Origin of the sequence: Nodosilinea sp. FACHB-131 (genome assembly GCF_014695395.1) — a bacterium.
Classification (GTDB): domain Bacteria; phylum Cyanobacteriota; class Cyanobacteriia; order Phormidesmidales; family Phormidesmidaceae; genus Nodosilinea.
This window is the reverse complement of record NZ_JACJOF010000027.1, coordinates 570511-684971: the sequence shown is the minus strand read 5'-3', so window position 1 is coordinate 684971 and position 114461 is coordinate 570511. Positions and strand designations below refer to the sequence as shown.

Annotated in this window: 108 protein-coding genes and 1 riboswitch (2 of these 109 only partly in view); of the genes, 33 read left to right on the top strand and 75 right to left on the bottom strand. The window is 57.6% G+C overall.

Annotated features, from left to right (window positions below):
- From H6F75_RS19485 to H6F75_RS19455, 7 genes are all read right to left on the bottom strand, one after another.
- On the bottom strand, positions 1–416 hold the 5' end (the start) of the coding sequence (locus H6F75_RS19485; RefSeq protein WP_190754075.1) for a cytochrome P450. 973 nt of this gene lie to the left of the window's left edge; 416 of the gene's 1389 nt are visible here — the first part of the coding sequence; its start codon is at positions 414–416; its stop codon lies off the left edge, out of view.
- 128 nt (positions 417–544) lie between these two features.
- Complete coding sequence (locus tag H6F75_RS19480) at positions 545–748, bottom strand: heavy metal transport/detoxification protein (RefSeq protein WP_190754074.1); 204 nt, start codon at positions 746–748, stop codon at positions 545–547.
- A 203-nt stretch (positions 749–951) separates the two neighbouring features.
- Positions 952–1968, bottom strand: coding sequence for a formamidase (locus H6F75_RS19475; protein ID WP_190754073.1), 1017 nt, complete (start codon positions 1966–1968; stop codon positions 952–954).
- 85 nt (positions 1969–2053) lie between these two features.
- Positions 2054–2452: a HEPN domain-containing protein gene (locus H6F75_RS19470; RefSeq protein ID WP_190754072.1), complete on the bottom strand. Its 399-nt coding sequence runs from the start codon at positions 2450–2452 to the stop codon at positions 2054–2056.
- Entirely contained in the window at positions 2397–2765 is a 369-nt protein-coding gene (locus tag H6F75_RS19465; protein WP_190754071.1) for a nucleotidyltransferase domain-containing protein, read from the bottom strand. The genes H6F75_RS19470 and H6F75_RS19465 overlap by 56 nt, the downstream gene beginning before the upstream one ends.
- A gap of 72 nt (positions 2766–2837) precedes the next feature.
- Positions 2838–3158, bottom strand: coding sequence for an AzlD domain-containing protein (locus H6F75_RS19460; RefSeq protein WP_190754070.1), 321 nt, complete (start codon positions 3156–3158; stop codon positions 2838–2840).
- Positions 3159–3203: 45 nt separating this feature from the next.
- Positions 3204–3941: an AzlC family ABC transporter permease gene (locus H6F75_RS19455; protein WP_199304005.1), complete on the bottom strand. Its 738-nt coding sequence runs from the start codon at positions 3939–3941 to the stop codon at positions 3204–3206.
- Positions 3942–4031: 90 nt separating this feature from the next.
- On the opposite strand from H6F75_RS19455, the gene H6F75_RS19450 reads away from it, so the two are divergent.
- On the top strand, positions 4032–5225 hold the full coding sequence (locus H6F75_RS19450; RefSeq protein ID WP_190754069.1) for an NAD(P)/FAD-dependent oxidoreductase: 1194 nt from the start codon (positions 4032–4034) through the stop codon (positions 5223–5225).
- 156 nt (positions 5226–5381) lie between these two features.
- Here H6F75_RS19450 and H6F75_RS19445 read toward each other — a convergent pair whose 3' ends face one another.
- The 6 genes from H6F75_RS19445 to H6F75_RS19420 all read right to left on the bottom strand — a co-directional run bounded on the left by H6F75_RS19445 (position 5382) and on the right by H6F75_RS19420 (position 13554).
- A complete protein-coding gene (locus H6F75_RS19445) occupies positions 5382–6890 on the bottom strand; it encodes a diguanylate cyclase (RefSeq protein WP_190754068.1) in 1509 nt (502 codons plus the stop codon).
- Positions 6883–10002, bottom strand: a complete 3120-nt coding sequence (locus H6F75_RS19440) for an ATP-binding protein (protein WP_190754067.1) — start codon at positions 10000–10002, stop codon at positions 6883–6885. Before H6F75_RS19440 ends, H6F75_RS19445 begins: the two co-directional genes overlap by 8 nt.
- Before the next feature lie 299 nt (positions 10003–10301).
- Positions 10302–11264, bottom strand: coding sequence for a sulfotransferase domain-containing protein (locus H6F75_RS19435; RefSeq protein WP_190754066.1), 963 nt, complete (start codon positions 11262–11264; stop codon positions 10302–10304).
- A 220-nt stretch (positions 11265–11484) separates the two neighbouring features.
- A complete protein-coding gene (locus H6F75_RS19430) occupies positions 11485–12315 on the bottom strand; it encodes a DUF5602 domain-containing protein (protein WP_190754065.1) in 831 nt (276 codons plus the stop codon).
- A 264-nt stretch (positions 12316–12579) separates the two neighbouring features.
- A complete protein-coding gene (locus H6F75_RS19425; RefSeq protein ID WP_190754064.1) occupies positions 12580–13062 on the bottom strand; it encodes a hypothetical protein in 483 nt (160 codons plus the stop codon).
- Between the two features lie 39 nt (positions 13063–13101).
- Positions 13102–13554, bottom strand: coding sequence for a cupin domain-containing protein (locus H6F75_RS19420; protein WP_190754063.1), 453 nt, complete (start codon positions 13552–13554; stop codon positions 13102–13104).
- 471 nt (positions 13555–14025) lie between these two features.
- Between H6F75_RS19420 and H6F75_RS19415 the strand changes: the two genes are divergently transcribed.
- The 5 genes from H6F75_RS19415 (at position 14026) to H6F75_RS19395 (ending at position 22702) form a co-directional block, all read left to right on the top strand.
- Positions 14026–18150 carry a WD40 repeat domain-containing protein gene (locus tag H6F75_RS19415; protein ID WP_190754062.1) on the top strand — a complete coding sequence of 1375 codons (4125 nt, stop codon included), beginning with the start codon at positions 14026–14028 and terminating at the stop codon, positions 18148–18150.
- Between the two features lie 115 nt (positions 18151–18265).
- Positions 18266–18496: a hypothetical protein gene (locus H6F75_RS19410; protein ID WP_190754061.1), complete on the top strand. Its 231-nt coding sequence runs from the start codon at positions 18266–18268 to the stop codon at positions 18494–18496.
- A 75-nt stretch (positions 18497–18571) separates the two neighbouring features.
- Positions 18572–20794: a hypothetical protein gene (locus H6F75_RS19405; RefSeq protein WP_190754060.1), complete on the top strand. Its 2223-nt coding sequence runs from the start codon at positions 18572–18574 to the stop codon at positions 20792–20794.
- 205 nt (positions 20795–20999) lie between these two features.
- Entirely contained in the window at positions 21000–22103 is a 1104-nt protein-coding gene (gene mtnA / locus H6F75_RS19400; RefSeq protein WP_190754059.1) for an S-methyl-5-thioribose-1-phosphate isomerase, read from the top strand.
- A gap of 5 nt (positions 22104–22108) precedes the next feature.
- A complete protein-coding gene (locus H6F75_RS19395) occupies positions 22109–22702 on the top strand; it encodes a class II aldolase/adducin family protein (protein ID WP_190754058.1) in 594 nt (197 codons plus the stop codon).
- A gap of 134 nt (positions 22703–22836) precedes the next feature.
- Here H6F75_RS19395 and H6F75_RS19390 read toward each other — a convergent pair whose 3' ends face one another.
- Positions 22837–23412: an HD domain-containing protein gene (locus H6F75_RS19390; RefSeq protein ID WP_190754057.1), complete on the bottom strand. Its 576-nt coding sequence runs from the start codon at positions 23410–23412 to the stop codon at positions 22837–22839.
- A 403-nt stretch (positions 23413–23815) separates the two neighbouring features.
- Between H6F75_RS19390 and xdhA the strand changes: the two genes are divergently transcribed.
- From xdhA to H6F75_RS19375, 3 genes are all read left to right on the top strand, one after another.
- A complete protein-coding gene (xdhA, locus tag H6F75_RS19385) occupies positions 23816–25276 on the top strand; it encodes a xanthine dehydrogenase small subunit (protein ID WP_190754056.1) in 1461 nt (486 codons plus the stop codon).
- 263 nt (positions 25277–25539) lie between these two features.
- On the top strand, positions 25540–27870 hold the full coding sequence (xdhB, locus tag H6F75_RS19380; RefSeq protein ID WP_190754055.1) for a xanthine dehydrogenase molybdopterin binding subunit: 2331 nt from the start codon (positions 25540–25542) through the stop codon (positions 27868–27870).
- Between the two features lie 83 nt (positions 27871–27953).
- The gene (locus H6F75_RS19375; protein ID WP_190754054.1) at positions 27954–28937 is read left to right on the top strand and encodes an XdhC/CoxI family protein; all 984 of its coding nucleotides are present in this window, start codon (positions 27954–27956) and stop codon (positions 28935–28937) included.
- Positions 28938–29270: 333 nt separating this feature from the next.
- Here H6F75_RS19375 and H6F75_RS19370 read toward each other — a convergent pair whose 3' ends face one another.
- The 10 genes from H6F75_RS19370 to glnT form a co-directional block, all read right to left on the bottom strand.
- Positions 29271–29513 carry a ChaB family protein gene (locus H6F75_RS19370; RefSeq protein WP_190754053.1) on the bottom strand — a complete coding sequence of 81 codons (243 nt, stop codon included), beginning with the start codon at positions 29511–29513 and terminating at the stop codon, positions 29271–29273.
- Between the two features lie 180 nt (positions 29514–29693).
- A complete protein-coding gene (locus tag H6F75_RS29045) occupies positions 29694–29921 on the bottom strand; it encodes a hypothetical protein (protein WP_347710683.1) in 228 nt (75 codons plus the stop codon).
- 274 nt (positions 29922–30195) lie between these two features.
- Positions 30196–31329, bottom strand: a complete 1134-nt coding sequence (gene recF / locus H6F75_RS19360) for a DNA replication/repair protein RecF (RefSeq protein ID WP_190754051.1) — start codon at positions 31327–31329, stop codon at positions 30196–30198.
- 71 nt (positions 31330–31400) lie between these two features.
- Entirely contained in the window at positions 31401–33470 is a 2070-nt protein-coding gene (glgX, locus tag H6F75_RS19355; protein WP_190754050.1) for a glycogen debranching protein GlgX, read from the bottom strand.
- 109 nt (positions 33471–33579) lie between these two features.
- A complete protein-coding gene (locus H6F75_RS19350; RefSeq protein ID WP_190754049.1) occupies positions 33580–34446 on the bottom strand; it encodes a hypothetical protein in 867 nt (288 codons plus the stop codon).
- A gap of 5 nt (positions 34447–34451) precedes the next feature.
- On the bottom strand, positions 34452–35612 hold the full coding sequence (locus H6F75_RS19345; RefSeq protein ID WP_242020148.1) for an aromatic ring-hydroxylating dioxygenase subunit alpha: 1161 nt from the start codon (positions 35610–35612) through the stop codon (positions 34452–34454).
- Positions 35613–35628: 16 nt separating this feature from the next.
- Positions 35629–36402, bottom strand: coding sequence for an ABC transporter ATP-binding protein (locus H6F75_RS19340; RefSeq protein WP_190754048.1), 774 nt, complete (start codon positions 36400–36402; stop codon positions 35629–35631).
- A gap of 239 nt (positions 36403–36641) precedes the next feature.
- A complete protein-coding gene (locus H6F75_RS19335; RefSeq protein WP_190754198.1) occupies positions 36642–37433 on the bottom strand; it encodes an ABC transporter permease in 792 nt (263 codons plus the stop codon).
- Between the two features lie 135 nt (positions 37434–37568).
- On the bottom strand, positions 37569–38612 hold the full coding sequence (locus tag H6F75_RS19330) for an ABC transporter substrate-binding protein (RefSeq protein WP_190754047.1): 1044 nt from the start codon (positions 38610–38612) through the stop codon (positions 37569–37571).
- A gap of 88 nt (positions 38613–38700) precedes the next feature.
- Positions 38701–40062, bottom strand: a complete 1362-nt coding sequence (gene glnT, locus H6F75_RS19325; RefSeq protein ID WP_190754046.1) for a type III glutamate--ammonia ligase — start codon at positions 40060–40062, stop codon at positions 38701–38703.
- An 88-nt stretch (positions 40063–40150) separates the two neighbouring features.
- Positions 40151–40292: riboswitch (guanidine-I (ykkC/yxkD leader) on the bottom strand.
- 267 nt (positions 40293–40559) lie between these two features.
- Here glnT and H6F75_RS19320 point away from each other — a divergent pair.
- Positions 40560–40970 carry an Npun_F0494 family protein gene (locus tag H6F75_RS19320; protein WP_190754045.1) on the top strand — a complete coding sequence of 137 codons (411 nt, stop codon included), beginning with the start codon at positions 40560–40562 and terminating at the stop codon, positions 40968–40970.
- Between the two features lie 157 nt (positions 40971–41127).
- The gene (cobQ, locus tag H6F75_RS19315; protein WP_190700385.1) at positions 41128–42618 is read left to right on the top strand and encodes a cobyric acid synthase CobQ; all 1491 of its coding nucleotides are present in this window, start codon (positions 41128–41130) and stop codon (positions 42616–42618) included.
- Between the two features lie 44 nt (positions 42619–42662).
- Here cobQ and H6F75_RS19310 read toward each other — a convergent pair whose 3' ends face one another.
- Complete coding sequence (locus H6F75_RS19310; RefSeq protein WP_190754044.1) at positions 42663–43589, bottom strand: sensor domain-containing diguanylate cyclase; 927 nt, start codon at positions 43587–43589, stop codon at positions 42663–42665.
- Entirely contained in the window at positions 43525–43773 is a 249-nt protein-coding gene (locus tag H6F75_RS19305; protein WP_190754043.1) for a hypothetical protein, read from the bottom strand. Before H6F75_RS19305 ends, H6F75_RS19310 begins: the two co-directional genes overlap by 65 nt.
- A gap of 286 nt (positions 43774–44059) precedes the next feature.
- On the opposite strand from H6F75_RS19305, the gene H6F75_RS19300 reads away from it, so the two are divergent.
- Entirely contained in the window at positions 44060–44986 is a 927-nt protein-coding gene (locus tag H6F75_RS19300) for a sugar ABC transporter permease (RefSeq protein ID WP_190754042.1), read from the top strand.
- Between the two features lie 223 nt (positions 44987–45209).
- Here the strand turns inward: H6F75_RS19300 and H6F75_RS19295 are convergent, their stop codons facing one another.
- The 3 genes from H6F75_RS19295 to trmD form a co-directional block, all read right to left on the bottom strand.
- Entirely contained in the window at positions 45210–45596 is a 387-nt protein-coding gene (locus H6F75_RS19295) for a hypothetical protein (protein ID WP_190754041.1), read from the bottom strand.
- A 360-nt stretch (positions 45597–45956) separates the two neighbouring features.
- The gene (gene ispF, locus H6F75_RS19290) at positions 45957–46439 is read right to left on the bottom strand and encodes a 2-C-methyl-D-erythritol 2,4-cyclodiphosphate synthase (protein ID WP_190754040.1); all 483 of its coding nucleotides are present in this window, start codon (positions 46437–46439) and stop codon (positions 45957–45959) included.
- Between the two features lie 124 nt (positions 46440–46563).
- Positions 46564–47286 carry a tRNA (guanosine(37)-N1)-methyltransferase TrmD gene (gene trmD / locus H6F75_RS19285; RefSeq protein WP_199304002.1) on the bottom strand — a complete coding sequence of 241 codons (723 nt, stop codon included), beginning with the start codon at positions 47284–47286 and terminating at the stop codon, positions 46564–46566.
- Positions 47287–47463: 177 nt separating this feature from the next.
- Between trmD and H6F75_RS19280 the strand changes: the two genes are divergently transcribed.
- Positions 47464–48279, top strand: a complete 816-nt coding sequence (locus H6F75_RS19280) for a cyanophycinase (protein ID WP_190754039.1) — start codon at positions 47464–47466, stop codon at positions 48277–48279.
- A gap of 87 nt (positions 48280–48366) precedes the next feature.
- Here the strand turns inward: H6F75_RS19280 and H6F75_RS19275 are convergent, their stop codons facing one another.
- The 3 genes from H6F75_RS19275 to H6F75_RS19265 form a co-directional block, all read right to left on the bottom strand.
- The gene (locus H6F75_RS19275) at positions 48367–50463 is read right to left on the bottom strand and encodes a serine/threonine-protein kinase (RefSeq protein WP_190754038.1); all 2097 of its coding nucleotides are present in this window, start codon (positions 50461–50463) and stop codon (positions 48367–48369) included.
- Positions 50464–50577: 114 nt separating this feature from the next.
- Positions 50578–51720, bottom strand: coding sequence for a TPM domain-containing protein (locus tag H6F75_RS19270; protein WP_206754693.1), 1143 nt, complete (start codon positions 51718–51720; stop codon positions 50578–50580).
- Between the two features lie 131 nt (positions 51721–51851).
- On the bottom strand, positions 51852–52736 hold the full coding sequence (locus H6F75_RS19265; protein WP_190754036.1) for an EamA family transporter: 885 nt from the start codon (positions 52734–52736) through the stop codon (positions 51852–51854).
- Between the two features lie 461 nt (positions 52737–53197).
- On the opposite strand from H6F75_RS19265, the gene H6F75_RS19260 reads away from it, so the two are divergent.
- Positions 53198–53695, top strand: a complete 498-nt coding sequence (locus tag H6F75_RS19260; RefSeq protein ID WP_190754196.1) for a DUF456 family protein — start codon at positions 53198–53200, stop codon at positions 53693–53695.
- Between the two features lie 3 nt (positions 53696–53698).
- On the opposite strand, the gene H6F75_RS19255 is transcribed toward H6F75_RS19260, so the two are convergent.
- Together H6F75_RS19255 and H6F75_RS19250 are read right to left on the bottom strand one after the other, a co-directional pair.
- Positions 53699–54349 carry a class I SAM-dependent methyltransferase gene (locus H6F75_RS19255; RefSeq protein ID WP_190754035.1) on the bottom strand — a complete coding sequence of 217 codons (651 nt, stop codon included), beginning with the start codon at positions 54347–54349 and terminating at the stop codon, positions 53699–53701.
- Positions 54346–54606 carry a 4a-hydroxytetrahydrobiopterin dehydratase gene (locus H6F75_RS19250; RefSeq protein ID WP_190754034.1) on the bottom strand — a complete coding sequence of 87 codons (261 nt, stop codon included), beginning with the start codon at positions 54604–54606 and terminating at the stop codon, positions 54346–54348. The genes H6F75_RS19255 and H6F75_RS19250 overlap by 4 nt, the downstream gene beginning before the upstream one ends.
- Before the next feature lie 783 nt (positions 54607–55389).
- On the opposite strand from H6F75_RS19250, the gene H6F75_RS19245 reads away from it, so the two are divergent.
- Positions 55390–58221: a caspase family protein gene (locus tag H6F75_RS19245; protein WP_190754033.1), complete on the top strand. Its 2832-nt coding sequence runs from the start codon at positions 55390–55392 to the stop codon at positions 58219–58221.
- Between the two features lie 58 nt (positions 58222–58279).
- Positions 58280–61045, top strand: coding sequence for an SMC family ATPase (locus tag H6F75_RS19240; protein WP_190754032.1), 2766 nt, complete (start codon positions 58280–58282; stop codon positions 61043–61045).
- A gap of 143 nt (positions 61046–61188) precedes the next feature.
- Here H6F75_RS19240 and H6F75_RS19235 read toward each other — a convergent pair whose 3' ends face one another.
- A complete protein-coding gene (locus H6F75_RS19235) occupies positions 61189–61419 on the bottom strand; it encodes a hypothetical protein (RefSeq protein WP_190754031.1) in 231 nt (76 codons plus the stop codon).
- A 434-nt stretch (positions 61420–61853) separates the two neighbouring features.
- Between H6F75_RS19235 and H6F75_RS19230 the strand changes: the two genes are divergently transcribed.
- Entirely contained in the window at positions 61854–62414 is a 561-nt protein-coding gene (locus H6F75_RS19230; protein ID WP_190754030.1) for a pentapeptide repeat-containing protein, read from the top strand.
- A 132-nt stretch (positions 62415–62546) separates the two neighbouring features.
- Here H6F75_RS19230 and H6F75_RS19225 read toward each other — a convergent pair whose 3' ends face one another.
- A complete protein-coding gene (locus H6F75_RS19225) occupies positions 62547–63278 on the bottom strand; it encodes an MlaE family lipid ABC transporter permease subunit (RefSeq protein ID WP_190754195.1) in 732 nt (243 codons plus the stop codon).
- 721 nt (positions 63279–63999) lie between these two features.
- Between H6F75_RS19225 and H6F75_RS19220 the strand changes: the two genes are divergently transcribed.
- The 5 genes from H6F75_RS19220 (at position 64000) to H6F75_RS19200 (ending at position 69796) form a co-directional block, all read left to right on the top strand.
- Positions 64000–65019: a hypothetical protein gene (locus H6F75_RS19220; protein WP_190754029.1), complete on the top strand. Its 1020-nt coding sequence runs from the start codon at positions 64000–64002 to the stop codon at positions 65017–65019.
- Between the two features lie 44 nt (positions 65020–65063).
- Positions 65064–65477 carry a hypothetical protein gene (locus H6F75_RS19215; RefSeq protein ID WP_242020140.1) on the top strand — a complete coding sequence of 138 codons (414 nt, stop codon included), beginning with the start codon at positions 65064–65066 and terminating at the stop codon, positions 65475–65477.
- Complete coding sequence (locus H6F75_RS19210; RefSeq protein ID WP_242020138.1) at positions 65440–66048, top strand: hypothetical protein; 609 nt, start codon at positions 65440–65442, stop codon at positions 66046–66048. The genes H6F75_RS19215 and H6F75_RS19210 overlap by 38 nt, the downstream gene beginning before the upstream one ends.
- A gap of 72 nt (positions 66049–66120) precedes the next feature.
- Positions 66121–68178 (top strand): hypothetical protein, encoded by a 2058-nt coding sequence (locus tag H6F75_RS19205; protein ID WP_190754028.1) that lies wholly within the window; start codon positions 66121–66123, stop codon positions 68176–68178.
- Positions 68179–68566: 388 nt separating this feature from the next.
- The gene (locus H6F75_RS19200; RefSeq protein ID WP_190754027.1) at positions 68567–69796 is read left to right on the top strand and encodes a hypothetical protein; all 1230 of its coding nucleotides are present in this window, start codon (positions 68567–68569) and stop codon (positions 69794–69796) included.
- A gap of 166 nt (positions 69797–69962) precedes the next feature.
- Here H6F75_RS19200 and H6F75_RS19195 read toward each other — a convergent pair whose 3' ends face one another.
- From H6F75_RS19195 to H6F75_RS19155, 10 genes are all read right to left on the bottom strand, one after another.
- Positions 69963–70484, bottom strand: a complete 522-nt coding sequence (locus H6F75_RS19195; protein ID WP_190754026.1) for a PAM68 family protein — start codon at positions 70482–70484, stop codon at positions 69963–69965.
- A 175-nt stretch (positions 70485–70659) separates the two neighbouring features.
- Positions 70660–70929: a 30S ribosomal protein S15 gene (gene rpsO / locus H6F75_RS19190; protein ID WP_190754025.1), complete on the bottom strand. Its 270-nt coding sequence runs from the start codon at positions 70927–70929 to the stop codon at positions 70660–70662.
- Positions 70930–71021: 92 nt separating this feature from the next.
- Positions 71022–71648, bottom strand: a complete 627-nt coding sequence (gene ruvA, locus H6F75_RS19185) for a Holliday junction branch migration protein RuvA (RefSeq protein ID WP_190754024.1) — start codon at positions 71646–71648, stop codon at positions 71022–71024.
- Positions 71645–72469 (bottom strand): hypothetical protein, encoded by an 825-nt coding sequence (locus H6F75_RS19180; RefSeq protein WP_242020136.1) that lies wholly within the window; start codon positions 72467–72469, stop codon positions 71645–71647. Before H6F75_RS19180 ends, ruvA begins: the two co-directional genes overlap by 4 nt.
- Positions 72379–72930 (bottom strand): pantetheine-phosphate adenylyltransferase, encoded by a 552-nt coding sequence (gene coaD / locus H6F75_RS19175; protein ID WP_190754023.1) that lies wholly within the window; start codon positions 72928–72930, stop codon positions 72379–72381. The genes H6F75_RS19180 and coaD overlap by 91 nt, the downstream gene beginning before the upstream one ends.
- Positions 72931–73007: 77 nt before the next feature.
- Positions 73008–73526 (bottom strand): GNAT family N-acetyltransferase, encoded by a 519-nt coding sequence (locus H6F75_RS19170; RefSeq protein WP_190754022.1) that lies wholly within the window; start codon positions 73524–73526, stop codon positions 73008–73010.
- Positions 73527–73535: 9 nt separating this feature from the next.
- Positions 73536–74126: a tRNA-(ms[2]io[6]A)-hydroxylase gene (locus H6F75_RS19165; RefSeq protein WP_190754021.1), complete on the bottom strand. Its 591-nt coding sequence runs from the start codon at positions 74124–74126 to the stop codon at positions 73536–73538.
- 41 nt (positions 74127–74167) lie between these two features.
- Positions 74168–74629 carry a type II 3-dehydroquinate dehydratase gene (gene aroQ / locus H6F75_RS19160; RefSeq protein WP_190754020.1) on the bottom strand — a complete coding sequence of 154 codons (462 nt, stop codon included), beginning with the start codon at positions 74627–74629 and terminating at the stop codon, positions 74168–74170.
- Between the two features lie 158 nt (positions 74630–74787).
- Positions 74788–74919: a hypothetical protein gene (locus H6F75_RS28565; RefSeq protein ID WP_255524794.1), complete on the bottom strand. Its 132-nt coding sequence runs from the start codon at positions 74917–74919 to the stop codon at positions 74788–74790.
- A gap of 129 nt (positions 74920–75048) precedes the next feature.
- Positions 75049–76371 (bottom strand): competence/damage-inducible protein A, encoded by a 1323-nt coding sequence (locus H6F75_RS19155; protein WP_190754019.1) that lies wholly within the window; start codon positions 76369–76371, stop codon positions 75049–75051.
- A gap of 156 nt (positions 76372–76527) precedes the next feature.
- Here H6F75_RS19155 and H6F75_RS19150 point away from each other — a divergent pair, with 156 nt between their 5' ends.
- Entirely contained in the window at positions 76528–78276 is a 1749-nt protein-coding gene (locus tag H6F75_RS19150) for a glycosyltransferase family 39 protein (protein WP_190754018.1), read from the top strand.
- On the opposite strand, the gene H6F75_RS19145 is transcribed toward H6F75_RS19150, so the two are convergent.
- Positions 78232–79290 carry an MraY family glycosyltransferase gene (locus tag H6F75_RS19145; RefSeq protein ID WP_190754017.1) on the bottom strand — a complete coding sequence of 353 codons (1059 nt, stop codon included), beginning with the start codon at positions 79288–79290 and terminating at the stop codon, positions 78232–78234. The genes H6F75_RS19150 and H6F75_RS19145 overlap by 45 nt on opposite strands.
- A gap of 315 nt (positions 79291–79605) precedes the next feature.
- Complete coding sequence (gene glyA / locus H6F75_RS19140) at positions 79606–80889, bottom strand: serine hydroxymethyltransferase (RefSeq protein ID WP_190754016.1); 1284 nt, start codon at positions 80887–80889, stop codon at positions 79606–79608.
- A 453-nt stretch (positions 80890–81342) separates the two neighbouring features.
- Here glyA and crtB point away from each other — a divergent pair, with 453 nt between their 5' ends.
- Both crtB and H6F75_RS19130 read left to right on the top strand, forming a co-directional pair.
- A complete protein-coding gene (gene crtB / locus H6F75_RS19135; protein ID WP_190754015.1) occupies positions 81343–82269 on the top strand; it encodes a 15-cis-phytoene synthase CrtB in 927 nt (308 codons plus the stop codon).
- Positions 82270–82394: 125 nt separating this feature from the next.
- Positions 82395–82901 (top strand): DUF393 domain-containing protein, encoded by a 507-nt coding sequence (locus tag H6F75_RS19130; protein WP_190754014.1) that lies wholly within the window; start codon positions 82395–82397, stop codon positions 82899–82901.
- Between the two features lie 113 nt (positions 82902–83014).
- Here H6F75_RS19130 and H6F75_RS19125 read toward each other — a convergent pair whose 3' ends face one another.
- The 3 genes from H6F75_RS19125 to H6F75_RS19115 form a co-directional block, all read right to left on the bottom strand.
- Positions 83015–83341, bottom strand: coding sequence for a DUF2973 domain-containing protein (locus tag H6F75_RS19125; protein WP_190754013.1), 327 nt, complete (start codon positions 83339–83341; stop codon positions 83015–83017).
- Between the two features lie 103 nt (positions 83342–83444).
- The gene (locus H6F75_RS19120; protein WP_190754012.1) at positions 83445–83711 is read right to left on the bottom strand and encodes a TIGR02450 family Trp-rich protein; all 267 of its coding nucleotides are present in this window, start codon (positions 83709–83711) and stop codon (positions 83445–83447) included.
- A gap of 101 nt (positions 83712–83812) precedes the next feature.
- Positions 83813–84265 carry a hypothetical protein gene (locus H6F75_RS19115; protein WP_190754011.1) on the bottom strand — a complete coding sequence of 151 codons (453 nt, stop codon included), beginning with the start codon at positions 84263–84265 and terminating at the stop codon, positions 83813–83815.
- A gap of 109 nt (positions 84266–84374) precedes the next feature.
- Between H6F75_RS19115 and H6F75_RS19110 the strand changes: the two genes are divergently transcribed.
- The 4 genes from H6F75_RS19110 to H6F75_RS19090 all read left to right on the top strand — a co-directional run bounded on the left by H6F75_RS19110 (position 84375) and on the right by H6F75_RS19090 (position 90333).
- On the top strand, positions 84375–85820 hold the full coding sequence (locus tag H6F75_RS19110) for a phenylalanine--tRNA ligase subunit alpha (protein ID WP_190754010.1): 1446 nt from the start codon (positions 84375–84377) through the stop codon (positions 85818–85820).
- Between the two features lie 97 nt (positions 85821–85917).
- Positions 85918–88377 carry a CHASE3 domain-containing protein gene (locus H6F75_RS27810; protein ID WP_199304001.1) on the top strand — a complete coding sequence of 820 codons (2460 nt, stop codon included), beginning with the start codon at positions 85918–85920 and terminating at the stop codon, positions 88375–88377.
- On the top strand, positions 88343–89854 hold the full coding sequence (locus tag H6F75_RS19095) for an ATP-binding protein (RefSeq protein ID WP_190754009.1): 1512 nt from the start codon (positions 88343–88345) through the stop codon (positions 89852–89854). The genes H6F75_RS27810 and H6F75_RS19095 overlap by 35 nt, the downstream gene beginning before the upstream one ends.
- A complete protein-coding gene (locus tag H6F75_RS19090; protein ID WP_190754008.1) occupies positions 89851–90333 on the top strand; it encodes a response regulator in 483 nt (160 codons plus the stop codon). The genes H6F75_RS19095 and H6F75_RS19090 overlap by 4 nt, the downstream gene beginning before the upstream one ends.
- A gap of 121 nt (positions 90334–90454) precedes the next feature.
- On the opposite strand, the gene H6F75_RS19085 is transcribed toward H6F75_RS19090, so the two are convergent.
- The 9 genes from H6F75_RS19085 to H6F75_RS19045 all read right to left on the bottom strand — a co-directional run bounded on the left by H6F75_RS19085 (position 90455) and on the right by H6F75_RS19045 (position 98074).
- Entirely contained in the window at positions 90455–90793 is a 339-nt protein-coding gene (locus H6F75_RS19085) for a hypothetical protein (protein WP_190754007.1), read from the bottom strand.
- 70 nt (positions 90794–90863) lie between these two features.
- Positions 90864–91469, bottom strand: a complete 606-nt coding sequence (locus tag H6F75_RS19080) for a hypothetical protein (protein WP_190754006.1) — start codon at positions 91467–91469, stop codon at positions 90864–90866.
- Between the two features lie 180 nt (positions 91470–91649).
- Complete coding sequence (locus H6F75_RS19075) at positions 91650–92825, bottom strand: MSMEG_0565 family glycosyltransferase (protein ID WP_190754005.1); 1176 nt, start codon at positions 92823–92825, stop codon at positions 91650–91652.
- A complete protein-coding gene (locus H6F75_RS19070) occupies positions 92825–93379 on the bottom strand; it encodes a Uma2 family endonuclease (RefSeq protein ID WP_190754004.1) in 555 nt (184 codons plus the stop codon). The genes H6F75_RS19075 and H6F75_RS19070 overlap by 1 nt, the downstream gene beginning before the upstream one ends.
- Before the next feature lie 49 nt (positions 93380–93428).
- Entirely contained in the window at positions 93429–94445 is a 1017-nt protein-coding gene (locus H6F75_RS19065; protein WP_190754003.1) for a sll0787 family AIR synthase-like protein, read from the bottom strand.
- Positions 94446–94774: 329 nt separating this feature from the next.
- Entirely contained in the window at positions 94775–95290 is a 516-nt protein-coding gene (locus H6F75_RS19060) for an MSMEG_0567/Sll0786 family nitrogen starvation N-acetyltransferase (RefSeq protein ID WP_190754002.1), read from the bottom strand.
- A gap of 5 nt (positions 95291–95295) precedes the next feature.
- On the bottom strand, positions 95296–96384 hold the full coding sequence (locus H6F75_RS19055; RefSeq protein ID WP_190754001.1) for an MSMEG_0568 family radical SAM protein: 1089 nt from the start codon (positions 96382–96384) through the stop codon (positions 95296–95298).
- Positions 96385–96484: 100 nt separating this feature from the next.
- Complete coding sequence (locus tag H6F75_RS19050; protein ID WP_242020131.1) at positions 96485–97531, bottom strand: Nit6803 family nitrilase; 1047 nt, start codon at positions 97529–97531, stop codon at positions 96485–96487.
- Between the two features lie 60 nt (positions 97532–97591).
- Positions 97592–98074, bottom strand: a complete 483-nt coding sequence (locus tag H6F75_RS19045; protein ID WP_190754000.1) for an MSMEG_0572/Sll0783 family nitrogen starvation response protein — start codon at positions 98072–98074, stop codon at positions 97592–97594.
- A gap of 368 nt (positions 98075–98442) precedes the next feature.
- Between H6F75_RS19045 and H6F75_RS19040 the strand changes: the two genes are divergently transcribed.
- Complete coding sequence (locus H6F75_RS19040; protein ID WP_190753999.1) at positions 98443–99723, top strand: MSMEG_0569 family flavin-dependent oxidoreductase; 1281 nt, start codon at positions 98443–98445, stop codon at positions 99721–99723.
- A 77-nt stretch (positions 99724–99800) separates the two neighbouring features.
- On the opposite strand, the gene H6F75_RS19035 is transcribed toward H6F75_RS19040, so the two are convergent.
- The 12 genes from H6F75_RS19035 to H6F75_RS18980 all read right to left on the bottom strand — a co-directional run bounded on the left by H6F75_RS19035 (position 99801) and on the right by H6F75_RS18980 (position 109375).
- Positions 99801–100127, bottom strand: a complete 327-nt coding sequence (locus tag H6F75_RS19035) for a DUF2442 domain-containing protein (protein ID WP_190753998.1) — start codon at positions 100125–100127, stop codon at positions 99801–99803.
- A complete protein-coding gene (locus H6F75_RS19030) occupies positions 100108–100344 on the bottom strand; it encodes a DUF4160 domain-containing protein (protein WP_190753997.1) in 237 nt (78 codons plus the stop codon). The genes H6F75_RS19035 and H6F75_RS19030 overlap by 20 nt, the downstream gene beginning before the upstream one ends.
- 58 nt (positions 100345–100402) lie before the next feature.
- A complete protein-coding gene (proC, locus tag H6F75_RS19025) occupies positions 100403–101215 on the bottom strand; it encodes a pyrroline-5-carboxylate reductase (protein ID WP_190753996.1) in 813 nt (270 codons plus the stop codon).
- A 118-nt stretch (positions 101216–101333) separates the two neighbouring features.
- The gene (locus H6F75_RS19020) at positions 101334–101936 is read right to left on the bottom strand and encodes a cell division protein SepF (protein WP_190753995.1); all 603 of its coding nucleotides are present in this window, start codon (positions 101934–101936) and stop codon (positions 101334–101336) included.
- Positions 101937–102458: 522 nt separating this feature from the next.
- Positions 102459–103154: a YggS family pyridoxal phosphate-dependent enzyme gene (locus H6F75_RS19015; protein ID WP_190753994.1), complete on the bottom strand. Its 696-nt coding sequence runs from the start codon at positions 103152–103154 to the stop codon at positions 102459–102461.
- Positions 103151–103423, bottom strand: coding sequence for a transcriptional coactivator PipX (pipX, locus tag H6F75_RS19010; RefSeq protein WP_190753993.1), 273 nt, complete (start codon positions 103421–103423; stop codon positions 103151–103153). The genes H6F75_RS19015 and pipX overlap by 4 nt, the downstream gene beginning before the upstream one ends.
- A 137-nt stretch (positions 103424–103560) precedes the next feature.
- A complete protein-coding gene (locus tag H6F75_RS19005; RefSeq protein ID WP_190753992.1) occupies positions 103561–105033 on the bottom strand; it encodes an anthranilate synthase component I in 1473 nt (490 codons plus the stop codon).
- Positions 105015–105929: an energy-coupling factor transporter transmembrane protein EcfT gene (locus H6F75_RS19000; RefSeq protein ID WP_190753991.1), complete on the bottom strand. Its 915-nt coding sequence runs from the start codon at positions 105927–105929 to the stop codon at positions 105015–105017. The genes H6F75_RS19005 and H6F75_RS19000 overlap by 19 nt, the downstream gene beginning before the upstream one ends.
- A 117-nt stretch (positions 105930–106046) precedes the next feature.
- Complete coding sequence (locus H6F75_RS18995) at positions 106047–106475, bottom strand: aspartyl protease family protein (RefSeq protein ID WP_190753990.1); 429 nt, start codon at positions 106473–106475, stop codon at positions 106047–106049.
- A gap of 4 nt (positions 106476–106479) precedes the next feature.
- Positions 106480–106683, bottom strand: a complete 204-nt coding sequence (locus H6F75_RS18990) for a hypothetical protein (RefSeq protein WP_190753989.1) — start codon at positions 106681–106683, stop codon at positions 106480–106482.
- A 53-nt stretch (positions 106684–106736) separates the two neighbouring features.
- Positions 106737–108098: a ribosome biogenesis GTPase Der gene (gene der / locus H6F75_RS18985; RefSeq protein ID WP_190753988.1), complete on the bottom strand. Its 1362-nt coding sequence runs from the start codon at positions 108096–108098 to the stop codon at positions 106737–106739.
- Between the two features lie 344 nt (positions 108099–108442).
- Positions 108443–109375 (bottom strand): NAD-dependent epimerase/dehydratase family protein, encoded by a 933-nt coding sequence (locus H6F75_RS18980; RefSeq protein WP_190753987.1) that lies wholly within the window; start codon positions 109373–109375, stop codon positions 108443–108445.
- A 255-nt stretch (positions 109376–109630) separates the two neighbouring features.
- On the opposite strand from H6F75_RS18980, the gene H6F75_RS28235 reads away from it, so the two are divergent.
- Positions 109631–110746 carry a pentapeptide repeat-containing protein gene (locus tag H6F75_RS28235; RefSeq protein WP_190753986.1) on the top strand — a complete coding sequence of 372 codons (1116 nt, stop codon included), beginning with the start codon at positions 109631–109633 and terminating at the stop codon, positions 110744–110746.
- A 105-nt stretch (positions 110747–110851) separates the two neighbouring features.
- On the opposite strand, the gene H6F75_RS18970 is transcribed toward H6F75_RS28235, so the two are convergent.
- Complete coding sequence (locus H6F75_RS18970) at positions 110852–111688, bottom strand: alpha/beta hydrolase (RefSeq protein ID WP_190753985.1); 837 nt, start codon at positions 111686–111688, stop codon at positions 110852–110854.
- Positions 111689–111772: 84 nt separating this feature from the next.
- On the bottom strand, positions 111773–112906 hold the full coding sequence (queA, locus tag H6F75_RS18965; RefSeq protein WP_190753984.1) for a tRNA preQ1(34) S-adenosylmethionine ribosyltransferase-isomerase QueA: 1134 nt from the start codon (positions 112904–112906) through the stop codon (positions 111773–111775).
- 119 nt (positions 112907–113025) lie between these two features.
- Between queA and H6F75_RS18960 the strand changes: the two genes are divergently transcribed.
- Positions 113026–113415 carry a hypothetical protein gene (locus tag H6F75_RS18960; protein WP_073609919.1) on the top strand — a complete coding sequence of 130 codons (390 nt, stop codon included), beginning with the start codon at positions 113026–113028 and terminating at the stop codon, positions 113413–113415.
- Between the two features lie 93 nt (positions 113416–113508).
- Here H6F75_RS18960 and H6F75_RS18955 read toward each other — a convergent pair whose 3' ends face one another.
- The gene (locus H6F75_RS18955) at positions 113509–114093 is read right to left on the bottom strand and encodes a hypothetical protein (RefSeq protein WP_190753983.1); all 585 of its coding nucleotides are present in this window, start codon (positions 114091–114093) and stop codon (positions 113509–113511) included.
- 301 nt (positions 114094–114394) lie between these two features.
- Here H6F75_RS18955 and H6F75_RS18950 point away from each other — a divergent pair, with 301 nt between their 5' ends.
- Positions 114395–114461 carry the 5' end (the start) of an ABC transporter permease gene (locus tag H6F75_RS18950; protein ID WP_190753982.1) on the top strand. Its footprint extends 827 nt past the window's final position, so 67 of the gene's 894 nt are visible here — the first part of the coding sequence; it begins with the start codon at positions 114395–114397; its stop codon lies beyond the right edge, outside the window.

Below are 114461 nucleotides of genomic sequence, written 5' to 3'. Positions count from 1 at the left end.
GTGAACTGGCCTAGGTCTTCCCACCGCTGGGCGTAGCACTCGGTGAGGCTCTGCATGGTTTCCACATATCCAGCCAGGGCCGGCCCGTGGAAGGCAGGCATCAGCAGCTTGCGGTTGCGGCGGTGCTCTTCACCCTCCTGCAAAAACAGCGACTCGCCCAAAAGCTGCTTAAACGTACCGGGCCACCCCTCCCGCCACGAAAAGCTGTCCATATGGGTGGAAAGCACAAACTTGTTAGCCTCAGCCCCCATTAGCACGACCGTAGGGCGACCCAGTAGGCGCGTCTTGAAGATAGCTCCGTACTTAGCCTGGCGCTTTTTGGCAAACTCGCGGTCAAACAAAAAATTGAGGGTCTCGCCCACCACCGGAAGGCCAAAACTTCCGGGGGGCAGCGGCAGCGGGGTAGAAGCAACCATAGGCAGCAGTGGAATGCAGTGGTCGAAGACCGATCGCGAAGACTGTGGTCAAAGACCAGTCCCCAGAACCAGTGCATTCTAGAGTAGCGCGGAGCCGCGATCGCATGCCTCAGACAATCCAGCCAATCCTAGCTAGCAGAAGCTATTTTGTGCCCGGATGCAGTGATCAGCTGCTTAAAGGTCTCTTCGGAGGCCTCAGAGCTAATGGTGACTGTTTTTGCCTGAGGATCAATGTCAATATCGGCCTCAGGTTCAGTGGTCAAAATCAAATCTTTTAGCTCTTGCGCCGATTCCTGATCGCTCAGCGTCGGAACTTGGAACTTCAATGCCATGCTGATGTCTCCACTTCTACGCCCACACTCTAGGTGGCGCATAGTGACCCTGCCGTCTGTAGAAGGGCTGAAGCTGGTGGAAAGGTGAAATGATTTTGTGGATGCGATCGGGGGTGTAAGGTGCAGGGTATAAGGTTTAAGGCTGACCCTATACCCTGCACCCTACACCCTCTACCTATAGGCCTTTAGGTTCTCCTGCCGCCCTAACCCAAGACCGGCGGTAATTCTTCGCCCTTGTAGTCGCGGGTTGGTGTTGGGAAGCCGCAGGCGGTGCCGTCTTGGTGAACCACCTCATCTTCCCAAGGCAGGCGGTAGCGCTCCTTCACCATGTCTTTCATGTAGGTGTAGGGGCAGTCTTGGGCACCGCCTTTGACCGCCACATAGCCGCGATGGCCAAACTGGTAGATGTTATTTTCTACGCCCCAGTGAATGCGGGCCTCGCGCACCAGGTCGGGGCGCACCTCGGCGGTGATAATTTCGTCGGGGCGGTGGCTGCCCATCACCAGCGGCGTGCCGTCGAAGTTGACGATCATGCCCTCGCCCATGGAATCGAAGCTGCCGTCGCTGCCGCACATGCACACCGATGCTGTCACCATCAGATTGCAAAAGGCATTGGCCTGATTAGTGATCTGCCAGGAGTGGCGAATGGGAGCTGTGTAGCCCGCCGTGCGAATCATGATCTCGGCTCCCTTATAGGCACATTCCCGAGCCATTTCTGGGAACATGCCGTCGTGGCAGATGATCAGCGATAGCTTGCTGCCGTTTGGGCCGTCACAGACAGGGATGCTCACGTTTCCAGGTTCCCAGGGCTCTACAGGCACCCAGGGGTGGAGCTTGCGGTAGTAGAGCTTGAGTTCGCCCTGGTCATTGATAATTAGGCCGGTGTTGTAGGGGTTGCCCTCGAGGTTGTGCTCCATGATCGAGAAGCAGCCCCAGATGTCGTTGTCGATGCAGGCCTGGCGGAAGGCCGCAACCTCGGGACCATCCAGGCTGCACATGATGGCCGGGTTGGTATCCATCGACAGCCCGTGGAGCGAGTATTCGGGAAACACTACCAGATCCATCGAGGGCATGTTGCGACGGGCTTTGGCGACCATCTCGCAAATGCGCTGCGTCTGGGCGGCCAGATCGTCGGGGGTGACGACGTTGGGCAGTTGCAATTGCACCATGCCCAGCACCACACCGTTGGGAGATTTATTGAGGCTACCAAGTCCACTCATTTGTTATCTCTCTGGAACAACCCGACTCGATCGAGTAGCACTATAGGGCGATCGCGCCAGGGTGATAGTGTTCGACAGCACGAAATTACGGTAACGGAATCAGGGACAAGACCACCGCATAAATTCCTTCTGCTACAGCGAGAGCCTGTTCAAATTCGGCTTGGCTAGGCTCATCTACAAAACCTGGGTAGCGGTACATGCGAGCGTAGGGCGTTAAAACTACGCCTGCCTCAACCCAGTTCTCAAACTCTTGAGCGTAGGGTATCGCCGTTCTGATCAGTAGCTCAACATCGTGGGTGCGGTTGATGTCATGGTCACAAAAGGTCAAGTATCCCTTGATGGCCTTTTCTGCCGCTTGCTGACAGTGATAAATAGCTGTATCTAGCAATGGTGGGTTAGCGGTAGCCAAGACCTGCGCTGAGGCCAAGTCATGCTGCGCCTTGGTCAGCCAACTTTGCACCAGCTGAGTCCTGGCATCGGTCATAGAGAACCTTTCCTTGACGAGCTACTTTGCACTCCAGCGACGATCGCACCGCTTGCCAACGGTCAAACTCTTCGCGAGTTCTGACCACAATATCTTTGGCAATGCCCAAACCACTCAAACAACGATGTCCTAGCACAGAGCGTTGGTAATCTGAGAGGCTGCTTTTGCCAACAATCACCATTAAATCTACATCGCTGTCTGGTGTGGGCTCTCCCCACGCATAGGAGCCAAATAAAATCACCTGCTCAGGCTGAAATTGGCTGACCAACCTATCGGTAATAGTTGTTAGCAAGTTGTCGGTTAAGAGTTGCATTGCAAAACGAGATCACAACTTAGCCAATTCAGCAAAATGTCCTAAGCGCAGTTTACACAGGGGCACCACTGCTTAGCTTACTAACCACTGCCAGCCCCAGAAGGTGGCCATGCCGCCCGCAATGGTGAGCAGCAGATTTTTGCGCCACAGGGCGAGGATGACGCAGGCGATCGCCCCCACCAGTCGCGCATTTTGCCAGCCCAGCAACAGGGTTTCGCCATCGGGCAGCACCACCGCAGGCACCACGATCGCCGTCAGCACCACCGGAGGCACATAGCCCAGTGCCTGCACCAGGGTCGGCGACAGCTGAATGCGGCCGCTAAAGGCCAGCAGCACGTAGCGAATGGTGAATGTTACCAGGGCCATGGAGGCGACGAGGAGCCAGTCATTCATAGAAAGTTTTGAATTTTGAACTTTGAATTTTGAATTGGACGGGCGTTATCCTTTGGCCTTGGGTCGGGGAGGGAGGCGGGTTTCGAGCCAGAAGCCAGTGGTGACGCCTGCGATCGCCGCCACCATCAACCCCAGTTTATGAGGTAATCCATTGGCTAGAACAGCCACAATTCCTGCAACCAGGGTGGCTCCTACCATCGGTCGGGTCGTCGCGTAGGGCACGATCATGCCAACAAACGTCGCCACCATGGCAAAATCTAGCCCCCAGGCGGCTGCGTTGGGAATCAGCTGTCCCACCGTCAGCCCCAGCCAGGTACAGAGAATCCAGTTGCCGTACATGGTGACCGCCGCGCCCAGGTAGTACCAGTGCTTGTGGGGGCTAGGGTCGGGCTGCACGTAGCGGCGAATGGCTACGGCAAAGGCTTCGTCGGTTAAAAAGAAGCCAATCACCGCTTTCCATCGCCCGGAGGAGCCCTGCACGTAGGGCAGCAGGCTAGCCGCATAGAGCATGTGGCGCAGGTTGACCACCACTGTAGTCAGCACGATCAAGGGCAGGGTGCTGCCCGCCGCCAAAAGCCCCAGGGCGATGAACTGCGACGACCCGGCAAACACAAACGCCGACATCCCAATCGTCGCCCCAAAGGATAGGCCGCTGCCCTGGGCCAGGGTGCCAAAAACAATGCCGAAGGGGACTGCCCCCACTACTAGGGGAATGATGTCTCGCGCCCCGGCCAGCACCTCTTGGCGGGGAGAGCGGATGCCAAAGTCTGACGCTATAGCCAAAAGAAATCTCCGCAAAGCAGGATGACTCTTTCCATTTTGAGTTAGAAGGTAGAAGAGGTATCACAGGCTCCTAGCAATAGATATACACCTATGGCAGACGCTTCCCAGCAAATTTGTATTCTCGGTGGTGGCTTTGGCGGCCTCTACACCGCTCTGCGCCTCAGTCAGCTGCCGTGGGAGGGCACTCCACCGACGATCACTTTGGTGGACCACCGCGATCGCTTTCTCTTCCTGCCTTTACTCTACGAGCTGGTCACCGACGAACTGCAAACCTGGGAAGTAGCGCCGCCCTACGCCGAGCTGCTGGCCGGTACTGCGGTGCAGTTTCGTCAGGCAGAAGTCACCGGCATCGACCTCGACCAGCACCGCGTCAGCCTTAGCGACGGCGTAACGCTCACCTACGATCGCCTGGTTCTGGCCCTGGGCGGCAACACCCCCATGCACATGGCCCCCGGTGTGGCCGAGCACGCCCATGCCTTCCGCACCCTGGAAGATGCTTACCACTTGAAGGAACGCCTACGTCTGCTCGAAGCCTCCGACGCCGAGAAAATTCGCGTGGCGGTAGTAGGCGGCGGCTACAGCGGTGTCGAGCTAGCCTGCAAAGTAGCGGAACATTTAGGGGAACGGGGCCGGGTGCGCCTAGTTGAAAGCACCGATATGATTCTCCGTACCTCGCCTGAATACAACCGTGAGGTGGCCCAAAAGGTGCTCTCTGACTTGGGAGTATGGATCGATCTCGAAACCACCGTGGACAACGTCACCGCCGACACCATCAGTCTCACGTTCCGTGAGCAAACCGACATTTTGCCTGTAGATCTGGTGCTGTGGACCGTGGGCACCCAGGTCAACCCTGTCATCGCCAACCTGCCTCTCAAGCACAACGAGCGCCAGCAGGTGGTCGTGAAGCCGACCCTAGAGGCGCTTGATATTCCCGGTGTCTATGCCCTGGGCGATGTGGCCGACTGCCGCGATGCCGAGGCTCAGCAGGTGCCGACCACGGCCCAGGTCGCTCTGCAACAGGCCGACTTTGTCGGGTGGAATATCTGGGCTGAGATCAGCGATCGCCCCCAGCTCCCCTTCCGCTACCGCCACATGGGCGAAATGCTCACCCTTGGCACCAGTCGCGCCACCCTCACCGGGTTGGGCATTCAGCTCGATGGCGAGCTGGCCCACGTCGCCCGCCGCCTAGCCTACCTCTACCGCATGCCGACGTTCTCGCACCAGGTGCGGGTAGGGTTGAACTGGATGACCAAGCCCCTGCGAGACGCACTAGCGGCGCAGTAGGCGCAATAGCAGAATCTCGTTAGCTCCCTATAGGGGTAGGGGGTTAGCAGCGTCTTACCCCGCCAGTGCTGCTGGGGGTGAAGCTACGGTTTTGAGCCTAACCTTCGTAAAGCTGTAGCCACTTCGGTGTGGGGACATTGGGCATCTCTGAAGCGTTCAAACGTCTGCACATTTAGACCCTGGCAATGTCTCAACTGAGCTGGCGACGGCTATATCTGGGGAGATGATGTATTGGTCGCGCCCGGCTTGTTTGGCGGCGTAGAGCGCCCGATCGGCTAAGGCCAGGGCAGTGGTAGCCTTGGTGCAGTGCTGGGGCACCGCCGCATAGATGCCAAAACTCAGGGTGAGCTGGTGCGTGGGGGCGTCGGCGATCGCCACTTTAGCGATCGCGCTCTGCATCTGCTCGACTACCTCGATAGCACCCGCCAGTTCAGTATTCGGCAAGAGCACCACAAACTCTTCGCCCCCGTAGCGAGCTACCAGGTCGGCGGGGCGTTTGAGGCAGCGCTTGAGGGCCTGGGCCACCGCCACCAGGCAGGTGTCGCCGCTGGGATGGCCGTAGGTGTCGTTAAACTGTTTGAAATAGTCAATATCACAGAGAATTAGCGACAGGGGTCGCTTTTCTCGCTGTAGGCGTCGCCATTCTCGAGATAGCTGCCGGTCGAAGCAGCGTCGATTGGCAATTTGCGTGAGGCTGTCGGTATTTGAGATGCGCTCTAGCTCTTGGTTAGCCGCGCTCAGGCGCTGATGCAGCTCGGCGTGTTGAATCGAAATTTCGAGCTGCTGCACAACTAGGGTCAAGGTTTCGACCTCTTGCTGGGCCCAGGGGCGGGCGCAGGGGTCATTTTGCACCACCAAGCCGCCCCACAACTGCCCCTGTTGGTGAATGGGTAAACACAGCTCCTGGGGAACATTGGTGCTGCAAGAAGACGCTCCGCCCTGGGAAGGAATCGGGGCCGCTTCGATCAGGCAAATCTGCTGCTCGGTGAGCGTGGGCACCACCGGGGGATGGTGCTCCAGGTAAGGGCAACCCAACCCTTGGACGCAGAGCTCTGAGGCCAAACTGTCGCCGGAGAGGGCCAGCAGTTTGCAGCCCTGGGGATCGCAGGAGCGGTAAACCATCACCCGACGTGCTGTCAGCAACTGCTGAATCGCCTTGACGGTGTTGTTGAGAATGTCTTGCAGATGGATAGAGGCGTGAATGTCCTGCACGATCTGCCGCGAGATCGCCTCCCACTGGGCCTGAAACTGAGCCCGTTTGCGCAGCTGGCTCAGCTCCAAATGGGTGCGAATGCGGGCCAGCAGCTCGATCGCATTAAAGGGCTTGGTGACATAGTCGACCGCACCGCACTCAAAGGCCTGGGCCAAATGCTCAATCTCATGGCTAGCCGTCAAGAAAATAATCGGGACATGCGCTGTCGTTGGATTCTGCTTCAGCTGAGCGCACACGTTGATACCGCTCATTTCTGGCATCATCAGATCGAGCAGAATTAGGTCGGGCTTGACATCGTTCAGCCGATCTAAAACCTGCTGCCCCCGGGTGGCAAAGGTGGTGCGATAGCCCACCACGTCGAGCACCTTCTGCAAGATCTTGAGATTGGCGGGCACGTCGTCAACGGCCATAATCAGGCACTGATCGGGCTCAAACGCTGGGGAATTAATCATTGGAGGGGGCCTCACCAAAAGCCGCGACCTGGTGAGTCAGCGTCTCTAGCAGGGGCGCAAACGCATTCACGGTATGAGGTAAATGCTCCCAATCAAACTGCTCTAGCTGCATGGTCAGGGTGGTCAGGTAGTCGGCCAGCGGTGGGTAAGGGTAAACCGCGATCGCCTCTCGCAGTCGTTCGACAAAGGTTTCGAGCGATCGCGTTTCCAGGGTTTGCCGCAGCGGTTGCCAGCAGTCAACGGCGATCGCCTGGAGCTGGGTGAGCAACGCCAACAGCCGCTCTGGGCCCATGGTCGCCGGGCCAGCGGCGATCGGACTGGATGCGATCGCTTCTGACCCAGCGCTAGAGCGACCCTCTAACGCTGGAAGCACCCCAGCGCCAACCACGTGCTGCATCAACTCTAAGATTTGCTGGCGCTTGACGGGCTTGTGCAGCAGCCCGTCGTACAGGTCGTTGGCGAGCATGGTTTCGCCCTCGTAGCTGAGCGAAGCCGTGATCAAAATAATTGGGATAGAGCGAGTTGGCTCATGCTGCTTGAGGGCCAGGGCGGCCGCCTGACCATCCATCAGCGGCATACGCAGATCGAGCAAAATCAGGTCGGGCAGATGGGTCTGCGCCATCTGTACACCCTCCAGCCCGTTCTCGGCAAACAGCAGGCGATGGTGGGTATTGCGAAAGTAGCCCGCGATCAGCTCTTGGTTTGATCGGGCATCGTCTACCACCAAAATTTTGAGCGGTGCCCACTGGTTTAGGTCGGTCTCGGCCTCGATCGCCGTTGGCTGGGAGCTACCCTCAGGGGCGATCGCCACCCGATTGAACTCACAGATAAACGTGCTCCCCCGCCCCAGCTGACTCTCGACCTCAATGGTGCCGCCCATGAGCTCGGTTAGCCGATAGGTAATCGCCAGCCCCAGACCCGTGCCGCCAAACTTGCGATCGCTCTGGCCGTAGCTCTGGGTGAAAGCATTAAAAATTCGCTGCTGATCGGCTTCGGCAATGCCAATGCCTGTGTCGGCCACAGAAATCTTTAGATTGACCGACGGTTCGCCCTGTACTGTCGACAGCCTCGTGCAGGCCACCTCGATATCGACATGGCCCTGCTCAGTAAATTTCAGCGCATTGCCGACTAAATTAAACAAAATTTGCCGCAGTCGCACCTCGTCCAACCACAGCGCCTTGGGCAACCCCGTGCCCAAAATCATCCGCAGCCGGATGCCTTTTTGCGCCGCCTTTTGCTGAAAAATATGCTGAATATCCTGGATCAACAGCGCAATATCCGTCGGCTCCAGCTTGATATCCATTTGACCCGCCTCAATTTTAGACAGGTCAAGAATGTCGTTAATCAGCGACATCAGGGTCTTGCCACTAGACGAAATCGCCTCTAGATAGTCCAGCGCCACCGGGTTTTGAATAATGGTTTGCAGCAGATCGGTAAACCCCAGCACGGCGTTCATCGGCGTGCGAATCTCATGGCTCATGTTGGCCAAAAACTCGCTCTTGGCCCGGTTGGCCACTTCGGCACGTTCTGCCGCCTGCTCTAGGGCCACATTCGAAAAGTTCAGCACGGCTAGCATGAGGGTGCTGCGTAGGTCGGCCGCTGCTTCGAGCTGCCGGGGCGACCAAGCCACCGATCGCTCCCGCACCAACTCTTTCCACAGGTCAAACGAATGGCGGGGGCAGAGCTTGGGTTCTCCAGACTCATCGAGGGTGACACTGGCGCTTAGCTCACCCGCCCAGTGCACCGTTTCGATCTGCTCGGGGCGAAACAGCAAAATGTGGTACGACACCGGCCGGGGCTGCTGCAAAAAGATCGAGATCGCCAGTACGCCCGCCGGTTTCACCGACCACTGCTGGCTGGCGGGGTATGCCTGCGCCAGCGCCTGGGTGGCAAACACTTGGTCTTCGCCCTGCTCGGCCAGCCAGTCAATCAAGGCTTTGATCTCGGCCTGGGCCGGCGTAGACCCCACTAGGGCATAGTCCTGATCTAAGACCAGAGCGGCCCCCTCGGCCTCAAACATATCCAGCAGCAGGTGGGCGTTGGTAGTGAGGGTTTTGAGCACCGCGTCTTCGGTTTCGTTGATGGCGATGCCGAGCTGCCCCAGCAGGCTTTTGTTTTGGGCCTGGTAATAGCTGCGCTCTTGCTCCTGGCGGCGCATCAGCTCTAGGCTGGCCACCTTGACCAGCATCGTAAACGCCATGCGGGTAATTTTGGGCACCGGCTTGGGTTGGTAGTGGTGGCAGGCTACCAGCCCCCACAACCGCTGATCGTCGGTGAGCGAAAAGGTCATGGAGGTGCTGACGCCCATGCGGTGTAAATAGTCGATGTGGGGTAGCGACACCCCCCGCAGTTCGGCGGCACCCAGGTCTAGGGGGCCGCAGGTGATGGGATTTTCCTCCGGGATCAACGGCACCGGCACATAGTCGAGATCGGGAATAAACCGAAGCGGGTTTTCATAGAACAGCGATCGCGCCTCGCGGGGAATATCGGTGGCCGGGTAGTGTAACCCCAGATAGTTCTCGTGAGGGCTGCGGTTGACTTCCGCCACCACCACCCCGCTCTGATCGGGCTGAAAGCGATAGACCATCACCCGGTCAAACCCCGTCAACCGCTGAATCTCGTGGGCAAAAATCTCAACCAGCGACTGCAAATCTGAGGCGGTGCCAAAGGCGGCGATCGCCGTGTTGATTTGGCAGCACAGCTCCTCCGATAGGGGTTCATCGGCGGTCTGCGGCTCTAGCTCCATCAGCAGAGTCTCTTGCTGCCAGTGCAGGCTGACCGCAAAGGACTGCTCGGTCGCCGGGTGGGTCAGGGTGAGGTAGGCCGACGCCTGGGTTTGGTCGAGGCAGTGGCGCAGCAGCTCAATGTCAGCGGCGGCGAAGACCACGGTTAAGGGCTGCCCGATCAGCGCGGCGGGGGGCTGGTGCAGGAGCGCCTCGACGTTGGCGCTCACCTGCAAGATCGTCAGGTCTGGGTAGCTCAGGGAGAGCAACAGGCCGTGGGGCTGAATGTTCTGGATAAAGCGGATCGGATAGGGATTGCAGACCTCTAGGGCAAGCAAATCGTCATTGTTGAGCGATCGCAGGGGTCTATGGTCAAGAGTTTCAGCCATGCCAACCTAGCCGAGAAAGTGCTAGCAGCCGGCAGCTGTTAGCGTTTACATCATGTCTAGCTGAGAGCCGCTAATTTGTGCTTTCAGATACACGCCATACCGTTCATGATGCCCATAACCAAGGCCCTTGGCAGCTAAATTACCCAACCTAAAGTAATTCGAATTGTTCGATCGCAGCGTTGACAATTTCTGCTGAGCCACGTCAAAGGTGCGGCTCCATCATCTCCACAGCAAAGCCACCCTAGCCGCATGCTTAGGGTGGCTTTGGACTTTAATGACTGAACTTCTACAGGAGAGGCCTAGACTACGGGTAGTTCACCGTTGGCTAGCCAATAGGCGCAATCCTCGCCGAGTTGGGCCTGGGCCACAGACTCATACCATTCAATATCCTCAGCCGTGAGAATGTCGCGCCAGCGGCCGTTGGTGCCCTTGTTGATAAAGGTTTTGGCTCCACCCGCAAAGATCTGACCGCCCAGGGGGGCGACCTGCTCAGCGTGGCGCTTCATGTAGTCGAAGGTGCAGTGCTCCACAACCTTGTCCCACTGAGCCTCGTCGGTGGGAATTTCGAGAAAATCGGCAATGCGGCGCATTTGACCGGGCAGATCTTGCTTGAGCTGGGCGTAGTGCACCAGCAGCACGTTGGGCAGGTGTCGCACCTCCCACCACGATCGCATGTTGTCCCACAGTGACCAGAAGGGGTAGCCGTCGCCCTGCAACCAGTCATGGAAGTACTGCCGAATCGAGCTGCAAGGCGGCTCAAGGGGTGGCCCCACCAGTCCGGGGGTGTTGTTTACCAGGTCGTAGAACAGGTCATTGGCGTTGGCGTGGTGGTTGTAGAGGCTCCACAGCACGTCGCGGCCATCGCGGCCAATGTAGATGTACTTTGCCTGAGGCGAAAAGACCAGGGCATCCACCGGCAAATGGGTCTTGAGAAAGCGACGGTGGGTTTGGGCCTCCATAGCGGCCAGTTTCACCGGGGCAGGGGGCACCCGCAGATCCATCCAGGGCGACATATCGCCGACACTGAGCCCCTCCTGACCGTTAAAAATCAGCTGGGCGATAATCTGCTGCATCCAGGTGGTGCCAGACTTGCCGTAGGTGGCAATGACAATGTCGTCGTCGCGAAACTGAAAGTCATTCCAGATAGTGGAGTCGAAGTGATGGCTATGCAGTTCATGGGTCTTGACTGGCCAGTTATTGGCCCAGGCCCGACTGGGATCTGCAACTGGGGTTTGAGCAGGCTTGTGGATGGCTTGGGTCATAAATGGATCTCCTTAGAAGAGGCAAAATGTAGTGGTTGTTACACAGCTCTAATAGCTACAAGCAGCGGCGCAGGCTTTCCTGACAGACGGTGACTTCGTTGAGCTAACGTCCGTAGCCTTCCCAGAGGGGTCGGCTTGGCTTTGAGAACAGTCGAGCGTTACAGCCGCAGGACATGAACAGAACGGCAGTAGGGCGATCGCCCTACCAACCCATGCCCTGCTAGGGCTGCCAAAAATCCGTCAGCGCCACGGTATAGGTCTGGGTGGCTTCGTCATAGGCGATGCGGTAGCGAGTGGGGTAGAGCCCCGGTTTGGCGTAGCTTTGGGGGAGAGCAAAGGCTCCTTCAAAATCCTGCTGGCTGCGAAGAAAATCGAAGGACACCATGGGTTCGATAAAGGCGATCGCCCCTTCATAGAAGCCGTAGATCAGCGTGTGGTCAAAGCCGTGGGGGTGGCCCTGAAACTCTGCCGCCGTGGGGTTGGCCCAGTGGGCACCCATGCGGGGTTCAGCACTGTCGGGGGCCATCACATAGCCTGCCGGAATGTACTCTGGGGCGGGAGTTTTGTAAGCTTTCTCCAGGTCGGCCCCCTGGGCGGTGATGGCCTCGCGCTCGGCGGGGGTTAGGGTGTAGGCGTGAATATCGAAGTGGGCATCGCCGTAGATGGGCTCGGGAGGGTGACCGTGGGGCCGCCAGTCAATGGCAATGTGGTCGATCGCCGTAGATTCAGCCTGAAAGGGCAGGGGCAACAGGAGTTCAGTGCCTTCCTGGGGCAGCCCGGCCAGAGCCGCCGCCGTGATCATCACCCCCACCTCTTGGGGATGGTTTTGGCTGTCTAGAGCAACATAGGTGCGCACGGTGCCATTGCCCAAGGGTTGGGGCTCGCCTTCGATCACCGACGGGTCGGTGTTGTCTTCAGAGGCCGAGGCCATGCCCGCGATCGGCTGGGGATTGCTGTCTAAGGTCAGGCTTGATACCTGGGAGTAGCCAGTGGCTGAGAGCAGCACCAGGGCAGCGCTAGTGCTGTAGAGCAGAATTTGAAAGGGACGCATGGGGCTTTTGGGGGTAGGGGGTGGATGGGTAGATGGGTGGATGGGGGTAGGGGGTGGGCGGGTAGGTGGGTAGGGTGGGCATTGCCCACCGGAGCACTGCGGGGTGAAGTCGCTATAGGCTGGGCCATCAATACTTTGATCAATGGCAGGGGCTAGGTATTGAGAGTGAAAGAAGACTCGACTTAGCCGAGGGAATCTTTTGCCCAGGGCGATTGCCAGGGACAGTTAATGCAAAGAGGACATCCTGGTGGCTTGCCAGCTTGACTATCGAGCTTCGACGAGGGTGAGCTGATCGACTAGGGCGGGCAGGTGCTCGGGGCTGAGGACGGCCTGGTATTTGACGGCCATCGTTGGGGTCAGCAGCTCTAGCATGAGCCGGTTTTCGACCCAAAACTCCACCACATCAAACATGCCGTCGCGGCTGGCAAACAGTACACGCCAGCCTTCGCGATCGCCAATTCGCTCAATTTCTTCAAGGCTAATGGGCACAGAGATAGCGGCATGAAACGCGCAGTACTGAGTCGGTTGGGGATTGAGGCGAAAGCCCGCCTCGCCCTGGTGACTGTCAGGCAGGATCTCGGAGCCGGCGGGGTAAAACTCGATCGCGGTACCAGCGGCATCCGCAGCGAGGGCCATATAGCTACCGGGGTTGACCGGGAAGGGAATGACATAGCCCTGAAAAATTTCGGCCATGACGGTGGCCACATGGAGCGGGTCGTTAACGCTGACAGAAATATGGTGAATCATTGAAATCTCCTGGGTTGATAAAGGGGATAGCGGGTGGGTTTAGCGCAGTTGGACGCCATGCTTGGCGCAGATTTCTTGCATGGTTGCCATGTCGGTGGTTAGGTCTGAGATGCGATCGCCCATTTCGAGATAAAACGCTTCGGCAGAGGCAGGGGCGAGCAGGAGCAGGGCGCGCGCCACTGGGGAAAGAATCTTAAAGCCGTGCACCGCATTGGCTGGCACATGGGCCACACTGCCCGTCGTGCAGATTTGCTGCTGGTTGCCGATTTGTACCTCCAACTCTCCTTCAAGAATGTAGAAGGTCTCTTCCCAGGGGTGGCTATGCAGAGGGGCACCTGACCCAGCGGTATCGGTGAGTTCAGCGAGGGCGTAGTAGCCGTTGGTGTCTACGGGCGTGACTTTGCGAATAACAGTGTGGGTCAGCATTTGATAAGCTCGACCCTCATCGGCACCTAAGAAAACGGGGCGTTGGCGTTGCAGGGCAATCGTCATTGGGGGTTCTCCTTACAGCAAGTAGTGAAGGCGGTTCTGCAACCTTGGCAGCGGCAGAACCGCTAGGCATTTCCACTCACACATGGAAATGGGGAAGCAAAGTATCAAGTCAGCCAGGGCGGGCAACCTTTGCACGGCCAGTTGCTAGCTCCTGGTTCACTCAACCCTTGCCGGTTGGTGTTTAACCATGTCCCCAATATCGTCAGAAAGCCCCGCTGTCACCAGAGAAGATACGGATAGTTAGGCGGTCACTTAGACCCCTTAGTTAGGCGTCAGTTTTGAGTTAGGTGAACCCGCTTAAGGGACGGCCCATTCAAGGTTGTGTGCTGGTCGAGACCAGCCCTGGACCCTAGCCCTAGTCCATCCTTAACTCGAACTTATCTCGGTTAACTGACGTAAAATAAGTAACATTCCTGGGTTTGCGGCTGACCGTATGCCTGATTGTCATTCTTTGATCTACCTTGACCCGCTATGCCCGTTAAAAAGAGTCGTCGCCGGGGAGTAGTTTTATCGCTAATGGGTCAGCGCAAACTAGATGCGGCACGCCGACAGCTAGAGGCAACCCTCAACAACGGCGATCGCTTCACCCTCGAAGAAATTAGCGATCGCACCCGCCTTGCCCTCAGCACCGTCACCCGCGTGCTCGACGGCCAAAACGGCGTCGACAAACAAACCCTCGACCAATTCTTCGCCGCCTTCGACCTGCTCCTCGAGCGCACCGACTACCAACACCCCAACGCGGGCGAGCCCCCTCTACTAGAAACCCCAACTGCTCCATCCTCAGGGCAGACCCATGGGTCTGCACCTACTCACCCATCTACCCCCTACCCATCCACCCTCCCACCCCCTACCCCCCTCACCCTCGACTGGGGCGAAGCCATCGACGCCTCCCTCTTCTACGGCCGCGCCAGTGAACTCGATACCCTAGAGCATTGGATCCAGCGCGATCGCTGCCGTCTAGTCGCCATTCTCGGCATGGGCGGCATTGGCAAGACGGCCCTGTCGGTGAAGCTGGCCCAGCGGCTGAGTGAGTGGGAGGGTGGGAGGGTAGATGGGTGGGAGGGTAGATGGGTGGATGGGTGGATGAGTCAGCCAAAAGCCGATGCCTTAGAAAACCAGGCAGCAAATTCCCTCTCTACCTACCTACCCTCCCACTCGCCTACTCCCTTACCCTCCCACCCATCCACCCCCGACCCATCCACCCTTCCCCCCTTCTCCGCCATCATCTGGCGCACCCTCCGCAACGCCCCACCCCTGGAGCTACTGCTGACCGATCTGATTCAGGTGCTCTCGGGCCAGCAGGAAAGCCCCTCGACTCTGGCGGTTGCGCCGCTGCTCTCCCGATTGATGCACTACCTGCGGCAGCAGCGCTGTCTGCTGGTGCTCGACAACGGCGAAACCCTGCTGCAAGAGGGCAAACTGACCGGAGCCTACCGTGAGGGCTACGAGGCCTACAGCGAGCTGCTGCGCCAGGTGGGGGAGCTGCCCCACCAGAGCTGTGTGGTGCTGACCAGTCGCGAAAAGCCGTCGGTGCTAGCAGATATGGAGGGGGCGACGCTGCCGGTGCGATCGCTCACTCTGCCCGGCCTACCGCCGGCAGATACTGACCAAATCTTTGACGCGATCGGGCTGTCGCGATCGCCCACCGGTCGCTACCAGCTGCTCAACAGCTACAGCGGCAACCCTCTGGCGCTCAAGATCGTCGCCACCTCCATTCGCGAGCTATTTGGCGGCGATGTCGATGCCTTTGTGCAGGAAGAAACCACCGTCTTCAACGGCATTCGTCGCCTGCTCGACCAGCAATACCAGCGCCTCGCTCCCCTGGAGCAGCAGATTATGGGCTGGTTGGCGATCAACCGCGACTGGGTAACCATTGCCGATTTGCAGGGCGACATCGTGCCCGCCATTCCCAAGCAGCGCCTGCTCGAAACCCTAGAGTCGCTGGCGCGGCGCAGCCTAATCGAGCAAAAGCATGCCCGCTTTACCCAGCAGCCCGTGGTGATGGAGTATGTGACCGAGCGCCTGATTGAGCAGATCAGCGACGAGATCATCGCCATGCCCCAGGTGGCCACAGCTGAGGGGCTGCTGATTGACCGCTACGCTCTGCTCAAAGCCACCGCCAAAGAATATATCCGCGACAGTCAGACCCGGCTAATTTTGCAGCCCATTGCCCAAAACCTCTGCGCCCGGTTTAATTCGACCGCTGCCCTCGATCGCCAGATGCGGCAGCTGCTGACCCTGCTGCGGCAGACCTTTACCCAGAGCTATAGCTACGGGGTCGGCAACCTGCTCAACCTGATGTGCCACCTCAAGCTCGATCTCACCGGCTACGACCTCTCGGGGCTGACCATCCGTCAAGCCTGTCTGCAAAAGGCGCCCCTGCACCGAGTCAACCTGGCCCACGCCAACCTGATGGCCTGCCGCTTTGCCGAGCCGGTGCCCCACCCCAACTCCCTGGTGGCCAGCCACGATGGCGAATACATTGCCATGGGTGGCGAAGACGGCATGGTGCAAATGTGGCAGGCCTCGACGGGGCTGCCTGTGTTGATTACCCAGGCCCACAGCACCTACATTTTTGCCCTGGCCTTTAGCCCCGTTCTCGAAGAGTCCCCAGGGGGGAACAGGCGCACCCTGGTCAGCGGCAGCATGGATACGGGGATTAAGTTCTGGGATGTGGCCACCGGCAACTGTCTACAAACCTGGCACTATGACCACCCTTGGGGGCTGACCTTTAGCCCTGACGGCAATGTGCTGGCGGGCAGCCTGGGCGACACCAGCCGCTCGATTTTGCTGTGGAACTGGCGCACGGGTGAGGTGCTTCAATCGCTCACGGGACACAGCGGTCCGGCCAACGGCATTGCCTTTGCCCCCTACCCGATCGCCCTTGCCCCTGGCGAACCGCCCCGCCATATCCTAGTTAGCTGCGGTCAAGATGGCTTGGTCAAAGTGTGGGATATCGACAGCGGTGAGTGCCTGCACACTCTGACCGAGCACAGGGGCATGTGCTGGGCACTGGCCATGCACCCCGCGGGCGATCGCTTTGCCACCTCCAGCTTTGACCACACCGTCAAAATTTGGCAGATCGCCACAGGCACCTGCCTGCACACCCTGCGCGGCCATACCGCCGAAGTCTGCGGCGTTCACTTTAGCCCCGACGGCCAGTTGGTCGCCAGCGCCAGCAGCGATCGCACCATCCGCCTGTGGAATGTCGCCACCGGCGAATGCCTCGCCGTGCTCACCGGTCACACCGACAGCGTTTGGGGCATCGCCTTTATCAAAGGCAACACCCCCGATGGCCAATGGCTCCCCGGCCAAGCCCTAGTCAGCATCGGCATCGACCAAACAATCCGCTTCTGGGACGTCAGCCGCCCCGCCGCCCCGCCTTCTCCCCAACCCTCTGAACACACCCACAAGTCCGCCCTTACGGCACCCCCCTCACCCTCCTCATCTCCCTCACCTTCCCTACCCGTCCACCCATCCACCCCCCACCCCCCACCTTCCCCATCTCCCTCACCCTCCCCACCCATCCACCCATCCACCCTCCCACTCCCCCACTCCCCCACCCCCTCCGGCCACTGCCTCAAAACCATCCAAGGCGGCAGCACCGGTCTGCGCTCCATCGCCTACCACCCCCACCGGCCCCTAATCGCTGGCGGCGGCTTGGGCGGCACCATTCGCCTGTGGAACGAGGCCGGTGAGTGCGTACAAACCTTCAGCGACTATGAGGGCAGCATTTGGAAAGTCGCCTTTCACCCCCGGGGCGATCTGCTGGCTAGCGCTAGCCTCAACGGCGAAGTGCGCATTTGGGAATTGGCCACGGGGCGCTGCCGCTACATCCTGCGCCGCGAGAACAATTCGTGGATTCAAGCCTTTAGCTACACGCCCCAGGGCTATCTCCTCAGCGCTACCAGTTCCGACGCCACTATTCGCTACTGGGACAGCGACAGCGGCGAATGCCTGCGCAGCATTGTGCTCGACCCCGGCGCTTACATTCTGGGCATGGCCGTCGATCCCCAAGGCCAGTACTTCGTCACCACAGGTAACGATGGCGCTCTGCGCTGGTGGGATATAGAAACCGGTGCCAGCCTGCGGGTGGGCGGTGGCAAAGAGGGGCACACCTGGGGCGTTGCCATTCATCCTCAGCAACCTCTGATCGCCACCGTGGGCAACCTGTTCGACATCAAGCTGTGGCATGCCGAGACGGGGGAATATCTACGCATGCTGGAAGGGCACACCGGCATTCACGGCAGCGTGGTGTTTAGCCCAGATGGATCGCTCTTGGTCAGTGGCCGCAGCGATCGCACCATTCGCCTGTGGGATGTCGCGACCTGGCAGTGCCAGCGGGTGATCGAGGGCCACACGTCCGTCGTTACCGCCATGATCTTTTTGCCCACCCCGGCCCCCGGCAGCCAATACCCTATCCTGGCTAGCGCTAGTCTCGACGAAACCATTCGCCTCTGGAATGTGGAAACTGGGAAATGCCTCGCCGTCATGCGCCCCGATCGCCTCTACGAAGCGATGAATATCACCGGTATTACGGGACTCTCTCCCAGCGAAATTGACATCCTCAAAAGCCTGGGGGCGGTAAGCCTGTAATTTGAGTTGCGGGGTTGGCCAGCCTAGGGACAAGCAACAGTAAAACCAGCCCGATCCCCTCTTAGCAGCGGCAGTGCCACTTTAAACGAGCGTCTATTTTAACCCACTGCCCCCCATGGCTTGGGGCAAGATTGCGGTGTGGAATGCTGCGACTTTTTTTCGTTTGCTGACCTCGGCCAGCGGATCGCTATGCGCAGAGTTTAGTCAGTACTCAGGCAACGTCAGCTCTGCGCAAATGGCCATCTACCGAGCAAAGTTTGCTGCTAGTCGGGTGCGTTTTACCCTAAATGCCGGCGATGGCACGCGGGAGATGCTGGCCTCTGAGGTTTCTGTAGAACGCCTCTAAATCTTTTGGCGGGCGGTTGAACAGGCCTAGCGATCGCTCACTCTTCCCCATTAACCCAATCATTCTCTTGCCACCATGATTCGCTCTATTCAGTCGGTTTTGTTGTTGGGTGTGCTGGCGATCGCCCCTCTGGAAAGCGCCATCAACCCCGCCTACGTGGCGCGGGCGCAGGCGGTGGCTCCTGCAGTTTGCAACCCCGATGCCGCCCTGCAAAATCGGCTGGGCCTAGCAGGGGAGCAGGCGCGGTCTGCCCTAGAAAACGCTCGAACCGACCAGGCTCTGCAATCGTTACAGGAAACTTTGGCGATTGGTGGGCAACTGCGGAATGGGCGGCTTCAGGCAGATTTGCTAGAGCAGTGGTTGTTGGATCATCGCGAGGGCTACCTGACTACGCGATGGCAGCGATTGATCCAGGGAGATCAGCAAGTGCGCCGGCCCCAGCTTCAGGCCATACTAGGCCAGTTTATGGTGCTGGCCAATCAGGTGCCTTCGAGCCACAGCTATGTCAAAGCGCGATCGCTCGCGGCGATCGCCCGCTACTACACCGTGCTAGAGCAGCGTGAAACCCCACTCGCTAGGGAAGCCCTGGAACAGGCGCGGCAGGCAGCAACCTTGATTCAGGGCAGCGATTTTACCGCCAGTGCGCTGATCGACATTGCCGAAACCTATGCCCTGATGGGTGACACGACCTCGGCACTGGTGGTGCTGATCCAGGTAGGCGGAGCGGCGGAGCAAATTCCGCCCGGTACGTCGCAGTCGCTGAAGTTGTCGATTTTGCAGCGCATGGCGACCACCTATGCCCACATTGGCCACTTTGCACCGGCCAGAGCCATTGCCGCCGATTTGCCCGATGAGTATGAGCTGCAGTCGATCGCGCTGCGGGGAATAGTAGAAGGGTCGCTTACCGTTCAAAGTTGGAACTCGGCAGAGGCGGACGCGCAGGCCATCCCTGCTGCCACCCAGCGCATTTGGGCCTTGACGAAGGTGGCGATCGCCTACCACAACGCCAACCAGCCTGCCAAAGCCACCGAGGTGATGGCTCAGGCCAGGGCCGAAGCTGAATCAGCTACGGGCTTCCCGGATCCAGAATTTGTCTTTGGAACCTTGGTTGATGCCTATTTACAGCTGGGGCAGCGCGATGAAGCCCTAGAGCTGGCCCAAACTCAGCTCAAGGCCTCTCAACAGGAGTCGATTAAGTCGGTAATGGTGGCCCACAGCCAGGCCGGGCAGCAGGATGTGGTCGAGGCGTGGCTGTCAGACCGGTTGAGTTTTTTGCAAACGGTTGCCGACCCCTGGGAACAAAGCCTTTACCTGGTAGACCTGCTGCAGCTGGCGATCGACACCCAACAGTTTGACTGGATTCGCCAATCTTGGGACCAGATTGTGGCTATCAACTATGGCCCTCAGGATGAGCTGATGGTTAAGGCCGCCACCGCATACGCGGCCACCGGGCAGTATGACCAAGCGACGGCATGGGCTCAGCAGCTGCCCCTCGCCAACCGGCCCGTCTTGAGGGTTCGACTGCTAGCGGCGATCGCCCTGACCGCCCATCAGGCCGGTCAAACCACCTGGGCCAACAACTTGCTCCAGCAAACGTTGGAGAGCGTAGACAATCTGGTTGCCACCTATCAGCGTCAGTTCCCCGACGATCTGACGCAAAGCCCTTTGATCGAGCCCAGTGCCCTCACCGCTATTGCCGTTGTCTATGCCCAAACGGGGCAAACCGACTCCACCCGAGAACTCTTACAGCGGGTCAGCGTTTTGGATAGCTCGATCACCGATCCCTCCTTTGGGGGACCGATTGACCAACCCTTTGAGGTCTTTATGGCCGCAAGGCAGTACGTTGGTGCCCTACAACTCGCCCAGGCTACCCCTCCTTCAGAAGTGCGCACAGCGCGCTTGCAGCGCAGTGCAACGGCTCTACTACAGCAAAATCACTTTGACCTGGCCCTGCCCGTGGTCAACGAACTCACAGAGCCCAGCCGCCGGGCTCAGCTCCTGCTGGCGATCGCTCAACGCTATGGCGATTTGCAGCAGGTCGAGGCCGCACTTCCCGTTCTGGCGCAAGCCTTCCAGACGGCGCAGACCATTCCGGGGGAAGAATCTCAGGTCGATCGCCTCGGGGTTGGAGGCTACACGGTCATCGACAAAGAGGATGATCGGGGCAGTTTGTTAGAAGCGATCGCGCTGCAATATGCCCAGTTGGGACAGGGCGATCGAGCCCAGCAGGTAGCCAGTCAACTTCAGGCGGTTCCTTTGCGCCAGCAGGTCGTAGCATCCATTCGCTGCATTCTATAGCTGTAGCTTGTCTGGTGCAGACCTTTCCTAACCGAACGTTGGAACGTTTGAGCGGTTTGGCGCTGCTGAACTGAGGCATGAATTTGGTTAAGGGCACACAGTCAAGCCAAAGGCTTGATGGCCGTTGAGCAATGCAGCAGCAAACTCAAGCGCCGCTGTGGTCTGTCATAATAAACATTGGAATTTTGGGGGCTAGAACGGGCCTGTGAAAATTAACGGCGAGCCGACAAGAACCATTCGTTTACACCCAGATAATCCTCGCGTTGTGCAGGTGATTGACCAGCGCCAGCTTCCCCACCAGCTCACCTGGATGGACCTGACTTCGGTGGATGAGGCGGCCTACGCCATCAAAGACATGGTGGTACGTGGTGCTCCGCTGATTGGGGCCACCGCTGCCATGGGCATGTATTTGGCGGCTCTGGATGCGGCTTCTGAGCCAGACTTTCGCGACGTTTTGACTCAAGCCGCCCACACCCTGGGCCAAACCCGCCCTACGGCAGTCAATCTGCACTGGGCGCTAACCTCCCAGCTAGAGGTGCTGGGACAGGTAACAACGGCCTCGGAAGCCATTGAGCGGCTGCGGCAAAACGCCGAGGCCATTCTCGATGCTGACGAAGAACAGTGCCGCCAGATTGGGATCCACGGCGTCAAGCTAATCGAAGACATCTACGCCCGCACCGGGCGGCCCGTCAACATTTTGACCCACTGCAATGCTGGCTGGCTGGCCTGTGTAGACTGGGGCACCGCCACCTCGCCCATCTACCACGCCCACGATCGCGGCCTGCCCATCCACGTTTGGGTCGATGAAACCCGCCCCCGCAACCAGGGGGCCAGGCTTACCGCTTGGGAACTGGGGCAGCATGGTGTGCCTCACACCGTCATTCCAGACAACACCGGGGGCCACCTGATGCAACACGGCATGGTCGATCTGGCGATCGTGGGCACCGATCGCACCACCCGCCAAGGCGATGTCGCCAACAAAATCGGCACCTACCTCAAAGCCTTAGCCGCCCACGACAACGGCGTGCCCTTCTACGTCGCCCTACCTTCCTCCACCCTCGACTGGACTTTGCGCGACGGGGTAAAAGAGATTCCCATTGAGCAGCGCAGCCAGGACGAAGTGAAGTACATCGATGGACTGTCTCCCCATGGGATCACCTCGGTGCTGATCTGTCCCGAATCTTCCCCCGCCGCCAACTATGCCTTTGATGTCACCCCCGCCCGACTGGTGACGGGTTTGATTACCGAACGGGGAATCTGTCCGGCGTCTGAGGCCGGGTTGCTGAGTCTGTTCCCCGAAGCCGCCTAACGGCTATGGGCATGGACGAGGGTGTCATTAAGTATGTCGGCCACTGGACGCCCGGTGCGCCGATGAAAGAGGCTGAGCTGACGGAGCTGGTGGCGTGGCGCGATCGCATGTGGCAAGCCCAACAGATCGGGCTATACCCCAACGGTATTGGCTACGGCAATATCAGCCTTCGGCGATCGGCCCACAGCTTTGCCGTTTCGGGCACCCAAACCGGGCACCTGGCCCAAACCTCTGTCCACCATTACACCCTGGTCGACGATTGGGATATCGATCGCAACACCCTGCACTGCACCGGCCCGATTCAAGCCTCCTCAGAATCGCTCACCCATGCGGCTCTCTACGACTACAGCAGCGCCATTCGAGCAATTATTCACGTTCATAACCGCCCGCTGTGGCAGCGGGGCCAGGGAGTGCTGCCTACCACCGCCGCCAGCGTTCCCTACGGCACCCCGGCGATGGCCTACGAAATGATGCGGCTGTTGAACCAGGAAGATCTGATGCAAACGCGCATTTTAATCATGGCGGGGCACGAGGAGGGGGTGCTGGTGTTTGGCCCCACCCTGGAGGCTGCGGCTCAGGTGCTGTATCAGCATATGTAGCAAAAGAACGAAGATAGAAGAGCGGCAAATGTCCTATAGGCTCAAAGCTCGGCATCTTGGGCTGTCTCAATCCAGATTCCACCTGCTGTGGACACCTGGCGGTCCTACGTTTCTTGCTACTCAATCCTTTTGAGCTACACGGCCACCGCTGCCAGCGCCTGTCGTCCCTGGGCAATGATCTCGTCATAGACGGCTTCTAGGGCTGGGTTGCAGCCTCGGCACCCGGCCACGACCCGATCGGCCCAGTCTAAATATTCGCGCTTCCGTTCTAGCGACCAGCCATCGGGGGGCGAGGTGGTGATGTTTTGCACGTTGGCGGTTTTGTCGGCAATTTTGAGCTGCTTGGCCTGGGGCGATAGATGGGGGGCGTGCTCCACTTGCCGTTGCTTGCGCTCGGCCTTGGGCAACTCTTTGTCGTCGGTGACTTCTTCCACCACTCGCCGTACCTCGGGGCCGAAGTGACGCTCGATCTCCTCGGGGGTGGTGTCGGTATCCTCTACCGTATCGTGGAGAATGGCGGCTTGTAGGGTTACCAGATCGGTCACGCCGCCTTCGCTGGCTAAGAGTTGAGCCACGCGAATGGGATGGTTGATGTAGGGCGAGGCTTCTTTATCTTTGCGGCGCTGCTCGCTGTGTTTGGTGGCTGAAAAGTGCAGGGCCTCTAGCAAAGCAGTGGTAGCAGGGGCGGAAGCCAAAGCAGATGAAGTCATGGTTGTGCAGAAAATCGCTTTTATCAGCATGACCGATCGCGATGGGCAACGACATCAATTTGGGCATGTGGTCGCAGCGCTGGTCAGGTACTCGCAGGTTTAGACAGACGCGCCTTGCCTGGTTTGCTGATCGCCATTTTGGCAGCGCGAGTGATCAATTTAATAGATTCTGTCTGCCAAAACCGCACGCTGGCAGGTCGGCAGCGATTCCGGGACGGATCGCTCCGCGAATCGCGACCTGACGCACTGGCTCAAACCCCAGCTCGCCCAATAGAGGTTCAGTCAATGTCCTAAACTCAAATTAAATTTAGTCAATTTGTCATTCTGCCTACTAAATTGTCGCTAAGTTGAACACTAATCTCATGGCCCGTGGGTATACGTTTTTAACCGCACTACAGCACCTGTGATTCAACAACTCGACATTCAACTCAGTTTTACGGTTAATGGAGAGCCTGTCTCTGTTAAAGACGTTTCTCCCGCGATGACGTTGCTGGAGTATCTGCGCCTGAGCGGGCGAGCCGGCACCAAAGAGGGCTGCGGCGACGGCGATTGCGGTGCCTGCACTGTAGCCCTGATCGGCAAAGGGGCCGATGGCCAACCCCACTACCAGGCGGTAAATAGCTGCCTGATTCCCCTGGGAGCGGTGGCGGGGCGGCAGGTCTTGACCGCTGACGGCATTACCCAATGCCAAATTCCCAAAGTTGCCTTTGTTAAAGAGCCCGTCACCGCCGACCAGCTTCACCCTGTGCAGGCCGCCATGGTAGAAACGGGCGGCTCTCAGTGCGGCTACTGCACCCCAGGTTTCATCATGAGCTTGTTTGCCGCCTACTACGATGGCACTCCCAACGACCTCTCGGTGGAGGGCAACCTCTGCCGCTGCACCGGCTACATCCCCATTCGCCGCGCCGCCCAGATGGTAGCCGCAGCGGCACCCCAGGATACTTTTATGGAGCAGCTGGTGTCAGCATCTACTGTGCTTTCGTCGCTGGCTTACACCACCCAAAACAACGGCCACAGCGAGCAGTTCCATCGGCCTACCCAGCTGTCAGAAGTGCTGGAATTGTTGCAGCAGCACCCCACTGCCACCCTAGTCGCCGGAGCGACAGACCTGGGCCTAGAGATGAGCTGGCACCGGCAGCACTATCCCGTTCTAATTTCTCTCGAAGCGATCGCCGAACTGAAGCAGATCCACCAAACCGAGGACTACGTTGAAATCGGCGCGGCAGTGCCCCTCAGCCATATTGAGGCCACCCTGCACGGCATCTTCCCCAGCCTGGATGAAATGATCCACTGGTTTGCCGCTCGCCAAGTCCGCAACCGGGCCACCCTGGGCGGCAACATCGGCACCGCTTCCCCAATTGGCGACCTGCCCCCAGTGCTCCTGTCGCTGGATGCGATGTTGCAGCTAGCTGGCCCTGGGGGTGAAAGAACGCTGCCTCTAGCAAACTTTTTTATCGGCTACCGCCAAACTGAGCTACAGCCCGGCGAGGTGATTGTCTCCGTCCAAATTCCCAAAGCCCTTACTCCTGGCACCGATCGCCGACTGAGCCAGTCTTACAAAATTGGCAAGCGCGGCACCGATGACATCAGCATTGTGGCGGCGGCTTTTGTAGTGGATGTGGATAGCAGCAATCAGATTCTCCATGCCCGATTGGGCTATGGCGGGGTGGCGGCGACTCCGGCCAGGGCGATCGCAGCGGAGGAGTTTTTGCTGGGTAAGCCTTGGACGGCTGAAACTATTCACGCGGTGAAGCCTATCCTACAAGAGGCGTTTACACCGTTGACTGACCTGCGGGGCAGCGCCGAGTACCGCAAGCGCTTGGTAGTGAATTTATTCGAGAAATTCTTTGTGGAATTTCCGTAGCGTAGACCCTGATTCCCTCTCCCCCAACCCCTCTCCCAGGGAGGGGAGCCAAGCCACAATCAAAAACCTTCAATCCTCGTAGGGTGGGCACTGCCCACCGCCCTCAATGCAAGCGATAGTCCATCCCCCGCTGCCTTATCAGTTTTGTGATTCTGCCCCATGATTGTGGTGGGCAGTGCCTACCCTACCTCCCAAACTTGCCCCTGTTACTCCCAGGAAGACAAACCCAAAACGCCAATCCGAAGTCCCCAGCGAGGTATTCCATGAGCCCAGTCGGCAAGCACAAAAGTCATGAAAGCGCCGTGGCCCATGTCAGCGGCACCGCCGTTTACACCGACGACCAGCGTGAACCAGCGGGGATGCTATCGCTCTATCCCGTGCTCTCACCCCACGCGAGGGCGAGAATCACCAAGCTAGATGTGGCCCCGGCAATGGCGGTAGCGGGCTGCGTCACAGTGCTCACCGCCGCTGACGTGCCCGGAGAAAACAACACTGGCGTCATCGTCCACGATGAGGTGCTGTTGCCAACTGACGAAATCAGCTACTACGGCCAGGTTGTGGCCTGGGCCGTGGGTGAAGATGAAGCCGCCGCCCGGGAAGGGGCAGCCAAGATTGTGGTGGAGTACGAGCCACTGCCGGCGATTAAGACGGTGAAGGAGGCGATCGCCGCCCACAGCTACCACGACGTCCCCCAATTCATTCGTCGGGGTGACCCCAATGCGGCGATCGCCCAAGCTCAACACACCTTCTCTGGAGAAATTGAGATCGGCGGGCAAGACCACTTTTATCTTGAGACCCAGGTCAGCTGGGCCATTCCCGATGGCGAGGGCAACCTCCAGCTCTACAGCTCTACCCAGCACCCGACCGAAACTCAGGAAATCGTTGCCCGCATTCTCGGCCTGCCCAAAAACCGCGTTGTCTGCACCTGCCTGCGCATGGGCGGCGGCTTTGGCGGCAAAGAATCCCAGTCGAACCCCTTTGCTTCAGCGGCTGCCCTGGCCACCTACAAGACGGGTCGCCCCGCCCGCTGCCGACTGCGCCGCCACCACGACATGCTGATCACCGGCAAGCGCCACGGCTTTCTGGGTCAATATGAAGTCGGCTTTAACGACGACGGCACCATCACGGCCATGAACGTCACCCTGGTATCGGACGGCGGCTGGAGCTTGGATCTGTCGCCTCCAGTATTGGGGCGGGCGATGCTCCACGTCGATAACGCCTACTACGTGCCCAACCTGGTGATCGAAGGGCGCATTGCTAAAACCAACCGGGTTTCGAATACCGCCTATCGCGGCTTTGGTGGTCCCCAGGGCATGATTGTGATTGAGGAAGTGATCGATCGCATTGCCCGCACCCTCAACCTGCCTCCCGATGTAGTGCGCGAGCGCAACTTCTACCACGGCGAGGGCGACACCAACCGCACCCACTACGACCAAGACATCGTTGACAATCGCATCGCTCGGATCTGGCAAGAGGCCAAGGAAGGGGCCAATTATATGGCGCGGCGGGCGGCGATCGCCGCCTTCAACGAAACCAGCCCCTACAAAAAGCGCGGGCTGGCCATCACCCCAGTCAAGTTCGGCATTTCCTTCAACAATGTGCGGTACAACCAGGCAGGAGCGCTAGTGCTGATCTACACCGATGGCAGCATTCAGCTCAACCACGGCGGCACCGAAATGGGCCAGGGGCTGCACACCAAAATGATTCAGGTTGCCGCCAAAGCGCTGGGAGTGAAGAGCGATCGCCTGCGCATGATGCACACCAGCACCGATAAAGTGCCCAACACCTCGGCCACCGCCGCCTCTAGCGGGTCAGACCTCAACGGCCAGGCGGTAAAGAATGCCTGTGAGACCCTGCGCGATCGCCTCGCCGCCGTCGCCGTGCGCATGCTGAATCTGGACGCTCCCGAAGATATGGTCTTTGAGGACGACTGGATCTACTGCCGCACCTACCCCAGCGCCCGCATCGCCTTCGACGAAGTGGTGCAGCAGGCCTACAGCGAACGCATTAGCCTCTCCGCTACCGGCTTTTACCGCACTCCCAACATTTTTTGGGATGCAAAATTGGGTAAGGGTCGCCCCTTTTACTACTTCGCCTACGGTACAGCGGTCTGTGAAGTAGAGGTCGATGGCTTTACCGGCACCTTTAAACTGCGCCAGGTCGACATTGTTCACGATGTGGGCAAATCCCTCAATCCACTGGTGGATCGGGGTCAGATCGAAGGAGCCTTTGTGCAGGGCATGGGCTGGCTCACCATGGAAGAGCTGGTGTGGGATGGCGAGGGCCGCCTGCGCACCTTTGCCCCCAGCACCTACAAAATTCCCACCATCAGCGAGGTCCCAGAAAACTTCACCATCCACCTGCTGGAGCGCGCCGCCCAAGATGGCGTGATCTACGGCAGCAAGGCCGTGGGCGAACCGCCGTTTATGCTTGCCATGTCGGTGCGAGAGGCGATTCGCGCCGCAGTGGCAGCGTTTGGCAATGCCGACTATGTGCCCCTGGCGCTACCGGCGACCCCAGAGGCGACACTGTGGGCGATCGAGGCGGTGAAGGCAGCGGTGAGGCAGGAGCAACCTGTGGAAGTTGTGTCGTAATCTGCTGAGTTGAAACGGGGTTTCGGGGCGATCGCCTGTTCAAACAGCACTCTGTTTCTTGCCATACAAAATCTGTCTAACTCATGGTGAACTGCTTTCAACAACTGGCGCAGGCTCTCATCTATGGCCCGGCGGTTCTTGCCACCGTTACTACCGTCAAGGGTTCCGTGCCCCGCGAAGTGGGAGCCAAGTTGATCGTTGATGCTACGGGTCAGGCCTTTAACACCATTGGTGGTGGTGCCGGAGAAGCCAAAGTGATTCGCCAAGCCAAAGAGGTGCTGCAAACCGGCCAAAAGCAGTTTGTAGACATTGACCTCTCTGGCGCTCCCCAACGACAAACTCAAGGAATTTGTGGGGGCCACATGCGGGTGTGGCTTGAGCGATGGCAGGGGGAAGCCGCAAAATCCCTTGTTCAAACGATTTTGCATCAGCTCCATCAGGGACAGTCGGTAACGCTGGTAACGCCCTTAGACGGAGCTCACGATCCGTACCTGGCCGACAAATTTGTTTCAGTAGATGCAGCGATCGCCTTCGTACAAACCCTCGAACCACCGCCCACACTGCTGATTGTCGGAGCAGGTCATGTTGGCATTCAACTCGCTAAAGTCGCTGATCTAATCGGCTTTCAAATAATTGTGCAGGACGATCGCCCCGATTGGGCCAACGCTGAGCACTATCCCCAGGCAAGTCAAATTTTGACGGGCGGGGTTGAGGGTGCGATCGCCGCCCTCAACCCCCACCAAAACCTCTACACTGCCCTCGTCACGCGCGGCTACACCTACGATCTCGACGCTCTGCAGCAATTGCTGCAGCGTCCCATTCCCTGTCGCTATATCGGCATGATCGGCAGCGAAAAGCGGGTGCGTCAAGTCTATGGGGCGATCGAGCAGATGGGTATAGCAAGAGAAAAGTTAGCTAATATCTATGGCCCCATTGGGCTAGATATTGGGGCACTCACCCCAGAAGAGATCGCGGTTAGCATCAGCGCCGAGTTGATTTTGGTGCAGCGGGGAGGCACGGGGCGATCGCTTTCCGAACGGCTCCGCCGAAGCCGGTTGGACAACTAAAATTGTCAAGCTATTGTGTGTAAACCCTATCTAGCGCATTCAAATCAGCAGAGTATATCTTTAAGAATTAGACTCTTTTCAGCTTAGAAGTAAACAAATATAAATTTAATAGTAGCTATAACAGGTGAAGCGTGCGTTAGGACAGCTCAAACTGTCAAGATTCGATCTTAATGGACGTATCTTTGTTCTTCGTTTTCTACGAAAAATGGGCATTGTTTCGACTTTAAGTTTAGCCAAAACAATACCCACCTTATATCTAACAAGTCCGGCTAGAAACCGGCTTGAGCGGCACCTATGTCACAATTCGTGCATAGCGCCAACTCTCAAACAAGCTTAGTTACCGGGCATTGTACCTGTGCTGCTTCGGGCATCGCGGTCTTCAGCTCTGAAGTACCACTCGCCATTGCTGTCTTGGGCAAAGGTGTTTTTCACCGAGCTCCAGGCCACATCGCGGGCACCATCTTCGCTAAAACCATCACTTGTCGCAGCATTAAAAGCTGCCATAAAGATCTGCTTAGCTTCTTGGGGCAGCGACTGAGTATCTTGGGGCAACGCTTCTACATTTTCATAAGGCATGGGATTGTCTCCTTGGTCATGCGGTAGTTCTTGCATAGACCTTAAAGCACCTGAATCGGCCTCAACCTCTTTCTTCAGCTGTAAAATCCTCTACTTTTAACCGCTCCTTAGGATGGGTATTACAACCGTTTTGAGTAGTGCCTCGACTTCCGCTTCCCAAACTAAGCCACAGCCAGAATTTTATTGACGAACGGCCCAAAACTGCAAGACGCTAAGAATGCTGTCCATACTCAATACCGACAGCACGCTACCGGCGCTGCCAACGCTCAAAATGCTGCCTACACTGCCAATGCTCAAGATACTACCCGCACTGCCGATGCTAAGAATGCTGCCGGTGCTGCCGATGCTGAGAATGCTGCCGGCGCTGCCCAGACTTAACAAGCTAAAATAACTCCCTCGACTGAGAATCGCGCGATGCCGTGGAGGAACAGCACGACCGTTAGTAGCGGTAGGGGAAACTTTCTGACTTTCAAACACGCTTCGATGACCTAATCAAGCTTGGGGATGGGAAACTTTCTCTCACTATGATGATTCCTCAGCTGCCTCAAAGCCAATCATCACGCTTAAGCCGAGTATTTAACCCAGCGCGTGACGAATCTGGTGAGGGCGATCGCACCTCTACTTATCGGTCTCCCTCACGAATTGGCAAGGTCGTTGAGACAGAGCGAAAATGCAAAGCCCTTTAGCTATCCTCAATCCGCCCCGCCTTCACTGTCAAAATCTGCGATGAGGTCATCCACTGGCTGCCGAAAGCGCCGAGGTGGGTGGTGGTGATGATGGTTTGAAAGCGGTCTTGAATCGCTTCCAAAAGCTGATTTTGGCGGTTGAGATCTAGCTCGGCCAGCACGTCGTCGAGCAGCAGCAGGGGCGGTTCACCCACCACCTCATCAATCAGGTGCAGTTCTGCCAGCTTGAGCGCCAGCACCAGGGTGCGCTGCTGGCCCTGGGATCCATATTGGCGGCTGGGGGTGTCGTTGATGGTGAACTCAATATCGTCACGATGGGGGCCAACCAGAGTGGTGCGCTGGTGCTGTTCTGCGATCGCCCGCTGCTTAATCTTCTCCAAAAAGCTAGCCTGAATCACCTGCGGATCATCCTCTGTCATTGGCACATTGGGCTGGTAATGCATGCGCAGGTCTTCGCGCTGGCCGCTGATCGCCTGGTGCCATTGGTGGGCGATTGGGGCGAGGCGATCGATCGCCCTGGCCCGCCGCCGAATCACCCGCGTGCCCAGAGCCGCCAGCTGGGCATCCCACAGGGCAAACTCGGTGGCGTCTAGGGCAGGGGCAGGCTCGCCATCGTCATCGCCAAAGGATTTTTTGATCAGGGCGTTGCGCTGCTTGAGCACCTGGTTGTACTGGCTGAGAATGTGGGCATAGATCGGCTCTAGCTGAATCAGCAACGTATCGAGCCAGTCGCGCCGTTCCCCCGGCCCGCCCCGCACTAGGTCAATGTCGAGGCTAGAGAACTGCACCGCGTTGAGGGCGCCGAGAAAGTCGAGCTGTCGCCGCAGCTTTTCGCCGTTGAGAACGGCCGTGCGCCGCCCCGCCTGGCGCAGCACCAGGGAGAGATCGGCTATGCCCAAATCTCTGCGCACCGAGGCGGTGATTTGAGCTACGGGCTGGTCTTGATGCACCAGATCGCGATCGCGGCTAGTTCGGTGCGACTTGAGCGTCGCCAACAGCTCCACGGCCTCTAGCAGATTCGACTTACCCTGGGCATTTTCCCCCACCAAAATGGTTTTGGGAGCGGCAAAGTCGATCTGCTGCTCGCCGTAGTTGCGAAAGTGCCTGAGCGATAGATGGGTGAGGTACAAAGGGCACCAGGGCTGAACTTGTTTAGGATACAGGACGGCGTAGAGAATCTAAGCGCTGGGCCTGCAGGGCGCTAACCCTGCGGCTGGCTCATCAGCACTACAGTCGATCGCGGCCCCATCGGGTAGAGGTCGCTTTCAAACACTGGGGCTTCCTCCGGGTAGCAAAAGTCGCGGGGGGGCGGCACAGCAGTATCGACAATGCGATGCCAGCGATCGTGGGGACCCAGCCCCGGCAGGTTAAACATCAGCGCCTCCCAGTAGGCGTTGAGCATGACGTGAATTTGCTCCTTGGCGTCGGGGTAGCGCAGGGTAAAGGCCAGGGTGCGAGAGTGCTCCGACCAGTCGGGCTGGTTGAGAGCGGTGCCGTGCCAGACAATGTGGGGTTCGTAGTGCCAGGTGGTGGTCACCCGCAGCAGGTGCTGGAGCTGAAACACCTTCAGGTTTTGAATGAAGTGGATCAACCCCTGGGTAAAGCGCAGCAACGGCTGTTCCTTCTCCACGGCATCCCAGTTAAACCAGCTCAGGTCGTTGTCTTGGCAATAGGCGTTGTTATTGCCCCGCTGGGTGCGGCGCACCTCGTCGCCCATCAGCAGCATGGGAGTGCCCTGGGACATAAACAGCAGGGTGAGAAAGTTTTTAATCTGCCGCTGGCGCAGCTGCTCGACCTCGGGTGGGGCCGAGAGGCCTTCTACGCCGCAGTTCCAGCTGTAGTTGGCGTCGGTGCCGTCGCGGTTATGCTCGCCGTTGGCCTCGTTGTACTTTTGGTTATACGAGACCAGGTCGTTGAGGGTAAAGCCATCATGGCAGGTGACAAAGTGAATGCTGCGGTTGGGCTCGCGGTTAGGCTTTTGGTAGATGTCAGGGCTGCCCAACAGGCGGGCGGCCAGGTCGGGCACCACGCCCTCGTCACCTTTGATAAACTGGCGCACGTGGTCGCGGTAGGGGCCATTCCATTCGGCAAAGCGATCGCCAATAAAGCTGCCCACCTGGTATAGCCCCGCCGCATCCCAGGCCTCAGCAATGATCTTGGTGCCCGCCAAAATCGGCTCCGACTCAATATTCCACAGAATCGGCGGGTCTTCCAGGGGGTTGCCCGCCATGTCGCGCGACATCACCGAAGCCAGGTCAAAGCGAAAGCCATCCACGTGCATCTCCGACACCCAATAGCGCAGACTGTCGAGAATCATGCGCCCCACGACAGCGTGGTTGGGCGACAGAGTATTGCCGCAACCGCTGTAGTTGGAGTAGTAGATTGGGTTGTCTTCGAGCATGTAATAGGTTTCGTTGTCGATGCCCTTAAAGCTCAGGGTGGGGCCTTCATGGTTGCCCTCGGCAGAATGGTTGAACACCACGTCGAGAATGACTTCAATACCGGCTCGGTGCAGAGCCTTGACCATGTCGCGAAACTCGTTCACCGGCCCCAGGGGATCTTTGCGGGAGCTGTAGGCGCGGTGGGGAGCAAAAAAGCCCAGGGTGCTATAGCCCCAGTAGTTTTCTCGCCCAGGCATCGCATCCTGGGAGTCGAACTGGTGAATGGGCAGCAGTTCCACCGCCGTAATGCCCAGCGCTTGTAGGTAGGGGATTTTTTCAATTAGCCCCGCGTAGGTGCCCCGCTGCTCCTCGGGCAGTCCCGATGAGGAGTGGCGGGTAAAGCCACCCACGTGCATTTCGTAGATAACGCTGCTGGAGTAGGGAATGTGCAGGGGGCGATCGCCCTGCCAGTCGTAGTTGCGGGTGTCAACCACTACCCCCTTGATGGCGGTGGCACAGTTGTCGCCGGGGCCGATGGCGCGGCTGCGATCGTAGATGTCGTCACCGACAATGGCGCGGGCGTAGGGGTCGAGCAGTACCTTAGTGGCATCAAAGCGGTGGCCACGGGCCGGGTCAAAGGGGCCATGGACGCGGTAGGCGTAGACCTGCCCGCTTTTTAGCCCCGGCACAAACAGGTGCCAGTAGTAAAACGTGCGGTTCCACAGCGGATCGAAGGCGATCACTCGGCTGGGCTCAGTGAGGTCATCGGCCTCAAACAGCAGCAGGTCTATGCCGGTAGCGTGTTTGGAGTAAAGGCAAAAATTTACCCCCACAGCGTAGACGGTGGCCCCCAGGGGGTAGCTTTGGCCAGGAAGAACTTTTGGACTCATAGCGCGACCTGTATGCTGAACGCTGACCGTACCTCTCTACCAGAGATAGCCTCACGTTCTAAGGCTTTACCTTATCACCGAGAGTTTGCCAGATGCCCACGCTCAATACTTAGTTAAGCTCTAGGCTCTGGCTCACTGGGGTCGAGCGCTCTAGCTGCCATAGGCCGAGCGGATCGTCTAGATCTAGCGGCGTCCATCGAGGCGGGGTGCCGAGGCTAGTCTCAGTGCCAAACAGAGCACGCCAAGTGGCATCCCGATACTCCCAGGCGGTGGCAGAAAACGCGCGAAAGATGTCAATCTCCTGCAAGGGATCAGCTTGGGGCGATTCTCCACTGGAGACGCTTCGCGAGCGCCATTGATGCACTAAGACAGCCCAGTTGCCCACCCTGAGGGCCTGCCCCTGCTGCTCTGCCTGATCCAGACGCCACACCTGCACAGGGCCAGGGTGAAGGCGATGCCAGTGCTCAACAAAGGGATGAAGACCACCCTCGTCATCCTCGCAGGTGCCCTGTTCTAAGAATTCGTCTGCCCCCAGCCATTGATAGTTGCTGGTGTCGGGCCACTGGCGCGGGGTGAGGGCAAGGCGGTGGTGCCAGGTACAGGTTGGGGGAGCCTCAGACCAGCTGAAGGTACCGGCAAAGCCCAGCAGGTCGGCGTCAAAGCGCGATCGCCAGTCCATTGCCCGATATCGCTCTGGCGTGAGCCGTCCCGCAAAGGGAGCGCTACGCACATCGGCGAAGTAGGTTTCAGCCTGAATCCACAGGACAGATTGGCTAGTTTCGATCGGGCCTTGGTCAAACTGAATGGAGCGGCGTTGCCAGACGCCGAGGAAGGGGTTGAGGGGCATAGGGGTGGATGGGTAGGCGGGTAGATGAGTGGATGGGTTAAGGGAGCGTAGGGTGGGCAGTGCCCACCAGCGTTGACCAGCGCAATGCACCAGGGTTTCCCGTAGGGGCAAACGGTGTTTGCCCGGCATCAATGTTACGCCGCTAATCCAGCATCACCAGTGGTGGCAAGGGCATCCCAGATCAGTTGTTGCTGGTGAATGATGCGCGCTTCTAGACCATTCACCGGGCCGGGGGTGTAGGCACCGCTGGCGTAGCCTTGCTGCACGCTTTCGGTGAGCACCATGTCTTCTTGCATGAAGGCTTCAAATTCGGCCAGCAGGGTGTCGGTGGGCGGGCAAAATTCGGGGTCGCCGTAGATGTCTAAGGAAACCTGGCAAGACTCAGCGGTGAGCGGCTCGATGTGCAGCCAGGCCAGCAGGCCGTTGGGCAGCCCCAGCAGGTGCAGATTGGGGTAGATGCCGTAGGTAAAAAATCCGTCGCGGCTGCGACCCTGGAGGGTTGGCAGAACAGGGTTTTCGGCCTGCCAGTCGGCAGTGGTGGGGGTGTAGAGCAGGTTGACGAAGGCTTCGAGCTGGTGCTGGTAGTGGCGAATCGGGCCTTGCACCTGATTGAGGGTGGTGCGGTGGGCGATCGCCACGTGGTAGTCGCACAGGGTGTTGTCGTGGTAGTTCTTCCAGTTGCAAGCGACGGTGTACTGCTTGGCCGCCAGGGGTTGGGTGGCGGGGGTGCGGTGCTGCCCCAGGTGCTCGGGGATGCTGCCGAGAAATTCTACTAGCGGCGGCGCACTGTCGTCGAAGCAGACAAACATGAAGCCCGACCAGGTCTCTAGCCGTAGCGATCGCAGCGCAAAATCCTCTTTTTGAAAGGACTTTGGAAACTGATTTTGAGAGGGCACCCCCACCAATTCCCCAGCGAGGTCGTACACCCAGGCGTGGTAAGGACACACCAGCTTTTGGCAGGGATGAATGCCCGCCTGGGGCGACAAAATTGCGGCCCGGTGGGGGCAGAGGTTATAAAAGGCCCGCAGCTCGCCCTCGTCGTCTCGAACAATCAGCAGGGGAGCGCCCGCCACCGACCTGGCCCACACCATCCCTGGCTGGAGGAGTTCGCCATCGCCCACGTAGAGCCAGGTGCGGCGAAAGATCGCCTGCTGCTCTATCGGGATCCATTGAGGATTGGTGTAGTGGTCGGCGGTGAGCAAAAATCGCTCCGGCAGCCCGTGAGCGTCGGGGGGAACCGGCGATGCCCCCTGAGGGCTGGTCTTTGACCATTGCAGCGGCAGACTAGAAACCATGGCTAGATACTCCCTATCAGCTCACCAAGGCCGGCGCTGCCTTGCCCCGCAGCAGGTCCATGATGCCTTCGCGGTAGTCCTGAAAGGTGCGATCGCGGCGAATTGTGTAGGTGCGATCGCTGGGCAAGTCCACAAATACCTCTCGCTGAATGGTGCCGGGGTGCGCCGTCAGCACGTAGATCCGCTGGGAGAGAAACACCGCCTCATCGACATCGTGGGTGATCATCAAAATGCTCACCCCGGTGCGGTTCCACAGGTCGAGCATAAATTGCTGCATGGTCTCCTTGGTCTGCACATCTAGCGCTCCAAAGGGCTCATCCATCAGCATAATTTTGGGCCGCGAGGCCAGGGTACGGGCGATCGCCACCCGCTGCTTCATGCCGCCAGAGAGTTGCTTGGGCAGCGATCGCGCAAACTTGGTCAGCCCCACCACATCTAGATAGTAGGAAGCCATTTCTCGCCGCTCCCGCGGCCCCACGCCCTGGAGCTTGAGGCCAAACTCCACATTTTTCTGCACCGTCATCCAGGGATAGAGGGTGTAGCTCTGGAAGATCATGCCGCGATCGGATCCTGGCCCCGTCACCACTTGGCCATCCACCGTAATCTCTCCTGCCGTGGGCATATCCAGCCCCGCCACCAGCCGCAGCAGCGTAGATTTGCCGGAGCCTGAGGCCCCGACCACGCAGACAAATTCGCCCGTTTCCACGTGCATGTTGATGTCATCGAGCGCCACCACCGGCCCTTGGCGGGTGTCGAACTGTTTGCTGAGGTTGTTGATTTCTAAGTGCATGGTGGGGAGTAGGGGGTAGGGGTGGGCGGGTGGATGGGTAGGAGGGTGGATGGGTACGCCGTAGGGTGGGCACTGCCCACGAAAGCTAGATTGAGTCGGATTCAGGATGAATAGAGCAGGTTGGATAACCCTGGTTAGATTCCCCCTGCCCCTTTTTGACGGGGTTCGGAGTAAAACTTAGAACGCGAGGATCTCGGGGGATCTATCGCGCACCTCACAAGCTGAGGGAACGCCAGCGCTCAATCCATCGCCCATTTACAAGTGGCTTTCATCAACCCTCGCAGCGATAAATCTAGGGCAAAGCCGATTACGCCCAGAATGATCAGGCAGGCAAAGATTTCGTCGGTGTTGAAGAACTTTTGGGCCAGCACGATCCGCTTGCCTAGGCCGTTTTCTGCCGCCACCAGCTCCGCCACCACCACCAGGTTCCAGGAGGTGGCAATGTTGATGCGAAAGGTATCGATGATGTTAGGCACCACGTAGGGCGTAATCACCTGAAACAGCGCCTGTCGTCGCTGCCCGCCCAGGGTGTAGGTGGTTTCGAGCAGAGCCTTGGGCACAAACTTCACCGCATCCATAATCATCAGGATGTTAAAGAACACGGTGCCCATAAAGATCAGAGCGATTTTGGGCGCTTCACCCAAACCCAAGTAGATCAGCAGCAGGGGAATGAAGGCGGGAGCGGGCATGTAGCGCACCACACCGACAATTGGTTCGAGCAGCGATCGCACGCTAGCAAAAGCCCCCATCGCAATGCCGATGGGGATCGATACCAGCGCCGCCAGCAAGAAGCCCACAGTCACCCGCATGATGCTGGCAGCGGTATCTCCCAGCAAAAAGCCATCCGTCCAGAGCCGGCCCAAAGCCTGGGCCACCTGAAATGGTGAGGGCAAAAACTTGTCATTCACCAGGTCTAGGCTGGCCACTATCCACCAGAGGGCAAAGGGTACCGCAATGGAGAGCACCATCAACGCCGTGCTCATCGGCTTGGGAATGTCATCGGCCAGCCGCCAAAAGACACTGGGCTTCATGCCCTGGGAGGCGGTGGGCGCGGTGGAAAAGGAAGGGGAAGCGGGAGTCACAGGGGTTAGCCCAAACGTACAACAAACCTGAAAAGCATCAGCCCCCATCATCCACAGAACGGCGATCGGGGCTTGCATCAACGGCTACTTCTTGGCGGTATAGGCCTTAATAAATTGGTCATCGAGAATGGCCTCTAGGTCGGGGGCCTCGGGGATAAACTTCAGCTCCACCATGAATTCGGCCATTTTTTGAGAGGCGTAGGGCATGTATTTCATGTCGTCACCGCCTGCGCTAAAGGCTTCTAAGTTTTCATCTAGAGTGAAAATTTTGGTGCCCTCGGTATATTTTTCAAACTCGGTGTCGCTGACGCTGGCTCGCTTCGCCATAATTTCGTTGGCCCGCTCAGGGTTTTCTTCGATAAAGGCCAAAATGTCGAACCAGGTGTTCACCAGAGCTTGCACCTGGTCGGGGCGGCTGTCGATCAGCTTTTGGGTCACCACCAGCAGGTCAGGAATCGCGCCTGGGAAATCTGCCGAGCTCGCCAGCTCCTGGCTGCCTTCGCGCGAAAGCGCCGTTTCCCAGAAGGGTACCCAGCCCGCAAAGCCATCTACCTGTTCGGCAGCAAAGGCCGTGGCCGCAGCCCCGGTTTCAAGATTTTTAATTTCTACAGCGTCGCGGGTTAGCCCCGCCTCTTCCAAAGCCAGGCTGAGCAAAAAGTCGCCCACTACGCCCTCCTCTAGAGCAACGGTTTTGCCGGCCAGATCGGCGACGGTGTCGATGCCCTCAGCCCCAATTACCTTGTCGTTGCCGGCGGAGTTGTCGTTGACCAGCACCGCCACCATGCCGTTGACGGCATCCCCTGCAAAGGAGATGGTGTCGTTGAGGGTTTGGCTGTTGGCATCAAGTTGCCCGGCGGCTAAGGATTGGATTGATTCTAGGTAGCCGTCAAACCAGATCAGCTCGACGTTGGCCCCATTCTTTTCGAATAGGCCCTCTTCTTCGGCGATCGCCCAGGGCCACCAGCCCGCCCAGCTGCTGTAGCCCAGTTTCACGGGCTCTCCAGCTGTAGCGCTCGCGGGCGCATCGGCAGGGGCATCGGCCTGGGGTGCATTTTGGGCGCAGCTGACGGTTATCAACAGGCTGCAAAAGAAAGCAAACAGCGTAGGCAAAAAGGTGCGTCGTTTCATAGCGGTGATATTTGAGACTCAAAAACTGCGGAAAAAGCTGCAGGGCATCTGGACGCCCTTGAGGAGAAGCTACACGTCTGGGCAATCGCTAGAAAAACTTTAGATACCGCTTAATTTCCCAGTCGGAAATGTGGGTGTGGTACTCCTCCCATTCCCGACGGCGAAAGTCGATGTAGGTCTGGTACATCAGCGGCCCCATCACGGCCTGGCTCAGGGAGTCAGCCTCAAAGGCGTCGATCGCCTCTTGCAGCGTGCGGGGCAGCATGTCGATGCCCATGGTCTTCAGGTCGCTTAGGGAATAGTTGTACATGTTTTCGGTGTGGGGGTCACCGGGGTCGAGCCCCTCGGCAATGCCCTCTAGCCCAGCGGCCAAAATCATCGCCGCCCCCAAGTAGGGGTTGGTGGCAATATCGGCGGCGCGGCACTCAACTCGGCCCCCCGCCAGAGGAATGCGCAGCATGTTGGTGCGGTTGTTGTTGCCGTAACAGATGTAGACCGGGGCCCAGGTAAAACCCGACATGCTGCCCTGGCGCAGCAGCCGCTTGTAGCTGTTGACCGTGGGGCAGGTGACGGCGCAGATGGCCTTGGCGTGGCGCAGCACCCCGGCAATAAACTGGTAGCCCAGCTTCGACAGCTTGCAGCCGCGTAGGTCATCCGGGTCTTCAAACAGGTTTTGCCCGGTGTGGATATCGGCCAAAGACATGTTGTAGTGGGCACCGCTGCCGGTGCGATCGCCAAAGGGCTTGGGCATAAAGCTGGCAAAGTAGCCATGCTTGCGGGCGATCTCCTTAACCATCAGCCGAAAGAAGGTGAGGCGATCGGCCATGGTCAGGGCATCGCTGTAGGCAAAGTCAGTCTCAAACTGGCCGTTAGCGTCTTCGTGGTCAAAAGAATAGACATCCCAGCCCAGTTGGTTCATGTAGTCCACCAGCTCACTCAGCCAAGGGGTGTTGTCGAGCAGGCTGGGCAGGTCGTAGCAGGGCTTGGCCAGGTGGTCGCGATCGCTCACCGGCCCAAAGCTCCCATCCGAGTGCTCCTTGAGCATAAAGAACTCGGTCTCAATGCCCAGGTTAAACGTAAACCCCATCGCCGCCGCCTTGGCCAGCATTTGCTTGAGAATGGTGCGGCAGCAGGCCTCAAAGGGCTGTCCCTTGAGATAGAGATCACTGGCGAACCAAGCCACTTCAGGCTTCCAGGGCAGCACCGTAGCCGAAGCCGGGTCGGGCATCGCTGCGACTTCCTCATCGCTGATCTCCTGAGGCACCCCATCGAGGGCCGCGCCGGTAAATAGCTCTGAACCTGCCATCATTTGGCCTAGGTGAGTTAGGGGCACCATTTTGGCCTTGCCCATGCCGTGGATATCCACATAGCTAGCCAGGGCGTACTTGACACCCCTAGCCTCCAAAGAGGATCGCAGCGCTTCGATTTCAGGAGTTAGCGGGTGGGCCATAGATGGGTTAGGGGTGGATGGGTGCTGTGGGAGGAAAAATGTCATGAAAAACAACAGCCCGAGAGAATGGCAAAGCAATGCTTCGCTATCCTCCCGGGCTTTTATCCCGCCGTGTACCAGATGCCGTGAGCCCTGCTTCAACAGCAGGGCTAATAACTTATCTGGCGGTTTCTCTCGGACCAGACGCTCCACCGCAGCGGCGGCAAGCCGGAACCCTAGAAACCGTTTGGCTATTAAAACTAGTTGAGTGACTGACGACTTAAGTCGACGGTTGATGCACTAATAGGCTTATCAATTGCTTAACCATTAGAAAGTAACCGCTGTTACTAAATCGTCCTTTAAACCAAATTCAGGTCCAAAAGTGGAGTTTTCACGGAAAAACTCCGGATCCCAAGCCGCACTTAGATATATTCGAACAAGCAGAATTCTTCTCTGCTTTTCGCCCGATTAACGGTGAAATAAACCTACAATTTAAGGCAGTCACATTTTCTAAACCCATGGCCTCAGTTGAGTCCGGTTACGCCACTGCCCTTCGCTATCCCCGGCGATCGCTCAAGCGGGCCGAACGTGCCTTTCGGTGCTCGTCTTTTCGGCTAGATTTGCTAGCGGATATGCGATCGCAAAGCATTTCCATTCGCCAAGTGAGTGGCCCAGCCGGGGTCAAAAGCCGCTACAGCCGTCGAAACCTGGCCGAGCTCCAGGCCGAAAACGAAATGATGTGGCTAATCGCCGTGGGCATTTTGCGCCGCGAAGTTGATGGCCAGGGGCTCACCGACAGCTTTCGCCTCACCCCTATGGGGCGGCAGGTGTTTGAGCACCTATCCCCCCTGAGCCCGACCCAGTATCGCCCCACCTTGGGCGATCATCTTTATAATGCATGGTGCCGGTGGGTGCGCTGGCCCTACTAGGCTGGTTGACCATCGCCCAGCCGGTGGCAGGGCTATATCGTCCTGATGGGTTGCGTTGTTCCTGAAGAATCTGCATAGGCAGTGGCTGCGGCCCGGCAAGTAAATCTACTCCGGCTCTAGCCCTACCATCGAACTCATTCAATTTTGGAGACGCTCCATGAGAGCAATCATGGTAGTGGGAACAGCCTCCCACGTGGGTAAATCATTGATTACCACGGCCCTTTGCCGCATTCTCAGCCGTCGGGGCTGGCGGGTCGCCCCCTTCAAAGGGCAAAACATGGCCCTCAACTCCTACGTCACGGCCAACGGTGGCGAAATGGGTTACGCCCAGGCAGTACAGGCTTGGGCCGCAGGCGTGCCTCCCCAGGTGGAGATGAACCCCATTCTGCTCAAGCCCCAGGGCGACATGACCTCCCAGGTCATTCTCAAGGGCCGGGCCGTGGGGCGCACCACCGCCATGCAGTACTACGAAAACTTTTTTGACCAGGGCTGGCAGGCCATTCAGGAAAGTCTCACTCGCCTCAGCCAAGACTTCGACTTTTTGGTCTGCGAAGGGGCCGGTAGCCCGGTGGAGGTCAACCTCAAACACCGCGATCTCACCAACATGCGCATCGCCAAGCACCTCAACGCCCCCACTGTGCTGGTGGCCGACATCGATCGCGGCGGCGTGTTTGCCCACATCATCGGCACCCTAGAGCTGATGGATCCTGAGGAGCGCGCCCTAGTCAAAGGGATCATCATCAACAAATTTCGCGGCCAGCGCGAGGTGCTTGAGCCCGGTCTAGCCTGGCTCAAAGAGCGCACCGGCATCCCCGTCCTCGGCGTGGTGCCCTGGGTTGAAAACGCCCTCCCCGCCGAAGACTCCCTCAGCCTGCTCGATCGCACCCCCGGCAGCAAAAAACAGGCCGACATCACCATCGCCGTCATTCGACTGCCGCGCATCTCTAACTTCACCGACTTCGACCCGCTGGAGGCTGAGCCCAACGTGCGGGTGGTTTATCTCAGCCCCAAAGAAAAGCTCAGCTACCCCGATGCGGTGATCATCCCCGGCACCAAGACCACCATCGCCGACCTACTGATTTTGCAGCGCACCGGCATGGCCGAGGAAATTCAGAACTACGTCGCTGCTGGGGGCACGGTGATGGGCGTCTGCGGCGGCTTCCAAATGATGGGCCAGTTCTTAGCCGATCCCGAAGGCATTGAGGGCCACGAAGGCCGCTTCCCCGGTCTCGATCTATTCCCGCTGAGAACAGTCATCACCCAGCAAAAGATCGCCCGCCAGCGCACCGTCAGCTCCCGATTTCCCCAGGAGGGGCTGCCGGTGTCGGGCTACGAGCTGCACCAGGGCCGCACTCAGCTCCTCCTCTCCGAGGGGCAAGACGAGAAGGGCACCAAGTTCGAGTTCCTATTTGAAGACCGCAGTTTAGGCGTAGTTGATGTCAGCCAGTCGCTGTGGGGCACTTACCTACACGGCATCTTCGACAACGGCCCCTGGCGGCGGGCCTGGCTCAACCGTCTGCGCCAGCAGCGGGGTCTGGGGTCACTGCCCACCGGCATTCCCAACTACCGCGAACAGCGCGAGGCCATTCTCAATGAACTCACTGAAGCGGTCAGCGAGCATTTAGACTTGACCCCGCTGCTAGGCTAGTCACCCAAACCGGGCTTAGACTGATCTACACCCGTGCTCTGCACTCAAACGCTCCAGCGTCGAGAGGCCTTAATTTCGGCGATGTTGAGCTGCCGTCTGCACTGCTTTTGGGCATACATGGCAGCATCGGCTTTGGAGACCAGCTGATTTAACGTTAGGTTGCTACCTTCCCACTGGCTCACCGCTAGGCCCACACTCATCGAGAGAGGATAGGAGAGCTCATTGTCTTGGGCAAAGAACTCGGCATTGGCTTTGAGCCGGTTGACCACCTCTTGGCCATCGACGCAGTCGATCGCTAGCACAACAAACTCATCGCCCCCTAGCCGCGCCAAAATATCGCCCTCGCGGAAGGTCTTATGCAGACTAGCGGCGGTGCCCAAAATTAGCCAGTCACCTGACTTGTGGCCATAGTGGTCGTTGACCTGCTTGAGATAGTCAACATCAATAAAGAAGACTGTCACCGACTGTTGCTGACGATGGGCTTGCAGCAGCTGTGGATTGGCCAGTAGAAAAAAGCCGCGGCGGTTGTACAAGCCGGTTAAGCCATCGGTGAGCGAAAGCCGCGTTAGCTCAGCTTCGCTCGTGTGGCGCTGCAAGACCTCGGCCCGCAGTTTGGCATTGGTGTGCTCAAGCACTTCGAGCTGCGATCGCGCCGCCGCCTCTGGCATCTCCTGACCGAGGAGGCGATCGAGCACAGTAGCGGTGGTATCAGCTAAGACTTGCAGCAGCTCAACTTCTTCGGTCAGGGGTTGATGGCGTTCGGCCCAGTACACACCGATCACACCTACCGGATCGTCCTGGCGCATGGGCACCACAGTCAGGCTTTTCACAAAGGTCGGGGCATAGGCCTCTACGGGAATCCGCGCATCGCTGTACACGTCTTCAATGATGGCCGCCTGTTTATGGTTAATAGCCCAGCCACAGATTGCAGCTACAGAGCGGAAACCGCTGCCCCTTCCACAGTGGAGCAACCGAGTTTTCGTGGGCGTAGAAGCATTGATCCCCTTCCTTGAGCACAAAGGTAGCCCCATCGGCATGGGTGAGTTCACGGGCGGCTACCCCCACCAGGGTCATGAGAATGTCTAGGCTAGGGGCGAGGCATAAATCTCGAATAATCTCAACTAGGCGCTTTGTGGCCTGTAAATCGTCAGCCATTGGTGTCCTCCACCACAACAGTAGGTGGCTCGATGGAGGCGCTCAGTAGGGCTGTAGGTGGGGCCTTGACGTGTCGTTTTGCGCTATATTGCCGGTCGGCGTGGCAAGGTAGTCGCTACACAAAACGCCCTCCCATCCATTAACCTTGATCTCCGGGGCAGTTTAGAGCCGTAGGAACACTGCTTCTTCATATACTCTCTAAGTAGGTTTTTCTATTACGGGATCGGGCTGCTGCGGTTGTGGGATTCTGTAGGTAGACGAAGTTCCTAATGTTTGTCGGCGATCTATGACTGCATCTCCGCGCCGCGTTCCCAGCAAAATCTGGCCCTTAGGTATTACAGTTCCTCAACGAGTAATTCCCTACCTATTTTTGCTGCCCGCCTTGGCAGCCCTAGGGATCTCGGTATTTTGGCCAGCGCTACAGGCGTTTTATTTGAGCTTTACCACCTTTGGGGTAGATCTGACAGCGGCTCCCACCTGGGTGGGCTGGGCCAACGTGCAGCGGCTGCGAACTGACCCAATCTTCTGGCAGACGGTGCGCAATACCCTGGTGTATTTAGCTGGGGTGGTGCCAATTTTGACCTTTGCGCCGCTGGGCCTGGCAATTTTAGTCAACCGACAGCTGCGGGGCATCCACTGGCTGCGGGTGGCCTACTACTCGCCCGTGGTGGTGTCGATGGTGGTGGCAGGCATTGCCTGGCGCTGGCTCTATGCCGAAACAGGCCTATTTAACCAGGTGCTCAAGTCCTTGGGGCTGACGGAGAACGGTATTCCCTGGCTGACCAGCCCGGCCCTGGCGCTGTTTAGCGTCATGGTGGTGACGGTGTGGAAGGGGCTGGGCTACTACATGGTGATCTATTTGGCGGGGCTCCAAGGCATTCCCCAAGACCTCTATGAAGCGGCGTCGCTGGATGGCTCTGATGGCTGGCGACGCCACTGGGATATTACGCTGCCGCTGATGCGGCCCTACCTGGTGCTGGTGAGCGTGATCTCGGCGATCGCAGCCACCAAAGTCTTTGAAGAGGTTTACATCATGACCCAGGGCGGGCCGCGCCACAGCTCTAAAACCGTGGTCTACTACATCTACGAGCAAGCCTTTCAAAAGCTGGAAATCAGCTATGCCTGCACCATTGGGCTAGGGCTATTCTTGGTCATTCTCGCGCTGTCTGCCCTACGCCTGGCTGTCAACGACGGCTCTACACCTATGGCCTAAAAACTCGGCACAATCGCGATGTTGCAGTGCCATAGCTTCAGCGGCGAGTCCTGTCTCGAACCTGGGTTTGAGACCAGCAAAAAGCAGGATTTTGACAGTTGGGCTGGCCAGTTTGAACCCTAACATTGGCCAACCGTCTAGAGATCAAACGATTGCGCCGATTGAGTATTGCACCCTCAGCCTAAACTGTGTGCTCCTTAATCCACTTTTTGTGAAGGAATGCTTAGGCCACCCGCACAGGCTGGGCTAGTTCTAAAACATTAACCTGCACGTCATGAACTTCGACGTGGGTCGTGCCTTCGGTGTGCAGAGCCAGGTCAACCAGCTGATCGAGCAACTCTAAGGTATCCACCTGACCGCTGAGAATGACGGCCGAGCCTCGCTGCTTAACGGTGAGCTGCTTAACGGCCTCGCGCCCCACCTGACCGTGAAAACTCGTCTTGATGCGCTTAGCTAAACCGTAGTAGTCGTATTCGCCATTGAGCCCAACCCGCTCAGGGGGAATAGCCGACAGGGCCGCGATCGACTGGTTTAAATAATTGGTTTTTGCATAACAGACCCCACGAATGGTGTGACCAGTTGCTACCAGCGATTGTATGACGTTAGCCATCTAAGCCCTACCCCTCTGCCTCTTGGACAAAAACCGCACCTACAGCCGCAAACCCTCATAGATTTGCTTTGAGACCAGACCTACATCAAGGCTCAGCAATAAATACACAGCCATTACCGCAAATTCCGTTGCAAACCCTTATCAAACTTGAAGATATTATAAAGTAGTTTACGGGTTTCTCTAACAGATTAAGTATCTTTTACAACCATTGCTGAGAGTTATTGAGGTCAAATCTACATCGGTGACGGGCTGTCCGTAAAGATTTTACAAAGTGGTTTGACCCCCTACAAGACAAAATGTTCCCGCTTTGCGCAAGTCAATTCTCACCATCCTATAGAGCTCTTGTGGGGGAGAGCCGTTTTAGTTAACGGTTGTCAGAAGCGCTACCGCATAGGCAGCGATCCCCTCTTGGCGTCCCACGGGGCCGAGTTTTTCGTTAGTGGTTGCTTTTACCCCGACCTGATCGGGAGCCAGGCCCAGCTGGCCCGCTAGGCGCGATCGCATCGCCTCAATGTGGGGCTTGAGCTTGGGCTGCTCGGCCACTACCACTGAGTCAATGTTGCTCACCTGCCAGCCCCGCTCCTGCACCATCGCATTCACCTGGGCCAGCAGCTTGAGGCTGTCAGCCCGTGCCCACTCCGGGTCGCCCGGCGGAAAGTAGAGACCAATATCGCCCAAACTCAGCGCCCCCAGCAGCGCATCCATGATCGCGTGGGTCAGCACATCGGCATCGCTGTGGCCATCGAGCCCCAGATGGTGGGGAATGGTGACCCCGCCCAGAATGAGCGATCGCCCCTCCACCAGCCGATGAATGTCGTACCCGTTGCCAATTCTGATCCCCATAAGTTTTCGTCCTTATTCTCTTAAATTTTTTGAGTAGACATGGTTTTATCGACGGTGCATTGCTTCGCTAATGCACCCTACGTCCTGCATGATTATCCCCTCACCCTCCTACTCATCCACCCACCTACTCCCCACACTCCTCCACCCACCGCTCGTATAGATCAGGCCGCCGCTGCCGCGTGCGCTCGATCTGCTGCTGCCGTCGCCACTGGGCGATCGCCTCGTGGTTCCCCGATCGCAGCACCTCTGGCACCTCCCAGCCGCGAAAGCTGGCGGGGCGCGTGTACTGGGGATAGTCGAGCAGCGGGGTTTCAAAGCTCTCGTAGCGCAGGGAGTCGGTTTTGCCCACGGTGCCCGGCAGCAGCCGCACCACGCCGTTGATCAACGCCAGGGCCGGAATTTCGCCGCAGGTAAGCACAAAGTCTCCCAGAGAAACTTCCCGCGTCAGCAGATGGCTGACGCGCTCATCGACCCCTTCATAGTGGCCGCAGATCAGCACCAGCTGATCCAGCGTGACCAGGTGGCGAAACAGATCTTGGGTCATCGCTTCGCCCTGGGGGGTGAGCAAAATCACCTCGCGCCGGGGCAGCACGGGCAGCGATTCCACCGCCGCAAAGATGGGGTCGGGCTTCATCAGCATGCCTACACCACCGCCGTAGGGTTCGTCATCGACCCGGTGGTGCTTATCCGTTGTAAAGTCCCTGGGATTGGTAAGATAAACTTCTGCAATTTGGCGCGCCAGGGCTTTACCAATCAACCCTGACTCCAAAGGGGACGCAAAAAAGTCTGGAAACAGGCTGACAACATCTACTCTCAGATGGGAAGCCCCCGAAATGCCAGTTGTCATAGCCTAGACTGCTGAGGCCTAACGACCTGATGGGTTGAGTAAATGTCATCCAAGTCCAGAAGTGAAGCCCTACCGGTAGGAAAACTACAGATCTTGAGCTGGACTTGGTATATAACGCTCTCTATCATGCAGTAATTGAGTCTAGGTAGCAATTTTCGTCCCTTTGTTGAGCGGCCCATGTCTCCCGTCAAGCACCATGCGATTCTGGCCATTGGTGGCGCAGAAGATAAAGTTCACGGCAAAGAGATTTTGCACACCTTTTTCGAGCGGTCTGGGGGGACGGCGGCTTGCATTGGTATCATTCCCTGCGCTTCGCGGGACCCCGTAGCAATTTCGGGTCGCTATCAAGAGATTTTTACCGAAATGGGCGCTCCCGAAACGGTGGTGATGGATATTCGCGATCGCGCCCAGGGGGAAGACCCGAGCTGGAAAACCATCGTCGAACCCTGCACCGGAGTCTTTATCACCGGCGGCGACCAGGTACGCCTCTGTGGCCTGCTGGCCGACACCCCCTTAATTAACGTGGTGCGGCAGCGGGCGCAGCTAGGCGAAATCACCCTCGGCGGCACCAGCGCCGGGGCCGCCGTGATGGGCCACCACATGATTGCTGGAGGCGGCAGCGGCGAGTCGCCCAATCGATCGCTGGTGGATATGGCGATTGGCCTGGGCTTTGTGCCCGAGGTGATTGTCGACCAGCACTTTCACAACCGCAACCGCATGGCTCGGCTGATGAGCGCCATGGCCATGCAGCCCAACCGGCTCGGGTTGGGCATTGACGAAGACACCTGTGCTCTATTCGAGGGCGACGGTAGCTTTCGCGTGATCGGCAAAGGAGTGATTGCCGTGGTCGACCCTGGGGATATGACCCACACCAACGAGCCCGACATTACCGCCTCCGACCCGCTTAGCATCCATGGGCTGCGGCTGCACCTGCTGGCCCACGGCGATCGCTTCGACATCAATCACCGCAAAGTGCTATCCGCCGCTCGTTAGCTAGAGACTGTCTGTCTGAACGGCTGGCGCTATGGGTTCTAGGCTCAACATCGGTCCTCAAACCGCAATCCAGCTTTAAACACCATTTCACTTGTCGGCGTCAGCAGGCAGGCTCCACAGCGACAACAGGTGCTCTGTGCCGCCGATGGTGACAATGTGGCCGTTGGGCTGCACCGCAAAGCGCCAAATGTCGGTGTTGAAGCCAGTGATGGTTTCAACATAGGTTTTTTGGTTCAAATCCCACACCAGAATGGTGTTGTTGGCGTCAGAACTCCACAGGCGCGGGCCATCAATTCTGACGTCGTTGACGTAGCTTTGGTGACCGGGCAGGGTAGCGTAGAGCGTCTGGTCGGCCAGGTTCCACAGACGCACGGTTTTGTCGCTCGAGGCACTCACCAAAATGCGGTTGTCATCGCTGATATCAAGGCGATTGATAAAGGTCAGCGGCTCGTGGCCTTCTAGAGTGGTGGGTTGGTCCAAATTCTCCATGTCCCACAAGTGAAGGCTTTTGCCCCCGCTCACCAGGTAGCTGTCGTCGCGGGTAAACCGCAGGTCGTTGACGGTGCCATCGGCCTGAAGGGTATGGGTTGGCCCGGTTGTTACCAGGTGCCGGGGATCGATGCTGCCGTCGGGGCCAACCAGGTCCCATAGATAAATAGTGCCGTCGCTGTCGGCGCTGACCATCAGCTTGCCGTTGTTGCTGACCTCTAGAGCTTTGATAGGTACTGCATGGGCATTGGCCAGCGTCACCAGGGGCCGGCCCTCAGCCATAGTCCAAAATCGAATCGTTCGGTCATCCCCAGCACTGATCAAAATTTCTTGATCAGTAGTCATGGTTAGAGCCTTGACCACGTTGGTGTGAGCGCTCAAGGTGCGCACCAGGCGGCCTGCGTCTAAGTTCCAAAAGCGCACGGTGTTGTCGGTGCTGGCCGTCACCAGGGTGCGACCGTCCTTCAGCAACAGCAGGTCTTGGATGTCGGCTTCGTGCCCGGCCAGGGTGCCCAGCAACTGCACCTGCACCTGGGGCAAGGTTTGAGCAGGCCCAGACAACAGTCCCTGCGGACTTGTCGATCGCATCAGAGCATACCAGCCCAACGGTACCGCCAGAGCTAACCCCGTCAGGCCGGCCAGTAGCCAAGGGCGCTGGTCTAACCAGGGGGGCAAAAAGCTGCGCGACGGTTCAGGAAGGGTCTGGGCCTCGTGGGGGTTGAGGGTAGTCAGGGGCCAGGTTGGGGCAGCGGTGCTGGTCGAGCGAGGTAGACCGGAAACTTGGCGCGATCGCACTTGAGCCAGACGTTCTAAAATCGCCTCAGTGTTTTGAGGTCGATTGGCCGCCGCCGGAGCGATTAGATGGTCAATCAGATCGGCCAGGGGTGACGAGATCTGCGGCGCTGCCGAGCGCCACGCAAACGCATTGGTGCGCGAGTTGTAGATCGCCGGGTCGTTGGGTAGCTTGGCCGTCATCAAATAAATGAGCGTGCGACCCAGGGCATAGAAGTCAGACTGGGGCACGGCCTGGCCCTGCTCCTGCTCGGGGGGCGTGTAGCCCGCCGAACTCACGGTCGTGATGCCGCTATCGCCCAGGTTGGCCATGTAGGTCTGGGTCATCTCGCGGGCCGCACCAAAGTCGACCAGCACCAGCTGCCCCGACGGACGCAGCATAATGTTTTCGGGCTTGATGTCGCGGTGAAAGTAGTTGTGCTGGTGCACCAGATCGAGCACATCGGTCAGCTGGGTCAGCCACAGCATGGCCTGCTTCTCGCTGATCGGGTGGTTGCCCTGCTGCACCATCCACTGCTTCAAGTTGGGGCCTTCAATTTTCTCCATCACCAAACAGTGAGAAGGCTCGCCACCATCGGCTGGGTAGTAGAGAAAATAGCCCTCGGGCTCTATCCGAGGCACGCCTGGGTGGTTGAGCTGGCTCAGCACCTGAGCCTCACGGCGAAACAGCTCCACCACTTTGTCGTTGGCGTTGTAGCCCTCTTTCAGCACCTTGAGAATTTTGGGGACGTTGCGCTCATAAGCCTCATACACGCGGCCAAAGCCGCTGTCGCTGCTAATCAACCGCATCACCCGGTAGCGACCCTGGAGCACCAGAGCTGACCCACAGGCCGCGCAGGTAGGGCTGCCCCCGTTATCTGGATGGTTAGGCTGACGGCAACGTGGGTTAATACAAAGACTCATAGCCGACGTTAAAATGCATTCCCTGTGTAGCAACAGTGTTCCACGGAATGCAGGCGGTTTGTCTAGGCAACCGCCTTTCTTTGCAATTGGTCAACGGCCAAAAGTAGGGTTCAGTTACCACTTACCGCTAGCTCCGCCTCCCGAAGACGAGCCGCCTCCCGAAGACGAACTACCCCCAAAGCTACTGCTAGAGGATGAGCTACTGCTGTGACGCAGCTGAGATAGGGTAATGGTCTGTTGGTCGCTATGGTCGCAGTGGCGGCAGTGCCGTTTGGCCAGCGCTTCTCCCGACGAGTGATAGGTCGGCTCTCTCACTGTGGTGCGCTGCACCTCCTCCAGGGTTTTATAGTGACAGCTCGGACAGGACTCAAAGGAAGTGAATAGGTTACCAAAGTGACGAGCGGTGTGCTTATGGCACTGGGGGCACTCCGCAACAGTATGAAATACCGACTTCAGCTCCAGCTCTAAAATTTGCCCTGCGTCGAGGTGAGCTTTGGCCTCGGTGTCACTCAGATCATTCATGTGTACCTGGCATAGCTCACATTTGGGTCGCAATAGGTTGATCAGCAGTTTAGAACCCAGGATCGCAACTCCACCAGAAACGAGTCCGCCTAGGCCCAGAATCAGCCACCCCCAAGGCAGTTTTTCTGAAGCCGTGGGCGGCGGGCCGGTCAGCTGCCCCACCAGGGCCTGGGTACCTTCGTACAATCCCGTGCTGTAGGCCGAAGATCGAAAGCGCGGCAGCATGTAGTCATCAATTACGGTCTGCATGCGAGCGTCGTAGTCGCGGCTGTAGCCCTTACCTAGCTCAATGCGCACGGCGCGATCGCCCTGGGAAAACAGCACCAGTACCCCGTCGTTGCGTTGGGCATCGCCAATGCCCCAGCTGTTGAAAAGCTGGGTGGCAAAGCTCTCAATCGCGGCATCCCCGGTTTCATAAACCCCAATTGAGGGCACCGTCACCACCACGATCTCGATGCCGGTAGTCGTCTTAACCTGCTCTAGCAACTCTCGCAGACGGTCGGCATCAGCCGGCAACAGCACCTCGCCATAGTCGTTGATCAGGGCGTCTTGGCGCTGGGGATAGCCGGTTCGAGCCTGGGCTAGCAGAGGGACGGCAGCGGTTTGGCTGAGAACGGACGGGACGTCAGCGTTGCCTAGGGCGGAGTTAGGAGCGCAGAGCACTAGACCCATCAGGGCACCTACACCCATGACTAAGAGCCATTTCTGCCGCAGTGTTCCACTGATTGTTGCCACTGGTTAACCCCGCCTCCGCCGTGTTGGTTAACTCAAGAATTCCCCTGAACTCGGCGGCGATCACTCCTACCGCGGGGGAGGGAAGCCTCTATTAAGTTCAGCAGATCGGCGCTTTTTTCAGCCCGCTCAACTCAGACAGTCTTAGCGGCGGGCTGGAATAGGGACACACCGGCGGCGGCGATCGTGACTAAACCAATGGCACCAATCATGGTCAAGCTCAGGGTTTCGCCAAGCCAGAAAAAGCTGATCACGGCGGCGATCGCAGGCTCTAAACTCATCAGCACGCCAAACACGTTTACCGGCATCCGGCGCAGCGCCGTCATCTCTAGAGAATAGGGCAGGGTCGAAGCCAGCATCGCTACCCCCAACCCCAGCAGCAAAATATTGGGTGACAGCAGCAGTCGGCCCTCCGCCATGATCCCGACGGGCAGCAACAACAAGGCTCCTACCGCCATCGACAGGGCTAGCCCCTCCCCGCCGCGAAAGGCTTGGCCCATGCGAGCCGACAGCACAATATAGGCGCCCCACGCCACTCCAGCCAGCAGCGCCATCACCACGCCCAAACTGTCGAGCGCCGGGGTATTGAGGGGCGACAGCAGCACGATGCCCACCGCTGCCAGAGCCACCCAAAGCCCGTCGAGCCAGCGACGCGAGTGCAGCAGCGCCACCGTCAGCGGCCCGGAAAATTCTAGCGCCACCGCAACTCCGATGGGGATTCGGGCGATCGCACAGTAAAACAGCGCATTCATCACCGCCAGCGACAGCCCAAAGGTCACCAGCAGCCGGTAGTCAGCTAGCCGGTGCCCGCGCCACCGGGGACGGCACCAAGCTACCAGCACCACAGCCGACAACCCTACCCGCAACAGCACCATGCCCAAGGGGCCCACCTGACCAAACAGGCTCTTGGCCAAGGTCGAGCCCAGTTGAGTCGAGCCCATAGCGGCTATCACCAGCAGCGGCGCTGGTGGGTTGAAAGCAGGCAGCAAGGGCTTGGGTAGCCAAGAATTAGGCAGCACAGGGCAAAGCTCCAGGAGCAAGGAGGTGGGAAGTCCTCCAACTCTAACGCCCTCCGACCAACCCGACCTAGCAACGGCATCGATACTCTGTTATCACCCGCATAAATATATAGATGTATGGATGGCCGCACCTCTAGCCGTCCTGGCGGTGGCCCTGGTTTTGGCTATGATCCGCTTTAGACTATGGCAATCACTCCAGCACCCTGCTCCTAGAGGTGCAACATTTCTCCAGGATGCTTTCTATGCCTGATTTTCTAGCCCTTGACCCGACTACATTGCCTTTGCCCCAAGGCCTCTCTGAGGTTTACTCCCAAGTGACCCAGTGGGCAGCTAGCCTAAGCAGCTCCCTCATTCAGATCGGTCACAGCCTTGCTACCTTGCCCGCCCAGGTACAGATACCCACAGCGATCGATACTACCGAGGCGTGGCATCTAGCCCTGTACTGGCTGCTGGTGCTGGTCATGGTGGTAGGGGTAATTGGCGCAGTCGTGCCTGCCCTGCCGGGAATCACGCTGATTGTAGGGGCTATTGTGATCTGGGGCCTGGTGGTTGGGTTTGTCGGCCTGAAGTGGGCGTTGGGGGTTGCGATCGCCGCTCTCATCCTCAGCTTTGCCATCGACTATTTGGCTGGAGTGCTGGGAGCGCAGCGGGTAGGGGCCAGCAACTGGGGTCAAATTGGGGCTTTTGTGGGCATGTTTTTTGGCCTGTTTGGGCTGCTGCCCCTGTTGCCAACTGGCATTCCCCTGCTCGGGCTTTTGGTTGGTACGGTGATGGGGGCTTTTATTGGCGAATTTTTGCACCGCCGCGAGCTGAAGCTGCCGCAGCGGGTTAAGCAGTCGGCCAAAGTGGGCTTGGCCATTGTGGTTGGTACGCTAGTCGGCAATGTTTTACAGGGCATTCTCGCTCTGATTAGCCTGATCGTGTTCTTAGTGACCACCTGGCCAGGAAGCTGGGCCTAAAGTTTAGCTCTCTAGCGGCTTGAGACCCGCCAGCAGCGCCATCTCACGCCATTTCCAGTGACAGTCGACATCGTCAAACCCAAGCTGCCTGAGCCAGCTCAGCTGAGTTTCCACATCCAGTAACTGGTTAGAGGGATCCTCTTCCTCGGGGGTGTAGCCAATAGCTGCTAGAAACTGATGGTGCAGCCGTTCTGTAGGAGAAGCCACATGCTCTAGGTTGCAAAAGCAGCCTCCGGGCTCCAGTATTTGGCATATTTCTGCGTAAAGCGCTGCCTTGCGAGGATGGTCGAGGTGATGAATAGCAAAGCTTGAGACCACTGCGTCAAAGGTGCCGAGATTGGGCAAAGGCTGAGACAGGTCGTGGCTGACAATGGTGACGCTAGGGTCAGCGCCAAAGCGATCGCGCACTGCCGCCAGCATCGTCGGCGAAAAATCCAGCGCTACGCAGCTGGCATCAGGGCGATCGATTTTTAGTAGCCTCAGGAGCCGCCCATCCCCTGTACCCAGGTCGAGAATACGGCGAGCAGTCCTGGGCACCAGATTTAGCAGTACAGCTTCTCCTTCGGTACGGTGCGGAATGGTATCGGCCCGAGCCAAATAGTCTAGGGCGTGGCTGGCCGAGGTCCATTGGTTGCTGGTCGAAGATGAAGTCATGGGGTTTGCGGATGTAAAGGCGTTTGGCATTGCCCGTCGTGCAGCGCAGAGATTTCCTCAGCTAGGGCAAAATCTAGGTTCGTCAAACCTCCGGCGTCATGGGTGGTCACAGAGAGGGTGACTCGGTTGTAGGCGATCGCTAGATCGGGGTGGTGCCCCAATCGGTCAGCGGGTTCTACAAGGCGCTCTACAAAGGCGACGGCAGCGGCAAAATCAGCAAATTGGCAGATCGTCACTAGGCTCTCGCCCTCCTCCACTCACTCAGAAGGCGTGGCCGCTACACCAGGCAGGGCATGACCTCCCCCAAGCGCAATTCCCAAACTCATTGCGCCCAGCTTTCTACCCAAGTCGCATCGCCTAGAGATGCGGCTCTCCCCTACGTCAGGTTTCACCAATGAACCCCTAGGCCGTAATTCTGACATAGGTCTAGATATAGAGTATTACCGCCAAATTAAACTATCGGTAGCGCAGAGATGTCAAACCTCTTGGCGATCGCTGGTTAACGGGCGATCGCCAAGAGCTTAATTGGCACCATTTAGACAGTCGCTCTAGCAATTCAGAAGACAACAAATCTGCAAAAACCTGCACCTACTTTTAGAAACCAAGAAATAAACTTTCGTTTCAGCCAGATGACGGAAGTACAAACCTACCTCTGTAATCCTACGGAAACTTACTACCAGTTGGCCAATTCGACCCTAAAAAACGCGCCATGCTTTTCGGATTTCTCTGTTGCGATCGGACTTATAAGGCGCTCAAGGACAGGGCGTTTACGCAGATCTACGGATTGATTTATTGCCAAAAAGAATCTGCTTTCTCAGAATTTACTTTGGGGGTGAAACCCCTCTTAAATGATTTCAGCCTCTTAGATAAACTTAATCTATTGAGGCGTAAGCGCTCAGTTTGAGAGCTAATTTTCTACAGTTCTCAATCAGCTGGGTCACTGAAAATCTCACCTGAAGTAATGGCTAAAGTTTTCATGTTCCCCTTTCTATTTACTAGTTAGTCAAATTTAGAGAAAGCCAAATCAGGGTGCGAGGAAAATGTCAAGGGATGCGCTTGTTGTCGGGATCAATACGTATCAGCACCTGCCAGTTTTGCAGGCGCCAGCCCACGATGCTGAGTCGGTGGCTCGCTGCTTAGAAAGCTTTGCTGAATGCCGTGTAGTCAGGTTGCCGGAGGCCATCACCCACCAAAAACCGGAGATTAGTCAACGCGGCGGTGTGACCACAGCACTGCTTGAAGAAGCGCTCATCAAACTATTTAAGCCAGCCGGCAAAACCATTCCTCAAACCGCTATTTTTTATTATTCCGGCCACGGTTTACAACGCCAGGCAGGTATTCAAGAAGGCTATTTAGCAACTAGCGATGCCAATCCGGCCGCAGGGCATTACGGACTGTCGCTGCACTGGCTGCGGCGACTGCTGCAGGAGAGCCCGGTGCGTCAACGGGTCATTCTGCTTGACTGCTGCAACAGCGGCGAGTTTTTTAACATGCTAGAGGCCGATCCAGGCGCCCGAGCCGGCACCGATCGCCTCTTTATGGCAGCGGCCCGCGAGTATGAAGCCGCCTATGAATCGCTCAACAGCAACCACAGCGTCTTTACCCAGGCGCTGCTGTCGGGTCTCAACCCCTACAAAATCAAGGGAGGCATTGTCAACGGCCACTCCCTGACGGACACGGTCAACCGAGAACTCAAGGGCGAGTTGCAGCAGCCTCTGTTTGAAAGCTCTGGCAGCGAAATTGTGCTCACTCGCGTGTCAGGCATGGTTGCCGCGGCCGCAGATACACCGCCCCCGCTGCTAGAGAGACTGCAAAAGCTCCGCTATGGATTTTGCCCCTTTCCAGGAATCGCCCCCTTCGAGGCTGCCCATAGCGAATTCTTTTTTGGCCGTGACGAGATCACCCAAACCCTAGTCGAGCAAGTGCAGTCGTCTCGACTGTGCGTCGTCACAGGGGCATCGGGCATTGGCAAGACTTCGCTACTGCGGGCCGGACTGCTGCCCCGCCTAGCCAAAGGCGAAGGCACCACCGCTTGGACTCTGCGCTACTTGGCCCTAGGGCCTTCGCCCCTTGCCAGCCTGGCAGACGCCTTTGTTGACCCCGGTGCTACAGGCTTGCATCGGGCTGAACAGCTGCATCGGGCCGAATCGTTTTTGCAGCGGGGAGCTGAGGGATTTTGCCAGCTGATCCAAGCTCTGATGGGGGAACAAGGCCCAGAAGCCCGCCTAGTACTCGTTGTCGATCAGATAGAAGCGCTGCTGATGCCGGGTTCAATCTCCGATCGCGATCGCCGCCTGGTGATCGATTGCTTGACAGCGGCAGTGCAAAACGCCCACACTCCGGTTCACTTAGTGCTGGGTCTACGGACCCACCACCTTGAGAGCCTGAACGAGTTCCCAGCGTTTCAAGCTTTGGTGGCGGCCCACAGCCTGGCCGTACCGGCCATGACCTACAACCAGCTCAAGGCCACAATCATCGGCCCCCTCGAAAAGGTGGGGCTGAGCTATGATGCCAACCTGGTCTACACGCTATTGCTCGACATTGTCAGTGCCCCTGCCGACTTAGCGCTGCTTCAGCTGATCCTAAAGGAGCTGTGGCTACGGCGAGAAAGCACCCCTAACCTCCCCAAGCCGCCGCATCTAACCTTAGCCGCCTACGCCAAGATGGGGGGCATTCGTCACCTGCTCAACCAGCGGGCGAACGAGCTGTACGAGAGCCTCACGGTTCCTGAGCAAGCCATTGCCCAGCGCATATTTCTGAGTCTTTGCGACCTGGGCGATGGCGCAATGGTGGCTCGCCGCCCAGTGTGTTTGCCTGAGCTGATCACCGAGGCCATGCCCGAGCCAGCCGTGGTCGCGGTGCTAGACAAGCTCATGGCAGCCCGGCTGGTGGTTGCCCAAACCCAGCTACAGTTCCCCAGGTGCAATATCACGACCCATTCGGTGCCTGGATGGGCACCGGCAGCGCCTGACGGTAGCCTATCCACCATTACGGGTGAGCTATTAACTCAACCAGCCACCCCCAGCGTCCCCTGCTTTGACATTGCCCATGAGGCTTTGATCCGCAACTGGCCGCTACTGCAAGACTGTTTGCAAACCCAGGGGCCACGAATCAGGCAGCAGCGGGCCATTGAGAGTGCCGCCCAAGAATGGCAACAGCAGGAGCAACCCAACCATCCCGACTATTTTTTGAGCAAAACCCGCCTCAATGAGGCCAAAACGTTTCAGCAGACTCACCCCGAACAGCTCTCGGTGCTGGCCAACCGTTATTTGGAGACCTGCGATCGCTACACCAAGCGCTGCGGCCGTCAACGTCACCTGGTCCGGCTGCTGATTCCGCTGAGCATGGCCACCGGCATGTTGACGGCCTACGGCCACAGCTACCTCAGCCAGCCAGCGACTGGGTTTAGCCTAGCGAAAGAGCCTGCGGTTAGCACAATTACCCCGTCCTTCAACCTGGCCGACCCGCCCACTCCTACTGACGCAAACATTCCCACCCATCTGGGCTCGCCCCAGACAGGCGTGGTGCGCACCAACATGCTGCCGCTAGGCTCGCCCCTGCCCAGCCCACCGCCTCAAGCGCATCGGGCGGCCGCACCCCAGCTGCAGGTAGCCCTGGCCAAGACGGCCCAAGAATTGGCGCCGCTCCACCATACCAATGACTCAGAGGCAGCTCAGACCACCCTCGCTACCTCAGCCGCCCCTAGCGAAAGCAGCAGTCTGCCCCCGGCCAACCAGGTAGTCAAGCTTGAGGCCTGGTGGGTTTCGCCCGAGGACCCATCGGTGATGATTCAAATCTGGTGTACGCGCACCCAGGCAGAACCGGTCTGTTTTACCTCCACCGCCGCCCGCAGTCAACCGGGGCAACCCTAGCCCCAGCAAAGAAAGCTATCCTAGTCTTCGTGGCTGAAGCGATGGAACGGGGCAAGCAATGCAAATTTTGTCGGTGGCGCTGCAAAACTTTAAGACCCACCGCGATCGCTACTTTGAGTTTCAACCGGGCACCAACGCCATCTGCGGCGAGAATGGCGCGGGCAAGACCAGCATTTTAGAGGCGATCGCCTGGGTGCTCTTCAACTACCAGGGCGACTACGGCAAAGACGATCTGATTCGCAACGGCAGCGGCAGTGCCCAGGTGACGGTGGCCTTCACCTCCAACTACGACGGCCGCACGTACCATGCCCAGCGCTGTACCCAGCGGGGCTACGCTCTGTTTGACCCTCAGCTTAACGAGCGATTGCCCTACACCCGCATCAAAGACGAGGTGCTGCCTTGGCTGCGCCAGCACCTGGGGTTAGGCCCCACCACCAACCTATCTCAGCTGTTTGCCCGCACCCTGGGGGTACCCCAGGGCACCTTCACCGCCGACTTTTTGCAGCCTGCCGAGCATCGCAAGGCTGTGTTCGACGCCATTCTCAAGGTGGAAGACTACAAGCTGGCCTTTAAGCAAATGAATGCCCTGCGTCGCTACGCCGAAGATCAGGCAGAGGCCACTAAGCGAGAAATTGCCCAGTACGAAGAAGCGCTAACTCTCTGGGATGACCTGCACCGGCGGCAGCAAAACCTAACCAGCGAAATTGGCACCAGCGAGCAGCGCCTAGAGACTTTGCGGACCACGCTCGCCACTCTGCAAACCCAGCGTGACGCGCTCAAGGCCCAAGCCCAAGCGGTGCAGACCTTAGCGACCCAGCGCCAGGGGCTGGTGCATCAGCTTGAGGTCAAGCAGACCGCACTAGTCCGACTTCAACAGTCGGTGCAGCAGGCGGAGCAGGCGATCGCCCTCTGTCAAACCCATCGGCAGTCCTTCAAAGGCTATCAGGCGGCGGAGCAGGCGTTGGAGGCGCTAGGTCAGGCCCAGCAGCAGCGTCAGCACTTGCAGATCGAGTACCAAACGCTGCAAACTGCCCAGAGCAAAACCCAGGTTGAGCTAGCCAGGTGGCAAACCCAGCTCGAATCGTTTGCGGCTACGGAGCGGGAGCTAGCTCAGCTGGAGCCCCATGTCGCAACTCAGATTCAGCTGGAGGCCCAGCGCCAAGCGCTGGTGCAGCAGCTAGAGCAGGGCCAGCGGTGGCAGCTCCAGCAGCAGCAGTACCAAGCGGAGCTGAAGCAACTCGATCAGCAGCGGCAACAGGCGGTTCAAACTCGCGATCGCCTGCGAGCTCTACAGCCCCAGGTCGAGGCCATTGCTGCCCTCGAAGACCAGCGCGATCGCTTCCAGCAGCAGCTCAGCCGCCTGGCTGCAGCCCGCCAGTTTGAAGCTGAAATTAATGCTCTAGTGGCAGACAGCCGCCGCCAAGGTCAAGCCCAGCAGTCTGAGATTGAAGCCGTGCTAAGGGATTTAGCGGTGTTAGCCGAGAGCCTGCCGTTGCTCTCAAGCCCGACCCTAGACCGTTTGGAACAATCGCTCCAGGGAGCTACCGACCTGCACGGGTCGCTGCTCTCGGCCCTGGAAGCCATTCTCAGCGACCTAGCAGATCAAACCGATGAGGCCGCCCTCAAAGCTGCGCTGCAAACGCTGGAAAACGACCTCAGGCAGCGCTATGGCTGGCGGGCCGAGCTGACGCAGCTCGATGGCATTGCCGTTCAGCTAGAGCAGATTCAGCAAGCCCAAGCTGAGTTGATTGCGCAGGGAGAAACCCTCACCCAGCAGCTGGCCCAGCATACCCAGGTACAGACCACCCTAGAAAAGCTGGAGCGAGAGCTTGAAACCCTGGGGCGACCGCGCGAAAAAAGCCAAATTCTCGGGCGCACCCTGCAAGACAAGGCCCGAGTAGAGCAGGCCGCCACGGCCCAAACCACTGCCCTAGACACGCTAGACCAACAGCTAAAAGCGTTGACCAGTCAGCTAGCGCCCTTCGCCGACTTAGACCAGCGCCTGGCTCAGGTGCAGCGCGATCGCGCTCAATATCAAGCAGGCTACGGGTTGTATCTACAAAACCAGTCGCTGGCGAACCAGCACAGACAGCTAGAGGCCGAACTTGCCGCTGCCCAGGCCGAACTTGCCCAGGCGTTGCAGCAGCAGCAGGATGCTGACCAGGCTTACCAGACTGCCCTAGCGCAGTTTGATCCCGAGGCCACTGCCACGCTGGAAACCAACTACAGCACGGTCAAATCTGAAGCTGACCAGCTGGCGGGGAGCGTGCCCCAGCAGCGCCAGCGACTGGCCGACATCAACCAGCAAATTGCCGGGCTTGAGGCGATCGCCCAGCGGCGCGACAGCGCCAAACAGCAGCTCCAGGCTCAGGAAAAGGTCAGGCGCTTCGTCAATTTTGCGCGCAAGGCCTACAACGAAGCGGGGCCACGCATTACTGAACAGTACCTGCGCAGCGTTTCGCAGCAGGCCGATCGCCTGTTTCGCGATCTGCTCAACCGCCCCAATGTGGCTTTGCAGTGGACGCGAGACTACGAAATTGTGGTGCAGGATGGACCCAACCAGCGGCGGTTTATCAACCTATCGGGAGGCGAGCAGATGTGTGCGGCTCTAGCAGTGCGCCTGGCCCTGCTCAAGGTGCTGGCCGATGCCGACATTGCCTTCTTTGACGAACCCACCACCAATATGGATCGCCCTCGCCGCCAGGGGTTAGCTGAAGCGATCGGCCGCATCAAAACCTTTGAGCAGCTGTTTGTCATCAGCCACGACGACACCTTCGAGCAGGTGACCGAAAACGTGATCGTGGTGGAGCGGGAAGCCAGCTAATTATCCTTAGCAAGAGCAATACTTGTGCACAGGCCTGACTTGAGCGGCGACAAAAAGCCGCCCCCAATGCAGGGGCGGCTCTAGAGGTAGGAGTCCCACAGGAAATGACTGATGCGGCTAGTAGATAAGGATCGGCCTAGCTGTTAATTAGCAATCACGTTGCTCGAAAAGGCATCGCCGCTGTAAGCGGGTACGCGATCGCCGAAATCAGTGGACTGGCCGGTCACAGACTGAGCTAACTGGTCAAAGGAATCAGAACGCCAGTTGCGCTCGTGAATTGGCTTGGTTTGCTCACCCCGGAAATAGGCCTGGGTGCCAATCAGTGCAACAGCGACCCAGCCGATGACAAAGAGAGAAATCAATAGGGCAGTCATGAATAAACCTCCAGTGCGGAATGGTGACAGCGGCAAAACGCGCTGCTTACCTGGCTTAGCAATGCAATCGATGCAGACGCATTTCGCTTATGTAACTCAATATAAACTTAATGTAACAAAATGTCAAATTAAGTTGCGGCAAAGCGGCTGCAAGTGATAAGCAATTCTACTCGGATTGCGGAGCCAGAGTTCACAGGTTCCCCCTTACCCCTATAGAACCTCCGACAGGGAAGCTTTAGAGGACACAAATATTAAGAGGCCCACTGGGTATAAGCTCTGCCAAAGCGTTTAGGATGAAGCTCAGGGTTAAATGGCGTCAATGCCTCTCTCTTCAAAGGTTTAGGGCAATCGGTGAGGCGCATAGGTCATCTACAGCGCCCAGACGGTTGTCTATCTGCGATCGCTCAACCTAGCCTTCTCTACAGGGCTTTGCCATGCACGCCTACACTCGCTACTCCCTAGACCTGCTTGCTCAAAACTACAGCCGTGGGCAGCTCCAGTTTCATCATTTGGATCTGCGGCATGTGTCGCTGGAGGGCATTAAGTTGCCCTTTGTTGAATTCATTGACTGCAACCTCTCAGGCTTGAATCTATCAGGCGCTTTTATGCCGGGGAGTGTGTTTACCCACAGTCTCCTGCGCAAGAGCAGACTCAACTGGGCCAACCTGATCGGCAGCGACTTTTTTCGAGCCGATTTGTCTGGTGCTCAGCTCAACCGAGCTCTGCTTTCGGGGGCTAAGCTAACCGGCATCAATCTTCACGGCGCTATTCTCAAAGAAGCTGTCCTCAGTGGCAGTGACCTCTGCGGTGCCAACCTCAAGCGCGCCTGCCTGCGGGGCGCTAATCTCAGCCACGCCAATCTCCAGGGAGCCGATCTGCGCGAAGCTGACCTGACCAACGCTGACCTCGATGGCGCTAACCTGATTGGGGCTATGATGCCCGACAACACCTACATAGACTTTAGTTTTGACATGCTGCCCGCTGGGGCAGAATAACGCTCCAGCAATTTTGGCGAACAGTCGCCGCCCAAAAATCAAGCGGTTTTGGCAAGGGAGCCTACTGCGGTTAAAAGTAGCTAGTCGTCCTTGTTTTGCGATCGCTCGACTATGGCCTTACCTGGCAATGACCTAGTGCAGCGCCACCCCGGCACCACCAAACAACACCAGCGACAAAAAGAAGTCGACCATAAACAACCCCACCCAGGTAGTGACCACCGCTGATGTCGCGGCTCGACCGACTGACCGACTACAGGTGGTCGTCAGCCCCCAAGTGCAGCCCGCCAAAGCCACAATCGCCCCAAACAAAACCGATTTGATCAAGACAGCAATCAGGTCGTTGAGCACCATCAGCGATCGCACTGAGTCTAGAAACTGGCTCACCGGCATTTCGTAGAATAAAAAAGCCACTCCAGCCCCGCCCACAATTCCTAGCACTAGGCCCAGCACCGTGAGCACTGGCAGCATCACGCAGCAGGCTACCACCCGAGGCAGCACCAGATAGTCGATCGGGTCTGTGCGCAGCACCTTGAGGGCGTCGATCTGGTCCGTTACCTTCATGCAGCCAATTTCAGCAGCGTAGGCCGTGCCCACCTGCCCAGCCATGATAGCCGCAGTCAAGATGGGGGCCAGTTCCCGGCAGAAAGCCATGGCAAAGGCTCCCCCCAGGGCGTGCATTGCTCCAAAGCGCTCCAGCTCGCGCGCGGTTTGAACGGTAAAAATCATGCCGGCAAAAACATTGGTCAGCAGCACTGGAGTCAGGGTCAATGGTCCGGCCGCAACCATTTGCTCTAGGGTGCGCTGGCGATTGACCCGACCGCGCAGAATGCGCATGAACACCTGTCCGCCCAAAAAGCAGGCCATCACGATGTGATAAGGACAAGATTTTGCCTGCACCGTCATTGCCGGTCGGGGTTCAGGCCGGGGGCCACAGCCCGAGTTGGTCAACTTTGGGAGGGCAAGGGAACGCCGCAGGGTTTTGTCGTAGGCCTTAACCATGGCAACAACTCATAGGGTAGATGGGCAGAGGCAAATTACCAAGCTCAGGGTGCCCTAATAGAGCGGTTTTGTGGATCTATACTGCAACGGCAGCGACGCCAAAAAATGCCTCTTACCTGAGCGTAAGATCAGCCCCATTGAGGCCTAACACCGCGCCCCAAGCCAGCGCAGCCGACATTGCCAAGGCTAAGCACTAGAGGCAATTGTGATAAATCGTCACCCGATTGACCCCAATTTACAGAGTCTGACCGGGTTACTGACATTTCTTCGGATAATTTTCACAATATTGGCTGCTTTTTGAAGCGAAACCCGTTTTTAAGAGGGTGCTCAGCATTGCCGCCGCTTTAGGCCACATCAACTTTTGCCTGCTGCTAGCTCTCCTAACCCAGCTTCCCTGGAAGCCGAAGATAATAGTACATTTCTTGGTACACATTCCGCAGAGACATGGTACACTTGTACCAAATTCTGCCGGAACTGCCTTGGGCCAGGTGATTTGGCGATCGCAAACGATCGCTCTACACCGGCCAGCTTGAGTTGATGGGCAGGGTTAATGGTTTTTGGCTGATCTTCACACGGTTATCAGGCAATGGATTTTCAAAGCATTCAAACCAAACTCACTAATACAGTCAACGCCCTGAGCCAAAGTGATGCCACCGTGCAGGTTGACTGGGCCGGTGAACCATCGCTGCCGAGCACCGTGGTGCGAGAAGCTCAGGCTGTCCCTAGAGGGCGATCGCGCCCCAGCGTAGATTTTTCTACGGCTATTGATGCTCTGCAATGGCGATCTGAACAGGCTGGGGGAGCCGATCTAGCGGCCAACTTACCCGCCGGATCAGCGCCTGCAGAAGTCTACCTCAAGCGCCTGAACGCTATGGCGCACAAGATTAACCAGCTGTCGTCAGAGCAGGAACGGGCGATCGCAGAAATGCAGCTAATCCGGGCTCGCTTGACTCGCATTCATCCCATTGCTAACACCCAGGGGCAGCCGGTGGTGCCTCCCTACCTCGATGTTGAGCGGGCGGTTTTAGCGTCGGCAGAAATGGATCACCAGGGCAATATCGTACTGGCTTACCGTACCATCAGCCCCACCTCATCCCCTGGCCCTCGGGCCAACCCAATTCCAACTGAGATCAACCAACTGGCTGGACACCTGCGCACCACCTATGGCCCTTCTAAACGTCGCGGTCGAAGCGAGTGGGGTGCCCTGACCTCTGACCTGGTCGCCCTGGGGCAAGAGCCTTCTGAGCTGGTTGCCCACCTGAGTCGCACCGTTTGGGATGCGGGTTTGGCGATCGCGCGCTTGATTGCCCCTCAGCATGCCAAGCCCTCGGTTACGTCTAGCTCCCTCTTAGAGCAGCCAAGGCGAGGAGCATCTCTCTCTGTAGTTGATGGGGTGCTGTGGTTAGGGGGTGGAGTCATCGGTCGGCTAGCCTTGAATCTCCTGTTGGCCGCCTTTCCAGCCCTTTGGTCAGTGGCGGTAGCTGCGATTACCGCGATCACAGCCTACGCCCTCTACCGAGCAACCCTGGCCCCCAAACTGGCCTTCGGCCCGGCCATTCGGGTGTTTTTGCTGGTTTTAGGGCTGGTTGTGGGCGGCCAGCTCTAGCGCGGTGCGGCTCTATTCTTCACTGAGTTTTAAGGAGGCAGCTGATGGTTTCAATGCATCCCCAGGGGGAGAAAATCACCTTGGCAAACGCCAAGCCCTTTATTGCGGGGGCCATTTTGCTAGCCATTGGGCTACTGGCCATTGACGATCAGAAGCTGGGCGGTTGGTTGCAAGCCGCCGGTACCCAGAGCGCTGAGGGATGCGAAAAGATTGTGCAGAGCAATGCCCAGTTGAGCCGTGAGCAGCTTGCTCAGCTGCTGGTCGTGCCCGAGCGTGACCCCAAAGAAAATGTGCGCAAGATTGTTGCCGAACCCTACTGTAGCCTGCCTCAGCTCCAGGTGCGCTCTGGGGTGGTTTCAGAGCGCGAAGCCTACCCGATGGCATGGGATCCGACTGTTCAGCTAGTAATTTTGTACGAAAATGACGAGTACGCTGGCTATCGCTTTCGGTTTCAATAGTGCCCTGCTGATCGGCCAGTTTGGCTGGAGACCTTTGGGTTCCTGGGCAAGAGGTCAGTTTTTTCAGCACTTACGCTGGGGTGCACCACCCCTCGGACTCGGTCGGTTGGCTCTCAGCCTGGGGTTAGGCGTGCTGCTGCTTGGCCTGGGCGGTTGCGGCAGGCTAACGCCGACAGTGCCCCGTCAGATCGTGCTGAAGCAGGCTTGGGAGATCGAATCGGGCGATCGCGTGGCGGGGCAGTTAGTAACCGGCAGCCTGGGCGATATCTCGATCCGGTTGCAGGGCGCTCGGCTGCGCGCTCCTTTTACGGGTCAGGTAGAGCCGGCGGCTAAGGGATTCAATTGCATTTACTTTTCTAGTCCAGAGGTACCGGCCTACCTGTTTCGCTACTGCGGTGTCAGTCACCCCCATTTGGGACCCATTGAGGCCGGAGACGTTATGGGGCGTGGGCGCTACATTCATTTCGCCACCCTGCGACGGCAGCCCGATGGCTCCTGGGCTATGGTCGAGCCCTCCGATCGCGTGCTGGAGCGATCGCTCAATCGACCACCGCCAGGCTTACCGTTCTAAGCCCAGCCGCACCGTTTCAGAACCCCAATTCACTCCCCTAAGCCTGCCCCGGCAATTTACCCCCTTCTGCCCATGAAGCTCCATCCCACTCTTCTAGCCGCTAGTGCTCTGTTGACATTACTTTGCCCGACAGCGGTGCGGGCCGACGACGGCATTCTTAGCTTTGAGCTGTCGCCACCTCAGTGGGTAGAGCCGCCGCCGATTGCCGATGCGATCGCACCAGCGGTAGACAACGCCGACCAGCCCCTGCCCATTCCGGCCCAGGCAGCCAATCCACCGATGCGCTACCACTCCCCCCAGCAGCTACCGGCGGGGGTATATCGGCGCGGGGTAGCCGTAGCGCTGAATGAGAGCACATCGGCCACTGCGCTGCTGCCACCGGCTCCACCGCTGTCTATAGCTCCGGTGATGGTGGCCGTAGCGCCTGAACCAGTCGCCCCAGAGCCCCAGGTTGAACCACCCAAGGAAACGCAGCGGCTAGCCCTCGATTTTGGGTTGGAACCATCGGCGGCGGTGGCCATGGCCCAAGCCAAATTGGCTGAGCCCAAAGCCACACCTAACCCGCTGCTGGGGTTATTTGAAAATAACTCAGATTCTCTAGTGGCCAGGGCAGTGGGCAGCGCCGAGGGTACCCGCACCCCTAACGGGGCGATTAATCCGGCTTATTTTGGCCACACCGACCCCGGCAACCGCGTGTGGAACATGGGCACGTTTTCCTACCAGCACGGGGCTCAAACTCCTGAAGAAGCCGACCAAAAACAGTTGGCCCGACTTCAAAATCAAGGGGATGTGCTGCGCCAAAGAGCCCTCCAGCACGGCCTTAACCTCACCCTTGAGGAAACCCTCAACGGGCTAGACCTAGCCAACCAATCGCCCCTAGCTGCCATCGGACGGGTGGGTTATATTGAGCGTCTCGCTGAGGCTAAGGCTAATGGATATGAAGGGTCTGAGGCCATTTTGGTAGCTCGTACCCGTTCCTATATCAACCCTAATACCGGACGCTGGAATGCCCCTGGGTTGGGCAATACCGAAGTTGGCATTCGCCGTGACCAGCAGCGCCGGGCCAATGCCGTAGCCCAGGCGATCGCCGCCTATGAGGCCCAAAATCCTGACCTTCGTTCCCAGACCTGGGCACTGATACCTGCCCCCGAGCCGGAAACCCTAGTGGCGCTAGACCACCCTGAGACGGAGCCTGTGGACGAGGTACTGCAAATGTGGACCTCTCCTAGTGACCCCGTTGCCCAGGTTGAACCAGCAGATAACGAGGCGATCGCCGCTGCACCAAACCCAGCTGAAGCCAGTGACGTCGATCCGTTGGCAGCGCTCTGGCAGGTTACCGTCGAACGCTTCTCCCAAGCGGCGTTCCCACCAGGAGCAGGCACCTCACCGCAGACAGCCTCCCTCGCTAACGTGTTGTTTAACCGGGGCGATGCTCCTGCTACCGCAAATGCCGTCTTAGAAGCTGACGAGGCTGCCACAGTTCCACCGCCAGCACCGGTCGCCAATGACAATAGTGCACTCTCCGTCGGTGAGGTATTACCCGCCTCAGCAACAGCAGCGCCCACCGAGAGTGGCGAGCAAGAACCCGTAATAGATTTGACGCCAGCTGCCGCTGCACCAACAGCAGAAACAGTAGCCGAGCCAGCTGCGATCGCCCCTCCATCCTGGGCAGATGCAAAAGAAGGTAGCCAAACCGTTGTCCCAATTACCACTACATCTCCTGTGCCTGGAGCATTTCCCGACAGCACGGTCTACATGCCTCAGGCTACCGTTGCAGAACCCGATTGGCAGTTAGAGGCAGCGCCACAGGAAGCCCCTGAGTCTCCCGTGAGCGAGGTTGCGACTCCAGAGGCTGAACTGGAGGTCCCAGACTCCGTCATAGATGCCTTTGAACCACCTATGGGTGCCCCAGAGGTCTTGCCATTAGAGGCCTCTGTTTCTGATGACGAGACGATCACCTCTGAGCCAGAAAAGCCCTTGGGGTTTGAACAGGTCAGCCCAGAGGATCTGTCGCTGGGGAGTTCTCCTGAGAATGTAGAGCCTTTAAGGGAGGCGATCGCCCCACCCAATGCAGAGCCAGACCAGGCCATTACCCCCGATGCGGCTCGGGAAGGCACCTCAACTTATTAATCCCTGAGTTATCTTGAGGTAACTTACAGAAGCAGAGCCAAATTCAGAGAGAACAACCTCAGCGTTTCATGGGTTGTCGACAGAGAGTTATCGGCGGAAAGTGCGATCGCCACAAAAATGGCGATCGCGAGCAAATCAGCCAGCTTTCAGTGGTTGACAAAAACAGCACCGACCACAACATCGGGACAATTCTTTCTAGTAGCGTTTTAGTCCTTGGAAAAACCCTTTTCATCGCTGCCGGTTCTTTAACGGCCTGGGCAACCGACCGCAAATCTAGCAAAATAGTAAAGTCTCTCATAAAGATTAATGGGCTGAGCTTAAGAATTCACCTTCGCGTCTTGCCCCGCGCCTAGCATAGGGAAATCCTGATCGTTAACTTGCCAGGCCCATGCCGGAGCCCGACACCCACTCTTCATCCAACGACCTTTCTGCCCTTGACGTGCAAAGCGGCAATGCGGCTATTGATAGCCGCCTCAATGTGGACCAAATGCTCTCTCTAATCGACAGCATTTTGCCCTTTGAAGCCTGCCTCTACCACGAGATCATTCCTCTCTCTGTGGAGTCGAGTTGCTTGCACCTCGGCATGGTCAACCCATCGGACACCGTTGCTACGGAATATGCCCGCAAGCAAGTCTCCTTCATTCACTGCTCTGTGGTGTCGTGGCCCGTGGCCTCTGACTGGCAGCGCAAAATGCTCTCTAAGTATCTAAGTCACGCCTCTCGGCAAAAGGCTAAGCCCCAGCCGCAGGTTGAGGCACTGCCCCAGGCGCAAAACCAGGGCGATGAGTTTCTCACGTTTATTGTTGACAGCCCAGAGGATCTGAGCAGCGATCGCCCCACCCCAACTGTTGACAGCTCAGAAGAACCGCAGAGCGATCGCCCCACCCCAGTTGTTGATAGCCTGCAAGAACCGCAGAGCGATCGCCCAACCCCTGACCTGCCGCCTGCTCCACCCCTACCCCAACCTCCAGGAATTGAGCTAGAGTCTCAACCCTTGGCCCTCACGCTTGACCCGATTCTTAGCCAGGTGCCGCTCAACCAACTCCATCGCTTACCACCCCCCAAGCTCACCCAGGCGCTGCTTTATCAGGTGCTAACCGAGGGCATTGGGCGTCTGTATCTAGAACGCCGCTCCGCCAATGGCCAGGTGCTCTGGAGCAGAGACGGCGTGGTTCAAGCCGCTCTCAAAAACCTGAGCCTCGACCAGGTTCAAAGCGTCATCAACGAACTCAAGCGGCTGACGCACCTGCCCCTGCTACCAACTGCCCAGCCCAAACAGGCCGACATTGAGCGGCTGTACAAAGGCGAACGCGTGCTGCTGCGCCTGCGTCTGATGTCGGGTGCCCACGGCGAAGAAGCCACCCTTCAAGTCCTGCGGGGGGCCGCCCTCAAGTTTTATCAGCAGCAGCAAATCAAACAGATGGGAGAGGATGCCCTCGGGGTTGCTCAAACCCTGCAAAAACGTATTTTTGAGATTCGTCAGCGGGCTCGCCAATCGCTGACGATTGAGCCTCCCTCAGCGCGGACGCTAGAGGCCCTGAGTCAGCTGCTCAAGATGATGGAAGAGCAGATTGATCAGATTATGAAGTCGTCTACTTACCCAGACGATGAGGCGTAGCCCTAACCAAAAAGTCAGGAGCTAAGCAAAAGACACAACTCAAAGAACAAAAACCGCAGAAAATATTAAGTGGGCCTAGGCTCCGCCATTCTGGACAGTCGTCACTGAGTATCTAAGCGGTTACATCGCCGAACATCAGGAGTTAAGTGGACGTCCAGTCTTGGCCCTAGGGCTCTGACTTGTTACCCCAGGCACCGGTTACACGGCCAAAGTTAACTTGAAACTCGTCTAAGCCCAACCGGGTGCCGGGACGTTCTTCATCCCAAGACGCTGACAGCACGCCGTAGGTAAGGCCTACTACCCCCAAGCCAAAGCAGCCCAAGGTCACTAACAGTACAAAGTAAGAGGGCAACTCTACTACTTGATTTACCACCAGGTAGTAGCTGACGAAAAAGGTCAGTATTCCTAGTCCCGTGGGGACACCGGAAAAGACCAACATGCGGCGCAGCATGCGATCGCTCACCTCCTGAGGAATAGAGGTGGTTGCACGGTCTGCCCGCTTAGCTTTAGCTGTCTTTTTACTAGAAACAACTGGCTTAGCTACAGCAGTCGTATTTACGGTGGCTGGCTTTTTGGCTGATTTCTTTTTAGGAGCTGGCTTAGCAGCCTTTGGCACCTCATCGGCAGGCTTGCTACCACTCCTGCCTGGCTCAAAGGGCAGCCGCTTTCGGGAAGACTCAGAGGCCATAGCGCTACGCGACAACAACAAGAATTAGCTTTGGGCTAGCGGTGCTAGCCCAACGTTTCTAGCCCAAAGGCACAGGTTGCACAATGCGATCGCAGTACTAAGTTCAGGCTACCTACCGGAGAACCTTGCTGAGTTCGACTCAACCCACTCAGCTGATCTGGCTTTGGCGGAAAACCTAGCCGCGAATACCAAGCTTTTGGATCAACGCCCGATAGCGCTCGGAGTCTTGCTTTTGCAGGTAGGCCATTAGGCGCTTGCGGTGACCAATCATTTTGAGCAGGCCACGGCGAGACGAGTAGTCTTTCTTGTTCTTTTGCAGGTGAGAGCTCAGCTGATTGATGCGCTCGGTGAGCATAGCAATCTGCAGATCGGCAGAGCCGGTGTCAGTTTCGTGCACCTGATAGTCGGAAATAAGTTCCTGCTTACGCGCTTGCAACAGAGTCATGGGACAGACAGCTTCTCTAGAAGAATAATTTTGAGCCAGGATTTTTCACTATAGCATAGGGGCTGCTGCACCCATCTTGTCTCAGCGGAGGATTACTGGCTGAGCCATGCGATCGCCTCGCGCACCCAGCTTTCTGGATCCGCTGTCTTTTGCAAAGTAGAGCTACGCCCTACTGCTTGAAGTGCCTTGAGAATCTCGCTCTGGCTATAGCCCAGGGCGCTAAGGGTTGCTTCAACCTCTTCATAGAGGGTTGGTACTGGTCCAGCATCAGGCACCAGGCCCACCCCCGACTGAGTTTGCCAGTCTTGCAGCTTGGTTTTAAGCTCTAGCACCAGCCGTTCGGCGGTTTTGTTGCCTACCCCTGGGGTACGCGACAGTAGACGGGTGTTACCACTAACGACCGCCTGGGTCAGCTCAACCTCGCCTAGGGTGTCGATCAGGGCCAGAGCCATCTGGGGACCAATGCCGCTAACGCTAATGAGCAGCCGAAACAGGTCGCGCTCCTGGCGCTGGCCAAAGCCAAACAATACCGCCTGATCTTCGCGAAAGTAGAGATGGCTAAAGAGCTGCACCACCTCTCCTAGGGGCGGCAGCTGCGACAGCTGGCGGGCCGGCACCTGCATGTCATAGCCCACCTGATTGACGTCTAAGGTGACGATAATTTTGTGGTTACCGGGCTTTTGAATATCGGCCAGCACCCCTTTGAGATAGCTGATCATGGGTCAGCGGCAGGCTTTTGCGGTGGGCGAGGGCGATTTGAAAGGCGATCGCTTCCCGCATCGGCACGGGGGTCGGATAGCACCGCACTGGGCGACGCACCCTTACTCGATTTAGGTCGTTGGGTTGGAGCAGGTGCGGGGGCTTCTTTCACCGGTTGAAGGTGGCTACGCCCGTTTTGAATGATCCGCAACATCTGCGAGAGCTGCTGCTCTACGCTAGAGAGCACCTGATCAGCGTAGCCATCGGCCTCCTGCTGAATCATGTCTTGCTCGTCTAGGGCCTTTTGGCGCAGGGACTCCCACTCACGCTGGGCTTGAATCTGCATTTGCTCAATGTCACCCATCACCTGGGTACGCAAGCTGTCACAATCCTGCTGGGCCTGGGCTTTGAGCTGCTGGGCCATTTGCTCAGCCTGGCGGACAATGCCAAGTTCATCGAGTATTTGGGCCGCCTGCTGCTCAGCAGCAGCGATCAGTTCTTGGGCGTAGCGCTCAGATTCGGCCAGCAAGCTGTTGCGCTGCTGCAAAATTTGCACCGCTTGGCGAAAGGCCGGCGGCAGGTTAAGGCGAATAGCGTCGAGTTGGTCAAGCAGCTGATCCTCATCGACCAGGGTACGACCACTAAAGGGCACCCGAGGACTGGCCAAAATCAGCTCTTCAAGCTTATTCAGCTCCTGTTGAATGTCGATGTCTCCAGGGTTGGGCAGGCCCGAGTTTGTTTCCGTCGCCTCTACAGACAATCCATTGGTTTGGGCACCGGCACTGCGGGACTGGGCGGTGCGGGGCTGGGCGTTGAGGCGGGAGGGTTCTGGGCGTAGCATTGGTAAATGTCTCGCGCTACATGGTGGGGAACAAGGTGGTCGATGGGGCCGCCAAAGCGGGCAATTTCTTTGACCAGGCTGCTGCTAAGAAAGCTGTACTCTGTAGAGGTTGACAGAAAAAGAGTCTCAATATCATCGGCCAGGGTCTTATTAGTATGCGCCATTTGCAGCTCTTTTTCGAAATCGGAGAGCACTCGCAACCCCCGCAGCAACACCTGGGCATGGCGCTGCCTGGCATAGTTGATGGTGAGACCATCGTAATGGTCAATGTCAATATTGTTGAGATGACTTACCGATCGCTCAATTTGCCCAATGCGCTCGTCGGTAGAAAACATGGGCACCTTGTTGGGGTTGCTAGACACCAGCACAATCACCCGCTCAAACAATCGACTGCCGCGGGTAATGATGTCTAAATGGCCCAAAGTAATGGGGTCAAAACTGCCGGGATAGATGGCAATCAAAACAGCTTAGCCAGTATTCCAGGATTAATGTGGCGATTATAGCTAATTTCTGGCCATTAAGGCCCAGACTCGCGTTTCTATAGGACGGGATAGTGGGCCAGAGAGGGCAGGCGCTTACGGTAGACGCGATCGCATCGAGCCGTCTCAACCCCAGTGGCAGCTTCATAACCGCTGGCTTCGTACAACCTCACCGCCTCCTTGAGCACCGAGGCGGTTTCTAGCCAAATCTCGGTGAAACCGCGCTGCTGAATAGCAGATTCTAGCGTGCTGAGCAGGTAGCGCCCCAGCCCTTGCCCCCGTGCCTGAGGCAGCAGATACATCTTGCGCAGCTCCACTGCGCCATCCCCACGTTGGGTAGGACGATAGCCAGCGGTACCGACCAGCCCGCGGTCAAGCTCTACTACCCAAAATTCGCCGCCCGTCTTCCAGTAGCAGTCTTCTACTTCTAGGGCATCGCGATCGCTATCGGTCGGTTCACAGGTGAGGCGATATTCCTGCAGCACCTCGCCAATAATGGCAACGGCGGCGGCGCGATCGTTTGGCTGCCAGCTGCGAATTAGGTAAGGACCAAAGGTGCTGCGGTGTTCTAGCGGCATCGAACTTCTCTAGCTATGAATGCGGGGCTGGGGGTGAAGGCGAGCTAAAATCTCGCTTTCGGCAGCGGCTAATTCAGCTAGCCGCCCTTCTACCTCGGCGCGGGGGAAGCGGCCGGTAGCCAATACCCAGTAAGCTCCGTAGTGGCGAGCTTCTGAAGCCATGAGACTGCGGTAGAACTGGGCTAATTCTAGATCGGGGCAGTGCTGGCCCAACAACCCTAACCGCTCGTGGCTGCGAGCTTCGATCAGAGCCGACACCAGCAACACGTCAAGCTGACGATGGGGTTCGTCACCTCGCACCTGCTGTCGCAGAGCGGCTCCATAGGGGGGTGGCGGCAAGGGGCCAAAGGGAACACTGCGGCGCTCCAGCCACTGGTTGACCTGGGCGAAGTGGGCTAATTCTTCCTGGGCGATCGCGGTTAGCGCTTTGACTAACTCAGCATCTGATGGATAGCGGTTGATCAGGCTCATGGCCACCCCCGCCGCCTTGCGCTCGCACTGGGCGTGATCGAGCAAAATCACGTCCAGGTTAGCCAGGGCTTGCTCAACCCAGGCCTGAGAGGTTGGCGTTTCTAAAAATTTAATCGTGGCGGTGGCCATACAACTTTGGGAAGGGTTCAGGCAGGTCCTAGTCTAAACCACTAGGAATCTGCGGACAGTTGATGCCGGTCTTTGAGATGTTTCACCAGCGCGTGCAACCCCAGACGGTAGCTGTCAGCGCCAAAGCCACAGATTTGCCCCACAGCCACTGCAGCGATATACGAGTGATGGCGAAAGGCTTCGCGCTGGTGAATGTTGCTGAGATGCACCTCGACGGTGGGAAGGCCAACGGCTGCGATCGCGTCTCGAAGGGCCACGCTAGTGTGGGTGTAAGCCCCAGGATTAATCAAAATGCCGTCTTTTTGCCCAAAGGCCGCCTGGATGCAGTCCACAAGCGCCCCTTCGCTATTGGATTGAAAGCAATCCAGTGAAACGCCCAGGGCTGTCGCTTCAGACTCTAAGGACGCTTCGATGGTAGCTAGGGTTTGCCGACCATAGATCTCGGGTTCTCGCAAGCCCAGCATGTTGAGATTTGGGCCATGAACAACTTGAACCCTTAGCAATGATCGTTGCCCTTTAGTATTAGCATTTACGCTAGCAACACCAGGTGCTTGCTTATTCTCTACACAAGCACAGCGAGCTAAGTATCAAGTGCTGCACTCAAGAACAATATCAAGCGACAGCATCGCTAGACTCTAGTTAAAATCTTTCAAGAGCACCCCTAACGGCGGGGTTCTTCTACCGGAATAGGAATCAAGTCAGGTTCTGCCTGATGCTCAGGGCCAAATAGAGCTTCAATGACTCTATCAACCCAATCGCTCAGTTTTTCGAGAGCCTTTTCGATGTAATCCATTAGGGCAAACTCCTTACTGGCACATGCCACCCTGGTTGCTCTTACCTAAAACCAGCTCTAGGCCAGATGGGGGCTGCATTCATCCATAATTACATAATAGCCATTTGAAGCAAATGATCAACCTAACAGTTACAGCAGGTTGCGTCGTAGAGCATCGAGGGCAGAGAGGGCGCTGAGCTGGCGTACCCAGTCGCGCCCCCGGTAGCCAGTAAACTCGTGTTTATACGTCAACACATTGCCCTCGGGAGTAGCCAGGCCAATATAAACCAAGCCTACAGGTTTAGTCTCGCTGCCCCCGTCTGGTCCGGCAATGCCAGTAATGCTCAAGGCCCAATCGGTGTGCAGCAGCGCCTTGGCACCTAAAGCCATCTGCTCCGCCACGATCGCACTCACCGCTCCCTGCTCATCTAAAACAGCGGCATTCACCTTCAAAAGATTAACTTTAACCCGGTTGTCGTAGGCAATAACGCCGCCATAGAAGTAGGCAGAGCTGCCGGCAATGTCGGTCAAGAGCTGCCCTAAGCCACCGCCCGTACAAGACTCGGCCACGGCTACGGTTTGCTGCCGCAACCGCAGTAGTTGGCCAACCACCGAGGCCAGAGTATCGTCATCGGCACCGTAGCAGTCGGCGCCGACTAGCGCCCGAATGCCAGCTTCGACCGGCTCAATTTTGGCCAGGGCCGCAGCGGTGGAGTCGGCCCGCGCGCTAATGCGCAGCTTGGCTTCGCCTTTGCTGGCGTAGGGGGCGACCGTCGGGTTGCCTTGGCTGAGGTAAGCCGCGACCCGCTCCGCCAGAGCCGATTCACTAATGCCCCAAAACCGCAGCATGCGGCTGACAATGGTGGTCGTCACCCAGCCCTGGGTGCGCAGATAGGGCACGGCAGTTTCTTTCCACATCGCCTGCATTTCTCGCGGCACGCCGGGAAAGGTCATTAGGGTGAGGCCAGGTCGGGGTGACCAGATAATGCCCGGGGCAGTGCCTTGGGGGTTGGGGAGCACCATCGCCCCCTCGGGCAGCAGCGCCTGTTTGCGGTTGCTGAGGGGCATAGTTCGGCCCCGGGCGGTAAATTTGGCCTCAATATCTGCCAGCAGGTCAGGGTGCTCAATGAGGGGGGCACCAAACAGGTCAGCCAACGTCTCTATGGTGAGGTCATCGGGGGTAGGGCCCAGACCGCCAGTAAACAGTAGAAGCTGGGATTCTGTACCCGAAGGCTTCGCAAACCGCTCGGCCGCAGTAGTCACTGCCTGCTGAATGCGGGCCGGGTTGTCGCCCACAACGGTTTGGTAGTAGTGGGCAATGCCTAGAGTGGCCAGCTCTTTAGCCAGAAACTGGGCGTTGCCATTGAGAATGTCCCCCAGCAGCAGCTCAGTACCCACGCAGATAATTTCTGCACTTTTGGTGCCAGAGGGCAAGTCTGTCTCGGAGGGCTGAAACGCTGAGCTTGGGGTCATAGAACGTCCTGGGGGCGAAATGGGCCGGAGATGGGATGGCCGAGGCGCAATAGTGTCATTATGGCCATTGCAGGGAAGCCAGGAAAAGCCCATTTGGCTGATTGGCAAAGTCCCTAAAATTATGTCGCGCATTGGTTGTTTAGGGGAGGCTACCCGATGGCAGGTTGGAGCGAGGGGGATAGACCCGCCGGGGGCGATGGTTCAAAACCCGCCCTAGGGGGCGATCGCAAACCAGGTTGGGCCACCGGGCTGCTAGCCCTAGTGTTAGGGGGCCTACTCTACCGCACTATCGTGGCGCTCTGGCTGTTTCCAGGGTTTGACGAAGCCTACTACTATCTTTACAGCCGCTATCTGAGCCTGAGCTATTTCGACCATCCACCTATGGTGGCCCTCACGACCGGGATAGGCTGGTGGCTCACAGGAGTCATTTCACCTTTCACCATTCGCCTGGGGGCGCTGGTGCTCTACTGCCTCAGCTTGGGGCTGCTGTACTTAGCGGCAACGCGGCTGTTTTCGGCGGCAGTGGGGCAGATGACCCTGGCTATTGCCACGCTGATACCGCTGTTTACCATCGGCTTTGGCATTCTCACCTCCCCCGACAACGGGCTGATTTTGTTTTGGAGCGCTACGCTGCTAGTCGCCGCCTGGGAATTTTTTCCCTACAGCAATCAACTGGGAGACTCCAAAGCAATCAAACCGATCTATGTGCCCACCTGGCGCATTGTGCTGCTGGGGCTGACGGTGGCTCTAGCGGGATTAAGTAAGTATCACGGCTTTGTGCTGGGCGTCAGTCTAGTTGGGTTTTGTGCCACCTATCGGCCCTACCGCGCGGCGCTGCGATCGCCCTGGACGCTGCTTGCTTTAGGCGTCTTCGTTCTCACCCTCTTCCCCCTGTGGTACTGGAATAGTCAGAACGACTGGATCTCCTTTCGCTTTCAGCTGGGCATGCGGTTTGACGGGGGCACTGAAAGCAGCGGGTTTAGTTTAGGGCAAATGGTGGGCTACTGGTTACTGTCAATTGTTTACCTGTTTCCGCTGTTTGGCTTTCCGCTGTGGTGGGTGGCGGCGCGACGGGGTGCCAAGCAGGCACTGTTCTGGCGTTTTTCCAACATAGACGACGGCGAAGTCCAAGAGCACTACAAACAGGGGCTAGTGCTGTGGCTATCGCTGCCAATCATGCTGCTATTTACCCTGTTGGGGGGCAAGCAGCAGATTTTGCCCGCCTGGCCCGCCCCCGGTTACTGGGGCATCGTCATTTTGCTGGCCGCTCAGGCATTGGTTTGGCAACGCGATCGCCCCCGCCTCATTCGCCGCTGGCTGTGGGGTTCGGGGCTGTTTTTAGGCTCGCTTTCCATGGTGGCACTGCTGCACCTAAAGCTCGGCGTTTTACAAAAACCGAGCACCTACGCCCTGTTTGGTGGACTCGTGCCCGTCGAGCAGGATGGCTCTACAGAACTGATCGACACTAGCCAGCTCAAGCGGCGGTTTGCCAATATCCCCGAAATTCGAGCGGCCCTAGATGAAGTGGGGTTTGTCTTTACCAACGAATACTACCTAGGGGGCTACTTTGCCATGGCTATTCACCCCCTAGTCGATTTGCCGGTGACAGCCTTTAGCCAAGACGCGCGCGGATTTGCCTACTGGTTTAACCCCCAGGACTGGGTTGGTCAAGATGGACTCTATATGACGTTGAACCGCTTTGCCCAAGACGACGAGATTGTAGCGGGCTATCGGCCCCTCTTCGACAGTATTGAGCCGCTAGGCACGGTGCCGCTCATGCGCGGCGGCGAAGTGACCGAAACTATTCACGTCTATCGCGCCAGCAATTTGCGGCAGGCCTACCAATACCCCTACGGCCCCTCAGCGAGTGCGCTGCCGCAGCCGCCAGCCGGTGTAGCTGAGTAGCGCTGTAGCGGCTAGGGCGTAGACCAAGCCGCTGGGCATGCCCGCAAACGCCAGGGCTAAACTGCCCGCCCACAGCGTCAGCACGTAGATGAAGAGCACCGTAACCCGGTGAGACAACCCCGCCTGAAGCAGCCGGTGGTGCAGATGGCGCTTGTCGGCCACGAAGGGGGATTTGCCCGCTCGCAGGCGATCGAGGATCACGGCCGACATATCGAGAATCGGCACTGCCAGAATTAGGTACGGCAGCAGTACAGCAGCGGTAGTCACCGTTTTGACCAAGCCGATAACGCCAACTCCGGCCAGGGTAAAGCCCATAAAGTAGGCGCCCCCATCTCCCATGAAAATTTTGGCTGGGTTGAAGTTGTAGCGCAAAAAGCCTAGGGCTCCGCCGGCTAGAGCAGCAGCAATCAGCGCCGCCGCTGGCTGATTCATGTAAAGACTCACCACCAGCATAACGACTGCGGCGATGCCGGATACCCCTGCGGCCAGGCCATCGAGGCCGTCGATCCAGTTGATGGCATTGGCCATGCCCACTAGCCACAGAATGGTTACTGGCAAGCTAATGAAGTCGGGTAGCTGGGTGAGCCCGTAGAAGGGAATAGTGAGAAAGTCGATGCTCACGCCCACGTACCAAGCCATAGTGGCGACCACCGCCTGCATAAACAGGCGACTGAGGGGCGATAGGCCAAACAGGTCGTCGGTGAGACCAATTAGAAAAAAGGCCAGCCCGCCAAGGGTAACCCCCCAGATCTGAAACTCTTGAGGTGGAGCTAAATGGGCTCCGGCAGCATCAATAAAGCCGCCCATGGACCATACGACCAGCAGGGCTAGCAGCGTACCAACAAAAATTGACACTCCGCCCAACCGCACCATGGGCTTGTCGTGTACCTTGCGTTCGCCGGGCTGATCGACTCGTCCACTTTTAAGGCCGATGCGGCGCACGATTGGTGTCGTGCCCAGCACCACCGCGGCGGAGATACCAAAGGCCAACACGTGATACAGATAAAACGGCATCTCACTCCCCTCTATGGTTGGAGAAACTCTCTCCTGGCTAGCCACCTCCCTAGCCCAGGCCTAACCCCAGCAAACTAGTTCTTTGGCCATCGCTAATTACCTCGGGTAGCCCTAGGGACTGCCCTGACCAAGGCCGACCAGACCAAAGATTTTGGCCCGAAACAGTCCATAGGATAGGCCGAGTCTTGTCAAATAAGCAAAAACTCCATGCAATTATGACAGATCATTAAGGGGTAACCCTAACTTTCTGCGGTTTTGCATGGAGTTAACGCCTAACTACGGGGTCAAAGGCTTGCCCGAGAGGGTATTACACCCTTACACCAGGGCCGGAACTAGCCCGCCCAGGTGGGCATAGAGGGGGAAGCGATCGCATAAGGCCGCCACCCGACGCTTGCAGTGCTCAGCGATCGCCGCATCCTCGGGGCTGAGCAGGCGATCGGCGATGATGTTAGCGATCTCGGTGAACTCAGTCTCGCCCATGCCGCGGGTGGTCATGGCCGGAGAGCCCAAGCGCAAGCCGCTGGTGACAAAGGGCGACTCGGGGTCGTAGGGCACGGTGTTTTTGTTGGCCGTGATGTTGACCTCACTCACCAGCTGGTCAGCCCGCTTGCCGGTCATGCCAATGGAGCGCAGATCGACTAGCACCAGGTGGTTGTCGGTACCGTCAGACACCACCTTGATGCCTCGCTGCTGGAGCTGAGCAGCCATGCGCTGAGCATTGGCGATCACCTGAGCCGCATAGGCACGAAACTCAGGCTTGAGGGCTTCGCCAAAGGCTACGGCCTTAGCAGCAATCACGTGCTCCAGGGGGCCACCCTGGCTGCCGGGGAACACCGCCTTGTCAAACTTTTTACCCAGTTCGGCATCGCGGGTCAGAATCAGGCCGCCGCGAGGGCCGCGCAGGGTTTTGTGGGTGGTAGTGGTCACCACGTCACAGTGGGGCAGGGGGTTGGGGTGATAACCAGCAGCCACCAGACCGGCGATGTGGGCAATGTCGGCCATCAGGTAGGCACCGACTTCGTCTGCGATCGCGCGAAACTTCTCAAAATCGATGACGCGGGGGTACGCCGAATAGCCGCAGATGATCAGCTTGGGCCGGTGCTCCAACGCCAGCGCGCGAATTTGGTCGAAATCAAGCTGTTCACTCTCGCGGCTGACGCCGTACTGAACGACTTTAAACCACTTGCCCGACACATTCACAGGCGAACCGTGGGTGAGGTGCCCGCCGTGGGAGAGGTCCATGCCCAAAATGGTGTCGCCGGGCTGGAGGAGGGCGAGAAACACGGCAAAGTTGGCCTGGGCTCCAGAGTGGGGCTGCACGTTGGCGTGGGCGGCACCGAAGAGTTCTTTGGCGCGATCGATCGCCAGCTGCTCAGCCTCATCGACAAAGGCGCAGCCGCCGTAGTAGCGCTTGCCGGGCAGCCCCTCGGCATACTTGTTGGTCAATACCGACCCCTGGGCCGCTAGCACCGCAGACGAGGTAAAGTTCTCGCTGGCGATTAGCTCTAGGTGGTCGCGCTGGCGCTGCAGCTCGCGTTGAATAATGCTGGCCAGCAGCGGATCGGACTCTTGCAGAAAATCAAAGTTAGTTTGAGGCACGGGCAAGGCTCCCAACAATCGACAGAACTAGACAGACAAAGGGGACCGTTAACGGGTAGCCGATAGAGCGCCTTCCCCCACGGTGCTGCTTGCTGCCCTGCAATTCCCTCAGAAATCGCTTCGCGAGGCGCAGCCCATGGTGGAGCGAAGAGAACCCACAGCGGGGGCTTGGCATCAAGCAGTTTAATACGCAGTCTATTATCTTATCTGGATGGCCTTCAAATGGGTAGTCAGCCCTGAAGATACTGGGAACGGAGAGCACGCATTGGAATTTGCGGGCAAATGTTACGGATTGCAACATATAATCTTTAGGAACGGCAGAGGCAGAGTTGCTTCGGAGAATGGGCCGATTTCAACTGTTTTGCCAAAGTTGGGTGCAGTTGTGAGAGGCTAGGTTAAGCAGAATTGCCTGTAGTCGGTTTGAGATTTATATTCTCCAGGTTTGGGTCATTAATGCTGCAACTGACGGATTCTCCCCCCATCCAATCGCTATCCTCCGTTGAGGATGCCTACGAGGTGTGCCGACGCGTCACGGCGAAGTATTCCAAGACGTTTTACACCGGCACCATGTTGATGGCTCCCGCCAAGCGGCGTGCCATCTGGGCTATTTACGTCTGGTGCCGCCGCACCGATGAACTCGTGGACGGGCCCCAGGCGCAGTTCACCAGCGAGAAGACGTTGGATCGGTGGGAGTCGCAGCTAGAGTCAATCTTTGCCGGCTGCCCAGTGGATGACGAAGACGTCGCCCTGGTGGATACCCTGGAGCAGTTTCCCCTTGATATCCAGCCTTTTCGCGACATGATCGCGGGCCAGCGGATGGATTTGCACCGCAATCGCTACGACACCTTCGAAGACCTAGAGCTGTACTGCTATCGTGTGGCCGGCACCGTAGGGCTGATGTCGACTACCGTGATGGGCGTGGATACCCAACTGCAAACCGCCCCCTGGAGCCAGCAACAGCAGCTCGACCCCACTCCCCAGGCGATCGCCCTGGGCATTGCCAACCAGCTCACCAACATTCTGCGTGACGTAGGCGAGGACGCCCGCCGAGGCCGCATTTACCTACCTCTGAAAGATTTAGCTGCCTTTGACTACACCGAGGCTGACCTGGTCGCTGGTGTTGTGGACGATCGCTGGCGGGCCCTCATGGCCTTTCAGATCGATCGCGCCCGTCGGTTTTATGCCGAAGCAGAGAGCGGCATTGGGCTGCTGAGTGAAGACGCCCGCTGGCCGGTGTGGTGTGCCCTGGCCCTCTACCGCCAAATCTTGGACGTGATTGAAAAAAATGGCTACGACGTGTTTAGCCAGCGTGCCTACGTGCCCTCTCTGCGCAAGTTACTCACCCTGCCTAGTACCCTGTTAAAAGCTCGGGTGCTTTAGATTAGGGGCGTTTAGCCAGTCAACAAGCACCAAATTTAACGGCCCTTGCCGCAGACCGAGGTCGAGGTTGTTAAGATATGTGTAGGGATAATTCTCTCTTTGCACTGTCTTGGCCCCAAATTTCTATGACGACTGCCGCTGCATCTTCTGCCCAAGCACCCCATGCGATCGCTTGGAAAATTAAGCTGCTCTATGATGGCGACTGTCCCCTATGCTTGCGGGAAGTCAATTTTCTGCGTAAGCAAGACAACGGGCGTGGCCTGATCGCCTTTACCGACATTGCGGCTGATGACTACCGCCCTGAGGACAACGGCGGCGTCGATTTTGCCACGGCCATGGGCCGCATCCATGCCGTCAAGGCCGATGGCACCGTGATCCAAAACGTGGACGTGTTTCGCCAGGTATATGACGTTCTAGGCATTGGCTGGATTTACGCGCCTACTCGCTGGCCCTTGCTTGGCCCGCTGGTCGATTGGGTCTACGGTCTATGGGCCAACTGGCGCCTAGCGGTTACTGGCAGGCCCAGCCTCAAAACGATTTTAGCTGAGCGTGAAGCCCGCCTGGCTCAAGGTTGCAGCAGCCCAGCAAGCGACCCTAGTTCTGAGTCGGGTTCTGATCGCTGCCGCCTTTAGAGCAGTGCTCATCCTAGCCTCCCAAGCAAAAGCAGGCAGGTATCAAAAAGGCTGAGTTCCCTTTCGAGAGAACTCAGCCTTCTAGCTTCAGGAGTGCTGCTTAAAGAGTGGCGTTAGAGGTCAGGCTCTGAGCCGCTATCTTCTGGCTCATCGAGGGCGCTACCGTTGCCGTTGTAGAGGGCGTCGAGCTGCTCACGGGCATCTTTAACCGAGATAGACCGCATCACTAGCAGCGGCTCGCGGATCACCTGTCCGTCTTGATCAAGCAGTTCAGGATGGGGCATAGGCCGATCGCCTGAAGCGTTCTGCTGGCCGCTATAAGTTCTAGGTGACTGGGGATTGCGGGCGTTGCCGCCGAGCAGAATCAAGTTTCTGACCAGGTTTGCGATCGCCATAATCGCCAGAACCGCAAACGCAATAATGTAAACCACGTGCCACATAGCTGCTGTCCTCTGGCGAACCTTTGCCTGTACTGACTTTAACGCGTTTCAGGTCTGCGTGCTTCGCCAGATCGAAAACTCAAATGTCAGCACCTTTTAACCTTTAGTTTAACCAAAATAAGTCTTCCTCAGCCGCGGGAGCTGACGGGTTGAGAGGTTGCCACCCCGGCTGCCAGAGGACTCGATTTTTGAGTTGTTTGGCATTGACCCACAGCCTCACCGTGGGGTCACAGGAGGCCACCAGCTCTGCAAACACCCACTGGCCATCCTGCTTGCGGTTAGTCACCTGAAAATGTCGCCAGCCTTCGGTCTTTTGACAGGCCGTCCATTTTGAGCCGAGCAGGTGGGGATACTTTTGCTTGCGGGGCATTGAGGGAGTGGGGGAAGGAGGTGGTGGGGGAGTTGTGAGTGCTTAGTTTTGAGTTTTGAGTTTGAGCTGTGTTGGAAGAATTCAAAACTTTTACCGCTCTTCTATCGTATACCGCTGGCTGCGAGGCGTTTTTTGATGCTGCCCATGTGCACGGCCCGGCTGCTGATTTGAGCCTGCTTTTCGCTCAGCAGCACATACACGCGACCGGAGAGAAGCTGGCGCACCAAGGAACGGCGGTAGACCAGAATGCCCTCTAGGTTGGCCTCACTATCTTCGGTATAGCCCATTTCAATCAGGGCGGCATCTAGCTCCCGCTTGAAGGTTTTGCGGCTGTTGATCGGCAGGGTCAACGTAGTGCTGCGATTGACGAAAGCACCCAGGAGACCGCCCACAGTGCCAAATAGGGTGCCATATAGGTTAGGCAGGCCAGTGTCTAAGCCGATGCCGAGGGACTTGACCGCCAGCAGGGCTGTAACCAGAGCAGTGCCAGAAAAGTAATACAGAAATGTAAGGCCGAAACCAGGGCCGGAGGGCAGAGTGGGCTCGTCAGACATAGGGGAAAAATCTCTTGAATCCGGGCACTGGTGTTATCTTTTCATCAATCTTGGCCCTTGGGAATGGGGGAAGATTGATAGGCTGATAGAGATTTTCCAAACCTTGGCTATGCTCGACCTGCTTCAGCTCACTGGCAAACAGCGGCAGTTTATCGACCTGTTGCAGCGGCAGCAAACGGTGGCGAGTCTGCGATCGCTCTGTGCCCAAGCCGGGTTTGACTTCAACTTTATCAATGGCTTTTTGCTCAGCGGTGCTCTCAATGGCTATGTGCAGTGGCAAGAGCATACCCAGCAGACCTGGGCGCTGACGGCTAAGGGAGAAGATTTAGCCGGCGTGCTGCCGGGGTTCCCGCTAGCGGATAGGCTGTTGCAGGGTCAGCGCGATCGCGCTCTGCTCCAGGCTGAGCTTGGCCCTGCCTTTAGCCTCAACTACGGTGCCCTGCGGCGCGAGCAGGCCGTCGATTTGCTCGACGGCGACGGGGAAGGGACTGTGGCCGTGCTGAAGTCGTCGGTGCTGGGGGCCTACCAGCAGCGGCAGGGGGTATTTGAGGCGATCGCGGCGGGCCAGGTTTTAGGTGCCAGTGCGTCGTCCTCTCTGGAGTGGCTCCAGCAGCAGGGCTACATTGTCAGTCGAGTCGAGACAGACTATAGCCTCACCGTGCTCCCGGCCCTGCAAACCCTGGATCTGGGGGATGTGGTAACGACTTTGACCAGTGAGCTAATTTTGTCGGGCCAGTGGCGGCAGGCTGACCTCAAGCCCTACGACATTCACGCCGAGGTGCCCAACGTTGCCTACGGACGGCCTACTATTCTCACCCAGTGCATTCAGCGCATTCGCGACATCTTTTTGAACATGGGCTTTGACGAGATGTCGGGCTATATGGTGGAGTCGGCCTTTTGGAACTTTGACGCTCTCTTCACCCCCCAAGACCACCCAGCCCGCGAAGTGCAGGACACGTTTTACCTAGCCAACCCCCAGACCCTGCCCCTGCCCGACGACCCAGCCCTAGTGCAGCGCGTCAAACAGGTGCACGAAGCCAACTACGGCGGCCAGTGGACCGAAGACGAAGCCAGTCGCGCCATTCTGCGGGCCCACACCACGACCTCTACCGCCCGCCGCCTGCATCAGCTTCAGGGCAAAGACGGCAAATACTTCTCCATCGATCGCGTCTTCCGCAACGAAACCGTCGATCGCACCCACCTAGCCGAGTTCCACCAGATCGAAGGCGTAGTGGTGGGCGAATTGCTCAGCGTGCGCACCTTGATGGGCTACCTGACCTATTTCTACGAGCGCTTGGGCTTTAAGGATCTCAAGTTTAAGCCCACCTATAACCCCTATACGGAGCCGTCGCTGGAGGTGTTTGCCTACCATCCCCTGAGCGATCGCTACATCGAAGTGGGCAACTCGGGCCTGTTTCGTCAAGAAATGCTGGAGCCTCTGGGCTGCGGCGAAAAAGCCACCGTCGCCTGGGGGCTGGGTCTAGAGCGCATTGCCATGCTGCTCTACGGCGTAGAAAAGCTTTCCGACCTGATTGGCCCCGATATTCGATTCTGACCCTGGCCGGTGACGCTACCTCAAAACCGTCCCTAGGCGGAAGCCATGGGGAGAGCCGATCAGGTATGAAAGGCAGGAGTAGCGTAAAGGCACGATCTTGGCCATTCCCCACATCCGTTTTCGCCAGCGGCTAACCCTTGCGATCGCCCTACCCGTTGTCCTACCGCTGCTGCTGTCGGGGATCTCCATCTGGCAAATCACTCGATTGTTGTCTGCCCTAGAGTCGGTAGACCGCACAGGGCAGGTGATTGCGCAGGCCAACTCAGCTCAAAAGCTGGTGCTGGATATGGAGACTGGCTTTCGCGGCTACCTGCTGACCGGAGAGCCTGAGTTTTTGGAACCCTACGAGCAAGCCGATGCGCTGATTGAACCTAGCTTGGAGGAGTTGAAAACTCTGGTTGCAGACAATCCAAGTCAGGCCCAACGCATTGTTGAGCTGACGGCCGCATTTCAGCAGTGGGAACAACAGGTTTTACCGGCCATTGCCCGCAGGCAACGGGGCGAACTGGAATCTTTGAGCGACCTTAGAGGCCGAAAACAGCTTGTGGATCAGATGCGACAGCAGATCGCGACTTTTGTGGCCACAGAGGAGCAACTACGAGATCAGCGTAGCCAGAGGGCTCAAGCCGCGACTCAATCGGTAATTGTGACCAGTGGGCTTTTGGCCATCGGCATCGGGGTTGTTCTGGCCTATTTTATCTATCGCCAAATTTTACAGGTATCGCGGGTTTATGAAGGGGCCTTGCAAACCGCCCAAGCCCGCACCCAGGAATCCGAACAATCGGCTATTTCACTCCAGCGCAGCGCCCAGCGACTGGCAGCTCTGCATGACATCGACCGAGCGATTTTGGCCACGGAGCTGGACAAACCTCTGATTGACAATGCCCTCATTCAAATGGGTCAAGTTGTTCCCTACCAAGAAGCGCTGGTGGCCGTATTCGATTTAGAAGCTGAAACCGCGCAAGTACTAGCCGGAATTAGGCAGACTGGGGACCTGACGATGCCTGTGGGCACCCGTTTAGCCATGGCTGACTTTGCCCCAGAACAGAGCCTGCTGCACGGGGTTCGCTACATTCAAAACCTGCCCACCGCCGATTCTTGTCCACCTGTACTGGTGCGATTGCGATCGCACGGCTTTTTGAGCTGTCTGTGTGTGCCCCTACTGGTAAACAACACCCTAGTCGGAGAACTCAACCTGTCATCGGTGGAACCTGCGGCCTTTAATGAAGAAGCCCAGGAAATTGTCATTGAGGTAGCCAATCAGCTGGCGATCGCGCTGCAACAGTCTCGCCTGCGCTGGCGGCTTCAGGCTACCAATCAACAGCTCCAGCACGAACTCCAGGAGCGATTGCAGGCCGAGACGGAGCTACGCGAGCAGGAGCAGTTGTTTCGCTCTACGTTTAACCAAGCCGCCGTTGGCATTGCCCATGTCAACTCAGACGGTCGCTGGCTGCGGGTCAATCAAAAGCTATGTCAGATTGTTGGCTATACCCGTGATGAATTGCTGCAACGCACGTTTCAAGACATCACCTATGCAGAGGACTTGGATATTGATGTTGCTTACTTTCACCAGATGTTGGCCGACGAGATTCAAACCTACTCCATGGAGAAACGCTATATCCGCAAAGACCATTCCCTGGTCTGGATTAACTTGACGGTATCTCTAGTGCGAAAACCCACCAGAGAGCCCGATTACTTCATTGCTGTTGTAGAAGACATCAGCGATCGCAAGCAGGCCGAAGACGCCCTCCAACAACTAAATGACACCCTAGAGCAGCGCGTTAGAGAACGTACCGCCCAACTGGCCGAAACCAACCAGGAACTAGAGGCCTTTACCTATTCGGTCTCCCATGATCTGCGGGCACCGCTGCGCACTATGCAGGGTTTTGCCCAAGCGCTGTTAGAAGACTGTGGCGACCAGATCGAAGATTTTTGCAAAAGCTACGTTGACTCCATCATTGACGATGCGGTGCAGATGAATGGGCTGATCAGTGACTTGCTAGACTACAGTCGCCTAACGCGTACGCAAATCAATCTACAGCCCACCAATTTAAATGAAGTCGTAGAGGAAGCTTTGAAGCAGTCAACGGCTCAAATGGAGGAAAAGCAGGCTCAGATTAACGTTGCGGCGGCCTTGCCCTCAGTTATGGCCCATCGTTCAACCCTGATTCAAGCCGTCATTAACCTAGTCGGCAACGCGATCAAGTTTGTGGCACCCACTACCCAACCCCAGATAGATATTTTTGCCGAAGAAACGTATCAAGATGATGTCCGCTGGATACGGTTGTGGATTGTAGACAACGGTATCGGCATTGGCCCTGAACACCAGGAGCGCATATTCCGCGTCTTTGAACGCCTGCACGGTGCCGAAAGCTACCCTGGTACAGGCATTGGGTTAGCCATTGTGCGCAAAGGGCTAGAGCGGATGGGTGGACAAGCCGGAGTGGAATCGCAACTGGGTCATGGGAGCCGGTTTTGGATTGCACTGCCCGGTGTTGTTCTCGCTCTGAACGAAGAAACCCATGACCTCACCCCTCCGCATTCTTCTGATCGATGACAACCGCAGCGATCGCGCCCTGGTTCTACGGGAATTGCAGCGGGAATTTGATGCGCTAGATGTTCAAGAAATCACCAGTTCTGGGGAATTAAATCGGGCGATCGCGATCGGTGACTTTGCTGCTGTGATCACTGACTTCCAGTTGCGCTGGACGACCGGGCTAGACATTTTAGAAATGGTGAAACAGCGGTATCCCAACTGCCCAGTGGTGATGTTTACCAACACGGGCACCGAGGAAGTCGCCGTCGAAGCCATGAAGCTAGGCCTCGATGACTACATCATCAAAGAGCCAAATCGCTACATTCGTGTACCCATCGCCGTGCGGATTGCCCTAGAGCGACGGGAAAGGCAGCAACAGGCAGCTCTAGTAGAAATTCGCTTGCAGCGGTTGCTAAATCAGGTCAAGATCGGCATTTTTAGGTTTGATGCAGACGGCACATTGATTGAAGCAAACCGCGCTTTTCTAGAGCTACTGGGCGCACAGTCTCCGGCTCAAGTCAATGCCGCAGACTGGCTCGATATGCGCGACTGCTACAGGCAGCTAATGGATGAATCGTCACCCCAGCAGCAAGAGCGAGAGGTGAACCTGCAAAAAAGCGATGGTACCCAGTTTTGGGCGCTGTTGACCACCACCCTAAACACCGTTGAAGGGATTACTGTTGTCGATGGGCTGCTCGAAGACATTACCAGCCGCAAACAAGCCGAAGTGGCCCTTCAGGAACTCAATGCCACCTTAGAAACCCGAGTGCAGGAACGCACTGCCGAGCTGGAAGCGGTGAATCAAGATCTTGAGGAGTTTACATATTCTATTTCCCACGATCTACAGGCTCCCCTGCGAGCCATTCAGGGGTTTGCTCAAATTTTGCGAGAAGACCTGAGTGAAACGCTGGACGCCAATTCTTTAGAAATTTTGCAGCGCATTGGGGCCAATGCCCAACACCTAAATACTTTAATTACTGACCTCTTAACCTATAGCCATTTAAGGCGCGCTGAGATCCAGCTAGAGCCGGTCACCATCTCGTCTGTGTTAGCCGAAGTCGTGACCCAGCTCAAATCAAACATTCAGCACCAGCAGGCTCACGTTTCTATTGACGAACCGTTACCCATTGTTCAGGCCAATCGCCTCATTCTCATGCAGGTCGTGATCAACCTACTCTCGAACGCGATTAAATTTGTCGCCGATGGTGTGCAGCCCCAGGTGCGAGTATGGGCTGAAGAGCGGGCCGGGGAACCCTCTACCGTGCGACTATACGTAGAAGACAATGGGATAGGTATTGAACTAGATCGACAGCAGGAAATTTTTAGCCCCTTTACCCGTCTGCACGGTGAGGCCGAATATCCAGGTACTGGGGTTGGCCTAGCAATTGTTCGCAAGGGAGTGGAGCGTATGGGAGGGCAGGTGGGGGTTGAATCTCAGCCGGGGCAAGGGAGCCGGTTTTGGGTGGAGTTGCCGAGCGCCAAAGGTGTCGCGAGATGAACACGGAACACACCATACTCCTGGTCGAGGATAATCCAAAGGATGTTTTTCTGGTGCAGCGGGCTGCTCGCAAGGCTGGAATCATCACGCCGCTACAGGTGGTGAGTGACGGCGATGCCGCCGTAGGTTACCTCTCTGGAGACGCCCCCTACGGCGATCGCGCAGCTTACCCGCTACCTGTGCTCGTACTGCTCGATCTCAAACTGCCGCGCCGGTCGGGGGCAGAGGTGCTGTCGTGGATTCGGCAACATCCCCATTTTCGCCGCTTACCTGTGGTTGTGCTGACGTCATCCAGGGAGTTTGCTGATATCAATCACATCTATGATTTAGGGGCCAATGCCTACATTGTCAAACCGGCAGATTTTGATCAGCTGGTCGATATTCTCACAACCCTAAATTTGCACTGGATTACCTATAACGAAAAGCCCCAGCTCGATATGGATATGGACCAGCTCGGCGGCTCAGGTTCATTGGCCTAATTCCGATGCAAAAAACTGGCGATCGCATCCATTACGTCTTTAGCGCGATCGGTCTGGCCTAGTGCTGTTGAAATCCTGCGGCGATCGCTTCTGCTTACAAGCCGCGCCGCCAAAACTCATTCTAGGCAGCAGATTCTGTGGTTACATCACCAGATACGTTGTCTAAGGAATCCACCGAGTCCAAGGAACCCACCGGATCTAAGGAACTCACTGGCACCTCTAACTCTAGGGTCAGCTGCTCGGTGGGTTCAGAATCAGGGCTGGCTTCTGAGGTGGCTTCAGCTTCACTTTCCTCAGGGGGCACTTCGGTGTCACGATCGAGCCAGGGAGAGTCAAAGTGGTGCCAGGGCAGCACGGGCTCGTTGGGCAAACTCTCGGTGAGCACGGTAATGTTGCTCACATCTGGATCTGGCAACGCTACGCGCCGCTCTAGAGTCGTTTCTTGCTGTCCATCACTCATACTGGTTTCCCGCTAAATGCGGTCAAAAACGTTAGAGCCAGAGCTTCTAGCCAGAGTCTCTAGACTGGCGCTAGATTAACCCAGAAGATGACCCGGTAGCCACGTAAATTACCAGGATATGTACCAGCATGATAACAGTTGTGCTCCAGATGGTGTAGGCCGCATATTTAAGGCTTTGCGAAGTATCTTCAAGCCGCTGCTTGTTGGCATTGTAGGTTTCAGACAGGTTTACCAGCATTTGTAGCTGGTAATCTTGCTCAGGCAAGGCCAGATAGGTTTCTAAAAATTTACGATCTTCTAGATTGGGAGTAACGGCTACCTGGCGGGGCAAAAACGCACCCATCAGCAGCGAGAAGCTAGCCAAAAACCCAATGATTTCGGCGATGCTAAACACGCTGCCGCTCACCAGCAGCCGCGAAATGCTGAGGCTAGTGAGCAGCGCCCCGTTGGCCACAAACAAAATATTGAGCTTGGTGGTCAAGATTTGGCTTTGCTCATTTTGCTCGCGCAGCACCATACGCACGTCTTGGGCTGCCAGAGCTAGCGTCGCTGGAGGAATAGTCAATGGCTCTGGGGCGGGCTCATCGACGGGCAAACTGAGCTGCACCTCATCGAGTGGGGCATCGACTAGGGGCAGCGCATCGGCAGGGGCAGGGGTAGAAACGGCATTGACCATGGCAGCAGCCACTCAGACGACCCTCTTGAGGTGAACAGATGATTGGGAACCCAGTCAGGTTCCAAAAACGCGTTTTTATAAATTTGACCGGCAGCCGTGCTCGACTCTGTAGCGGCTATCCTGCATCTATGGTAGTCAGAATTCTCTCTGCTGAACGAGGTTTGAACGCCAAATCTGCCGCTATATCAAGGTTTGATAGTGGGTAACGTGCAGACTGGCCGATTTATTCCAGGTGTAGTTGGGTAGCACCGCCTGACTATGCTGGACGAGCTGATCAGCCGCCTTGGAGTCGAGCACCGCAAGCATAGCTGCGGCAATAGCCGAGGGCGAGTCAGGATTGACTAATAGAGCCTGCTTTGAGCTGAGAAATTCGGTAAAGGGGGGCTGGTCAGCGGTAATAACGGGTAAGCCTGAGGCGATCGCCTCTAACACCACCAACCCCCAGCCTTCTTTAGTCGAGGGAAAGCAAAACACATTGGCGGTGCGATACAGAGCAGGCAGCTCATCATCAGCAATTACTCCCGGCAAAATTACTGACTTACCGATCAGTGGCCCGTGCTGCTGCGCCAGGCTTTCGGCTAGCGCGAGAAATCCTTGCCGGTAGGGTTCGTAGTCAAACAGGGTAGCTCCACCGGCAATAACTAACTGAGCCTGGGGATAGGTAGTCAGCACTTGGGCAAAAGCCTCTAACAAGCGCAGAGAATTCTTACGCGGTTCAATGCCGCCCACCGTGAGATAAATGGGGGAGCCCGTGAGACGGTAGCGAGCTTTAAGGGCGTCTTCTTGGCCTGAGAGGGTTGAGGAGAATCGTCGTAAGTCGACGCCATTGAGCACTCTGGGGGATTCGATGCCGTACTCGTTGCGGAGGGCTTGGTGCCAGCGATCGCTCACGCACAGGCAGAGGTCTGGGTCGCGAATTGACTTATCTTGGCACTGCTGGAGATAAATGCTGGGGTAGTCTTCGATGTGGTGAACGGTACGCACCACGTTGGGCACTCGGCCTTGCTGCCGCAGCTGCACCAAAGCGTTGGCCCCAATACAGTCCTGGGCGTGGTAGATGTCGTGACAGGCTTCGGGATGGGCTATAAAGTAATCGACAAATTCTTGAATGCGCTGACGAATCAGCGCGTCAGTGGCCTGGTCAGGAGACAGGCTAGCCGGGGGTGACGCGGCAGGTACTAGCTGGACTTTGGCTGGCACCGCTCGCTCAAAGCCTTGACCATCTTTATCAAGGGCGTAAACGCAAACTTGATGCCCTAACTCTGTTAATGCTGTCGCCAACTCTAAGGTATGCACAACACTACCCCTTAGCTTGGTGGAGTAGGTAAGTAGAGCAACACTGAGGGGAGAAACCATCAAAGGACTAACCAGCCAAAGATCTGAGCAACCGTGAGCGATAGCTCAACTCCTTCAATCACAGGCAGCAGCGCCTCTCCTTCAAAGAACTGCACCCGTTGGTCGGGCCAAACAATCAGAACGGTCTCATCGGCTGGATCAATTAGCCAACCTAGCTCAGTGCCATGCTGAGCACAGTGGAGTAGGTTGCTCAGTACTCGGGATTGCCTCTGCTCGGGCGATAGGATTTCAATAGACCAATCGGGATGAATGGGGAAACGATTTAGGATACGACCAGACGCTTGGCGAGGAATTCTTTGCCAGCGAACAACTGCGATGTCTGGAACGATCGATGCTCCTCCAAATGAGCAGCGTAATTCTGGGAATGCATAAGCTGTTTGAGCTGTCTCAGTCACCGCATTAATGGCGGTGCTGAGTTTACCTTGCAATCGGCTATGCTCTCCCTGGGGCATGGGTTTTTGAATGATTTTGCCATTGATAAACTCTGAGGCGGGCTTGGTTTCAGGGAGTTCTAGAAACTCATCGAGGGTAAGTAATTGTGTGGCAATAGTCATAGGCAGCGCCCTCGCAACGGTAAGAACCAGCGATACTCTCTGTTATAAATTATGCAGATCGTGAGTCATAGTTTTTTCTGAGCTGTTCACCCCGGCTAAATCCAGTAAGAGATTCGGTAGCGAAGTTCCAAAAGCAGAGGGCAGCATTGCCAAGCCGAAGGGTGAGGGTTTGCCCATCAGTAATTCTGCCCACGGGTTCACACACCAGCCCTCGGCTGTGGAACTGGGGCTGTATTTGCGCTACAGCTTCGGGACGGACGCTGAGCAGGTAGCCGTAGCTGGGGAAGCTGAGCAGCCAGGGCAGCAAGTCTACTTGAGGGGGTGGGGCGATCGCCCCTAAATCCAGCACCGCCCCACAGTTTGATGTCTCCAGCAGCATCAGTGTGGTGCCCACAATGCCGCCCATGCTGATGTCTTTGCCGGTGTCGCAGAGGCTCGATTCGGCCAGGGTAGGCAGTAGATTTAGGTTGGCTTGTAGGCGATCGCGCTCACAATCTGTCGCCGCATTCCAAAACGGGTACTGGGGGTGCATGTGCCCCTGCATATCGGTAATGTGGAGCAGCACATCCCCCGGTTGAGCGCTGAAGCTGGTGATCAGGCGCTGGGCCCTGCCTAGAATGGCGACTGATAGAGCCGCGTAGGGGCTATGGCAGCTGGTATGCCCACCCACAATCGGCACGTTGAAGGCTTGAGATGCTGCCACCATGCCCTGCCATAGGGGATCCACTGATGCGGCGGATGGGCTCCAGATGGTATCGACTACGGCGATCGGGCGGCCCCCCATGGCGTAGATGTCGCTGACGTTGACCATTACGGCGCACCACCCGGCAAACCAGGGATCAGTCTCCACCAGGGTAGGCCACATGCCCTCCGCGGCTAGCAGCAGGTAGCCCTCGCCGTCGGGGATGGCGGCGCAGTCATCTCCTAGCAGAATGGGTTGCTGGGTGGTGGAACGCACGTAGGTGCCCAGGCGATCCGCCGCTGTTTGAATGTCTTGTTTGTGGAGGATGCCGAGCGATCGCCGCAGTTCGGCAGCCAGTTCAGATAGCTTTAGCTCGTCTGACATAAATGATTGAGGGGTGCTTGGAGAGGTTACCTGGTGATGCATGGAATGTATGGCTAGCGAAGGCGAGTGGTGAGAGAGCCAGATCTACTGCTGGGGCCATTTCGCTGGCCCAGGCCCCTGTCTCGAAGGGCGTTCTGCCGCCCTTCACCCCATGGAAAGGATTGGCTGCTCATCGGTTTAAACCTATGTTTTGCGAGCTGATGGGCGGCGATCTAGACCCCGAGGTAGCAACCATTCTCGCCTCACCCCTTCATCACCCCATAGCTCTATCGCCCCTTCACCCATCCACCCCCTACCCATCCACCCCTCACCCCCTACACATCCACTCCTCAAGACACTTGCAGCAGCCCCGCCAACCCAGGCCGCACCTCGTCACCGGGGGGATAGTGGGCCAGATCGGCTTCCATCAGGTGGTGGTTGCGATCGCACAGCACCATCTCCTCCAGCGAGTCCCAGTGGAGGCGCTGAAAGAAGCGGACGTTTTGCTCTTGCACGGTGGCAAGGAAGCGATCGCAGCCCCAGGTATTGGCCGTCGTCACCGCTTTGTGAATCAGTCCTTTGCCGATGCGCCCTACCCGGCGATAGTTGGGATGAACCCCCAGGCGTCCGCCGTACCAGAGCCGGGGCGATTTTTCGTAAATGCGCACCACGCCTACGACGCGGTTTTCTGGGAGGGCTTCGTGGTCAATGGCGACGATGGGGTAGGCGACGCCATCCAAGCTGTCGGCGTCATCGTGGTCAAATAGCCCCTGTTCTTCGCAGAAAATGGCCTGACGCAGGGCAAAATAGCCTTCTAGATCGTAGGGCGACGTCGCTAGTTCAAAGCTATAGCGATGGAGAGCCATAGTCATTAACCCTCAAAGGTAGACAGAGCCGAACAAGCGCCGCATTTAGCGCAGCCTGCCTTCATATCTGCCGAGGCCATGCCCGACTGCTTCAGCAGCGCCCCCACCCGTTGGTAGAGCGTGAACATGAACTCGCTGCTGGGGGCAGGATGGTGGGCCAGCGGCGTTTCACCAATGGGCACAAAGGGCACTACGAAGGGGTACACGCCAAGCTGGATGAGGCGATCGCTCGCTTCCACCAGGGTTTCTAAGCTGTCGCCCAGGCCCGCCAGCAGGTAGGTACTCACCTGGCCCCAACCAAACACGTTCACCGCGGCTGCAAAGGCCGCAAAGTAGACGGTGAGGGGAACCTCTGCCTTGCCGGGCATAATTCTGGCTCGCACGTTAGGATCCACCGCTTCAAGGTGCATGCCCAGGCTGTCGACGCCTGCCGCCTTCATGCGCTCAAACCAAATAAAATCATCGGGCGGTTCGCACTGGGCCTGAATGGGCAGGTTGGGTACCCGCTGGCGAATGGCGGTGGCACATTCGGTTAGGTAGGCAGCCCCGCGATCGCTCGTATTCGGCGTTCCCGTCGTCATGATCATGTTGGTGACCCCGTCTAGCCGCACGGCGGCTTCGGCTACCTCCGCCAGCTGTTGCGGCGTTTTGCGGGCAATGGTGCGACCCGCGTCTAGGGACTTTTCGATGGCGCAGAATTGGCAGGCCGTAGCCGGGTCGCGATAGCGCATGCAGGTCTGCTGCACCGTGGTAGCCAACACATCGCGCCCGTGGAGGAGGGCGATCTTCGAGTAGGGAATACCATCGGCGGTGGTCAGACCGTAGAATCTGGGGGCATTGGGCACGTCGATGGGGGTGATGGCTTCTCCCGAGGCCTCTATATGCAAGGGGCTGGCGGCGGTAGCTCTGAGGGTGTAGGGAGAGTGGGCGGCGCTATCGTTGTAGACCGGCACCATGACGGTAGTACCGTCGATGGTGATGGCGCGGTGGTCAGAGGGGCCTGCCCCGCCTCGCCGCCCCGCTGCTCCAGGGGCAGATTCCACCAGCCGCAGCCCGTGGGTTTGTAACTCTGTAATCAACCGCTGCTTGTTCATGGCCTGATATTCAATACCCGATAAAAACCTGCGTCAATCACTGCCGCTAACGACTGGCTAGCGAGCATACACATACCTATTGAGCTACGAAAACTTTGACCTAGGCGGTTGGCAGACCAAGGCTGTTGGGGGGTAGACCAACGGCTGCTTCATCTGCCAATGCTGGGGCAGTCGGCGAGGCTCCGTTCACGCTGGAGGAAACCTGTGCCGCTTGCGCAGTCGTTTCTATCACCGACCAGGGTTCGGCATTCAACCGCAGGCGCAGCAGGTCGGGGCGGGCGTAGTGGCCCACCGAGTCCATCATGCGCTTGCGCTTGGTAATTAGGGAGAAGTCGAGATCGGCGATCGCCAACCCCTCCCCCTCAGTAATCGGCTCCGTCAGAGGTACCCCCTCAGGGCTAATGATGGCGGTGTAGCATCCCCCCGACAGCACGCGGTGCATCCCCTCATCAGCGGTAATTTGCTGCTTTTGCTCTGGCGTGAGCCAGCCGGTGGCATTGACCACAAAGCAGCCTGACTCCAAGGCGTGGTGGCGCATGGTGACCTCCATTTGGTCACCAAAAATCTGCCCCACCATCGACCCCGGAAACTGACCGCAGTGGATCTGCTCATGCTGGGTCATCAGCGCATAGCGGGCGAGGGGATTGTAGTGCTCCCAGCAGGCCAGTGCTCCGACACGCCCCACCGCCGTTTCTACCACCCGCAGCCCGGCCCCATCCCCCTGGCCCCAGACCATGCGTTCATGGTAAGTGGGGGTGATTTTGCGCCGCTTCAGTACCAGGGTGCCGTCAGCGTCAAAGATCAGCTGGGTGTTGTAGATCGAACCGGCCTCCCGCTCGTTCACCCCCAGTACCACCACCATGCCGTAGGATCGCGCCGCCCGGCCCACCGCATCGGTCACCGGCCCCGGCACTACCACGGCCTCTTCGTACAGCCGCATGTGCTCTTTACCAATGAGCACCGGCGGCTGCACAAATGAGAAGTAGGGGTAGTAGGGGATAAAGGTTTCTGGAAAGACAATTAGCTTCACCCCGGCCTGGGCAGCCTGGGCGATCGTTTCCAGCACCTTCTCGGTGGTGCCGTCGCAGCTAAACAGCACAGGGCTGATCTGCGCGGCGGCGGCTCGAATAGTTTTGGTGTAATCCATGGGCGGTGGGGGAGGAGGGGTGTGGTGGGCAGTGCCCACCCTACGCAGGCTGACGAGTCTCTACATGGTCCAGGTGTCGAGAATGAAGGCTCCTTCTTTGCGGTGCATGAGCACGAGGTCGAGCACATCGAGGGGGTTGATGGGGCGGATGCCGGGGATCAGAGAAGGCTCACCGTGGCCGTAGAGGGCCTGGAGGGCAAAGCGGCAGGCGTAGACCTTACCGCCCAGTTCCATCACCTTGACGAGTTGGTTGTTCATGGCCAGGTGACCGGGAAAGGCTTCATCGTTGAGCTTGGGAAAACCCCGCTGCACCCCGAGAGTGACCCCAGGGCCGTAGAGCAGTACCGAGGTATCAAAGCCCTTGCGAATTAGGCGCGTGGCCTGGAGCAGGTTCACCAAGCCGATGGATCCTTCAAAGGCTACCGTGTGGAAGGTGATCAGGGCTTTTTCGCCGGGTTCGGCCTGCACATCGGGAAATACTTTCTCTTCGTAATCAACCAAAAAATCCCCAGCCTGGTGGGCTGGCAAAGTTACTTCAGGCATAGATTCAGTTCCTTGCAAAGTTGCTGGCAGCGCGGCATGTCTGGCTGCATGTCTCAGCACCTTACGGGCGATCGCTTGAAGCTCCCGTATCAGCAACTACAAACTTTGGTGGTCTGACCTAATCAACAGGGGCACGGATAGAAATCGCTAGTTCGGGGTTCCAGTCACAGGAATACCCCTATCACTTTCGATAGGTAGGCGGGTCAAATTTACGCTAAACGAGGGCAGAGCAGGGCGATCGCACCTACCCTCCCTGCCACTAGCGCTAGATCAAGACTTTTGGTAGCTGGGGTTACAAGCATCCCCTGAGCAACGGCCTAGGGTACGAAAAAGAACGACCATCCCACACCACTTGCAGAACCTAAGGTATGACTATGCACTACGGCGTAATTGTGATTGGCGGCGGCCAGGCCGGGCTGTCGATTAGCTACTGCCTCAGTCGCCTAGGCATTGACCACATCATTTTTGAACAGCACCAGGTCGCCCACTCCTGGCGCACTAAGCGGTGGGATTCGTTTTGCCTGGTCACGCCCAACTGGCAGTGCCAGCTGCCTGGATTCCCCTACCCCGGCGACGACCCAGAGGGGTTTATGGGTCGCGATGCGATCGTGGAGTATATCGAGCGCTACGCCAACCACTTTGACCTACCGCTCAAAACCGGAGTCAAGGTAGAACGGGTGCGCCAGCCCGAGAGCGGCGGCTTTGAGGTGGTAACCAACCAGGGCATCTTTACCGCCAGTCAAGTGGTGGTGGCCACGGGCGGCTACCACACCCCAAAAATTCCCCGTTTGGCCGAGCGGCTGGCTCCCGACCTTGTGCAACTGCACTCGGCAGAATATCGCAACCCTGAGTCTTTGCCGGAGGGAGCGGTACTGGTAGTGGGCACTGGGCAGTCGGGCTGTCAAATTGCCGAAGACCTGCACCTGGCGGGCCGGAAAGTGCATCTATGCGTAGGGAGTGCGCCGCGATCGCCCCGCCGCTACCGAGGCAAAGACGTGGTGGAATGGCTCGACCAAATGGGCTACTACGACCTAGCCATTGACGACCACCCGCAAAAAGAGACCGTGCGCCACAAGACCAACCATTACGTCACCGGACGCGGCGGCGGGCGCGAAATTGATCTGCGCCACTTTGCCTTGCAGGGCATGGGGCTGCATGGGCGGCTTACAGATATTCAGGGCACCCAGCTCACCTTCAGCGACGACCTGAAGGAAAATCTCGACAAAGCCGATGCCGTGGCCGAAAGCATCAAGCGCACCATCGACACCTACCTTGAGAAGAACGGCATTGACGCGCCCATAGACCCGCCCTATCAGCCGGTGTGGGAACCGGAGATTGTTGATACCCAAATCGACTATCGGGAAGCCAACATCACCTCGGTGATTTGGTGCATCGGCTACGGTCTCGACTTTCGCTGGATCGAGCTACCCGTGTTTAACGGTCAAGGCTATCCTGGCCACCGCCGAGGAGTTACTACCGTGCCGGGGCTATATTTCCTTGGCCTGCCGTGGCTCTACACTTGGGGCTCTGCCCGGTTCTCCGGCATTGCCCGCGATGCGGAGTATTTGGCGGAGCAGGTTGCCGCTCGAGCTGGGATCAGCCCGCTCCGCGCCCTGCAGACCGTCAATGAAGTGGCAATGGGTTCATAGAAAATCTCCGAGATAGTGCATTGCTGAGCGTTTAGCGTTCGTGGCAAGAATACTCTTTCCTCAGCCACACTTCAGCACTAGGCGTGCTGCGAGCTTCGTGCTTGAGGAGTTCGGTTTTCGAGCCACCGTTGCAGCGAGGTTTGGCTTTCTGCCGAAGGTTGCCCCAGCAAAATATTCTTCAAGCTAATGTCTTCATCAAGTTCTGGCCAGTGGATGCCTGCTTGACTACCGGTCAGTTGCCAGTTGTCACGTTCTGCCGAGGTGCCGTGGAGCAGTCGAGGATACCAGGCCAGCGGTACAGCGATAACACGCCCATCAGATAGATCAACCGTGAGCAGGTCGGCAGAGATAGAAACCTGCTGAATTTCAGGGATGTTGAGGATTTCAACCATTGAAGAAGTCATGCCAAGCCTCCAATAACTGCTGCTGATTGTCCTCGGTCAACGTTTGAAGGCGGTTTATCTCGTTAGACGAAAACCCCTTGTTGAACTGAAGCCTCACTGGAGTCAGCCAAAACTTGGCCTCACTACTGTCGCGCTCAATATGAACGTGGGCTGGCTCATCGCGATCGCCCGCATAACAGAAGAAGCGGTAGGGACCAACGCGAAGTAACGTGGGCATCGTGGCTATATACACTCCCAAACACTTCAATTGTATGCTTGCATCGCCTGAAGCTTGTTCAAGACTGCCCCAGCTCTTTAGAACGAAGATAAGCCGATCGCACCGCTTCGATCAGGGCCGATCGCAGCCCACCTGCCTCTAGGGCCGCAATTCCTGCAATGGTTGTGCCGCCGGGGCTCGTGACGCGATCTTTGAGCACAGCGGGATGGAGGTCGCCCTGGTGCAGCAGCTCACCGGTGCCGCGTACAGTGGCGATCGCCAGCTCCAATGCCGTGGCCCGAGGCAGTCCCACCGCCACGCCGCCGTCGGCCAGGGCCTCTACCACCAGCGCAATGTAGCCTGGCCCAGAACCTGAGAGCGCCGTCACCGCATCCATCTGCACTTCTGGCACCTCCACCACGGTGCCCACACTGGCAAAAATAGTACGCGCTTGTTCTCGCTGGGCAGCACTCACGGTCTCCCCAGCGGCCAAGGCTGTCACCCCGGCCCCCACGGTAGCGGGAGTATTTGGCATCGCTCGCACTACCGCCCAGCCCAAAAATTCTTTTTCTAGTCGGGCCAGGGGCACCCCGGCCAAGATCGACAGTAGCAGGGGTGGTTGCGATCGCTCTGGGGTCTCCAGACTCGCCGCCACCGCCGTCAGCATCTGGGGCTTAATCGCCAGCAAGACGGTCTCAGCCGCATCGATTACGACTTGGTTCTCTGCGGTAGTCTGCACGCCGTAGGTGTGGTGCAAGACCTCTCGCCGCGCTGCCTGGGGGTCGCTCACCACTACTGCGCCAGGCTCAAAAATCCCTTGATCAAGAAGGCGGGCAATGAGAGCTTCTCCCATCATCCCGCCGCCGATAACCCCAAATTTTGCCTCAGGCATGTCAATCCTCACCGACGACTCAACCAATCATGATCGCTAGTGAAGACAATAACCTAAGGTAGCCCCCGGCACTAGACCAGGGGCTGTGATAGTCGTGTGTCAGTAAGCGTGGATAACGCTAGGCCATGCGAGCCATAGCCTCGGCACCCCAAGCGGGAGCGGGAGGCATTTGGCCGGGCATGGGCATACCCTGGGTCTGACCCATGAAGACTTCTTCTTCGTACTCGGTGGGGGTGCTTACCTGCACGCAGTTGGGAGTAAACAGGAAGATGCTTTCGCCAATGCGCTCTTGGTGCCCGTCGATGGCATAGGTGCCGCCTGCCACGAAGTCAACGGCGCGCTGAGCCTGGTCAGGATCCATAATGGTGAGGTTGAGGACAACTGACTTCCGCTCCCGCAGCGCCTGAATGGCCTGGGGCATTTCCTCAAAAGAGCGGGGTTCCATCACCACCACTTCGGATGTGCCGTTCATGGCACCGGGCATACCAATTACGTTGCTGGCCATTGGGGTCATTCCTGCATCAGTGGGCATCATTCGTTCGCGGCGGGGGCGGCTCCGGCGAATTTCTTCGGGCTGGGGCTGCTGCACAATGGGCTGGGTGTTCTCTTCTTGGTAGAGGTTCTGGTACTCCTCTCCATCCATTTCTTCATATTCGTAGTCGTAATCTGCTGGGTCGTTGAGGCCAACGAAGTCCCGCAGTTTAGAAAACATGTTGCTCACAACTTACACTCCACGATGACTATCACTCTGGTAGACCAACCCCGCGGCCTTCGACCAATGGGGCACATCATGCTCCGGTTATCCGAGGGCCATGATAGCGCCATTTTTCCATTTGCAACGGCTGTTGTGAAAATTAATGGGGTTAGCCTGGGGTTATGGGGTAGTCAGCCTCTCTAGGAGGGCTGCTGACCGCCTAAACCTAGTCTAAAAACTCAGTGGATAGAACAACACCGTGGGGTGACGCTTCTCCCTGAGCTAGGGCAGGCTTAGGGTTTGGGTTAATATCCTGTACGCAGAATATTGAGTCAACAGTATACACGAAATCAAAAAAAGGAAGAGTCAATTCACAATTAGTTAAAGTTTTTTCTAATCGTGTTTTGGTTTTGCGTCAGAACGTAAATTTCTGCTTAGAAGAATAACTCCTACCAGGGGTGTTAGCGATCGCCCCAACCCGTTGCCCCGCCGTCGTCTCTGCTCCCGGTTCAAGTTAGAAACCTAGGGCGAAAATGGCCGGATCCTGTCTTAGCTGAGTTGGGGAGATGGCGGTCGAGAGCCAAACAGTATGGTGCCCAGTCGCACCATGGTGGCTCCACAGGCGATCGCAGTGCCATAGTCCCCTGACATGCCCATGGAAAGCTGGTCGATCTGCAACCGGTCAAAGCTGGTTTGATTGATAGTGTTAGCTAGGGATTTAGCCCCCGCAAACACCTCTCGTGCCGTAGCTGTGCTCGACCCTTGGGGGGGGATGGTCATCAGCCCACGAATTTTAAGGTGAGCTAGCTGGTCAAACTGGGGCAGCAGCTCATGCAATTCGGCGGCCTCAAGGCCAGCCTTGGGCGGGTCGGGCACCAGCTTCACCTGAAGGCAACACTGGGGCACTTTCCCCAGTTCGTGAGCCGCCTGGTCGAGCCGCTGGGCTAACTTCAGACTGTCTACCGAGTGAATCCAGTCGAAGTGTTCGACGGCTTTGCGGGCTTTGTTGGTCTGCAGGTGACCGATCAGGTGCCAGGTGATGTCGGGCAGGTCGCTGAGGTCGGCTTGTTTAGCGATCGCCTCCTGCACCCGGCTCTCGCCAAAATGGCGTATGCCTCTGTCGTAGGCAGAGCGAATTGTTTCTACCGGCAAAAACTTGGTGACCGCAATTAGGGTTACCGTGGGGGGAATGCTTTGCCGAATCCGATCGAATTGCTCAGGCAGGGCACCGGGGGCAGCGGTCATTGAAAGGTTTGCTTGTAGGTGTGCTGGAGGCGATCGAACTCGGCCTGCTGGCCTGCCCGCCGCAAAATCCGCAGGCGGCTTTCCAGCATCATGCGAGCGTTGCTCCGGCCTAGGGGTTGAAACACTAATCCCTCAGTGGGAGAATTAGTGACTAAAAAAAACAGCCGCTGGGCATAGAGTGTGGCATACAGCTCTTGACCGTCGTCTACTATACACACTCTAAAGAGCAGGCCAAAATTGGGGTGATTTAGATAGGTTTCTGTGCTCATTCAGGTATGAGAGAGGCTCTTCCTTACGGCAGGACGATAGTCGTGTCTGTTCAATTCGCCACATGCATTCTAGAACCTGGTGCGCTGTCTGCATGCATTCTCAAGCAGATCAACCGTTATTTACGGGAATGGCGGAGTTACCCCAACCCCAATGCCAGCAGTTGCGCCCTGGCTTTTTGCAGAGATTCTTGCCACTCTTTGGCCGGATCGCTGTCGGCGACGATGCCAGCCCCAACCTGCCCCCACACGGTAGACGCGGTCGTTGAGCTATCAGTATGCCCAACCAACAGCGTGCGAATCAAAATGTTTAGGTCGAGGTGGCCACGGCGATCGAGATAGCCACAGGAGCCGTAGAATAAGCTGCGACGGACAGGCTCTAGGTCTTCGATAATTTCCATGCAGCGTACCTTAGGACAGCCGGTGATGGTACCGCCAGGGAAAGTAGCCTTGATGAGGTCAATGGCGGTGTATTGGTGAGACTCACCAGCGCGGGGATCGCACCCTAGTTCCCCCACTACGTTGCTGACTAGGTGCATCACATGGCTGTAGTATTCCACGGTCAGCAGCTCATTCACCTGCACGGTGCCCCACCGACACACCCGGCCTAGATCGTTGCGTTCCAGATCCACCAGCATGATGTGCTCGGCCCGCTCTTTGGGGTTGCTGAGCAAGGTTTTGGCCAGCTCTGCATCCTGTTCTGGCGTTGATCCCCGCGGTCGGGTACCGGCAATGGGACGAGTCTGGGCAATGCCATCCTGTAGTTTCACCAACCGTTCGGGCGAACAGCTAATAACATCGCCCCAGGGGGTACGCCAGTAGCAGGCAAAGGGCGACGGGTTGATGCGGTGCAGCTGGCGGTATAGCGCCCAGCTGTGGGTCGTAGTAACCGTTGAAAAGCGAAGGGAAAGATTGACCTGAAATACGTCCCCCGCCTGAATATGCTGCTTTGCCTGAAGCACAGCTTGCTGGTACTCTGCCGCCGCCATACCCAGGGTCACAGGGCGGGGATCGCCCTCTGGTAGGGCAAAGCAGGCCTCATCTACAGTAGGCAGCTCCAGCTGCTTCTCCATAGTATCTAGCTCTGCGGAGGAGGGGGCAAACAGCCACAGCCGCTGGGTCTGATGGTCGAGCAGGGCAAAGGTCTTTGGCTCGTACCAAAGTGCCACCGGAAAAGGGAGAGAATCGGTTTTTAGGCTGGGTAAGCGCTCGATTTCCCAGGCTAAGTCGTAGCCGAGCCAGCCCAACCAACCGCCGGTAAAGGGCAGGGTTTGCTCAGCGGTCTCAGCCTCGTCTCCAAGGAGCGTCAGCCGATCGCCCTCGGCCAACCGCTCTCTTAATATGGGCAAAATACTCCCCACCAACGGAGTCCATATCTGTGGCAGTCCCTTTACCTGGCGAGGCGGCCCAGCACAGATCGAGTAGCGCCCCTGGGCAGCGTGGGGCCGGGCGACAGCTGGTAAGGGGTAGGGACTCTCTAGCAGGGCTACCAGGGTGGAGGGGCTGGGGGGCTGCCGCAACAGATCGCCGTAGAGGGCCTGGAAAATATCACTGCCGGTGCGGTGCCTGAGGGACTGCGATCGCACCCACCAGGTCAAATCTCGCCTCCCCATACCCAGCGCGCCCACCAAAACACGACCAACAGCCCCAGGGCAAACCAGTCCCACGACCTGAGCAACAGCTGATACCAGCGCACCCGGTGCTCATTGGGGCTGGTGAAACCGCGCACCTCCATCGCTGCCGCGATTTGCTCGGCCCGCAGCAGCAGGTTTTGCAGCAGGCGCTCCATCACCGCTAGCCACACTTGGGCCGAGCCGCGAAAGCCCAGTTTCTTCCAGTTGATGGCGCGGGTCTGCACCGATCGCACCAAATTCTGCACCTCCTCCAGCACCAGGGGAATGAACCGCAGGGAGAGTGTCACCGTCAGGGCAATCTCGGTCACCGGCAGGCGAAACCAGCGCAGCGGGGCCATCAGCGCCTCCAGGGCCACGGTAATTTCTTCGGGCGCGGTGGTGAGCAGGTAGAGGTTAGTGCCGTAGATCAGCGTAAACAGCAGGGTGCCAATACGAATGCCCAAATCGAGCGATCGCCGCGTTACATTAATCGGCCCCCAGTCAAACACCACATAGCGGTAGGACGTGGGCTGCGGCAGCTCGGGCAGCACCTCCGGCGGATTCTCTAGGGTGACCATGTCGGCTGGAGTGGGTAGCCGAGGCGTCTGCGCCACCTGCAGCCCATCGGGCATGACAAAGGTCAACAACATCACGATGCCGCTGAGCACCACCAGCCAGCCCATTTGCTGTCGCCACACCCGCAGCGGAATCAGCGCCGCCAGAGTCAGCAGCACCAGCAACGCCACCAGCCCAAACCGCCAGTAGGCATTTGCCAAAATCGGCGTCACCAAAATGCTCATCAGCCAGGCCATTTTGACCCTGGGGTCAAGCCGGTGCAGCCAGGTTACCGGCTGCTCCAGATACAGGCCAATGGGTAAAGAGCGAAGAAGATCCATCGAGTCAGGTTAAATGAGACAAAAGATTCCAGATCAACAATTAGAAGCCGAAGGGTTTAGCGCATCCTACAACTCTATTCGCAAGCCAACATTAGGTGACTGACAAAAGCAATCAAGCTATCCAGAGGCAGAAGCCTTTGGGCTAACCGCAAACTCCAGCTGTGATCGGTAGAAGCAAACATCAAACTCCATGAAAAAATTTACCTGCCCCAAAATGAGAGGTATATTTGCAGCCTGTGTCCACGCAAAGACTAGTCGCACAGGCTCAAACAGACCAATAGTGGCTTGAGAGAGAACAACCCGCGCTTCGTACTGAGCTAAGTTTCCTGTCAGACTCAGGGCTGTTGTTTGTTGCTCCCAGTTGTATCCCAGTTCGACCCCTAGCAAATAGGGCAGCACGTTTACACTCGCCCCAGTATCTAACAGAGCAGAGGCTGCAATGGTTTTTTCTTGATGGGTCAAAGTAAATGGTAGATACGGACAAAAACTAGCTTCACCTAGTGCCAAATCACCAGAAAGAAATGGATACCGCTCAGCATCACGCATGGTCTTAGGCTTTAGGTGACTGTAGTGCTTTTAACATCGCATCTGCTGCCTCATAAGCACCATAGGGTGACCATACCGGGTAAGCCTGTCCAGGCTTAATCAGCTCAGTTTCCTGCTGAGCTAATTCCGCAATTAAAAGCTGCATGATGTAGAACTTGTCTGGGCGGCTAAGTTCTCTCAAGCTAGAGATCAATTCTGGTGAAACCATGACAGGAGAGCAGCACTGGTTAAATTTAATTCCAGCTTAACGCAGCAGTTACCCTACACTTTCGTCGCTCGGTTGGGGTTGTTGCGCTCTAGATCGCGCATGGCCTTGCCCCGCCAGAAGATGCGAATGGGTGTGCCCTCAAAGCCCAGGTTTTCACGAAACTGTCGCTCTACATAGCGACGGTAGTTGTCCTTCAGTAGGTGGGGATCATTCACAAACAGCGTGAAGGAGGGCGGACGCACGGTGACCTGAGTGCCGTAGTAGATGCGGCCCTGGCGACCCTGGCGGGTAGTGGGCGGCGTGTGCCACTTAACCGCATCTTCCAGCACTTCATTGACGACTGAGGTGCTGACCCGACGACGGTGCTGCTCAACTGCATGATCGACTAGCTCTAGAATTTTGGGCACCCGCTGGCCAGTCTTGGCGCTGACAAAGATGCGCTTGGCCCAGTCAAGAAAGTTCAGTCGGGCGGAGATTTGGTGGTCGAAATCGTAGATAGTGTGGCTATCTTTTTCTACCGCATCCCACTTGTTGACAACGATAATGCAGGCGCGACCGTCTTCTTCGATGCGGCCCGCTAGCTTCTGATCTTGCTCGGTAACGCCGTCGAGGGCGTCGATCACCAGCAGCACCACGTCGGCCCGGCGAATGGCTTTGAAGGCGCGGTTGATGCCAAAGAACTCTGGCCCATACTCCACGCTTTTTTTCTTGCGAATTCCTGCCGTGTCGATTAGGCGATAGGTCTTGTCGCCGTGCTGCACCTGCATGTCGATCGCATCGCGAGTCGTTCCCGAAATTGGACTAACAATGGCGCGAGTTTCACCTACAAAGGCATTTAGCAGGCTCGACTTGCCCACGTTGGGCCGTCCCACAATGGCGACTTTGATCTCCTCTTCGGCGGTTTCTTCAACGGTTTCGGGGAGGAACTCTACCAGGGCGTCCAGCAGTTCCCCCGTGCCGTTGCCGTGGATGCCAGAGACGGGGTAGGGCTCACCCAGCCCCAGTTCCCAAAACTGCGCCGCCTGCACTAGGCCGTGGTCCAGCGACTCGCACTTGTTGACTGCCAGCAGCACCGGCACCGACTGCTGCCTAAGCCAGCTAGCGATTTCGCGATCTGACTCGGTGGGGCCAACTTTACCGTCAACTACAAATACCGCCGCACTGGCCTCGGTGAGGGCTAGCTGGGCCTGTTCGCGAATGTAGGGCAAAAATTCGGTGTCGTCGTCAAACACCAAGCCGCCAGTATCGACCACCAGGTAGTCGCGATCGCGCCAAAAGGCGGGCTGGTAGGTGCGATCGCGCGTCACCCCGGGCTGATCGTAGACAATGGCGTCTTGAGCCCCGGCCAGGCGGTTCACCAAAGTAGATTTGCCCACATTTGGGCGTCCGATAACCGCAACAACAGGCAGTGGCATAGCTTGGGCCTTTTAGGCAGATGAATGGTTCAGCAGACCTGGAAGCCACACATTGCTAGACGCCCAGATCATCAATGGGAAAATCTTCCCAATCTTTCCATTGTAGTCAAGAGATCACGGTCTGGGAAAGTTAGGTGATTAAAGGATGACCTATGGAAAGCAACTGAGACACAGGCTTCAATGCGATCGTTAGCTGACGGTCGTAGCACGTGAGATAGCTATCCCGCGATTATCGCTAGACCAAAGGTAGGCAATGCTCACCCTAGAGCAAGCTCTTTTGCCAGAAAGCTGTGAGTTGTTTTCTCGTTCGAAGGTGGGCAGTGCCCACCCTACCTAGAAGTTTTTTAGGCCGCTAAAATTTTGTCATCAAGGGCAAAATCGATCGCGGCTTTGTCTGCGCCAGAAGCAAGATAGTCGTTTTGGAACGAATCTCTGAGCCCGGTCACCAGATCGTAAGTTGGTGCCCAGCTCAATTCTGCCTGAGCCTTATCGATGGCGGTAAAGAAGTGCTGCACCCGCATAGGGAAAGCTTTGGCTTTACCAAAATCAAAGGCCTTGGGGTCGTAGTGAACAATTTTGAGGCTATCAGGATCCTTACCCGCTGCCGCCGCGCAGGCGCGAGCTAGGCCGTTGAAGGTGACGGCTTTTTCGCCGGAGATATTGTAGATTTGGCCGATCGCCGTCTCGTTCCCCAGCACCGCTGCCATTGCGGCGGCCAGGTCTTGCACATGGCCCAGCTGGGTGAGGTGCATGCCGTTGCCGGGGATGGGGATGGGGCGATCGCGCACTACCCGATCAAAGAACCAGGCCTCTAGCGGGTTGTAGTTCTGCGGGCCATAAATGTAGACCGGGCGCACCGAGGTAAAAGGCACCCCCTGAGCTTCCAGGTAGGCCTCGGTTTCAAACTTGCCTTTGTGGCGGCTCTTTGGATCCACCGCATCGCCTTCGATGTGGGGCATTTGGTCAGATTTGAGGTATACCCCAGCGGAGCTGACGTAAACAAAGTGCTGGAGCTTGTCGCCAAACAGCTCAACCAGCGGCTGGGTATCGCTCAGCTCGCGCCCGTTGTTGTCGAAGATGGCGTCGAAGGTTTCGCCCGCTAGCTGGGTTTTGAGGCTGTTGGGGTCGGTGCGATCGCCCACAATGGTCGGCACCCCCTCCACCGGCGCGGGATGGTTGCCCCGGTTAAACAGCACCACCTCGTGGCCCTGCTCAATCAATAGTTTGGTTAGATACACCCCAATAAATCGGGTGCCACCTATGACCAGTACACGCATTGCCCTCTCCTTCCTGCTAACCAGCCGCCTAGAACATGCTGAAAGCAACATGCTGGAAGACGCACTGAACTTAATGTATGTATATTAAGCTGCGCCGATCCCCCAAATTCTGTCGAAGAATCAAGGGATTTAGGGTCAAAGCCGTTAAGCAAACCAGTAGATAACGGCCCAGATCTTACGCTAGGGGGGGAACCCGCCTAAAATGTTATGAGTTGAGCACCGGCCTTGACACCCTAAGCGCGAGATTGTCTCTACATGCGAGAGCTGGACAACGCCTATAGAATTTTGGAGCTAGAGCCCGGTGCCTCTATTGAGGAAGTCAACCAGGCGTATAAAGATCTAGTGTTCGTCTGGCACCCCGATCGCATTCCCCAAGACAACGAGCGACTGTATCAAAAAGCCCAAGACAAGATCAAAGCGCTGAACCACGCCCGAGATTTGCTGCGATCGCACAACCGCAATAGTCGCAGCAGCGCCAGCTCAGCCAGCAGTCGCTACGGCACCGCCAGCAGCAGCAGCTATCGCCCCTCGACCGCAAGCGGCTACGGCAACGGCGACTATCGCTCGACCTATAGCAACGGCTATAACAGCAAGGGCTATGGTAGCGCCAAGTCCCAAGATGACGACAGCGAAGAGGAGCAGCGCTCGGCCTCCCACAATCGTTACTACCGCTACCAGCGCAGCACCTACGGCGGCAGCTACTACGGGGCCAGCCAGAGCGACGGCAACCCATCCTCGGGCTCGGGCACATCGAGCAGCGGCCCCTCTTCAAGCTCTAGCACCAGCCAGTCGCAAACCTACCGTGAGCGGCGCGATGCAGCGGCAGGGGTAGGGGGCGATAAGGCTGCCAGCGCCAAGGGCAGTTCGGGCACCCAGAGTCAGGCCAGTACCAACGGCAAAGCATCTAGCTCCCCCCCCAGCAGCCAGGCTAGCTCCAAACCCCCCAACGACTCCTACAACAGCTACAACGCCCACACTCGCAGCGGAGCCGCCCGATCGCGCCAAAACCCCGACCTCAGCGGCACCGACATGAGCGGGGCCAACCTGCGCGAAAAAGACTTTGGGGGACGGAACCTCAGCGAGGCTAACCTCAGCGGGGCCGACCTCAGCGACGCCTTTTTGCACAAGGTCAACCTCAACCGGGCCAACCTCAGCAAGGCCAAACTGTTTCGCGCCAACCTGCTCCAGGCCGACCTCAGCCACGCCAACCTACGCGAAGCCGACCTGATTGGGGCTGACTTTAGCGGGGCCGATCTCAGCGGGGCTGACCTCAGCGGCGCGAAGGTAGCCGTGGGGGGCCGTACCATGGTCAAGCTCACCGGCGCCATTCTTACTGGGGCGATCATGCCCGATGGATCCATTCACGATTAATTTGTGATGGGATAGAACAACGGTTCAGGGTTCAAGGTGTAGGGTACAGGGTTCGGAACACTACCTAAAACCTTGAACCCTTCACCTGATACCCCTTCTCCCCAGTCACCCCTCCAAGTAACCGGCCACGCTTTGATTAAACGCCTCAGGTTCCACCAGGTGGGGCCAGTGGTTACCGGGGATGGTCTGAATTTTTAGGTTGGGCAAGTGGGTGCGGTAGGGTTTGAGCTGCCAGTCCGCACGGTTGAGCCCAGCTTGGGGCAGCAGCAGCAGGGTTGGCACCGCCAGCTCTGCGGTGAGCCCGGCCCGATGCAGCGTGTCGCGAAACACGCCGTTGCGGGCGGCGATCGCAAACTTGCTCCCCCAGCGGCCATCGGGCTTCTGCTCCATGCCGGATCGAAACGCGGCGGCTTGCAGGGGGCTCCAGCCCCGGTACTGCTTCAGGCTGCGGGCGACGGATTCTGCCGCCTCATAGCTCTCAAACGGCCCCATCACCTTCAAAAAGGGCAGGGTGCGATAGAACAGCGGCAACGTGGGTTGCAGCCATCTCGGCAACTGATTCACAAAAAACGGATCTACCAACACCAGACGGCGAACGCGCTGGGGCTGGCGCTTGGACCACAGCAAGGCCAGTTTGGCGGCCCACGAATGGGCCACAACGGTGATTCGATCAGCGTGACAGGCGATCGCCAGCGCTTCTAGATCGTCAACCAGTTCAAGCGCATCGTAAGCGACGACATCGTCGGGCTTGCCGCTGTCGCCATGACCGCGCAGGTCAGGGGCCAGACAGCGATAGCGCGGCCCTAAGGTTTCAGCCAGGCTCTGCCACACCAACCCGTGGTCAGCTAGCCCGTGGAGCAGCATCAGTGGTTCGCCATCTCCCCACTGCCGGTAGGCCAGAGGCACGGACGCGCTAGATAGATTGTGACGAGCAGACGACATCGTTCGATCAGCCTTTGCCGAAGAACAGGCAGGGTTGCTACCCAGGTAGAGTACCGGAGCGCGATCGCCAGACCAACCCACCCTCTATCGCTCGATGTTTTCACCCTGGACGGCCTCAGGCAAAATTAGCATGGCATCGCCAAAGGAATAAAACCGGTAGTCGTGTTGAATAGCGGTTTCATATAGCCCCAGCAACCGCTCTCGGCCAATCAACGCGCTGACCAGCATCAGCAGACTAGAGCCCGGCAAGTGAAAATTGGTAATCAGCCCATCGATCGCTCGGTACTGGTAACCGGGGTAAATAAACAGGTTTACTTTGCCCTGGTAGGGTTGTAGCTCGCCGCCTTGGGCAGCCCCTTCTAGGGCACGCACCACCGTTGTACCGACAGCAATTACTCGCCCACCTCGGGCTTTAGTAGCGTTGATCTGCGCTACGGTTTCTGGCGAAACATCAATCCATTCAGCGTGCATCTTGTGGTCGAGAATATTGTCGGCCTCCACCGGGCGAAAGGTGCCCACACCGACGTGGAGGGTGATGTGCGATCGCCCCACCCCCCTCTCTTCTAACCGCTCAAACAGCTCTGGCGTAAAGTGCAGCCCCGCCGTCGGAGCCGCCACCGCCCCTGGGGCCTCAGCATAGACTGTCTGATACTGGTCGGGGGAAGCCGCTCTGTCGGTGATGTAGGGCGGTAGGGGGACTTCCCCCAGCCGCTCAAACAGGGCCCATAGGGACTCACTTCCCTGGGGCTCAAACTTCAGCAGGCGACCGTTGGTCTCAGGGTCGGTAGCGAGCACCTGAGCCACCAGGTGGGGCTGGTTGGGGTTGGGGCCAAAATGCACTGTAGCCCCTGGCTTGAGTCGGCGACCCGGGCGCACTAGGGCCAGCCACTGGTTATCGCCCCGATCCTCCAGCAAAAACACCTCCACCTGGGCACCGCTGGGTTTATACCCAGGTAGCCGGGCCGGGATCACCCGGGTGTCGTTGAGGACCAGCAAGTCACCCGGCTGCAGCAGCGTAGGCAGGTCGCGGAAGCGGTGATGACGATGGGTAGTGGGGCTATCGACTACCAGCAAACGCGACGAATCCCTTGGCGTGACGGGAGTCTGAGCAATTTTTTCTGGCGGAAGAGAATATTGGTAGGCCGCCAGGGAATACTCAGCAGAAGGGCTCTGGGCTCTTGGATCCGTCTCTGGGGCAAGTTTTGAAATATTGCACATCGCCTAGCAGGTTGGGTGGATACACCCAGGTCGAGTAGGGGGACTTAACCCTAACAACCTGAGAGCCAATCCCGGACAATAAGGACATAAGAACTCTAGCACCTGCCTAAAGGTCAACGATGGAATACACCTACTATCTCGCCAATGCCAGTTTGACCCTCCGTGTAGTCGAACACCTGCTGGGCACCCCGAGATTGCCTCTGGAGTTTATGACGGTGATTCATCAGATCGATGGATGGGTCATCCGCGTCAAAATGAACGACAACATTGGCGTTCCTGACGCCGAAGACTTTCGCGCCTACATGAACGAACTGGGGGTAGCCTACGACCCCGGCATTCGAGTTCGCATGGCGCTTTGGGGCTTAGAAACTGGGCAATCGCCCATTGATGTCATGCGCCGCTACCAGGTGGCGATCGTCTCCCACGGCAAGCCCGATCGCGAAGAGATCGAAGCCTTCCGCCGTCAGTTTGTGATGGGCCTGGGCTACTGCCCCGAAACCCTAGCCTGAGCGGCTTTGCAGAGGCATCCCCACCGATGGCCTCTGCTGATCTTAAGACATGTCCCTTGGGGGCGGGGTTAACCTGCCCCTATTTTTTGCCCCCTATTCTTTGACCCATAGGGCCAGCCCACCGCTGCGCCCCCGAGCAGCAACATGACCTTCCTCAGCCACAAAGAAGGAGAAAAACGGCAGCTTGGCGACTGAAGTAGCCGCAAAATCGCCTGCCTTAGCGGCTTTGCTGCGCAAGGGTAAATTGATCAGCGTCAAACCACCCAACATCACCTGAAGGCGAACGAAATCAAAGGCCAGCAGGTTTTTTTTGGGCAAAAACTTGGCTGGCCCCGTAAACCGCAGTTTGGCCGGCCCTACCTGAAGCTGATTTTGAATAGTTAGCTGGTCATTGTCGTCTCGGTTGAAGCCAATGGTAGCAATCGCCAGCCCCGGCACATAAAACCCACTTCCCTGCGGTTTTCCCGCTTTGTAGGTGGGCTTTTTGGGAGCCGTAAACCGCAACCGCCAAGTGCCCAACAGCGCCTCGGGGGAAAACTGCCGCCGCTCTGCCTTGGTTTGCCGCTCGGCGTCTAGCAGGGCGGCCGTCACCTGCTGAGCGCTAGGCTTTGCGCCAGAGGCGGCGACCTCTAGAACCTGGGGCGTAGGTAGGGCAGTGACGCTATCAGTGACAGTCATGGGATCTCCAGAGAGTAGGTAGGGCAATCGTGGTCTCGCCTGCTCGAAATATTTGATCGGGTACTAATAGTCTGCCAAGCCAAAGGACAGGGTTAGTGGGGTTCAGGGTTCAAGGTATAGGGTTCAAGGCCTGCCCTAAACCCTATACCCTGAACCCCATACCCTAGGCTGCTTAGGTTAAAGCCGACTAAATTCATTATGACAAGGCCGGTGGGTGGACTGGGCGATCGCCCCCAGTCCCGGTCTTTGGCCCTGGCTCTGGCATAATAAGAGCCTATTCACTACTGCCCGGTGCGCTGCTATGGCTACCACTCCGCGATTGCCCCTGCTGCGCAACCCAGCCGCCAAACCAGCGGCCAACGTGTCGA

Bases quoted from the DNA above. Each gene is read 5' to 3' on its own strand.
- trmD (WP_199304002.1), bottom strand. From the start codon at position 47,286: ATGACAACTGGCATTTCGGGGGCTTCCCATCTGAGAGTAGATGTTGTC.
- H6F75_RS18995 (WP_190753990.1), bottom strand. From the start codon at position 106,475: ATGCGTGATGCTGAGCGGTATCCATTTCTTTCTGGTGATTTGGCACTA.
- H6F75_RS19390 (WP_190754057.1), bottom strand. From the start codon at position 23,412: ATGACTTCATCTGCTTTGGCTTCCGCCCCTGCTACCACTGCTTTGCTA.
- H6F75_RS19280 (WP_190754039.1), top strand. From the start codon at position 47,464: ATGTCTCCCGTCAAGCACCATGCGATTCTGGCCATTGGTGGCGCAGAA.
- H6F75_RS19080 (WP_190754006.1), bottom strand. From the start codon at position 91,469: ATGGTCAATGCCGTTTCTACCCCTGCCCCTGCCGATGCGCTGCCCCTA.
- H6F75_RS19275 (WP_190754038.1), bottom strand. From the start codon at position 50,463: ATGAGTCTTTGTATTAACCCACGTTGCCGTCAGCCTAACCATCCAGAT.
- H6F75_RS19345 (WP_242020148.1), bottom strand. From the start codon at position 35,612: ATGGTTTCTAGTCTGCCGCTGCAATGGTCAAAGACCAGCCCTCAGGGG.
- H6F75_RS18955 (WP_190753983.1), bottom strand. From the start codon at position 114,093: ATGACTGTCACTGATAGCGTCACTGCCCTACCTACGCCCCAGGTTCTA.
- proC (WP_190753996.1), bottom strand. From the start codon at position 101,215: ATGCCTGAGGCAAAATTTGGGGTTATCGGCGGCGGGATGATGGGAGAA.
- ispF (WP_190754040.1), bottom strand. From the start codon at position 46,439: ATGGGGATCAGAATTGGCAACGGGTACGACATTCATCGGCTGGTGGAG.
- H6F75_RS19415 (WP_190754062.1), top strand. From the start codon at position 14,026: ATGCCCGTTAAAAAGAGTCGTCGCCGGGGAGTAGTTTTATCGCTAATG.
- H6F75_RS19300 (WP_190754042.1), top strand. From the start codon at position 44,060: ATGACTGCATCTCCGCGCCGCGTTCCCAGCAAAATCTGGCCCTTAGGT.
- H6F75_RS19130 (WP_190754014.1), top strand. From the start codon at position 82,395: ATGACGACTGCCGCTGCATCTTCTGCCCAAGCACCCCATGCGATCGCT.
- H6F75_RS19075 (WP_190754005.1), bottom strand. From the start codon at position 92,825: ATGGTTTCTCCCCTCAGTGTTGCTCTACTTACCTACTCCACCAAGCTA.
- cobQ (WP_190700385.1), top strand. From the start codon at position 41,128: ATGAGAGCAATCATGGTAGTGGGAACAGCCTCCCACGTGGGTAAATCA.
- H6F75_RS19295 (WP_190754041.1), bottom strand. From the start codon at position 45,596: ATGGCTAACGTCATACAATCGCTGGTAGCAACTGGTCACACCATTCGT.
- H6F75_RS19435 (WP_190754066.1), bottom strand. From the start codon at position 11,264: ATGACCCAAGCCATCCACAAGCCTGCTCAAACCCCAGTTGCAGATCCC.
- H6F75_RS19245 (WP_190754033.1), top strand. From the start codon at position 55,390: ATGTCAAGGGATGCGCTTGTTGTCGGGATCAATACGTATCAGCACCTG.
- H6F75_RS19200 (WP_190754027.1), top strand. From the start codon at position 68,567: ATGCCGGAGCCCGACACCCACTCTTCATCCAACGACCTTTCTGCCCTT.
- H6F75_RS19180 (WP_242020136.1), bottom strand. From the start codon at position 72,469: ATGCTACGCCCAGAACCCTCCCGCCTCAACGCCCAGCCCCGCACCGCC.
- crtB (WP_190754015.1), top strand. From the start codon at position 81,343: ATGCTGCAACTGACGGATTCTCCCCCCATCCAATCGCTATCCTCCGTT.
- H6F75_RS19170 (WP_190754022.1), bottom strand. From the start codon at position 73,526: ATGCCGCTAGAACACCGCAGCACCTTTGGTCCTTACCTAATTCGCAGC.
- H6F75_RS19480 (WP_190754074.1), bottom strand. From the start codon at position 748: ATGGCATTGAAGTTCCAAGTTCCGACGCTGAGCGATCAGGAATCGGCG.
- H6F75_RS19420 (WP_190754063.1), bottom strand. From the start codon at position 13,554: ATGACGATTGCCCTGCAACGCCAACGCCCCGTTTTCTTAGGTGCCGAT.
- H6F75_RS19065 (WP_190754003.1), bottom strand. From the start codon at position 94,445: ATGTCAGACGAGCTAAAGCTATCTGAACTGGCTGCCGAACTGCGGCGA.
- H6F75_RS19045 (WP_190754000.1), bottom strand. From the start codon at position 98,074: ATGCCTGAAGTAACTTTGCCAGCCCACCAGGCTGGGGATTTTTTGGTT.
- H6F75_RS19215 (WP_242020140.1), top strand. From the start codon at position 65,064: ATGGTTTCAATGCATCCCCAGGGGGAGAAAATCACCTTGGCAAACGCC.
- H6F75_RS19155 (WP_190754019.1), bottom strand. From the start codon at position 76,371: ATGACCCCAAGCTCAGCGTTTCAGCCCTCCGAGACAGACTTGCCCTCT.
- H6F75_RS19040 (WP_190753999.1), top strand. From the start codon at position 98,443: ATGACTATGCACTACGGCGTAATTGTGATTGGCGGCGGCCAGGCCGGG.
- H6F75_RS19425 (WP_190754064.1), bottom strand. From the start codon at position 13,062: ATGATTCACCATATTTCTGTCAGCGTTAACGACCCGCTCCATGTGGCC.
- H6F75_RS19090 (WP_190754008.1), top strand. From the start codon at position 89,851: ATGAACACGGAACACACCATACTCCTGGTCGAGGATAATCCAAAGGAT.
- H6F75_RS19370 (WP_190754053.1), bottom strand. From the start codon at position 29,513: ATGCCTTATGAAAATGTAGAAGCGTTGCCCCAAGATACTCAGTCGCTG.
- H6F75_RS19015 (WP_190753994.1), bottom strand. From the start codon at position 103,154: ATGACCGCTGCCCCCGGTGCCCTGCCTGAGCAATTCGATCGGATTCGG.
- H6F75_RS19410 (WP_190754061.1), top strand. From the start codon at position 18,266: ATGGCTTGGGGCAAGATTGCGGTGTGGAATGCTGCGACTTTTTTTCGT.
- H6F75_RS19230 (WP_190754030.1), top strand. From the start codon at position 61,854: ATGCACGCCTACACTCGCTACTCCCTAGACCTGCTTGCTCAAAACTAC.
- H6F75_RS18960 (WP_073609919.1), top strand. From the start codon at position 113,026: ATGGAATACACCTACTATCTCGCCAATGCCAGTTTGACCCTCCGTGTA.
- queA (WP_190753984.1), bottom strand. From the start codon at position 112,906: ATGTGCAATATTTCAAAACTTGCCCCAGAGACGGATCCAAGAGCCCAG.
- H6F75_RS28565 (WP_255524794.1), bottom strand. From the start codon at position 74,919: ATGGATTACATCGAAAAGGCTCTCGAAAAACTGAGCGATTGGGTTGAT.
- H6F75_RS19330 (WP_190754047.1), bottom strand. From the start codon at position 38,612: ATGAAACGACGCACCTTTTTGCCTACGCTGTTTGCTTTCTTTTGCAGC.
- H6F75_RS19235 (WP_190754031.1), bottom strand. From the start codon at position 61,419: ATGACTGCCCTATTGATTTCTCTCTTTGTCATCGGCTGGGTCGCTGTT.
- H6F75_RS19305 (WP_190754043.1), bottom strand. From the start codon at position 43,773: ATGGCTGACGATTTACAGGCCACAAAGCGCCTAGTTGAGATTATTCGA.
- H6F75_RS18980 (WP_190753987.1), bottom strand. From the start codon at position 109,375: ATGCGTGTACTGGTCATAGGTGGCACCCGATTTATTGGGGTGTATCTA.
- H6F75_RS19255 (WP_190754035.1), bottom strand. From the start codon at position 54,349: ATGACTTCATCTTCGACCAGCAACCAATGGACCTCGGCCAGCCACGCC.
- H6F75_RS28235 (WP_190753986.1), top strand. From the start codon at position 109,631: ATGCGAGAGCTGGACAACGCCTATAGAATTTTGGAGCTAGAGCCCGGT.
- H6F75_RS19475 (WP_190754073.1), bottom strand. From the start codon at position 1,968: ATGAGTGGACTTGGTAGCCTCAATAAATCTCCCAACGGTGTGGTGCTG.
- H6F75_RS19220 (WP_190754029.1), top strand. From the start codon at position 64,000: ATGGATTTTCAAAGCATTCAAACCAAACTCACTAATACAGTCAACGCC.
- H6F75_RS19335 (WP_190754198.1), bottom strand. From the start codon at position 37,433: ATGAAGCCCAGTGTCTTTTGGCGGCTGGCCGATGACATTCCCAAGCCG.
- H6F75_RS19210 (WP_242020138.1), top strand. From the start codon at position 65,440: ATGACGAGTACGCTGGCTATCGCTTTCGGTTTCAATAGTGCCCTGCTG.
- H6F75_RS19460 (WP_190754070.1), bottom strand. From the start codon at position 3,158: ATGAATGACTGGCTCCTCGTCGCCTCCATGGCCCTGGTAACATTCACC.
- H6F75_RS19395 (WP_190754058.1), top strand. From the start codon at position 22,109: ATGGGCATGGACGAGGGTGTCATTAAGTATGTCGGCCACTGGACGCCC.
- H6F75_RS19340 (WP_190754048.1), bottom strand. From the start codon at position 36,402: ATGCACTTAGAAATCAACAACCTCAGCAAACAGTTCGACACCCGCCAA.
- H6F75_RS19145 (WP_190754017.1), bottom strand. From the start codon at position 79,290: ATGCCGTTTTATCTGTATCACGTGTTGGCCTTTGGTATCTCCGCCGCG.
- H6F75_RS19430 (WP_190754065.1), bottom strand. From the start codon at position 12,315: ATGCGTCCCTTTCAAATTCTGCTCTACAGCACTAGCGCTGCCCTGGTG.
- pipX (WP_190753993.1), bottom strand. From the start codon at position 103,423: ATGAGCACAGAAACCTATCTAAATCACCCCAATTTTGGCCTGCTCTTT.
- H6F75_RS19060 (WP_190754002.1), bottom strand. From the start codon at position 95,290: ATGGCTCTCCATCGCTATAGCTTTGAACTAGCGACGTCGCCCTACGAT.
- H6F75_RS19070 (WP_190754004.1), bottom strand. From the start codon at position 93,379: ATGACTATTGCCACACAATTACTTACCCTCGATGAGTTTCTAGAACTC.
- der (WP_190753988.1), bottom strand. From the start codon at position 108,098: ATGCCACTGCCTGTTGTTGCGGTTATCGGACGCCCAAATGTGGGCAAA.
- H6F75_RS19085 (WP_190754007.1), bottom strand. From the start codon at position 90,793: ATGAGTGATGGACAGCAAGAAACGACTCTAGAGCGGCGCGTAGCGTTG.
- H6F75_RS19405 (WP_190754060.1), top strand. From the start codon at position 18,572: ATGATTCGCTCTATTCAGTCGGTTTTGTTGTTGGGTGTGCTGGCGATC.
- H6F75_RS19240 (WP_190754032.1), top strand. From the start codon at position 58,280: ATGCAAATTTTGTCGGTGGCGCTGCAAAACTTTAAGACCCACCGCGAT.
- H6F75_RS19165 (WP_190754021.1), bottom strand. From the start codon at position 74,126: ATGGCCACCGCCACGATTAAATTTTTAGAAACGCCAACCTCTCAGGCC.
- H6F75_RS19195 (WP_190754026.1), bottom strand. From the start codon at position 70,484: ATGGCCTCTGAGTCTTCCCGAAAGCGGCTGCCCTTTGAGCCAGGCAGG.
- H6F75_RS19205 (WP_190754028.1), top strand. From the start codon at position 66,121: ATGAAGCTCCATCCCACTCTTCTAGCCGCTAGTGCTCTGTTGACATTA.
- H6F75_RS19440 (WP_190754067.1), bottom strand. From the start codon at position 10,002: ATGGCTGAAACTCTTGACCATAGACCCCTGCGATCGCTCAACAATGAC.
- glnT (WP_190754046.1), bottom strand. From the start codon at position 40,062: ATGGCCCACCCGCTAACTCCTGAAATCGAAGCGCTGCGATCCTCTTTG.
- H6F75_RS19035 (WP_190753998.1), bottom strand. From the start codon at position 100,127: ATGACTTCTTCAATGGTTGAAATCCTCAACATCCCTGAAATTCAGCAG.
- H6F75_RS19050 (WP_242020131.1), bottom strand. From the start codon at position 97,531: ATGGATTACACCAAAACTATTCGAGCCGCCGCCGCGCAGATCAGCCCT.
- H6F75_RS19030 (WP_190753997.1), bottom strand. From the start codon at position 100,344: ATGCCCACGTTACTTCGCGTTGGTCCCTACCGCTTCTTCTGTTATGCG.
- H6F75_RS18990 (WP_190753989.1), bottom strand. From the start codon at position 106,683: ATGGTTTCACCAGAATTGATCTCTAGCTTGAGAGAACTTAGCCGCCCA.
- H6F75_RS19445 (WP_190754068.1), bottom strand. From the start codon at position 6,890: ATGATTAATTCCCCAGCGTTTGAGCCCGATCAGTGCCTGATTATGGCC.
- rpsO (WP_190754025.1), bottom strand. From the start codon at position 70,929: ATGACTCTGTTGCAAGCGCGTAAGCAGGAACTTATTTCCGACTATCAG.
- H6F75_RS19470 (WP_190754072.1), bottom strand. From the start codon at position 2,452: ATGACCGATGCCAGGACTCAGCTGGTGCAAAGTTGGCTGACCAAGGCG.
- H6F75_RS18970 (WP_190753985.1), bottom strand. From the start codon at position 111,688: ATGTCGTCTGCTCGTCACAATCTATCTAGCGCGTCCGTGCCTCTGGCC.
- H6F75_RS19115 (WP_190754011.1), bottom strand. From the start codon at position 84,265: ATGTCTGACGAGCCCACTCTGCCCTCCGGCCCTGGTTTCGGCCTTACA.
- ruvA (WP_190754024.1), bottom strand. From the start codon at position 71,648: ATGATCAGCTATCTCAAAGGGGTGCTGGCCGATATTCAAAAGCCCGGT.
- glgX (WP_190754050.1), bottom strand. From the start codon at position 33,470: ATGAGTCCAAAAGTTCTTCCTGGCCAAAGCTACCCCCTGGGGGCCACC.
- H6F75_RS19095 (WP_190754009.1), top strand. From the start codon at position 88,343: ATGACCTCACCCCTCCGCATTCTTCTGATCGATGACAACCGCAGCGAT.
- H6F75_RS19450 (WP_190754069.1), top strand. From the start codon at position 4,032: ATGGCAGACGCTTCCCAGCAAATTTGTATTCTCGGTGGTGGCTTTGGC.
- xdhB (WP_190754055.1), top strand. From the start codon at position 25,540: ATGAGCCCAGTCGGCAAGCACAAAAGTCATGAAAGCGCCGTGGCCCAT.
- H6F75_RS19000 (WP_190753991.1), bottom strand. From the start codon at position 105,929: ATGGATCTTCTTCGCTCTTTACCCATTGGCCTGTATCTGGAGCAGCCG.
- H6F75_RS19320 (WP_190754045.1), top strand. From the start codon at position 40,560: ATGGCCTCAGTTGAGTCCGGTTACGCCACTGCCCTTCGCTATCCCCGG.
- H6F75_RS19225 (WP_190754195.1), bottom strand. From the start codon at position 63,278: ATGGCCTGCTTTTTGGGCGGACAGGTGTTCATGCGCATTCTGCGCGGT.
- H6F75_RS19125 (WP_190754013.1), bottom strand. From the start codon at position 83,341: ATGTGGCACGTGGTTTACATTATTGCGTTTGCGGTTCTGGCGATTATG.
- H6F75_RS19110 (WP_190754010.1), top strand. From the start codon at position 84,375: ATGCTCGACCTGCTTCAGCTCACTGGCAAACAGCGGCAGTTTATCGAC.
- H6F75_RS19260 (WP_190754196.1), top strand. From the start codon at position 53,198: ATGGTGGTAGGGGTAATTGGCGCAGTCGTGCCTGCCCTGCCGGGAATC.
- H6F75_RS19150 (WP_190754018.1), top strand. From the start codon at position 76,528: ATGGCAGGTTGGAGCGAGGGGGATAGACCCGCCGGGGGCGATGGTTCA.
- H6F75_RS19005 (WP_190753992.1), bottom strand. From the start codon at position 105,033: ATGGGGAGGCGAGATTTGACCTGGTGGGTGCGATCGCAGTCCCTCAGG.
- H6F75_RS19375 (WP_190754054.1), top strand. From the start codon at position 27,954: ATGGTGAACTGCTTTCAACAACTGGCGCAGGCTCTCATCTATGGCCCG.
- H6F75_RS19465 (WP_190754071.1), bottom strand. From the start codon at position 2,765: ATGCAACTCTTAACCGACAACTTGCTAACAACTATTACCGATAGGTTG.
- H6F75_RS19350 (WP_190754049.1), bottom strand. From the start codon at position 34,446: ATGCCGGGCAAACACCGTTTGCCCCTACGGGAAACCCTGGTGCATTGC.
- H6F75_RS19055 (WP_190754001.1), bottom strand. From the start codon at position 96,384: ATGAACAAGCAGCGGTTGATTACAGAGTTACAAACCCACGGGCTGCGG.
- H6F75_RS19120 (WP_190754012.1), bottom strand. From the start codon at position 83,711: ATGCCCCGCAAGCAAAAGTATCCCCACCTGCTCGGCTCAAAATGGACG.